Below are 110,747 nucleotides of genomic sequence, written 5' to 3' on the forward strand. Positions count from 1 at the left end.
CTCCCCACGAGGGGCTTTCCCGTTTATGGAGAAACGAAAAATGGCAACCCGCCAAACCTACACCGTGCTCGTTCCATTCCCCACCGGCGGTGGGCACTGGTCGAGCGTCGGTCAAGACCTGGATCTGCTCGACGTCGAGGCCAGTGCCCTGCACAGCGCCGGTCGACTGGAACTGAAAACACCCTCCACCCAGGCCAAAAAGGCCGCTGCCAAGAAGGCTGACTAACCATGGCTGAGGTTTTGAACTTCGAGCACAACGGCATTACCGTCAATGCCACCGAATCCCCCGAGGCCATGGGTGGCCTGGGTGACAACGTCATCGGTCTGGTCGGCACCGCGCCGAAAGCCGATCCGCTGATTCCGCGCAACGCACCGTTCCGCATCAACAGCTTCACCACCCACGCGCTGCTCGATCCGACCGGCGCTGAAGAAGGCACGCTGTATCACGCGGTTTACCAGATCCTCAAAGTGGTCAAGGTGCCAGTGTACGTGGTGATCGTCGAAGCGGGCGCGACCCCGGCCGACACCGTCAACGCAGTGATCGGCGGTGTCGATCCAACCACCGGCCGCAAGCTCGGTCTGGCGGCACTGGGCAGTGTCCCAGAAGACCTGACCATCATCGGCGCGCCAGGCTTCACCGGCACCAAAGCGGTGGCCAGCGAGTTCGCCTCGTTCGGCAAGCGCATCAAGGCCCGTGTGGTGCTGGACGGCAAGGATGCCTCGGTCGCAGATCAAGTGACTTACAGCCAGGAACTGGGCGGCGCCGATCTAGGCTTTGACCGTTGCCTGGTGGTGCACAACATGCCCGCCGTGTACTCGAAAGCCGCGAAGAAAAACGTGTTCCTCGCGCCGTCCAGCCTGGCGATTGCCGCGCTGGCCAAGGTCAAGCAGTGGGAGAGCCCGGGCAACCAGGTGACCTACGCCGAAGACGTGTCCCGGGTCGTTGAATACAACATCCTCGACACCTCCACAGAAGGCGATCTGCTCAACCGTTACGGCGTGAGCTACTACGCCCGCACTGTGCTCGGCGGCTTCTCGCTGCTGGGTAACCGCTCGATCACCGGCAAGTTCATCAGCTACGTCGGCCTCGAAGATGCGATCAGCCGCAAGCTGGTCAAGGCCGGTCAGAAAGCCATGGCCAAGAACCTGACCAAGTCGTTCATGGATCAGGAGGTCAAGCGCATCAACGACTGGCTGCAGACCTTGGTCGCCGACGAAACCATTCCTGGCGGCAGCGTGTACCTGCACCCGGAACTCAACAGCGTCGAGAAGTACAAGAACGGCACCTGGTACGTGGTCATCGACTACGGCCGCTACGCGCCGAACGAACACATGGTTTATCAACTCAACGCCCGCGATGAAATCATCGAGCAGTTCCTGGAGGACGTTCTCTAATGTTTACCAACCGCGTAAGACAGGCCATCGCGGCCACCCTGCAGGGCCTGCCGTTGTCGGCGACTGTTGAGGAATTCACGCCACCGAAGATCGAATTCGACGTGGAAGAAATGCGTGGCGGCCGCTTCATCGTCGAAGAAATGGCCAAGGGCGGCAAAGCGCTCAACGCCAAGCTGACCCTGCAGGGCCTTGGTGCCGAAGTCATGCTCGCACTGGGCGTGAAGCTCGGTGATGACATCCTGCTGAACGTGCGTGAAGCCGGTCAGGATCAGGATGGCAACACCTGGTTCACTTATCACACGGTCGGCGGCAAGCTGAAATCCCTTGAAGAAACCGCAGTGAAAATGGGCGAGAAACCCAAGACCAACCTGGAGCTGTCCTGCCGCACTTACAACCGCCTGGAAAACGGCGTACCGGTGATCGACATCGATGTACGCACCCAGAAGTTCGTGCTCAACGGCGTCGACATCCTCGGTGATGCGCGTCGTGCGGTGCTGATGCCGTAACCCCGTAAGCAAGCCCTTCACCAAAACTTGTGGGAAGGAGCTTTTGTGGTGAGGGGATTCATCCCCGATGGGGCGCGAAGCGGCCCCAACATTGAGTTGGCGATTTAGCGGATACGCACCCATCCAATGCCCGGGCTGCTACGCAGCCCATCGGGGATGAATCCCCTCGCCACAAAGGCTCCGTCTCCCAAGTGCTGCAACACCCCCTCAAGAATCACCAAGGAATTCATACATGTCGTGGATGCCACCCCAGCATGACCTGCTGTCGCCGATCACCGGCGACGACGGCGCGCAGATCGAACAGATTCAGCTCAAGCCGCTGTTCTACGCCGCGCAGAAAGAAGCGCTGGAACGCGCTGGCGATGATGAAGACGATCAGTTCTTCGAACTGGCGCTGCTCGCCACCGGCCTGTCGGTCAAGGAACTCGACCAGCTGAAACGCCCGGACTACGTGAGCATCGCCCAGTACGTGCACGAGATGTCGACCCGTCCGGCGTCGTACTTTCTGGAGCAGGTCGAAGACGCGGAAAAGTCCGACGATCCTGACGAAGTGCAACTGCTGCAACCGCTCGCCGTGACCGGCCGCACCGTGACCTCGCTGTCGCTGGAAATGCCGGCACTGCGCGCCACCAAAGTGATGAAGAAACTGAAAACGGCCAAGGAACGCGCCGAGTTCATCACCGCGCATTGCACCGGCCTGATGATCCCCGATCTGGCCCAGCTGAGCGTCCCTGACTGGACCCAATTGCAGGTGCGCATCGACGATTTTTTAAACCAGCCGGCGGCCTACTTTCGGAACGCGACATCGAAGTAATCCTCGATATCGTCCCGCTCATTTACCCGGTAAGTGAAGCGGAGATTCTGGAATGGGACGCCGAAAAGGCGTTGCGCCGCTACGACATAGCGATCACTCGCCTTGGCGTGAAACAGGAGTAGAGCGGCATGGCAGAGAGTAAATATGCGCTCGCATACGCCGGTGAGAGCAGCGACACAACGGGCGCAATCTTGCCCGACAACATCGGCAAATCGCTGCAGGATCTGAACCTGACACTGTCCCTGGCAAGCGTGGATATTCGCTTGCTGACTCAGGAGCAGATCAAGCTGCGCGAGCTGCTGGTCAGCCAGCAATCGTTGTTCAAGGTCGTCGCGGCGGCGCCAGCCGCCAACAGTGAGCCGAAGTCAAAACTCAAGGCGGAAATCGAGCAGCGTCCGCCACCGAAAAAGCTGCAATCGGCGATGGCTAACGAGACCGCGCTGGTTGAGCTCAATCAGTTGATTGGGCTCAACAAAGACCAGCTTCAAGCGCATTCAGAGCAAACCCTCGAACTCGCGACTCAGCGATCAGTTGCAGCCAGTGGCGCGACGGGGGCGGATCTGTTGCAAGTCCAGCAGATCGGGGCGCGATCTGGTATTGCCGATGGCGCCAAGGGTGATCAGCGAGCGACAGAGCTAAGAGCGTATTCCGGCGATGCGGCGATCAATGCCACAGCCTTCCGGATTGACGTCAAGGCTGCGGGGGAAATGCTCGCGGTCTGGCGTTCCTCCTTGAAGCTGGATCGATACCAGGGACAGGATCTGGCCGATGCGGTCAGTTACCTGGGCAGCAGCGGTCTGGATGCCAAGCCTGCCGATATCGGCGCGGTCGTTCAACGCTCTGGCGAGAGTGCTGTGGCATCGGGAATGACACCGGAACAGGTGGCAGCGTTCGCCACTGCGCTGTTGAACAGCGGGGCCGACAAGGACGGTGCCAGTGCGGCATTGAAGAGCTTCACGTCGGTTTTCGGCAAAGGAAACGCGGCGTCAACTGAACAGCGTTCGGCGATGACCCGGTTGCACCTGGACCCCGACTCGTTACCTGAGAAGATGCGCACGGATGCGCCAGGTGCCATTGATTCGGTGCTCGCGGCGCTCAGTAAACAATCCGTACCCGAACGTGCAGCCACGGCGAAGACGCTGTTTGGCGAGAGCAGTACCAGCATTCTTGAGTTGTTGAAGAAGCCCGACGACGTCAAGACAGCCTTCACGCGAGTGTCCGACAAGCACCAATATGCAACCTCGGAGCTGGGTTCCGGCGGCGGTGCTGCGACGAAAACGGCCGAAGCCTTTGGCGATACGTCACAAGGGCGCTGGAATGCGCTGGATGCGAGTCTTAATCGCTTGTCGACTGCGGTGGGAAATGCACTCGCGCCCGTGACTGACGCGCTGGCAGTGTCGCTAACGGCTGTGGTTAATGGCTTGAGTTCAGCTGCTGAAGCACTGCCGTTTCTGGCGGCTGGCCTCACACTTGCCGGTGTGGCCGCCATGCCGTTCGTCGGCGGTGTACTGAAGACCGGGGTCGCCTCGGTGCTGGATGCGGTCAACTCGAAACTGTTGCGTCTGGCGACGGCGCGATTGCCCGCCGATATTGCCGATGTGATCAATGGCGGTGACGACGGCGGCGAGGGGCCTAAAAGAAAGCGCTCCGGTCGACGCGCACCTTCCCGCGCGCGGTCTCGTGCTCCTTCCTCTGGCGCTGGTCGAGGCGGACGTTTGAGCACGATGACGGCCAAAATCGCCCCGATGTTTGACGATGCGATAACCCGCGTGAAAATGGTCGGCGAGATGGCCAAAAGCATGCGCCCGAGTTGGCTCAGCGGCGCGACTGCCAAGCTCATGCCGCTGGTCGAGGGCGCCAAATCCAAGCTTCTACCGCCGCTGGTCAAATCATTGCCCGCCTTCAAGATGGGCGCGCCGCTGGCGATCGGCCATGCCGCTTACGCAGGTTTGAAGGGCTGGCGTGACGGCGATGATCAAGCTGTCAAAGGTGCTGCCGGCGAGTTGGCTGGAACTGCGATTGGCGCCACGATCGGCACGTTCATTGCGCCCGGTATCGGCACATTCATCGGCGGCACTCTGGGCGGAATGCTCGGCTCCTATGTGGGGGAACAATGGGGTAAACCTGCCGAGGACAAACTCGCCCCCCCCGCGCAAGTGGCTAAGGATCTGTCCAGCGCTCAGACGCCACTCCCCAATTACACTTACTCGCCGTTAGTGCAGATCAGCGGCAGTGATGCGCTCAACGCCGAAAAAATCGGCGATGTGGTTTCGCAGGTCATGCGTAACCATTTCGATACCGCATTCACACCCGCCTTAGGCGCCAGCGCACTCGCCACCCGCCGTGACGCAGCCCTCACAGATGGAGTCGCCTGATGAAACAACAAATGGCTTTAGGCAGTTTCATCTTCGGCCTTTCGCGTGACTTCGCCTACAGCACGCTGGGGCGAAAGTCCGACGGTGGCTGGAGCGACATCCAAATCCTGACCAGCAAACCCAAGTCCAGTCAGACCGGGCAAAAACCGGAAACCCTGACTATCACCGGCAAGTCGATGTACGCCGTTGCCATGAATCGGCTCGACGAATTGCGCGCCTTGCAGGCCCAGCGTATCCCGCTGCCGTTGATCGACGGCATCGGTCGCAACTGGGGCCTGTGGCGAATCAACAATATTCAGGAAAACCAGAGCCAGGTCATCGATGACGGCACGGCAATGGTTGTCGACTGGGTCATCGAACTAGCGGAGTTCAACAATGCGTAAGGTCCGAAGCGTGGCCGGTGATTCGGTGAATCTGCTGCTCTACCGCGAAACCGGGCGCAGTGATGACGCCGCCGAAGAAGCTCTGTGGACACTCAACCCGACCCTGGCCGAACACGGCCCGATCCTGCCTGCGGGCGTCTGGGTCACGTTGCCGGAACTCGACTCGAAACCGGCCACGATCAAACCGCTCACGGCCTGGGATTAAGGAGGTTGCATGACACTGGGTTTCACCCCGGCGGTAAGACTCTACGGGGCCCATTCGGCCCTGCTCAATCAACGCCTGATCAGTTGGGAACACATCGACGCTGCCGGTTTCGAGTCCGATCAACTGACGTTGACGATTGATCTTGAAGGCCTCGAAGGGCTGCCGGATCTGGGCGGGAAAATCGGCCTTGAGGTCGGTTATCTGGAGTCGGGAATGGTCGACAAGGGCCAGTTCAAAGTGACGCGCCTGACGCCGACGCTGTTCCCGTTCCGCCTGACGCTGGTGGCCACGGCGGCGCCGTTCAGCAAGGATGATGAGACGGGCTTCAAGCAACGTCGCACGGCCAGTCATGGCCCGACCACCTTGGGTGCGCTGTTTCGCAAACTGGTGTCGAGCCATGGCTTTTCACCGCGCGTCGCGCCCGAGGTGGCGATGATCAGAATCGAGCACGTCGACCAGTCCAACGAAACCGATATGAGCTTTCTGACGCGCCTGGCGAAAAAGTACAACGCGGTGACCAAACCCTACAACGACGTGTACGTGCTGGCCCGTCCCGGCCAGACCAAATCGTTGTCGGGCCAGGTGCTGGCGGACGTGACCTTGTCGGTGACCAGCAACAACCGTCCCGGCGATCACGCGTTCGTCAGCGCCACGCTGGAGGAGTCTGCCCGCGAGCAGACCAAGGGTTGCAAGACCTGTTTTTGGGATGGCGCTGCAGGTGTGTTGCGCTGGGTTGAAACGGGGCTTGCGCCGTTCAAGACCCTGCGCCAGAAACAACCCAGCGAAGCCGATGCGATCGCCGTCGGCGAAGGCGAAGTGCGCAAGATGCTCCGGCAAAAATACAAGGTGAAAATCACCTGCCCCGGCAATCCACTGCTGGCCGCCGAAGGCCTTGTGCTGCTCGATGAGACCTGGCCGGACTTCATGCGTGGGCGCTGGTCGATCGAAAAAGTCACCGCCAGCGGCAATCGCGAGAACAGCTATCGCTGTGTGATCGATGCCGCGTGCCTCGACCCGAAAGCCGAAGCCAAGGACTGATCTCACACCCACGAGTCCCCTGTAGGAGTGAGCCTGCTCGCGATAGCGGTGTGTCAGGCACATTGATTGTGAATGTGGCACCGCCATCGCGAGCAGGCTCACTCCTACAGGGGATTCGCGGTGTTTTCTGCAACTCATTTCAACTCTGGAACACCACCATGAAGATCACCCCGATCCTCACGCAGCTGCGTGCGCAATGCCCAAACCTTGCCAACCGCATTGCGGTGGGTGTCGACCTGGCGTTGCTGCAAGGCAATGCCGATCTGCCGACACCCTCGGCCCATGTTCTGCCCCTGGCGGATCTCGCCAGCACCAGCACCGCACAAAACCTCACCGCGCAACCGATCCGCGACCGCTTCGAAATCGTCCTGGCGCTCGACGCCAGCGACAGCACAAAAGCGCTGGATCTGTTGCACGACCTGCGCGCCGAACTGTGGCGCGCGCTGGTGGGATTCAAACCGGGCACCGACTACAGCGCCATCGTCTACGACGGCGGCGAGATGGTCTCGATCAACAGCAGCCGGGCCTTCTATCGGCTGCGCTTTTTTACCGAGTTCCAGCTCGGCCGCAATCTGCCGAGTCAGCCTGCGGAGAGTTGGCACGAACGTGAACTGGACGGTTTGTCGTCCTTTACCGGGGTCACCGTGCGGGTCGATGCGATCGACCCGGCCGACCCCAATCTGAAACACCCGGGCCCTGACGGGCGCGTGGAACTGACTTTCTCTGGAGACGTAACCCCATGAGCAATCGCATCACCGTACTGCCGGCCGCTGGCCGTGCCGTGCCTGACCCGGAAGCGGGCGATCTGCTGCCCAAAGAAGGCCGTGAAGTGCTGGACAGCGCCTGGTGGCGCCGACGTCTGGCCGACGGCGATATCACTCTAAAAACCGTAAAAGTCAAAGCACAGGGAGCCAAATAATGGCGATCGGATTCAGCAACATCCCCGCGGACATTCGTGTACCGCTGTTCTATGCCGAAATGGACAACTCGGCCGCCAATAGCGCGACTTCGGCCATGCGCCGTTTGATCGTCGCTCAGGTCAACGACAACATCGCCCCGACCGAAGTCGGCAAACTGGTGCTGGTCTCCAGCGTCGCGCTGGCAAAAAGCATCGGCGGTCAGGGCTCGATGCTCGCCTCGATGTACGAGACCTTCCGCAAGGCCGACCCGATCGGCGAGATCTGGTGCCTGCCGCTGCACAACACTGAAGGCGCCATCGCCAAAGGCGTGCTGACCCTGACTGGCACTGCGACTCAGGCTGGCGTGCTCAACCTGTACGTCGCTGGTGTGCGTGTGCAGGCCACCGTGGTCAACGGTGCCACCGCTGCTCAAGCGGCTACCGCACTGGCACAGAAAATCAACGCCACCGCCGATCTGCCGGTGAGCGCTGCGGCTGCCGAAGGCGTGGTCACTCTGACCGCCAAATGGACCGGCGACAGTGGTAACGACATCAGCCTGCAGTTCAATCGCCTGGGCAAGAGCAACGGCGAAGAAACCCCGGCCGGCCTGACCACTGCGATCACCGCCATGACCGGCGGCGCCGGTGTACCGGACCAGGTCGCAGCCGTGGCTGCACTGGGCGACGAGCCGTTCGAGTTCATCGCTCTGCCGTGGTCGGATCTGTCGACCCTCAATACCTGGCAAGCAGTGATGGATGACAGCACCGGTCGCTGGTCCTGGGCCAAGCAACTGTTCGGTCACGTCTACAGCGCCAAGCGCGGCACCGTCGGCACCCTGGTTGCTGCTGGCCAGGCACGTAACGATCAGCACATGACCATCCAGGCGCTGGAGCCGGGCGTACCGCAACCGTTCTGGGTACAAGCTGCCGCACTGGCTGCGCGCACCGCGGTGTTCATCTCCGCCGATGCCAGCCGTCCGACCCAAAGCGGCAGCCTGCCGGGTGTTGATCCGGCGCCGGCCAGCGAGCGATTCACCCTGACCGAGCGTCAATCGCTGCTCAACTACGGCATTGCCACCGCGTACTACGAAGGCGGTTACGTGCGCATTCAGCGTTCGATCACCACCTACCAGAAGAACGCTTACGGTCAGGCTGACAACTCCTACCTGGACAGCGAAACCATGCACCAGTCGGCGTTCATCGTGCGTCGTCTGCAAAGCGTGATCACCAGCAAGTACGGCCGGCACAAACTGGCTTCCGACGGCACCCGTTTCGGCGCCGGCCAGCCGATCGTCACTCCGGCGACCATTCGCGGCGAGCTGATCGCGCAGTACGCCAAGCTGGAACTGGAAGGCCACGTGGAGAACGCCGAGCTGTTCGCCGAGCACCTGATCGTCGAGCGCGACGTGCAGGACCCGAGCCGCGTGAACGTGCTGTTCCCGCCGGATTACATCAACGGTCTGCGCGTGTTCGCACTGCTCAACCAATTCCGTCTGCAATACGACGACGCGGCCTGATCGCCGCGTTTGGCCGTAAGCATTCAGCCCACTCCGGTGGGCTTTTTTATTTGAAGGGAGTAACACCATGGGTCAAGTGATTGCAGGCACCTGCTACGTCAAAGTCGACGGTGCACAACTGACTATCAACGGCGGCTGCGAAGCCCCGCTGATGGCCGTCAAACGCGAAACCGTCGTACCGGGTTTCTACAAGGAAACCGACGTCGCGCCGTCGTTCAAAGTGACCGCGCTGCACACCGCCGACTTCCCGCTGAAGAAGCTGATCGAAGGCACCGACATCACCGTTACCTGCGAATTCAGCAACGGCAAAGTCTACGTGCTGGCCGGTGCCTATCTGGTCGAAGAGCCGGTTTCCAAGGGCGACGACGCCACCATCGAACTGAAATTCGAAGGCATCAAGGGGACCTGGCAATGAGCGGCGCCGTGAAGCTTCAGGTTGCGATCGAAGCTCACGGCGAGCCCCTGACCGAACTCGTCCTGCGCCGTCCGACGGTGCAGGAAGTGCGAGCGATCAAGGCGCTGCCGTACAAGATCGACAAAAGCGAAGAAGTCAGCCTCGACATGGACGTGGCGGCCAAATACATCGCCGTGTGCGCCGGCATCCCGCCGTCGTCGGTCAACCAGCTCGATCTGGCTGACCTCAACGCGCTGAGCTGGGCCGTTGCGAGTTTTTTCATGAGTGCGGCGTCGGAGCCATCACCGACCTGATCGCAGTCGCCTATGACCTGGCCTGGTTCTGGAAGGTTGACCCCGAACAGATGATGGCCAGGCCACTGGATGTGCTCCGCGAATCGCTGGAGCACGCGCAACGGATCAATGCGATGCAGCAGGTGCAGTGATGGCAGACGAAGAAAAGAAAGTGCAAACACCGGTGCTGATCACGGGCATCGATGAACTGTCGCCCAAACTCGGCGCCCTGCGAGTAAAGGTCGAGAGCTTCAAGAAAAATCTCGAACAGACCGGCCTCGGCAAACTGGATATCAGCGGTCTGTTCAAGGGCGGCAGCGTGATCACGCCGTTCGTGGACGGGATCAAATCGGCGGCAGCGTTTCAGGGCAAATTGACTGAAGTCAGCGAGACGGCGAAAACCGTCGACCTGCCTGCGGCGCCGAAAGTCGCTGCACAAAACATGAACGTGTTCAGTGCGTCGATGGAAAAGGTTTCCGCTGCTGTTGACGCGGCGCTGGTGCCGGCAGTCGGTGCGTTGGTCGTCGGGCTTGAGCCAATGCTGACTCAGGTCGCCAGCCTGCTTGCCGAGAACCCGCAACTGGTGGAAGGCCTGGCTGCGGGGGCTATCGCCTTCTCGGCGATGCAGACCGCGGTCACCGGCGCCACGCAAGTGTTCGATGTCATGAGCATGGTGCTCAAGACCAATCCGATCATGCTCATCGCCATGGGCATCGCGGTGGCGGCCGGTTTGATCTATGCCAACTGGACGCCGATCAGTGCGTTCTTCAAAGGCATGTGGGAAGGCGTGAAAAACATCGGTGCGAGTGCGATGGCGACGTTGCGCTCGATTCTTGACTGGCGACCACTGGATGCACTGGCGGCGCTGTGGTCACCGGTCGTGGGATTCTTCTCGGGCATGTGGGACGAGGTCAAAGCCGTCACTGCGCCGGTCATCGACTTCTTCAAATCGGTGTTCTCGTGGACGCCCGCCGGCATGATCCTGGAAAACTGGGCGCCGCTGACGGGGCTGTTTTCGGCGATCTGGGAACTGCTCAAGGCCTTGAGTGTGCCGGTGATGGCGTTCCTCAGAAACCTGTTCGACTTCTCGCCGATGCAAATGATCAACAGTGCGTGGGGTGGCGTTGTCAGGTTCTTCGAGCCGATGTTCGATGGCCTGCGAAAAGTCGCGCAACCGGCTAAAGAGTTTCTGGTGTCGTTGTTCGATTTCTCGCCCATGCAGATGATCACCAGCGCCTGGGGCGGAGTTGTTGCGTACTTCCAGCCGCTGTGGACGACTCTGCAATCGGCGGTGCAAAGCACCCGGGATACATTGCGGGCACTGTTCGATTATTTCCCGATGGAAATGATCACCAGCGCCTGGGGTGGTGTCGTCGGGTACTTCGAACCGATCTGGACGGCACTGCAAACCTCAGTGCAGCGGGTCAAAGGCTTTTTCAGCAGCCTGTTCGAGTGGTCGCCGCTGGAGCAGATTGCGCAGTACTGGCAGCCGGTCGGCGAAGTCTTTTCGGCGCTGTGGGATGTTGTGCTGGCGGCGTCTGCACCGGTCGTGGACTTTCTGCACACCCTGTTCGAATGGAAACCTCTGGATCAGATCATCGAGAGCTGGGGGCCGATTGTCGGGTGGTTCGGCGAGTTGTGGCAAAAGCTGCAAACCGTCATCGCGCCGATCAAGGAGCTGTTCGACGGAGGTTTCGCCGGGTTGATCGCCAAGGTCACCGGCAAGGTCGAAACTCTGACCCAGGCGCAGCGCCAGACCAATGCCGAAGGCAAGGGTGAGCTGGCGCCGGCATTCTTTGGCGCGAGTAGCGCCCCTGCTGGAAACGGAACGCTGCAAGGCGGATCGCTGCCACAAACCTCCAGCGCCCTGATCCAGCAAAGCGCGGCCAACAACCGTACGCAACTCGAAGGCGGCCTGACCGTGCGCTTCGAAAATGCACCGGCGGGGCTGCGCACCGATCAACCGCAAAGCAATCAACCGGGCCTGGCGCTGTCTTCGCGCATCGGCTATCGCTCGCTGTCGGCAGGAGGTTCCAATGAACTGGCGTGACCGCTTGTTGCCGGCATCGTTTCGCGGTGTCGGATTCTGGATCGATCAGGCGAAAACTCCGGTCGGTCGCAAAGGTCAGTTGCACGAATACCCGCAACGCGACCTGCCGTATTTCGAGGATCTCGGCCAGCAGGCCAAAACCCACGATCTGACGGCGTTCATCATCGGCGCCGATTGCCTGGAGCAGCGCGACAAGCTGCTCAAGGCCTTGGAGGCGGGCAGTGGTGAATTGGTGCATCCGTGGCTCGGACGCCTGCAAGTCAAGGTCGGCGAATGCGACATGACCCACACCCGCCAGGACGGCGGGCTGGTGACGTTCAGTCTGAAGTTTTACCCGGACCGGCCGTTGCCGTTTCCGACCGCCACGGTCAGTACGCAAAAAGTTCTGTTGGCCAAGGCTGACACTTTGTTGGGGTCGGCGGTGGCGCGCTTCGAGCAGGCGATGACGTTGATCAAGGCTGCGCGGATCGGCATCGCCAATCTGCGCAACAGCCTGACCGGCGTGTATGAGGTGATCAAAGAGCAGCTCAAACCGCTGATCGAGCAGTATCGGCAGATCACCGAACTGGTCAAAGCGGTCAAGGAGTTGCCCAAGGAAGTGGCGGCGGAGTTCAAAGGCTTGCTCGGCGATATCAAGGAACTCAAGGCATTCGCGAAGGAGGGCTACCGTGGCGTGATTGCCGACGTGTCCCAACAACTCGAAGCCATCCGCAAGGCTGATGCGCCGAAGATCACCACCGGCAAGGACACCAACGCGGCGGCACAAGCCATGGCCGATCTGGTGCAGGACACGGTGCTGGTCAAAGTCGCGCAATGGGTGGCGTCGATGCCGGTGGCGACAAGCCCGGTGAAACTGTCATCGACACCTACGGTAGGGCAGCAGGCGACGAGCCCGGTGACCCGCCAGGAAGTCCCGGTCAGTGACGACATGCAGGCATTGCGTGACGCCGTGGCGGTGGCGATCAACCCGATGCTGGACAAGGCCGACCCGGCGCACTACCAAGCCATCACCGATGTGAAAGAGGCGCTGCTTGCGCACCTCAAGGCCGTCGCGTCGTCGGGTGTGCGGCAAGTCAGCAAGTCGTTCCAGGAAAGCTTTCCGGCACTGGTGGTGGCCTACAAGTACCTTGGCGATGCGACGCGGGTCACGGAAATCACTCAACGCAACGGGATCACCCATCCCGGTTTCTCACCCAACGAAGTGAAAGTCTCCGGGGAGTAAACCATGAGCGAGATAGACAACCGTGTCACGCTGACCGTCAACAACATGGAATACGGCGGCTGGAAAAGCGTGGAAATCACCGCCGATCTTGAGCGCCAGTTCCGCACCTTCAAACTCGACATCACCTGGCAGTGGCCGGGGCAGACGGTGGATCAACGGATCAAACCGGGTGACCCGTGCGAAGTGAAAATCGGCCAGGACCTGGTGCTCACCGGCTACGTGTTCAAGGCCCCGATCAGTTACGACGGACGCCAGATCAGCCTGAGCATCGAGGGCAGTTCCAAGACTCAGGATCTGGTCGATTGCGCAGCCACCAACCGCCCGAATCAATGGCAGGAGCAACCGCTGCTGAGCATCGTCCAGGCTCTGGCGGCGGAATACTCGCTGTACGTGGTCAACGAAATTCCCGAGACCGCGCGGCTCGCCAAACACACCATCGTGCCGGGCGAAACGGTGTTCCAGTCGATCGATCGTCTGCTCTCGCTGTTCCGGGTGTTTTCCACTGATGACGAGCAAGGCCGGCTGGTGCTGGCCAAGCCCGGTAGTGGTGGTCGGGCCAGTGACGCGCTGGAGTTGGGCAAGAACATTCTGTCGGCGAACGCGCCGATGGATCAGAGCCAGGTGTTTTCTGAATACCGAGTGATCGGTCAGCAGAAAGGCTCGGACAAGAAGAGCGGGGCGGCCGTCAGCGAGGTTCAATCCAGCGCGGCTGATCTGAGCTTCAAGCGCCGCCGCACCACGATCATCAACGAGGGCACCGCGCTGACGTTCGAGTTGGCCCAGCAACGCGCCCAATGGGAAAGCGCCACCCGCATGGGCCGGGCGCAGACCACCACCTATCAGGTGCAGGGCTGGCGTCAGTCCAATGGCGATCTGTGGCGCCACAACACGCTGGTGAAGGTCACGGATCCGGTGCTCGGTTTCGACGGCGACATGCTGATCTCCAAAGTCACCTATTCGCTCTCGGCGCAAGGCTCGGTGACCACGCTGCAAGTGGCGCCACCGCATACCTTCGATCCTGATCCCACGCCTCCGAAAAAAACCTGAGCCTGACACCGAACCCCTGTGGGAGCGGGCTTGCTCGCGAAAGCGTCAGCAGCTCCAACATCCCATTGACTGACCCACCGCTTTCGCGAGCAAGCCCGCTCCCACATGTTGTCCGTGTCGGGTCTGCTCCCTGAGGACAATTCATGAGCCTACTGACACGCCTGCTGGCGCGCGGCACTGTCGTGCTCGCCCATTCGGCATCCAAGCTGCAATCGCTGCAAATGCGCCTCACCGCCGGCGAGGTGAACGACGACATGGAGCATTTCGAACCCTACGGTTTCACCAGCAACCCGCTGGCCGGCGCCGAAGGCATCGTCACGTTTCTCGGCGGTGACCGGTCTCACGCCATCGCCCTGGTGGTCGCCGACCGCCGCTATCGCTTGCAGTCGCTGGCCTCTGGCGAAGTGGCGATCTACACCGACGAGGGCGACAAAATTCACTTCAAGCGCGGGCGGATCATCGACATCGAAACCGCCACCCTGAACATCCGCGCCAGCAGCGCGGTGAACTTCGACACGCCGGTGATCAACCAGACCGGCAAGATCGTTTCCACCGGCGACCAACTCGCCGGCGGCATCAGCCAGATCAAACACCTGCACGTTGGCGTGCAGGCCGGTAGCGGCCAGACCGGTGCGCCGGCAGGAGGCAAATAATGCTTGTCAGCCAGAACCTCCACGCCGCACTGACCCGCGCCGTGCTCATCAGCCTGTTCACCTGGCGCCGCGCCGCCGATGACGACGCCCTCGACGACGAGGAGCGCTTCGGCTGGTGGGGCGACAGCTTTCCCACCGTCGCCGACGATCGCATCGGTTCGCGGCTGTGGCTTTTGCGTCGGGTCAAGCTGACTCGACAGACCCAGATGGACGCCGAGTTCTATGCCCGCGAAGCCTTGCAATGGCTGATCGACGACGGCCACTGCAGCGCCATCGACATCATCAGCGAACGCCTCGACGCCCAGCGCCTGAACCTGCGCACGGTCCTGACCCTGGCCGACGGCGAACGTCTGGACATCAACCCCGATAACAGTTGGCAGGTGATCTATGCCGTTTGAAACCCCTTCGCTGCCGGTGCTGATCAAGCGCACCCAAAGCGACCTGGCCGGCGATTCGCTGCGCCAGTCCGATGCGCAAGTGTTGGCCCGCACCCTCGGTGGCGCCGCGTATGGCCTGTACGGTTATCTCGACTGGATTGCCGAGCAGATTTTGCCGGACAAAGCCGACGAATCGACCCTGGAACGCATCGCCGCGCTGCGCCTTAATCAGCCACGCAAACCGGCGCAATTCGCCACCGGCAGCGTCAGTTTTACCGCGACCGCCGGTGCGGTGCTGGATGTCGACACGCTGCTGCAAGCGAGCGATGGCCGTACCTACAAAGTCACCACCGCGCGCACCACCGTCAATGGCAGCAACACCACCACCATCGCGGCGCTGGATGCTGGCAGCCTGGGCAATGCCGACGCCGGTCTGGCGCTGAACCCGGTGCAGCCGATCGCCGGCGTGGTCGGCAACAGTTTTGTGGTGCTCGCGCCCGGCCTCAGTGGTGGCGTGGCGCGAGAAAGCCTGGAGTCGTTGCGCTCGCGGGTGATCCGTTCTTATCGCGTGATCCCCCACGGCGGTTCGGCAAGCGACTACGAGACCTGGGCGTTGGAAGTGCCAGGTGTGACGCGCGCCTGGTGTCGTGGCGGCCTGCTCGGGCCAGGCACAGTGACGGTGTTCATCATGCGTGACGAAGACCCGCAACCGGTGCCCAACGATGAGCAATTGGCGGAGGTTCAGGAGTACATCGAACCGCTGCGTCCGGTGACGGCGGAAGTACACGTGCAGCGGCCGATTCAGGTGCCGGTGGTGTATCGCTTCAAGAGCGTCAACCCGGACACCACTGCTGTGCGCGCCGCCGTTGAAGCGCAACTGCGCGACCTGCACAACCGCGAGGCCGATCTGGGTGTGCCGCTGCTGATCAGCCATATCCGCGAAGCCATCAGCAGCGCCGGCGGTGAGTACGATCACACGCTGACCGCGCCGGCCGCTGACGTGCCTGCCGGGCAAAGCGAACTGCTGACCTTCGGAGGTTGCGTATGGGGGGCATAAGAACCGCCGCGCAATATCAGGCGCAGCTGCGCGCCTTGCTGCCGAGCGGCCCGGCGTGGGACCCGGAACGCGTCCCGGAACTTGAGGAAGTGCTGCAAGGCGTCGCCGTCGAACTGGCGCGCCTCGACGCCCGCGCTGCCGACCTGCTCAACGAGATGGACCCGGCGGGCGTCAGCGAACTGGTGCCGGACTGGGAGCGGGTGATGGAGCTGCCCGACCCGTGCCTGGGCGCCACACCGCTGTTCGACGACCGCCGCCTCGCCGTGCGCCGGCGCTTGCTCGCGGTCGGCAGCCAGGCCGTCGGTTACTACCTCGACATCGCCAAAAGCCAGGGCTACCCCAACGCCAGCATCACCGAGCACGAAGCCCCGCGCATGGGCCGCTCGCGTTTTGGCGCAGCGCACTGGGGCACCTGGGAAGCGCAATTCATGTGGACCCTCAACACCGGCGGCCGCCTGCTGCTCGGCCGGCGCTATGGTGCGAGCTACTGGGGCGAGCGCTTCGGCGTCAACCCGGGCTCGGCGCTGGAGTGCCTGATCCACCGCAGTGCGCCGGCGCATACCAAAGTGCACATCAATTATGACTAGGGAGGAATGACGGGATGGATTATCCGAAGAGTGTGCCCAGTGCCGGTCTGGTGAATGGGAAATTTGTCGATGAAAACCCGCTGACCGGGACGCCGGGGTCGCTGATTCCGGCGCGATGGGGCAACAGCGTTACCGATGAAATCATCAACGCGATCACTGCCGCCGGACTTGTGCCTGACGAGGGTAACAGCACGCAACTGAGATTGGCGATTTCGACGATTGTCGAGAAGAACAAAAATGATTCTTTGGCGAGCAAGGATGAGGCCGAAGCAGGTACCAGCAGCAGCCGTCTGATGACGCCGCAGCGCGTTTTCCAAGCGATCGAAAAGAAAGTGGTTCAAGCCACTGAAACGGTTTTAGGCTGGGCGCGGATCGCGACCCAAAGCCAAGTCAATGCGGGGACTGACGACACCGCCATCGTCACACCGAAAAAGCTCCGGTTTGGTGTTTCCTACAGCATTGGCGCGAACGGCTATATCGCCTTTCCGAGTTGGTTGGGGGGCTTCATGATCCAGTGGGTCCTGATCACCATTGCTGCAGATAAAACCTATGCTGCCCAACCTTGGCCGGTGGCTTTCAAGACCCAGTGTGCCGCTACTTGGGCGAGTTATTCGCACGGCGGAAACGCACCCTATTTCGATATCACCACTCCACCCTTGGTGACCTATTTTGATTCTAGCCAGGTGCAGGTTTTGAGTAATTCCGGTGGCACCGGTTTTGTCACTGTGCTGGGAGTGGGGAACTGAAATGAAACGTTTCTATAGCCGCACCACTGGCAACACTTATTTGTCGGGCTATCACACGAGCCTCCCGGGCGATGCCGTTGAAATTGACGACGAGCGTTACGAGTCGGTTATTGCTAACCCTGCAGCCGGAACCGAGCGGTCCCATGACGAGCAAGGTCTGCCGATACTGATCGAGTCGACGCCCCTTTCAGGCGAGGAAGCGCTGATCGAAGCAAAGGCATGGCGCGACAAGGAATTTGATCGCGTGGTCTGGTTGCGTGATCGCCATCGGGACGAAGTGGAATTGATGAAAGCCACCACGCTATCCGACTCTGAATATCTGACCCTGCTGAATTACCTGCAGGCGCTACGCAAGTGGCCCCAGGCGAAGAAATTCCCCTCCAAACGCTCTCGACCGAAAAAGCCTGCCTGGATGACTGCCGAGTGAATGGATGCTGCATTGTCGGCATCGCCCATCAATGTTCCAGGTAAAGGAAAGTTAACTATGGATTATCCAAAAAGCGTCCCCAGCGTCGGCCTGGTCGATGGCCGCTTTGTCGATGAAAACCCTGTGGCAGGCACGCCGGGTTCGTTGATTCCGGCGGTGTGGGGCAACAGCGTGACTCAGGAGATCCTGAGTGTGATTAACGGCAGCGGGTTGGTGGCTGCTGAAGCCGATACCGGGCAGTTGTACAAGGCGATTCAGTCGATCATCGGCAGAGCGAGCCCGATGCGTTCGGTCATCACCCGACTGGCCGCGTCGAAAACCCTGACCGAGGCCGAGCTTGGCCTGGTGCTGATAGACGGCAGCCCGGGACCTGTGACTTTGCTGCTGCCACCGGCCAACGCCGCACTCGGTGTGCGCGACGTGATTGTTCGGCGGGTGGACAACAGCGGTAATCGCATGGTCATCCAGGCCTCAGGTACCGACGGGATTCGTTTTCACACCCATCTGTCGGCCAGCGGTTATCCGTTCTTCGTATTGATGGGCGGCGGTGACTGGTGGCATTTGCGCAGTGATGGGGCGGGGAGTTGGTGGCCGGTCGGTCGTTTCGACAATACGCCATTGGGGCGGCCGTTTTTCGAGACGACCCTGATGCTCAGTCCCGGTGGATACGGTGCATTGAATGGCACCGTGATGAAGCGTGCGGAATGGCCGTGGCTGTGGGATCACGCCCAGCAATCGGGAATGCTGGGGACTGAAGCCTTACGCGTGGGCTCCGAGGGGAAATGGACCACGGGTGACGGTGCGACGACCTTTCGTGGTCCCGAAGGGCGAGGGGAATTTCTGCGGGTTCTGGATGAAGGTCGTGGTGTGGATGCCGGGCGGGCGATGGGTACTTTTCAGACTGGATCGACGCATTCCTATGCGCAAGGTGCCAATGGCGCAGGCGCTGTGGGCGCGTACTGGTCAGATAGCCTGACCAGTTTTGGCGCGGATACCCGGGAAGAACCGCAATACGTTACAGGGCTGGTCAATGGCGGCCCGATCTTTCCGGTGAATACCACTTACCAGAGGGATACCGCAGGAGTTTTGCTCTACGCCTTCAAATCCCGCCCGCGCAACATCGCCTATCCCGGCCGCATCAAACTCATCTGAGGCACTTCATGTTCAATTATCTATTTGATGGCTCGGGCGCTCTGTCCGGGCCTGTCGAGTTCATTGTCACGCCGGGCATTGGCATCCAGTTACCCGGTAATGCTGTTGAGCTGGCGTACGAGTTGCCTGAGCCGGAAACCGGTCGTAGCTGGGCACTGATCAACGGCGTACCGCGTGAGGTGATCGACCGCCGTGGCATGGTTTATCGCAAGGACGGCGGCGCGCAACAGATCTGGACCGAGCTGGGTGAGTTGCCTGACACCCTGACCGCGCAACCATGGCCAGGCGAGTTCCACATCTGGCGCGACAACGCCTGGGTGCTGGATGAGCAGGCTCGTTTAGCGAGCGTCAGACAGCAATCTCTCGGCCAGCGCGACGCACTGCTGCGCGACGCCGTCCTGCGCATCGCCCCGCTGCAATACGCCGAGGATATTGGCGATGCCAGCCACGACGAACAACTGCTGCTGATCGAATGGAAGCTCTACAGCGTCGAGCTGAACCGGATCGAAAAACAGGCTGGTTTTCCTGACGAAATTACCTGGCCGGTTGCGCCCGAATCAGCAGTAAACACCTGACTCACACACAAGGAGAAGTACCGTGGACTACCCAAACAGTGTCCCGAGTGCCGGTCTGGTCAACGGCCGGTTTGTCGATGAAGACCCGCTGACCGGCAAGCCGGGGTCGTTGATTCCGGCGAAATGGGGCAACAGCGTTACCCAAGAGTTGTTGAATATCATCAATGCTGGCGGCACCGCTCCGACGGAAGCGAAAGATGATCAGGTGTTAACCGCATTACGCAGCAACAAGTTGTTTTTGACTTCACCGCAGTTCTCCAATGATCAGTCGATGGCCACCACTGAGTTTGTTACGCGGGCGGGATTACAGTTCTCCGGTTTTGCTTCTTACGCCGCCAGCACGGTATTGAACGCTGCGAATATTGGCGGTGTCGCGAGTTTCTCCAGTGCCAGCGCGCTGACTGCGACGCTGCCGTCTACCAATGGTGTGGCCCATGCGAGCACCATTCACGTAATCAACGCAGGTACCGGCGTGTTGACCGTCAATCCTTCCGGTAACGATGGGCTTCTCACCTGTAATGGCACATCCGGCCCGCTCAAGTTGGGTATTGGTGACACTGCCTACCTGATCAAACTCACGGGACAGTGGCGCCTCTATGGCGGCTCGGTGAGTGATCGATATGCGTCGGCGCACTCCGGTGTGTACGGCAACATTGGCTACCAGCGTTATGCCAGCGGCAATATCGATCAATGGGGTGTTGGCACGACGGATGCCAATGGCGATGTCAACGTCGTCTTTCCGATCTCTTTCCCTACCGCGTTTTCTTCGATCATCGCCATGCACGTAGGAGGCGATGGAGCGATGGTCGTCATGTACGCGAACTCTGCGTCGAAGCAGGGGTGCCGTCTGAAAGTTCGAAGCTACAGCGGCGAAGTGTCTGCAGGTTGGGGTATCAACTTCTTTGCAAAGGGTTATTAAATGAATCCGTTCAATGTCTTGTTCAGCGCCAGCACCCGTGGGGTTTATGTTCCCGCTATCAACTCATCGGATATTCCGGATGACGTCATTGAAATTCCCCAGGCCTATTGGATCTCACTGCTGCAGCAACTGGCTGTGAGTGCAAAAGTGGTCGGCGTGCACGCGGATAGCGGTTATCCGACTCTGGTTGATCCACCACCTTATTCGGCAGAAGAAGCGGCCGATGCTGAACGTCGCTGGCGTACAGCACAACTGGCTGCCACCGATGGTCTGGTTGCACGTGATCGTGATGAGCTTGAAGACGGCGGTGGCACGACGCTGACCAGCGAGCAATATGCCGAGCTGCAAACCTATCGCCGCGAATTGCGCGACTGGCCGCAGGGTTCTTTTTTTCCTTTCAGCGAGCATCGGCCTGTAGCGCCGCGTTGGTTGGCAAATGCGGTTTGAGCCGTAGAGGAAACATACATGGATTATCCAAAAAGCGTTCCCAGCGTCGGGCTGGTGAACGGCAAGTTCGTCAATGAAGACGCCATCGCCGGCCTGCCCGGATCGCTGATCCCGGCGAGCTGGGGCAACAGTGTTACTCAGGAAATACTCAACGCCATCACCGCAGCCGGTTTGAAACCTGATGAAGCACAAACCGATCAGTTGGCGCAGGCGATCCGCCAATTATCGAAGCCTGATCCACTGCAGCAATTTCCGGCGCAGGTGTATCGCCGGAATGTGCTGATCAATGGCGGCTTCGATATCTGGCAGCGCGGAACGACCAACCAAGGCCCCAATATTGGTGGGTATGTAGCCGATCGTTTTCGTTGCGACTGGAATGGCAATGCTGCCGTGGCCATCTCTCGCCAGGATTTTGCCCCTGGCCAGACAGACGTGGCGGGTGAGCCGAGCTATTTCTTGCGCTGGCAGCAAACCACGGCGGGCGTTGGCGCTACCGAGCACAAGATTTCCCAAAGCGTTGAATCCGTCAGGACTCTGGCTGGAAAAACCGCCACCGTAACATTTTGGGCGCGCTCCGACGCCGCGCGCCCGTTGAAGGTAACCATCGGTCAGTACTTCGGCAACGGTGGTTCGGAAGCCGTCGTCAAAGTGGTCGATGTCTTTGCATTGAGCACTGCATGGACCAAATTCAGCGCAACATTTCAGGTGCCAGTGATCGCTGGGAAAATGCTCGGTGCCAATGATTACTTGAGGTTGGCTTTTGATCTGCCACTTAACGTTTTGCAAACTGTGGATCTTGCGCGGGTTCAACTCGAGGAAGGACCGGTTTCCACGCCATTCGAATACCGCCCGGTTGGTGAAGAGCTGATGTTGTGTCAGCGCTACTTCGAGAAGTCCTTTGCCAGTCGTTTACAGATTCGTGCAAACAATGGTGTCGGAACCTGCATCGTTACGTTCACTCAGGCTGCGGCCGGGAATACCGGTCAATACGGCATGGTCATAGACATGCAGGCTCAGAAGAGAGTGCAACCCACCGTTGTTCTGTATTGCCCTGGAAATGAAAGCAGTCAGGTCTGGAACTATTCGCAGGGAGTGGCTTGCACGGGGACCACTGTGCAAAGTGTGACACAGCGAAGTTTCGCTATCGGTACCGTGACGCCTGTGAGCAGTCAGCCCGGTAACGGGCTGCAGATTGAATGGACAGCGGACGCAGAAATCTAGGGGTAGCTCATGACATATCAACTGACCGCCTGTGGTGTATTGCGCGTTGAAGATGCCGCGTTTATTCCGCAGGACACGACCAATCGCGACTGGCTTGAGTATCAGCAATGGCTGTTAACCGGCGGGCAAGTACTGCCATTGAATGACGCACTCGAAGAATCTGTACCCAACAACACCCTGACAACTCTGGCAAAAAAATGGCTGGGGGCCGTTGTCCGTCAACCATGATTCAATCGGAGCATCCAGGGAGGATTACGCATCATGCAAATAACAGAAGACAACCTTAAAACCATCATGCCCAACGCCCGCTCCCAAGCGGGCGTTTTTGTTTCTGCACTGAATAACGCAATGAATCGCCGCCATATCGACTCGCCAAAACGCATCGCCGCGTTTCTTGCGCAGATCGGTCACGAGTCGGGCCAGTTGCAATACGTGCGCGAGCTGGGCAACAACCAGTACCTGAGCAAATACGACACTGGCACGCTGGCGTTACGTCTGGGCAACACGCCCGAGGCCGACGGCGATGGGCAGAAATACCGCGGTCGCGGGCTGATCCAGATCACCGGGCGCAGCAACTATCGGCAGTGCAGCCTCGGCCTATTCGGCGATGAGCGCTTGCTGTCCTTGCCGGAATTGCTTGAGCAACCGCAATGGGCAGCGGAATCGGCGGCATGGTTCTGGGAACAGAACGGCCTGAACGATCTGGCCGACCGCGACCAGTTCAACAGCATCACCCGCCGAATCAACGGCGGGTTGAATGGCCTGCAGGATCGGCTCGACATCTGGGCGCGGGCGAGGGCGGTGCTATGTCCGTCTCCTGGCGTTTAACCGGCTTTTTGTTGCTGACCTTGGGGGGCGCTGCGTTGGCCTGGCAGTTTCAGGACTGGCGTTACGAGCGACAACTCGCGGAGCAGGCGCGGTTAAACGCCGACACTCTCAATCAGCTGAATGTGGCCGCAGCCAGCGCGCAGCAGGTCGAGCAGGATAAACGTCTGGCCCTTGAGCAACGCCTCGCGGCCAGTGAACAAACCCACTATCGAGCACTCAGTGATGCCCAACGTGATCAGGATCGCCTGCGCGATCGTCTTGCCACTGCTGATCTGCGCCTGTCAGTCCTCATCGACGCCGGCGACGCTGCCCAAGGCTGCGGGGTGCCAGCCGCCACCGGCCCCGGCGGCGTGGATCATGCAGCCGTACGCGCCCGACTTGACCCGGCGCATGCTCAACGAATTATCGCCATCACCGACACCGGTGACCGCGGACTGATTGCCTTGCAGGCCTGTCAGGCCTATGTCAGAGCGCTGGCGCCCGAACATTTTGAATGAGTCTGTGTATTGAAAGCGCAACCGGGTCGTGTACGGTGGTAGTCATTCCATCCGATCCGGAGCGCACCGTGAAAGAGATCACTCAACTGGCTGCCGAGCTCGGCCGACGTTTGCAGTTGCTCAACGCCCACGTCACCACGGCCGAGTCGTGTACCGGTGGCGGGATTGCTGAAGCGATCACGCGGATTCCGGGGAGCTCGGCGTGGTTCGAGGCCGGTTACGTGACCTACTCCAACCGGCAGAAGACCCGGCAACTGAATGTCCCCACCGAATTGTTCGGCACGGTGGGTGCGGTCAGTCGCGAAGTCGTCGAGGCGATGGTGCGTGGTGCGCAGAAGCACAGTCTGGCGCGGTTTGCCGTGGCGGTCAGCGGCGTGGCGGGGCCCGATGGCGGTACACCGAACAAACCGGTGGGCACGGTGTGGCTGGCCTGGGGCGTGGGCGATGCGGTTTCCAGTGAGGTTCAGCACTTCCCCGGCAACCGCGATGAAGTCCGCCGACAAACGGTGAAGGCCGCGCTAGAGGGGCTGTTGCGACTAGCGGCACGAGAAATCGAAAATCAGGGGTAGGCGATCCGCGAACGCTGTGGAATAATACTGGCTACTTATACAGGTGTTGGCCGTCAGGCCTTATTGATTACGTGAGGACTTTAATGGACGACAACAAGAAGAAAGCCTTGGCTGCGGCCCTGGGTCAGATCGAACGTCAATTCGGCAAGGGTGCCGTGATGCGTATGGGCGATCAGGACCGTCAGGCGATCCCGGCTATCTCCACCGGCTCTCTGGGTCTGGACATCGCACTCGGCATCGGCGGTCTGCCAAAAGGCCGTATTGTTGAAATCTACGGTCCTGAATCTTCCGGTAAAACCACACTGACGCTGTCCGTGATCGCCCAGGCTCAAAAAGCCGGCGCGACCTGCGCCTTCGTCGACGCCGAACACGCCCTCGACCCTGAGTACGCCGGCAAGCTGGGCGTCAACGTCGACGACCTGCTGGTTTCCCAGCCGGACACCGGTGAACAGGCGCTGGAAATCACTGACATGCTGGTGCGCTCCAACGCAGTAGACGTGATCATCGTCGACTCCGTGGCTGCACTGGTACCGAAGGCTGAAATCGAAGGCGAAATGGGTGACATGCACGTGGGCCTGCAAGCCCGTCTGATGTCCCAGGCGCTGCGTAAAATCACCGGTAACATCAAGAACGCCAACTGCCTGGTGATCTTCATCAACCAGATCCGCATGAAGATCGGCGTGATGTTCGGCAGCCCGGAAACCACCACCGGTGGTAACGCGCTGAAGTTCTACGCTTCGGTCCGTCTCGACATCCGCCGTACCGGCGCGGTGAAGGAAGGCGACGAAGTGGTCGGCAGCGAAACCCGCGTCAAGGTTGTGAAGAACAAGGTGGCGTCGCCGTTCCGTCAGGCCGAGTTCCAGATCCTTTACGGCAAAGGCATCTACCTCAATGGCGAGATGATCGACCTGGGCGTGCTGCATGGTTTCGTCGAGAAATCCGGCGCCTGGTATGCCTATGAAGGCACCAAGATCGGTCAGGGCAAGGCCAACTCGGCCAAGTTCCTGGCAGACAACCCGGAAGTCGCTGCCAAGCTCGAGAAGCAGCTGCGTGACAAACTGCTGTCCCCAGCGGTGATCGCCGACTCCAAGGCTTCTGCGGTCAAAGAGACCGAAGACGACCTGGCTGACGCTGATATCTGATCGCAGCGATGACCACCGCTGTACTCGATACCCTCGTCGCGGTGCGGCGAACCGCCATGGACCTGCTCGCTCGACGCGAGCACGGTCGAGTCGAACTGACGCGTAAACTGCGTCAGCGCGGCGCTGAGGCGGAAATGATCGAAACAGCCCTCGACCGATTGACGGAAGAGGGGCTGCTTTCCGAAGCCCGTTACCTTGAAAGCTTTGTTTCCTACCGTGCCCGCTCCGGCTATGGCCCCTTGCGCATTCGCGAAGAGCTGGGTCAGCGTGGTTTGCAACGCGCCGATATCGAACTTGCCCTGCGTGAAAGCGGTATCGACTGGCAGGAGCAGCTTCGCGAGACGTGGCAACGCAAGTTCTCGGGACACTTGCCGATTGACGCCAAGGAGCGGGCCAAACAAGGCCGCTTCCTCGCCTATCGGGGTTTTTCGATGGAGATGATCAACCGCTTGTTCAGCGGCAGAAGCATGGACGATTAAGTCGGTTTAATAGAAACGGCCCGCTATGAAAATAGCGGGCCGTTTTTTTTTGCCTTCAAATTACCTTTGATGGCTCACGTGCACGTTGGGCGGTCTGCGGTTGGGTGTGAGCCCAGTTTTCGGGGAGGTTGATGTAATCCACCAGTTCCCTGAGACGGCCATGATTTCGGGCATTGAACGCGAAAGCCAACCGCACCAGGTGGCTGTACTGCGCTTCGTCATGTTCCTCGCCGCTGTAAGCGTGTTGATGGAACTGGTCACTCAGGCACAGATCGGCGAAAGCCTCCTGCATATGCGCCATCGCCACGTCACTGAGCTTGTGATGCATACGAATCACGAACTGACGCTTGAGCCAGCGACTGGAGTGGAAGTTGCTGTAGAACTGGTTGATCTGCTCCACCGCCTCATCGACGTTATAGACCAGACGCATCAGTTTCAGGTCGGTGGGCAGGATGTAGTGGTTTTCTTCGAGTTGCTGGCGAATGAAGTCCAGGGCGCCTTGCCAGAATGTTCCGCCCGGCGCATCCAGCAACACCACCGGCACCAACGGGCTTTTGCCGGTCTGGATCAGTGTCAGTACTTCCAGTGCCTCGTCCAGGGTGCCGAACCCGCCAGGGCACAGCACCAGCGCATCGGCTTCCTTGACGAAGAACAGTTTGCGGGTGAAGAAAAAATGGAACGGCAGCAGATTGCCGGTGCCGTCCACAGTCGGGTTGGCATGCTGCTCGAAGGGCAGGGTGATGTTGAACCCGAGGCTGTGGTCACGCCCGGCGCCTTCGTGCGCGGCGGCCATGATCCCGCCACCCGCACCGGTGATGACCATCATGTCTGATCGCGTCAGGGCCGCGCCGAGTTCACGCGCCATTGCATACAGGGGGTGCTCGACCGGCGTGCGCGCCGAGCCGAATACCGTGACTTTGCGTCGTCCCTTGAATTGTTCCAGCACCCGGAACGCCTGCTCCAGTTCACGCAGGGCCTGCAGGGTGATCTTGGCGTTCCAGCGGTTGTGATCCTCTTGGGCCATGCGCAGCACGGTCAGGATCATGTCGCGATAAATCGGCAGGTTCGGGCTGTCGGGGGAAATCTGCTTGAGCTGTTCTTCGACCTTGCTGATGAGGTCGGGGCCGCTTTCCTGAAAATGTCGGCTGAGCAGGTCATTCGGTTGGTAAGGCATTCAACGTCTCCTTCTGCACAGAGCGGGTGGCCCTGACGTGCGGCGTCAGTGCCGCGCTGCAAAAAACACACACTCGGCAGCTCCTTTTTCTGCCGTGAACAGGTGATCGGGAATACTTTGAATCTAGACCCTTGCGAGCCATTGCGCTGAGTTGATCTTTACGCCGCGCAGGCTTTCCTGGCAACCGTTGCGGGCTGGCTGGCAATGAATATTCACCACTCGTCCGAACGTACGCCGTAGAGCAATCACTCTGATTTACTAACCTACAGGCACTGTACGACAGCTTTGAGTCGGCAACCGTACGCAGGGTGCGCGCTTTTCAAGGATTCGCGGGTAGCAGGCATGGAGGCGGGAGAGATGGCCAGAGTGGTTCTGGAAATCGATACGCAGTTGTATCGGATGCTGAAAGCATCAGCCGAGACCAATCAAGTGAGTCTCGAAGAGGAGTGCTGCCGTCGGTTGGCAGGTGGAGAACGACGTTCTCGCTACTTGCAGGCCCTGGTGGCCGAATTGCGCGCCGAAGATGAACAACGGCGCGCCAATACCCGATGATTACTTCTTCTTCGCCGGGGCAGCTTTCGGGCAATCGGAATCCTGGTAGCTGGCCGAGCCGATGGCCTTGTTGGTTTTATATTCACTGAAGTCGTAACGCATGATCGCACCCTTGGCCATCAGCTTGCGGTACGACGGGTTATTGCACACCGAAGCACCCAGCTGGAAATACACGGCTTTTGGGTCAGCGCGCATCTTTTCGGCGTGGCTGGCCTGGACGCTCAGGTGGTTGATCAGGGTAACGCCCTCAACGGTGTAGCCCTGATCGAGAATGTCTTCATTGATCGCCCGTGGCGTGCCGACGCTGCTTTGTTCGGCGATGTTGCGCAGTTCTTTGTTCAGATTCTGCTCTTTCAAGGACGCCGCTTGTGCGCTGAAGGACAACGCCAGTGCGATGGCCGCGGTAGGAACGATAAGGCGCAGCATGAAACTCTCCTGATTCAGTGACTGGTGGTTCGACCAGCCCCGTGGCTGTGCGTTCAGTGGCGCCGGATTATAGGGGAGCCGGTCGGGACGGTACAGGTTTGCGCTCGTCGCTCTGGTAAACTGCCGCCCTTTATTGCCTTGCCGAGTGCTGTGTGTGTCGAGTTTTCCTGCCATAAGGCGTTGCCCGTGATCCATCATGCCCCCAACGCCGTAGCCCGCTTGCGTGACCAGCGCGAGGACGAAGGTATCAAGCCGATTCAGGCCCGTGGTTTTCGCTCCGAGCGTTGCCGCGACTGCCGGGTGATCATCAGCCACTGCCTGTGCGCCTGGCGGCCGACCGTCGAAACCCGTTCCGGTGTGTGTCTGATCATGACCGGCAAGGAAGTGTTCAAGCCGAGCAACACCGGTTGGTTGATCGCCGATGTGGTGCGCGACAACCACGCGTTCATCTGGTCGCGCACCGAACCCGACCCGCGGATGCTGGCGCTGCTCAACGACCCGCAATGGCAGCCGTACCTTGTATTTCCCGGCGAATATGTAGAACCGTCGCGGGTGACCAACACCGTCGTGCCCGATAGCAGCAAGCGTCCGTTGTTCATCCTGCTGGATGCGACCTGGACCGAGGCGCGCAAGATTTTCCGCAAGAGTCCGTACTTCGACCGTTTGCCGATTCTCAGCCTGCTGCCCGACAGACTCTCGCGTTATCGCCTGCGCCGCTCGACCCGCAGCGAGCACCTGTGCACCGCCGAAGTCGCGGCTTTGTGCCTGGAACTGGCCGGGGACAGCGATGCAGCGTCGGCGCTGGACGCATACTTCGATGTGTTCAGCCAGCACTATCTGGGCGCCAAACAACAGTTGCCGCTCAACGAGTCGACTCCGGCCCACGCCGAGCTCTTGCCTTATATACGAAAGCCGCAAGCGGTGTTGGCCCCATAGTGGCCCATACTTCACCCAGCGGCGGCCGTGCTGCTTGACCACCCCGGCTACGCTGGGCATGCTTGGCGCCGATTGGGGTGCGGCCAAGGTTTGAAACGCCGTGTTTGCTCGTGATTGGCGTTGAACGTGCCCCTGTGGATAGCGCTGTGCGGCGGTATCTCGAGTTGCTTTGGCGAGGCCCGAATGCGTCGGGTCTGCCATCAAAAAACAGGATCATTTGAAAAATGGCCACATACGACATCCTGATTGCCGATGATCACCCTCTGTTTCGTAGCGCGCTGCATCAAGCGGTGACACTGGGCCTTGGCCCGGATGTGCGACTGGTGGAGGTGGCGAGCATCGCCGAGCTGGAAGCGCGCCTGACCGAAAAATCCGACTGGGATCTGGTCCTGCTGGACTTGAACATGCCCGGCGCGTTCGGGTTTTCCGGTCTGGTCATGCTGCGCGGGCAGTACCCGCAGATTCCGGTGGTGATGGTCTCGGCCCAGGAAGAAGCTTTGGTCATGGTCAAGTCCCGGGAATTCGGCGCCAGTGGCTTCATTCCCAAGTCCAGCGACCTGAATGTGATTCAGCAAGCCGTGCGCAAGGTCCTCGATGGCGATGTGTTCTGGCCCCCGCAGGCGTTCGAAGCCGTCAGTGTCTCCGATGAAGCCAAAGCCGCCAGCGACGGCCTGGCCAGTCTCACCCCGCAGCAGTTCCGCGTACTGACCATGGTCTGTGAAGGCCTGCTGAACAAGCAGATTGCCTACGAGTTGAACGTGTCCGAGGCAACCATCAAGGCCCACGTCACGGCGATCTTTCGCAAGTTGAATGTGCGCACCCGGACTCAGGCGGCATTACTTCTGCAACAACTTGAGTCAATTCCGAGCCAATAAAGGCTGGCGTCTTCACGCTTTTTTGACTTTTGTTGCTCTAGCTTTCCCACTCCTTTCTGGTTGGTTTTTACGTTATGTCACCTTTCAAGGGCCAGACCGGCCTGAAACGCATCCTCAACGCTTCCGGTTACTCGCTGGACGGCCTGCGCGCAGCCTTCACCGGCGAAGCCGCATTCCGCCAACTGGTGCTGCTCAATGTGGTGCTGATTCCGCTGACGTTCTTCCTGAATGTCAGTCGCGTCGAACAGGCACTGCTGATCGCTGTGTGCCTGCTGGCGCTGATCGTCGAGTTGCTGAATTCGGCGGTGGAAGCGGCGATTGACCGCATTTCCCTGGAACTGCACCCGCTGTCGAAGAACGCCAAGGACATGGGCAGCGCCGCGCAATTCGTGGCCCTGAGCATGATTGCCCTGGTGTGGGCGGTGATTCTGCTTTAAGCGATACTCGGCAAGACGATCTCGTCGCTGCGCTGCACCCCGGCGGTGAAGGCGCGGCACAGATCGAGAAACTCGCGCATGGCCGACGTCTGGTATTTCTGCTTGTGCCAGATGAAGTAGAACTGCCGGGCCAGATCCAGATCCGGGGTTTCCACCGCCACCAGGCTGCCGCGTCGAAACGCATCACGCAGCGCCAGCCGTGAAATACAGCCAATCCCCAACCCTGATTCCACCGCGCGCTTGATCGCTTCGGTGTGCTCCAGCTCCAGACGGATATTCAGCGCACTGCGATGGTGCCGCATGGCCTGATCAAAGGTCAGGCGCGTGCCGGAACCCTGTTCACGCAGAATCCACGCCTCGTGCGTCAACTCTTCCATGGTCGCGCTGCCACGTTTGGCCAGTGGGTGCTGCGGCGCGCAAAACACCACCAGTTCATCTTCCACCCAGCTCTGCACTTCGATATCCGGATGGCTGCAGTCGCCTTCGATTAGACCCAGATCAATTTCGTAATGAGCGACTTGATGCACGATATTGGCAGTGTTCTGTACGTGCAGTTTTACCTGGCTTTCCGGGTGGCGCTGCATGAAGCCGCCGATCAACAGGGTCGCCAGATAATTGCCGATGGTCAGGGTGGCGCCCACCGAGAGGGAGCCGAAACCGGATTTGCCGTTGAGCAGGTCTTCGATTTCCTTGGATTGGTCGAGCAGTGCCACCGCTTGCGGCAACAGCTGTTTGCCGAGGGCGTTGAGGCTCAGCCGTTTGCCGGCGCGATCGAACAGCTGGCAGCTGGACTGGCGCTCCAGTTCGGTGATCGAGGTGCTCGCCGCCGATTGCGAGAGGTTGAGCAGACCCGCAGCACGGGATACGCTCTCCTGCTGGGCGACGGCGACGAAGACTTGCAGTTGACGAAGAGTAAATCGCATATCGATATAACCGATAACCCTTATCTTAATAATCCAGTTAACAGATATTGTCGTCGCTATTAGAATGCGATGCAATTGCGCACTGTTGGCCGCAAAGGCGAGCGCAGACCCAATATCCAGGAGTCCCACGTACATGAGCAACATGAACCACGAGCGTGTCCTCAGTGTTCATCACTGGAACGACACTCTGTTCAGCTTCAAGTGCACCCGTGATCCGGGCCTGCGCTTCGAGAACGGTCAGTTCGTGATGATCGGCCTGCAACAGCCCAACGGCCGCCCGCTTATGCGCGCTTACTCGATCGCCAGCCCGAACTGGGAAGAGCATCTCGAGTTCTTCAGCATCAAGGTGCAGGATGGTCCGCTGACCTCGCAGCTGCAGCACCTGAAGGAAGGCGACGAGATCATCATCTCGAAGAAGCCTACCGGCACCCTGGTGCTGGACGACCTGAACCCGGGCAAGCATCTGTATCTGCTGAGCACCGGCACCGGTCTGGCGCCGTTCATGAGCGTGATCCAGGACCCGGAAACCTACGAGCGCTTTGAAAAAGTGATCCTGGTGCACGGCGTACGCTACGTCAACGAAGTCGCCTACCGCGAATTCATCACCGAGCACCTGCCGCAGAACGAGTTCTTCGGTGAAGCGCTGCGTGACAAGCTGATCTACTACCCGACCGTGACCCGCGAGCCGTTCGAGAACCAGGGCCGTCTGACCGACCTGATGCGCAGCGGCAAGCTGTTCAGCGACATCGGTCTGCCACCGATCAACCCGCAGGACGACCGCGCAATGATCTGCGGCAGCCCGAGCATGCTCGACGAGACCAGCGAAGTGCTCGACAGCTTCGGCCTGAAGATCTCGGCGCGTATGCGGGAGCCGGGTGACTACCTGATCGAGCGTGCGTTCGTCGAGAAGTAACCCGCAATACCTGTGGGAGCGGGCTTGCTCGCGAAGGGGGGCTGTCAGTCGACGTCAATGTTGAATGGCGCACCGCTTTCGCGAGCAAGCCCGCTCCCACAATGGTTTCGTGCTACACAGAAAAGCCCGCGTTGCCTGAGAAGGCAGCGCGGGCTTTTGCGTTTCCGGGGTTCAGGTGTTGGCGGGGATGACTTCCAGTACCCGGATCTGCTCCGGCGTCGGATAATGCCAGCGCACGTCCAGATCCCAGAACTGCGCACCGTACTCGCGCTCCGGCGCCGGCGTCTGATACGCCGGACGCGGATTCTGGGCCAGACACTGCTCGATCAGCTCGACCAAAGGCTCGCCAAGGCGCTGAGCATGGCCATGCGCCTGTTGCAGCGCGGCGTCCGTCCACTGCACATCAATCAGCTGTGGCGCGGCGCTGGCGATGCTGTTGGCGGCGTCAGGGATGATGTCGGCGTAAGGCACATACGGTTTGATGTCGAGAACCGGTGTGCCATCGAGCAAATCGATCCCCGAAATGAACAGCCGATTGGCCTCGACCTTGTCCAGCTTCACCACAGACTGCCCGATGCCATTGGGCCGGTGCGTCGCACGGGTGGCGAACACGCCCATGGACTTGTTACCGCCCAGACGCGGTGGCCGCACCTTCAGGCGCGGCTTTTCTTCCAGCGCCTGATGAAACAGGAACAACAGCCAGACATGGCTGACCTGCTCCAGCCCTTGCACGGCGTCTCCCTGATCGAACGGCGCCACCAGCTCCAGCACGCCACGGGCGGCGGGGGCCAGTTGCGGCTGGCGCGGGATGGCGAACTTCTCCTTGAAACAGGAACGCACGAAGCCGATGGGGGAGACGTTGTAAGTCATGGTCTGGAGTCGAGGTGGGAGCGGGGTGGGGATGATAACCCGAGGTGGCCGGGCCGACGCCTTCGCGAGCAAGCCCGCTCCCACAGGGATCTCGAGTGGAGTCCGGTTTTGTGTCAGCCACAAAACCTGTGGGAGCGGGCTTGCTCGCGAAGGCCGCGCCGCCGATTCAGAGCTTGTGGCGCAGATCAGCCGCGAACGCGCAGGGTCAAGCCCTTGAGGAAGTTGCGCAGCAACTGGTCGCCGCACGCGCGGTAATTGGTGTGGCCGACCTTGCGGAACAGTGCGCTCAGCTCAGGCTTGGACACCGGGAACTCGGCTGCCTTGAGGATCGCGTGCATGTCGTCTTCCTTGAGTTCGAAGGCCACGCGCAGCTTCTTCAGGATGATGTTGTTGGTCACTGGCACTTCGATCGGCTGCGGCGGACGGCTTTCGTCCTTGCCGCGCTTGAACACCACCAGACCGTCGAGGAAGTGCGCCATGACTTCGTCCGGGCAGCGCACGAAGCCTTCTTCGTCTTCTTCTTTCTTGTCGAGGTACGCGACGACGTCTTTCAGCTCCACGTCCAGGCCGCCGAGCTTGATGATCTCGATGACTTTCTTGTCGCTGATGTCGAGCATGTAGCGCACGCTACGCAATACGTCGTTATGAATCATGTGGGTAATCCTGATAATCGTTGTGGGCAGCACGCAGGCGCGCTGCCGGAATGTGTGGCGGCAGTGGAAGCCTTAGAACTTCTCTTTGCCGGACAGGTAGCGCCATTGGCCCACCGGAACCTTGCCAATCGACACGCCGCCGATGCGGATGCGGCGGATGCCGACGACCTTCAGGCCAACCGCTTCGCAGAACTGCGCGATGATCCCCGGCTGCGGGTTCTTCATGGCGAAGCGCAGGCGGTTTTCGTTCTGCCAGCTGGCCTTGACCGGCGGCAGCTCCTTGCCCTTGTGGGTGAGGCCGTGCTGCAGGCGATTGAGGCCGTGGGCAACCATGTCGCCTTCGACCTCGACCACGTATTCCTGCTCGATCTTGGCCGCGTCGGCAGTCAGTTTGCGCAGCACTTTCCAGTCCTGAGTGAACACCAGCAGGCCGCTGGCCTTGGGCTGCAAATCGGCGCTGGCCGTCAGGCGCAGGAAGTGCCCGCGCAGCGGGCGTTTGCCGTAGCGATGCTCGTCGCTGAGGGTATCGGCGCTGAGCGACTGCATGGCGGTGTCGACATCCATGCCGGCCGGCACGTTGAGCAGAATCGTAACCGGCTCCGGCGCGGTGGCCTGAGCGTCCTTGTCGAGCTCGACCTTCTGGTCGCCGACCTTGAATTGCGGTTCGTCGATCACTTCGCCGTCCACGGTGACCCAGCCGCCCTCAATGAACAGTTCGGCCTCCCGGCGGGAGCAACTGACCAGTTCGATGAGGCGTTTGGAGAGGCGAATCGGGTCAGTCATGACAGGGCCGTAACAAAAAAGGGGTGGGCATTGTACCTGCCTGGCGCCGGTTAAGCCCGGTTCCATTTCGGTAGGTGGTTTTTTGTAGGAGTGAGCCTGCTCGCGATTGCCGTCTGACATTCAGCATTGATGTCGGCTGGTCCGGCGCTATCGCGAGCAGGCTCACTCCTACAAGGGTACTTTGGTGTGTCAGCCGTTACTTGAGCGCTGCTGGGTCTGCCGCAGGCGCATATGCAGCAACGGGTGCGGCTGGCCCATGCCATCCACCTCCGAGCGGCCGATCACTTCAAAACCCTGCTTGAAATAAAACCCCAGTGCCTGCGGGTTCTGTTCGTTGACGTCGAGTTCATCGGCATTCAGATGTTGCATGGCGTAGTTGAGCAGTTTCTTGCCCAAGCCTTGGCCACGATACTCGGGATCGATGAACAGCATTTCGATCTTGCCCGCCGCCACCCCGGCGAATCCGGTGATGCGCTGGTTGGCGTCCTTGGTACAGATCAGCATCACTGCATCCAGGTAACGCGTGAGCACCAGATTACGCAGCAACTCGATGTAGCTGTCCGGCAGGAAATCATGGGTCGCGCGAACCGAGGCCTCCCAGACCCGGGTCAGTTCCTGATAATCGCTGAGTTTCGGCGTGTGAATGACCGAATGCTGACGCATGCCCGATGGCCTCTTGTTCGTTTCAAGGGAGTCCTTCCCCCGGTAAACCATAGCCGTAAAAAAGCCCCGCATCTCGTAAAAAAGAGCGGGGCTTTTGATGACACGACTATCCCCTGTGGGAGCGGGCTTGCTCGCGAAAGCAGTGTATCCGTCGACATACCAGTGTCTGATACACCGCCTTCGCGAGCAAGCCCGCTCCCACAGGTACTTCGTGGTGTTTAGATCTGCTCAGCCCACAGGTCGTATTCGTCAGCGTCAGTCACCTTGCACCAGACCTTGTCGCCCGGCTTGAGGTTGCTGCCGTTGTCGATGAATACGTTACCGTCGATTTCCGGGGCATCGAAGAAGCAGCGGCCGACGGCGCCTTGCTCGTCGACTTCGTCCACCAGCACTTCGATCTCGCGGCCGATGCGCATTTGCAGGCGTGCCGAGCTGATCGCCTGCTGGTGCGCCATGAAGCGCTCCCAACGGTCCTGCTTGACGTCGTCCGGTACCACTTCCAGGTCCAGATCATTGGCAGGGGCGCCGTCTACCGGCGAGTACTGGAAGCAGCCGACGCGGTCGAGCTGGGCTTCGGTCAGCCAGTTCAGCAGGTACTGGAAATCTTCTTCGGTTTCGCCCGGGAAGCCGACGATGAAGGTCGAACGGATGATCAGGTCCGGGCAGATCTCGCGCCAGTTCTTGATCCGCGCCAGAGTCTTGTCTTCGAACGCCGGGCGTTTCATCGCCTTCAGGACTTTCGGGCTGGCGTGCTGGAACGGGATGTCCAGGTACGGCAGGATCTTGCCGGCGGCCATCAGCGGGATCAACTCGTCGACGTGCGGGTACGGGTAAACGTAGTGCAGACGGACCCACACGCCCAAGGTGCTCAGCGCTTCGCAGAGTTCGGTCATGCGGGTTTTCACCGGCGCGCCGTTCCAGAAACCGGTGCGGTATTTCACGTCGACACCGTAGGCGCTGGTGTCTTGCGAGATCACCAGCAGCTCTTTGACGCCGGATTTGACCAGACGCTGGGCTTCGTCGAGTACATCACCCACCGGACGGCTGACCAGTTTGCCGCGCATCGACGGAATGATGCAGAAGCTGCAGCTGTGGTTGCAGCCTTCGGAAATCTTCAGGTACGCGTAGTGACGCGGGGTCAGCTTGATGCCTTGCGGCGGTACCAGGTCGATCAGCGGGTTGTGATCCTGACGCGGCGGCACCACTTCGTGCACCGCGTTGACCACTTGCTCGTACTGCTGCGGACCGGTCACGGCCAGCACGCTCGGGTGTACGTCGCGGATGTTGCCTTCTTCCACGCCCATGCAACCGGTGACGATCACCTTGCCGTTTTCCTTGATCGCTTCACCGATCACTTCCAGCGACTCAGCCTTGGCCGAGTCGATGAAGCCGCAGGTGTTGACCACCACCACGTCGGCGTCCTGATAGGTGGACACCACGTCATAGCCTTCCATACGCAGCTGGGTCAGGATGCGCTCGGAGTCGACCAGTGCTTTCGGGCAACCCAGAGATACGAAGCCAACCTTTGGATTGGCCGGCGCAGGAGTGGTGGACATGTCTAACCTCGGTGTTTTGTGACGTCGCTTGCCGTGTGGGAAAGCCGACGGATGGGCGCTTAGGGTGCGCCTCTGATCAAAAAGTGCGCAATTCTAGCGATGAGCAACGCACTTGACCAGCTTTATGCAGGGAAATACGACGAGTGCTGCGCTATGCTTCGCGCCGTTGAGCTTTACCAATTTTTTACAGTCAACAAAACGTCTGTAACAACAGGTAAAACAGCGCATGCTGCACCACAAAGCATAGTGCTTCATTCAAAGAAGCCGGTTCGAGAATCAGGAGTGTTGGATGGGTCAGGCAAGTAGTCAGGCGGCGGGCGCCGAGCATTCGGCTGCAAAACCGCTGAGCATGCTGGTCGCGGCAGTCGGGGTAGTTTACGGCGACATCGGCACGAGCCCGTTGTACACCCTCAAAGAGGTATTCGCCGGTCATTATGGGGTGCCGGTCAATCACGACGGCGTCTTCGGGATTCTGGCATTGATATTCTGGTCGCTGATCTGGGTCGTCACGATCAAGTACGTGTTGTTCGTCTTGCGGGCCGACAACCAGGGCGAAGGGGGGATCATGGCGCTGACCGCCCTGGCGCGACGCGCATCCAGCCGCTATCCCAAATTGCAGGCGGTGCTGGTGATCCTGGGATTGATCGGTGCCGCACTGTTTTACGGCGACAGCATGATCACCCCGGCGATTTCCGTATTGTCGGCGGTGGAAGGTCTGGAGCTGGCATTCGATGGCCTGGAGCGCTGGGTGGTGCCGATGGCGCTGGTGGTGCTGGTGGCACTGTTCCTGATCCAGAAGCATGGCACCGATCGCATTGGCAAGCTGTTTGGTCCGGTGATGGTGGCGTGGTTCCTGGTGCTGGGCGGTCTGGGTGTCAGCGGGATCGTCAGACACCCTGAAGTATTGAGCGCGCTGAACCCGATCTGGGGCGTGCGTTTCTTCATGGTTCACCCGGGCATGGGGGTGGCGATTCTCGGTGCGGTGGTGCTGGCGCTGACCGGCGCTGAGGCCCTGTATGCCGACATGGGCCACTTCGGTCGCAAGCCGATTGCCCGCGCCTGGTTGGCGCTGGTACTGCCGGCACTGGTGCTGAATTACTTCGGTCAGGGCGCATTGCTGCTGGAAAACCCGGAAGCGGCACGTAACCCGTTTTACCTGCTGGCGCCGAACTGGGCACTGGTGCCTTTGGTGGTGCTGGCAACCCTGGCCACGGTGATCGCTTCGCAAGCGGTGATTTCCGGTGCGTTTTCGCTGACCCGTCAAGCAATTCAGCTTGGCTACATTCCGCGCATGCACATTCAGCACACATCCAGTGCCGAACAGGGGCAGATCTATATTGGTGCGGTGAACTGGGCGCTGATGGTCGGCGTAATTCTGCTGGTGATCGGTTTCGAGTCCTCCGGCGCATTGGCGTCTGCCTACGGCGTGGCAGTGACGGGCACCATGCTGATCACCAGTATTCTGGTGGCAGCGGTGATCCTGCTGCTATGGAAATGGCCACCGCTGCTGGCGGTGCCGATTCTGCTTGGTTTCCTGCTGGTCGATGGCATGTTCTTCGCGGCCAACGTGCCGAAGATCATTCAGGGCGGTGCCTTCCCGGTGCTGGCGGGGATCGTGCTGTTCATCCTGATGACCACCTGGAAACGCGGCAAGGAGCTGCTGGTCGATCGCCTCGACGAAGGCGCGCTGCCGCTGCCGATCTTCATCAGCAGCATCCGCGTGCAACCGCCGCACCGTGTGCAGGGTACTGCGGTGTTCCTCACCGCACGCTCCGACGCGGTGCCGCATGCGCTGTTGCACAACCTGCTGCACAACCAGGTACTGCATGAGCAAGTGGTGCTCCTGACCGTGGTCTACGAAGATATCCCGCGCGTGCCGCCATCGCGCCGCTTTGAGGTCGAGGCCCACGGCGAAGGCTTCTTCCGGGTGATCCTGCACTTCGGCTTCACCGACGAGCCGGACGTGCCGCAGGCGTTGAAGCTGTGCCATCTGGATGATCTGGACTTCAGCCCGATGCGCACCACCTACTTCCTCAGCCGCGAAACGGTGATCGCCTCGAAACTCGAAGGCATGGCCCGCTGGCGCGAGGCGCTGTTTGCGTTCATGTTGAAGAATGCCAACGGCAACCTGCGTTTCTTCAATCTGCCGCTGAACCGGGTGATTGAGTTGGGGACGCAGGTCGAGATGTAACCCCGCCTCAACTGAAAAGCCCCCGTCAGCTTCAAGGCTGGCGGGGGCTTTTTTGTGCCCGCACATAAACCTCTAACCCACTGCAAATCCCCTGTGGGAGCGAGCTTGCTCGCGAAGGCCGAGTGTCAGTCGAGACATGTGGTGGCTGATTCACCGCATTCGCGAGCAAGCTCGCTCCCACAAGGATTCTGTGGTGTCAGTGGCTTTCAGGCAATTCTTCTTCAGATTCGGTCTTCGTCCGCGCAGGTCGCGGCATCAGCGCTTGGATCACGTCATCAATCAAGGCTTTGCCCATCACCGTCAGGTAATGCGCAGCCCAGGCATGGCGGTCGGTGTCTTTGATGAAGGCAGCGTCCTCGGCGAAGGATTTGGCGAGGGACAGCAGGTCGGAGGATTGGGACAGGGCATCGATGATCGGGATGCCGGCGCGGACGTTGAAGAACGCTTGATCCGAGTTGTAGAGGAAAGGGGTGAAGCCGATGGTTTTAATGTTTGCGGGTCCGTGCAGATCAGTTTCGGTCATCGTGTTACTCCTTGGTTCGAAGTGCCGCGACTTTCGTTACCACACGAAAGGGAGGCAACTGTACGCAGGGTGGTAAACCGGGAACCAAGGAAACCGGCACGCTCGAAAGCGTCCCACGCACAGCCGCCATTACTCGATGAGCGGGCTCTTGCGCTGGGTTCTCCGGGTTACCACACCCGATCGCTGAATGGGTCAGCGACGTCCGGAGAGTATCTCGTCAAAAAACAGCGCAATAGAGCCGCAAAGCGCCCGAACACGAGTTTCGGAGTTTGCCTACAAGGTCTGTGGGCGTCATCTGATATTGAGAAACTGGAAGTAAACGATACTAAACGTCTGACACGAACTGGCGTGTGCAAATGAGCGAGACGCGTATGACTGCATCATCGAAACAAGAAAAGCAGGATGATCTCGAGAACCTTCGGATTGAAGCGCAAGCTATGGAGCGATTGATCAACTTCGATCCGGCACAAGCGATCAGCCATGACTATATGCGGGCAAGATACGCTTGCAAGGATTGATGATTATTTGAATTCAGCGCAATTCCCTTGTAGGAGTGAGCCTGCTCGCGATAGCGGTGTGTCAGTTGGCAACTAGGTGGCTGACACTCCGCTATCGCGAGCAGGCTCACTCCTACAGGGGAATGGGTTAGTCGTCCGAGATGTAAAAAGCCCCCGCAACTGCGAAGTTGCGGGGGCTTTTTGTTCTGCCGGCGCAGATCACTCTGTCGGCTGATCCTTGCTCTGACGCTTCTCGATCAGGTCCACCAGACGCTTGGCCAGCGCCGGGTAGTTCTCGTCGAAGTGGTGGCCGCCAGGCAGTTTCACCGCTTCGCCGACTGCCGTCTTGTCGGTGCAGCCGCTTTCGTCGGTTTCTTCGGCGCCGTAGATGCACACTACTTTGGCCGCTGGCAACTTGGCCATTTCCGGGCCGGTGGCGGCTTCTTTGCCGGCGTTGCCGAGCCAGCCTTCGACTTCGATTTCGAAGCTGCCGGTGCGGGCGAAAGCCAGCAGGATGATGGCGTCGACGCGTTGCTGTTCGGTGTCCGGCAGGCGGTTGTAGATCGCTGGCAGGACGTCGGCACCGAACGAGTAACCGGTCAGGATGAAGCGTTTAGTGCCCCATTTCTGCCGGTAGTGCTGCATCAGTTCGGTCAGGTCCAGGGCGCTTTGCTCCGGGCTCTTGTGTTGCCAGTAGTAGCGCAGGGTGTCGATGCCGACTACCGGGTAGCCAATCTTGGCCATCTCGCCCGCTACGTCGCGGTCGAGGTCGCGCCAGCCGCCGTCACCGGAGAGGAACAGCGTGACGGTGTCTTTGGCCTGACCGGCCGGCACTTCCACCACCGGGATCGCCAGACCGCCGTTGGCCTTGTCGCCGCCGACGAGGATCTTGCGCAGCTCGTTGTTCAGCACTTGCGGCAGGTTGATGTCGTAGTCGCTGATGCTGGTTTCGGCGTTCGGTTGATCGCGCACGAAACCGGCGCTGGTGTCGTCCGGGTTGTCGTTCCACGCCACCAGCCAGTGGCCATGCGCCGCGGATTTCGGCAGCAGGTGAGTGCAACCGGGTTTTTCCAGCGCCAGGTCAACCGAGATCGCCTGGGCCTTGTCGTCCTTCTGCTCGGACAACCAGCGCCAGGCCAGTACCGCGCCAGGGCCGATACCGCTGACCAGCTTGGCCGGGCCATTCAGTTCGCGCAGGCCGGTTTGCAGGGCGCGGCTCTGTTGCAGGCAGTCCTTGGGCAGAATCACCTGAACGATCTGCGCCGAGGCGCTGCGGCTCAGGGTGCTCAGTTGGTTGTCGGTCAGCTTCTGGTCGTCATTGACCGCGACCAGCACCTGCGCTTTGGGCTGAGTGCCGGGTATGACGCGGGTCATGACCGTGCCGTCGGCGGCCGTCAGTGGTTGCAGAGTCGGTTGCGGTGCCGGGCGTTTGAGGTACCAGTAACCGCCGCCGGCAATCACGGCCAGCACGATCAGTGCGGCCAGGATGTACTTCAGGGAGCGTTGAATCATCAGCGTTTCACCAATCCAGTCAAGCCGCCCGCGATCAGGGCAGCAGTATCGGCCAGCGCCACCAGCGGATCGAGTCCGGCGGGCACTGCCATATAACGGGGTTCCCAGTCAGGCTGGAACTTGTCTTTGAAGCGGCGCAAGCCTTGGAAGTTGTACAGCTGCTCACCACGGCGGAAGACCATCGAACCCAGACGCTGGGTCAGCGGTGCACCACGCCGGGGTTGCAACCCCGACAACGGCACCATGCCCAGGCTGAAGCGCGCGTATCCGTGACTCTTATAGTGTTGAATCAGGCCGACCATCAGGAATTCCATGGTCAGCTTGGGGGCGTCCGGGTGCGAGCGCATCAGGTCGAGACTGGCCAGGTCATGGCTGAAAGTCTCGAGCAGGTTGGCGAACGCCACCGGGCGACCTTCGAAGCGAATCACCGCAATGCGGAAATGCTTCAGGTAATCGTCGCTGAACCGACCGAGGGAGAAACCTTTCTCGCGCACGTTCTTGCCGGTCAGCCACGCATCGGAAATCACTTTCAACTCGTCCATCGGCGCCTGGCCCGGCTCATGGATTTCCAGCGACAGGCCGTCGCGGGTACCACGGTTCCAGGTGTAGCGCAGGTCCTTCATCTCTTTGCCCTTGGCTTCCAGGTCAAAGCGCTGCAGATCGACCCGGGCTTCTTCGCCGAGCTTGATCGCGGTCAGGCCGATGTCCATGTAGTACGGCAGGTTTTCCGCACGTACCTGATAGAACACCGGACGCGCGTGATGGATGTCGCACAGGTCGCGGAACTGCCAGATCATCTCGGCGCGTTGCTGGCCGGGGCCGATCGGGTCGTACAGCGCCACCAGGCTGCGGCCACGGCGGGCGTACATCAGGAAGGCTTCGTCGTTCTGGTGAAACAGCAACGCCTTGTCACCGGTCAGCGCGAGGCCGCCATCGGGTTGCGACGAAGCCATCAGGATTTTCGCGGCGCGATCCAGTTCGTCCGGGGTCGGCAGGTGGATCACCGGGCGCGCGGTGCGCAGCAGCCAGGTCAGCGCGATCACCAGTAACAGCACGGCGGCGCCGAGCAACGAACGCAAGCCGCGCGGGGCGTCTGCGTCGAGGGTGAACTGCCACCACAGTTGATGGCTGTACGGCACGTCCTGATAGGCGAACAGCAGCAACCAGGTCGAAGCGCCGAGGACGCAGAGGCTGGCCACCAGATACAGCGGCGAGAACGGCAGTTCGGTCAGGCGGCTCGGGCGATAGAACGAACGGCGGAACACCCCCAGCAACGCTGCGGTGAGTGTCATCAGCGTGGCTTCTTCCCAGTCGAAGCCTTTGAGCAGCGAGAGTAGGGCGCCGACCAGCAACAGAATGGTGGTCAGCATCCACGCCGCCGACAGGCGCCGGCGCAGGCCCTGCGCCAGCATCAGACACAACACACCAATCAGACTGGCGCCGAAGTGCGAGGCGTCGACCAGACGATGCGGAATCAGAAAACCGATGTGTTCGAGACGGGTGTCGATCTCCGGGGTCGCGCCGGAAAACAGCAGTACCACGCCGGACAGAAACACCAGCACCGCCAGAATCGGCGCGGCCAGACCGGATGCGGCGCGCATGGTCTGGGTCTGGAACAGGCGCTGGCCTTCGTTGATCAGCAAGAACAGGCAGGCCACCAGCAGCGGCAGCACGACGTAGATCAGACGGTAGAGCAGCAGGGCGGCGGCGAGTGGCGCGGCCCCGAGGGTGTCGGCAAACGCGGCAAGCAGGATCGCTTCAAAAACCCCGACACCGCCAGGCACATGGCTGAGGACGCCGGCGGCCAGGGCCAGCAGGTACACCAGCAAGAACGCGCCGAACGGCGGGGCTTCCGGCAGCAGCAGATAAAGCACGGTGGCTGCTGCGGCGACGTCGAGGGCGGTGATGATCAGTTGCAGGAAGGTCAGGCGTCGGCCCGGCAGGCGCAGCGTCCGGCGACCGGCCCTGACCAGCAGGTTGTCGCGGTACGGCTGCTCCGGCAGGCGGCGGCGATAGATGCCGATCGCCAGAATAGCGCCGAGACCCAGCACCACCATGGCAATCGTGCCGAGCAGGCCTTCCGACAGGCCCAGTGCGGCGGAGGCGGCGGGCAGGTCACTCAGGGTCGCGAGAGCCGCCAGCGGTGGCAGGGCGCAACCCAGCGACAGGCTGGCGAACAGCGTCATGTGCGCGACTTCGGAGGCGCCCAGCCCATGGCGTGCATATAAACGGTAGCGCACCGAGCCGCCGGACAGCAGCGACAGGCCGATGGCGTTGCCAATCGCAAATGCGGTAAAGCCGCCCAGCGCCAGAGTGCGCGGCGGCAGTGTCACGCCGGCATAGCGGCTGGCCGACCATTCATAGCCCAGCAATATGATGAAGCCGACCACCGTAGCAGCCACTGCGCCGAGCAGGGCCGGTTTCGGCACCGCCAGGATCGAGTCATGCAGGGCATACAGATCGAGTTCGCTCAGCAGATGGCGGCAGGCAATCAGCGCAATGGCAAACAGCAGCAACGTGACCGCCAGACCGATCGGCTGGCGATATTTGCTCAACCGATCCAGCAAGCGCAGGCGCTCGGGTTTGATCGGATGTTCTGCTGTGACGGTGTCTTGTGAATCAGACGAGTTGGCGCGCATCAATCACCTCTTGGATTGTGCGCGACAGGATGGAGGTATCCAGCCAAGTTACCAATCCCTGTAGAAAAAAATAATCACAAAATACTACGCCTCTCATCCGGGATCGGCGAGGGCGGGTCATGGATTGCAGACGTCTTGCCTGCGACTCAAGCATAGTCGCAACTCGGCGGGTCTGATGATCCTAAGCGTTTCACTGCAGCGTGACAGATCATTGTTGCGAAAGGACTTTTTCCACAGATACAAAAAAGGCCACTCTTTCGAGCAGCCTTTTTTGATGTTTGGTTGCGGGAGCCGGATTTGAACCGACGACCTTCGGGTTATGAGCCCGACGAGCTACCAGACTGCTCCATCCCGCGTCTGTGTGGCGGCATTCTACAGGCGAACGGCGAGGTGTCAACCGCTAATCCCGTAAAGGGTCAAATAAGTGTGAATTTGCGTCAAACGGTCGCAGCGGCGCGGTAAGTTTCGGAAATGCAACGAATTCCTGTTCGCCCGGATGTGCGTGATGCAGAGGCTGGTCTGAAAAACAGACAGACACAAAAAAGGCCACTCTTTCGAGTAGCCTTTTTTGATGTTTGGTTGCGGGAGCCGGATTTGAACCGACGACCTTCGGGTTATGAGCCCGACGAGCTACCAGACTGCTCCATCCCGCGTCTGTGTGTCGGCATTCTACAGAGGATCGCCGGGGTGTCAACCTTGAATCTGGATAAATCTGTTCCTGTTCAATCGGTTAGCGCTTTTTCCAGTGCAGGAGACGGGCGCGCAGGGCAGGTGGGGCAAGGCTTTCAGCTCTATCGTTCGATGATTCTCGATTGAGAAAATAAATTCATGGTTGTTTTCCTACAACCTGAAAAGAACCTTCAGACCACTGGTGCTATATACAGGTGCGAGTGAGATACTGCGTTTCCGGCTCGCCATGTTTCCTTTTCTGTCATGACCCAGCGAAAAATCATCCACGTCGACTGTGACTGTTTCTACGCCGCCATCGAGATGCGCGACGACCCGAACCTGGCCGGCAAACCGCTGGCGGTGGGCGGGTCGGCGGATCGGCGTGGGGTCATTGCCACCTGCAACTATGAAGCGCGGGCGTATGGCGTACGTTCGGCAATGTCGTCCGGGCATGCCTTGAAGCTGTGTCCCGACCTGACCATCGTCAAGCCGCGCATGGAGGCCTATCGCGAAGCCTCGAAGGAAATCCACACGATCTTTCGCGATTACACCGACCTGATCGAGCCACTGTCGCTGGATGAGGCCTACCTCGACGTCTCCGACAGCGCGCATTTTGGCGGCAGTGCCACGCGCATCGCTCAGGATATCCGCCGCCGGGTCTCCAATCAGTTGCACATCACCGTGTCTGCGGGCGTGGCCCCGAACAAGTTTCTGGCCAAGATCGCCAGTGACTGGAAGAAGCCCAACGGGTTGTTCGTGATTACCCCGGATCAGGTCGAGGATTTCGTCAGTGGCTTGCCGGTGAGCAAGTTGCACGGCGTCGGCAAAGTCACTGCCGACAAACTGGGCAAGCTCGGCATCGTCGATTGCCTGCAACTGCGCGAGTGGGACAAGTTGGCGCTGGTGCGCGAATTCGGCAGTTTCGGTGAGCGACTCTGGAGTCTGGCCCGTGGGATCGATGACCGGTTGGTGCATAACGACAGCCGCCGACAGTCAATCAGCGTGGAAAACACCTACGACGTCGATCTGCCGGATCTGCGCAGTTGCCTCGACAAGCTGCCGGAGCTGCTGGAAACCCTGAAAACCCGCATGGAGCGGATCGACAGCAGTTATCGACCGGGCAAGCCGTTCGTCAAAGTGAAGTTCCATGACTTTACCCAGACCACACTGGAACAGGCCGGGGCAGGGCGCGATCTGGGCAGTTATCAGTTGATGTTGACCCAGGCGTTCAACCGGGGCGGGAAACCGGTGCGGTTGTTGGGTGTGGGGGTCAGGCTGGAGGATTTGCGCGGTGGGTTTGAGCAGATGGAGTTGTTTGAGCGCTAATTGCTGCGGTGTTGCTGATGCCGCTTTCGCGAGCAAGCCCGCTCCCACATTTGATCGAGTTCCTTCAGTGGAATGCAATCAACTGTGGGAGCGGGCTTGCTCGCGAAGCTTTTCAGGCTTAATTCGGTCCTGGATCGGCGACCAGACGCCCCGCATCCTTGGTCAGCGACTTGAGAAACTCGGCCTGCAACTCAGGATCGTTGCGCGTCAGTTCAATGAGGCTTTGTTCCAGCTCGCTGGCCTCTTCCTCCAGACCCAGTTCCGACAGACGCTTGACCCGGTGGACCCACTGGCTCACTTCGTCGTCTTCCAGATCGTCATAAATCAACCCGTGCGCTTCGAGCAACTTGCTGCGCAAATGGCTGCTGATCGCCAGGGATGAGTCGCTGTGCACGTCATCCTTGCCGTCTTCGACGCTGATCTGCAGCTTGCCGATATGATTCAGGTCATTTTCGGCGAACGGACTGTCCAGCAGGTTCAGGCGCAGCACGCCGTTGCGGTCGGTGGTCATGTCGAAGGTCTGCTTGCCGGCCTTGACCTGCACCGGACGCTCGCTCCACGGCAGGCTCGAATACTCCGTGCGCTTGTCGCGCTGGACTTCATCGATACCGGCCAGGTTCTGTTGCGCACGACCGTGGGACTGCACGTTCATGAACGGGTTGACCCCGGCAATGCCGTAGTTCAACCAGTCCTTGGTCACGCTGTCCGGCAGGTTGCCCAGAGCGAATACGTTGACCACATTGGCGCCAATACCGGCGACCACGGCCACTGCACCCAGCGGAATCTCGTAGATTTCGCGCCAGGGCTGATAAGGCGTGTAGCGATCGTAACGACGGGTGACCTCAAACTCGGTGACTTCGAAGGTCTTCTGTTCGTTGATTTTCACGCGACGCTGCGGCAGTTCGAGCACCTTAGGCTCACCGACATCGATCTGCAGGCTGTGATCGAGCAGTTTGCGCTCGACCCGCTCTTCGTGCTCGCTGCGCTGTGACATCTGATTGGCACAGCCGCTGACCAACAGGGCGCCGCACAAGGCGGCACCACCGAGGCCCAAGGTGTTTCGCTTGAACATGAGGTCTCTATCTGGATTCAGCGGCGGATACGGGCCTGAAGGAAGGACACCACGTCGGCGACCGGCAGCGCTTGCGCTTCGGCTTCGGTGCGGCTCTTGTATTCCAGGTTGCCTTCGGCGAGGCCGCGGTCGCTGACCACGATCCGGTGAGGAATGCCGATCAGCTCCATGTCCGCGAACTTGATGCCCGGGCTGGTTTTCTTGTCGCGATCGTCCAGCAGCACTTCGAAACCGGCCGCCGTCAGTTCTGCGTACAGCTTGTCAGTGGCTTCGCGCACCTGCTCGGTTTCATAACGCAGCGGTACCAGAGCGATCTGGAACGGCGCCAGGGTGTCGCTCCAGATGATGCCTTTGTCGTCGTTGTTCTGCTCGATGGCGGCAGCGACCACGCGGGATACGCCGATACCGTAGCAACCCATTTCCAGGGTAACCGGTTTGCCGTTCTCGCCCAGCACTTCGCACTTCATCGCCTTGCTGTACTTGTTGCCCAGCTGGAAGATGTGCCCGACTTCGATGCCGCGCTTGATTTCCAGGGTGCCTTTGCCGTCCGGGCTTGGGTCACCGGCCACGACGTTACGCAGGTCGGCAACGGTTGGAACCGGCAGATCGCGTTCCCAGTTCACGCCGAAGTAGTGCTTGTCGTCGATGTTCGCGCCGATACCGAAGTCGCTCATCAGTTCGACCGAGCGGTCGATGATGATCGGCAGCGGCAGGTTCACCGGGCCGAGCGAACCGGCACCGGCGCCAATGGCGTCACGCAGCTCGGCATCGGAAGCCATGACCAGCGGGCTGGCCACGCCTGGCTGGTTGGCAGCCTTGATTTCGTTGAGTTCGTGGTCGCCACGGATGATCAGGGCAATCAGCTTGCCTGGCTCTTCGGCATGGACGATCAGGGTCTTGATGGTCTTTTCAATCGGCAGATTGAATTTTTCCACCAGCGCGGCAATGGTCTTGGTGTCTGGAGTGTCGACCAGGCGCAGCTCTTCGGCCGGCGCTGGACGCGAGGTTTCCCGTGGCACGGCTTCGGCTTTCTCGATGTTCGCCGCGTAGTCGGAGCCGTTGCTGAAGACGATGTCGTCTTCGCCGGACTCGGCCAGTACGTGGAATTCGTGGGAGCCGGCGCCACCGATCGAGCCGTTGTCGGCTTCAACCGGGCGGAATTTCAGGCCCAGACGGGTGAATACGTTGCAGTACGCCTGATGCATGCGGTCGTAGGTGATCTGCAGCGAAGCCTGATCGGCGTGAAACGAGTAGGCGTCCTTCATGATGAATTCGCGGCCGCGCATCAAACCGAAGCGTGGGCGGATTTCGTCACGGAATTTGGTCTGGATCTGGTACAGGTTGATCGGCAGCTGTTTGTAGCTGCTCAACTCGTTGCGCATCAGATCGGTGATCACTTCTTCGTGGGTCGGGCCCGCGCAGAAGTCGCGACCGTGGCGGTCTTTGATGCGCAGCAGCTCAGGGCCGTATTCTTCCCAGCGCCCCGATTCCTGCCACAGCTCGGCCGGTTGGGTGCTCGGCATCAACACTTCAAGAGAACCGGCAGCGTTCATTTCTTCGCGAACGATGGCTTCAACCTTGCGCATTACCCGCAAGCCCATCGGCAGCCAGGTGTACAGGCCCGAAGCGAGTTTGCGGATCATGCCGGCGCGCAGCATCAGCTGATGGCTGACGACGACCGCATCGGAAGGCGTTTCTTTCTGTGTGGCGAGCAAAAATTGACTGGTGCGCATGGTTGGCCGTTGTCGGTTGCTATGACTGGAAATGACGGAGCAGTGTACCGGCGAGATTTGCCGACGTACAGGATTGCGCTCGGCGGTGAGGCTCAACGGCGGGAATCCTCCCGCCGTATCTGAATTGTCCTACGACTCTTCGACCACGCTGGTCGGCACAGGCTCGGGCGTTGGTGTCGGGCCTTCGCGGCGGTTTTCCTGAAACCAGTGCAGGGCGATCAGCACCAGGGTCGGCACGCCGAGCAGCGCCGTGATCATGAAGAAGTTGTGGTAGCCGAACTTCTCGACCATTACCCCGGAATAACCGCCGATCAGGCGCGGCAGCAACAGCATGATCGAGCTGAGCAGGGCGTACTGGGTGGCCGAGAACTTGAGGTTGGTCAGGCTCGACAGGTAGGCGACGAAGGCTGAGGTCGCCATGCCCGAACTGAAGTTGTCGAGGGAGATGGTCACCACCAGCATCTGCAGGTTCGGGCCCATGTCAGCCAGCATCACGAACAGCAGGTTGGTTGCCGCCGAAGCTGCGCCGCCAATGAACAGGATCGGCAGGATGCCGAAGCGCACGATCAGCAGGCCGCCCATCCCGGCGCCGAGGAGGGTCATGATCAGGCCGAAGATCTTGCTGACGCTGGCGATCTGATCCTTGGTGAAGCCCTGATCGATATAGAACACGTTGGCCATCACGCCCATCACCGTGTCGGACATCCGGTAAGTGGCGATCAGCCCGAGCAACAGCAACGCCTGCCAGCGGTAGCGCAGGATGAAGTCGTTGACCGGGGTCAGTACCGGCGCCAGGCCGCGACGGCCCATGGTCGACAGGCACAGGCCGGTGAGCAGGGTGTAGAGGATGGCGCGCAGGAAGGCGCGGTCTTCGAGCAACAGGTCGAGCGGGCTCATATTGCCGAACAGCACGCCGGCGAAATCGGTGTTGTAGAGCTGGGTGAACATCGCCGGAACCGACACCAGCAACACGATCAGCACGAATACCGAGGCCAGTTGATGCCCGAAACTGTAGCGGCCGGCCTGCAACTGCGTGCGCAGTGGCACTGGCGGTTCGCGCATCAGCAGCGAGGTCAGCAGGGCAGGGATCATCAATACCCCGAACAGGGCGTAGGTGCCGGTCCAGGCCGAGTGTTGATAGTTGAAACCGGTGGAGCCGAAGCCTTCGGCAAAGAACAGCGCGCCCGCCGTGGCGAGCAGGGCGGCGACGCGGTAGCCGGACATGTAACTGGCAGCCAGCGCGGCCTGGCGGCTGTCGTCAGCGATTTCCAGGCGATAGGCGTCGACAGCGATGTCTTGGGTGGCGGAGGCGAAGGCGACGATGACGGCAATGGCGATCAGCCAGGACAGGTGTTTCTGCGGATCACAGAAGCCCATGCCGATCAGCCCCAGAATCACCAGGGTCTGCGAGAGCACCAGCCACGAACGGCGGCGGCCAAGCTTGCCCAATAAAGGCAGGCGCCATTGGTCGAGCAGCGGTGACCACACCCATTTGAAGGCGTAGGCCAGGCCGATCAGGCTGGCGTAGCCGATGGTTTCACGGGCAACACCGGCTTCACGCAGCCAGACGGAAAGCGTCGAAAATACCAGCATGTACGGCAGGCCGGCAGCAAAACCGAGCAACAACAGCACGAGCGTCGAAGGACTGGCATAGGCGGCGAGCGCGGCGCGCCAGGTTTTACGGGGCATGGGCTGAAGTCTGCCTCAAGATTGCGAAAACAAAGCGCGCACTCTAACCGCTGTGCTCTATCGGACGCCAGCCATGGCGCTGAATATCCACACGATTGTTCAGGACGGTGACGCCTTCAGAACGCAATCGTGCCCGTTGTTCGTCCCCCGAGGGGCTGCCCAGTGGCAGACTGATCCGACCGCCGGCACCCAGTACCCGGTGCCACGGCAGTTTGGTATCGCCGGGTAATTGGCTCAGGGTCCGGCCGACCCAGCGGGCGGCGCGCCCCAACCCTGCGAGTTCAGCTAACTGACCATAGCTGACCACCTTGCCCTCAGGCACTTGGGCAAGGGTGGAATAAAGCGCCGTGCGTCGGATTTGCGCTTCGCTTTCCTCGGGATGATTCGGCTCTTTCACCAGCGCGGTTCCTGAACAATAGTCGTATCGATGGGCTCAAGCGTAATCGCTCGTTGGCCAGATGAGAAATGAACTCAATGGAAATCGCTCGGTCAGTCCTTGTCAGGGTCTTATTCCTACGGATAATGCCGACCTTTTTTCGCAAACTTGAGCCCTCGATCCGCTTATGTTGTCCAGAACCCTGCTGTGCCTTGCTGTCTTCAGTGCCTCCACGCCGCTGCTTGCCGATACCGTCTGGTTAAAGAACGGTGACAAGCTGAGCGGTAAGATCTCCGTTTTCGATGGCGGCAAATTGCTGATCCAGACCCAATATGCGGGTGCGGTCAGCATCGACTGGAAAGAGGTCAAGACCCTGCAGAGCGATCAGGAGCTGCTGGTCAAACAGGACGCCTACAACGGTGAAAAAGCCAAGTCGCTGACCGCCGCCGATGACGGCAAGGTCACCCTGGCCAACGGCGAGGCGCCGAAGACCGTCGAGCTGGCGAGCATTCAGCAGATTCTCAAACCGAAACCGGTGGTCGAGGATCTGGTGTGGAAAGGTAATGTAGGCCTGGCGATGGATTATCAACGGGCGGAAAAGGACACCGACGACTACGACATCGACTTCAAGACCACCGCGCGTCATGGCCGCTGGCGGCACACCGCCGAGGGCGAATACAACCGCGAAGTGCAGGACGAGCAGGTCACCACCAATAACTGGCGCGCCGAATACGCACTCGACCGCTTCCTGACTGACAAATGGTTCTGGCAGGGCCGCCTGAACTACAAGCGTGACTACGTTGAAGAGCTGTCGCGTCAGCGTGTGGTCGGTACCGGTCCGGGTTACCAGTTCTGGGACGACGAGCTGGGCGCGTTCTCGCTCGGTTCGCTGCTCAACCGCACCGATTACGAGTACAGCGATGGCGGCAAGGACAACTTCTATTCGGTCGCCATGAAGTGGGATTACAACCGCTACCTGATCGGCAAGAAAGTCGAGTTCTTCACCAACGGCGAGCTGGGCAAGCCGCTGTCTGACGTAGCCAATTACGCGCTGGATGCCGAGATGGGCCTGCGCTACAAGGTCACCGACTGGGCGTCGCTCAACCTCAAGGCCGAACGCGACATCATCAGCGGTACCAAGGATGCAGATTTGAACAAGACCCGCTACACCGCAGGGTTTGGCGTGGCCTGGTAAGGCAAGTCGAAAAAAAAGCAGCCGTGAGGGCTGCTTTTTTTGTGGCCGTTAAAAAACACACGCCCACAAAAAAGCCCCGCTTTGAGGGCGGGGCTCTTTTCTAAAGAAGCTACAAGTTAGATAACTTGTACTTCTTCAGCTTGCATGCCTTTCTGACCGCGGGTAGCGATGAAAGAAACCTGTTGGCCTTCTTTCAGGCTTTTGAAGCCGTCGGATTGGATAGCTTTGAAGTGAACGAACAGGTCGTCACCGGATTGTGGAGTGATGAAGCCGAAGCCTTTTTCATCGTTGAACCACTTAACGGTACCGGTTTGGCGATTAGACATGGTGTAACTCCTTGAACAAAGATAACTGCGACTCAGGAAGAACCCTGGCCGAGACTGAGTGCAAAGAGCAGGAAAAATTCTTGTAGATGGTTGGATCGAAATTCAACATATCGTGTAGAGATTCTCAGTGACACAAGCAACACAGTGGCGCCACCTTAACCCTTTTTCCGGAACGTGCCAATGTTTCTTGCGAAGGTTTCTCTGTTTTAGGGATCGACGGTGTGACGGTTCGTCGCCAGAGCCTGTATTTCCAGGGTGTTCGGCGAGAATTTCAGCGCGGACTTTGAACCCGGCGGCGCGCCCGGTAAGATGCCGGACAGATTTTTTCCACCTCGCTATTCAGGACACCCGCCATGAGCATCAAATCGGACAAGTGGATTCGCCGCATGGCGCAGGAACACGGCATGATCGAGCCTTTCGTCGAGCGCCAGGTGCGCGGCAGCGACGACAGCCGTGTGATTTCCTACGGTGTGTCGAGCTACGGCTACGATGTGCGCTGCACCAACCATTTCAAGGTGTTCACCAACATCAATTCGGCGATCGTCGATCCGAAGAACTTCGATGCCGGCAGCTTTGTCGACATCCACAGCGACGTCTGCATCATCCCGCCGAACTCCTTCGCCCTGGCCAGCACCGTCGAATACTTCCGCATTCCGCGTAATGTATTGACCATCTGCCTGGGTAAAAGCACCTACGCGCGCTGCGGCATCATCGTTAACGTCACCCCGCTCGAGCCTGAGTGGGAAGGCCACGTGACCCTGGAGTTCTCCAACACCACCAACCTGCCGGCGAAAATCTACGCCAACGAGGGCGTGGCGCAGATGCTGTTCCTCGAATCCGACGAGCAATGCGAAGTTTCGTACAAGGATCGCGGCGGCAAATATCAGGGCCAGCGTGGCGTGACCCTGCCGCGTACCTGATCCATCCGGCAGTTCGCGGGAATTCTTTGGCGGGCAGACACTCTATGGGGTGTACTGCCCGTTTTTGCTTCTGGCAAAGCGGGCCTTCGCCGAGGAGGTTGCATGAAGATCGATCCGCATATCACCGCCCAACTGGCAAGGCTTGAGCCCAATCAGGTTGGCGTTTTGGCCTGGTCATTGTTGGCACACCCGGCTTTCCATATGGCAGGCGGCATTCCCGGTCAGCCTGATCCCGACACCCCTAACGAACAACCGACCGAACCCGGCGAGCCGACGCTGCCGGACGAGCCGCCACCCGCGCCAGTGGCCTGAGTCGCTACTCCATGAATGGCCAGTCGGCTGAGGTTTGCCCAAGACCTCAACTGACGGGCCATATTTCGTTGTCGCCGATGACGAAAATCCTGCACTGAGCGTCATTCTCGACCTGATAACCACCGGTAAAGGCACCAAAGGCCGGCAGCAGGCTCAATCGCTCACCCAGTCGAAAACATGCCAGCCGCAAACGCTGCCGCCCCTTGCCGTTGAGCCGATAGACCGGATGCACATGCCCGGCCAGCACATGCCGCTCGGGATGTGGATCCGGTTCGTGTTGCAGGGCAAACGGCCCGAGCAGCAGGGGCTCCGGAACCACGCGGATATTCAGCGCCGCCGGGGGATCCCCGGCACGTTTGTCGTGGTTGCCGCGAATCAGCGTCATCGGCAGATCCGCGTGCCGTGCACGCCACTCGGCCAGGGCATTCAGCGTACCCGTCGCATGCGAACCGGGGCCGTGCAGAAAGTCACCGAGGAAAATCAGCTGCCGACAGGGCAGTCTGGCCAGCAAGCGGTCGAGCACTTCGATATTCGCCGTCGTGGTGCCCTGGGGTACCGGCTGGCCGAGGCTGCGATAGGCCGCGGCTTTGCCGAAATGCACATCGGCGATCAGCAGTGCTTGCTGCGCCGGCCAGTACAGGGCCTTTTCCGGCAGCAGCCAGAGTTCTTCACCGGCCAGGCGCACTGGATACGCTGCACTCATGAGGCTTGACCCTTGTCGGCGGACTTCTCCAGATCGCCGACCATGCGCCGGATGCGGTCAGCGAGTTTTTCCGAACTCATGCTTTCGCGCATGCGCTCCACCAGCAACGGAAAGCCTAGCGGTGTAGGACGTTTGATCAGGTGCATGTCCAGTTTCATCCGGTTGATCCGCTCCAATGTCTGTTCCAGACGACGAATATCCAGTTCTTCCCGTAAGACTTCTTCCCCGGCTTGAGCCAGCAGCAGGTTGTCAGCGTCGTATTGTTTGAACACTTCGAAGAACAATCCGCTGGAAGCCTGTACCTGGCGGGTACTTTTCGGCGCGCCGGGATAGCCGGCGAACACCAGCCCGGCGATCCGCGCGATCTCGCGAAAGCGCCGCAACGCCAGCTCCCCGGCATTGAGGCTGGCCAGCACGTCGCGCAGCAGATGCTCGGGGCTGAGCAGCGCCGCATCGAGTTGCTCGAACCAATCGACCGGCGTGGCGCTGAGCAACTCCAGCCCGTAATCATTCACCGCAATCGAGAACGTCAGTGGCTGGCGCTGACTCACGCGCCAAGCCAACAGGCTGGCGAGCCCCAGATGCACCTGGCGCCCGGCAAACGGATAAAGGAAAAGGTGCCAGCCTTCACGGGATTTCAGCGCTTCGGCCAACAGACTGTCGGAGGTGGGCAGACCCGACCAGTGCGCCTGGGTTTGCAGCAACGGTTGTAGCGCCTGCATTTCCGGGCCGACGAACTCACCCCGCGCTGCTGCAGTAAAGCGGCTGACCACCGCGGCGGCCAGTTCGTTGGAAAGCGGCATCCGCCCGCCATTCCAGCGCGGCACGGCGGCTTTTTTCGCGGTGCTGCGTTTGACGTACGCGGTCATGTTCTCCACCCGCACCAACTCCAGCAGGCGCCCGGCAAACAGAAAGCCATCGCCCGGTTTCAGCCGCGCGATAAAGCCTTCCTCGACACTGCCCAACTGCTTGCCGCCGCCACCCTTGCTCCAGAATTTCAGGTTGATGCTGGCGTCGCTGACGATGGTGCCGATGCTCATGCGATGACGGCGCGCCAATCGCGCATCGGGCACGCGCCAGACGCCGTGTTCATCCGGTTCGACCCGACGGTAATCCGGATAGGCCGTCAGAGAAAGCCCGCCGTGACGTACGAAAGCCAGCGCCCAGGCCCAATCTGCCCGTGTCAGATCACGATAAGCCCAGGCACCACGCACTTCTTCGTACAGCTCTTCGGGAATAAAGCCACCGCCCAGCGCCATGCTGACCAGATGCTGCACCAGCACATCCAGCGGTTTGTGCGGCGACAGACGCGGTTCGATGAGTCGTTGCGCCACGGCGTCGCCTGCGGCAGCGGCTTCGATCAGTTCCAGGCTGTGGGTCGGCACCAGCGTCACTCGCGAGGTGCGCCCCGGCGCGTGACCAGAGCGCCCGGCGCGTTGCATCAGTCGCGCTACGCCTTTGGCCGAGCCGATCTGCAGGACCCGTTCCACCGGTAAAAAGTCCACGCCCAGATCCAGGCTCGAGGTACAGACCACGGCTTTCAGCTTGCCGTCCTTCAACGCTTGCTCAACCCAGTCGCGGGTCTCGCGGGACAGCGAGCTGTGGTGCAACGCGATCAGCCCGGCCCAGTCCGGCCGCGCTTCGAGCAATGCCTGATACCAGATTTCCGACTGTGCCCGGGTGTTGGTGAAGACCAGGCTGCTGGCGCAGGCATCCAGTTCGGCGACCACCTGCGGGAGCATCTTCAGACCGATGTGCCCGGCCCAGGGAAAACGCTCGATGGCCGGTGGGATCAAGGTGTCGACATTGAGTGATTTTTCGCTCTGGCCCTGCACGCTGATCCCGCCGCCCTGTGGGATCAGCACCTGTTCGGCGTGGGCTTGATTACCGAGGGTGGCGGACACGCCCCAGACGATCAGTTCGGATTGCCAATGGCGCAGGCGGGCGAGGGCCAGTTGCAGTTGTACGCCGCGTTTGTTGCCGAGCAGTTCGTGCCATTCATCGACAACGATCATCCGCAGGCTCGACAACGCAGTCCTGGCGTCGGCTCGGGCAAGCAGCAGGGTCAGGCTTTCCGGGGTGGTGATCAGCGTGGTTGGCAGGCGCCGGCCCTGACGCGCACGTTCGGCGCTGCTGGTGTCGCCGGTGCGCAGACCGATGCTCCACGGAATCTGCAAATCGCTGACTGGCGCTTGCAGGGCGCGTGCGGTGTCGGCGGCGAGGGCACGCATCGGCGTGATCCACAGCACGGTCAGTGGTTCGCTCTGGGGTTTGCGTTTGCTGGTTGTGGCTGCGGGGCCGGCTAAACGGGCGAAGCGGTTGAGCGCAGCGAACCACACCGCATAGGTTTTACCGGCGCCGGTACTGGCGTGGAGCAGGCCAGACTGACCTTTTTTAACGGCGGCCCAGACGTTTTTCTGAAAGGCGAACGGCTTCCAGCCGCGTGCGCTGAACCAGAGTTTTGCGAAGTCGGTGGAGGTCGGCATACCGGCGGCGTGCGCTCTGAAGGTGTTCCTTCAGTGACCGCGCCGTTGCGGGACAAGTTTAATTTTGTGCGAGTACATACACCCTTGTGGGAGCGGGCTTGCTCGCGAAAGCGGTGTGCCAGTTAGAACAGTTTTGACTGACACACCGCTTTCGCGAGCAAGCCCGCTCCCACAGGGGAACTGTGGATGAGGTTACTTGAGGTTACCGCTGAGGAACTGCTTCAGCCGTTCGCTGCGCGGATTGCCCAGCACATCTTCCGGCGCGCCTTCTTCTTCCACCAGCCCTTGATGCAGAAACAACACCTGGCTGGAGACCTTGCGGGCGAAGCTCATTTCATGGGTCACCATGATCATCGTCCGACCTTCTTCAGCCAGACCCTGAATCACCCGCAACACCTCACCCACCAGCTCCGGGTCGAGCGCCGAGGTCGGTTCGTCGAACAGCATCACTTCCGGCTCCATCGCCAGCGCCCGGGCAATCGCCACCCGCTGTTGCTGGCCGCCAGAGAGAAACGCCGGGTACTGATCGGCAACCCGCGCCGGCAGGCCCACTTTATCCAGATAACGGCGGGCGCGGTCTTCGGCTTCCTGCTTGCTGCAACCCAGCACCCGGCGCGGGGCCATGGTGATGTTTTCCAGCACGGTCATGTGGCTCCACAGGTTGAAATGCTGGAACACCATGGCCAGTCGCGTGCGCAGGCGTTGCAGTTCATTCGGGTCGGCGACGTGCATGCCGTGGCGGTCGGTGACCATGCGGATCGCCTGGCCATCGAGGCTCATGGCGCCGTCGTTGGGTTGTTCGAGGAAGTTGATGCAGCGCAAAAAGGTGCTTTTACCCGAGCCGCTGGCGCCGATCAGGCTGATCACGTCGCCGGTTTTGGCCTTGAGCGAAACGCCTTTGAGTACCTGATGGTCGCCATAGCTTTTGTGCAGACCTTCAACAGTCAATTTGTACATGGGACAGACATCCTCAAGGCGAAAGTAGGTAGCCGCTGCGATAGGCTTCGGCGCCCGCCACGTGGGCGATCACCATGCCGGCAGTAGCCATGCGCCGCAGCGAGCGGGCGTACAGCAGGCCGGCGGCAGTGCAATGAATGGGGGTGACCCGGTCGTGGATCGGGTCGATGATTTCGGCAATCTGTTGCCCGGCTTGCAGGTATTGTCCGGCCGTAGCGGTGTACACCAGCAAGCCGCCCACCGGCGTGGTCACCGGTTCGACGCCGGCCAACGGCGTGGCGGGGAACGGCAAGGGCGGCTGCGGTTTGGTCTCGCCGACGATCGCATCGAACTGGATCAGGTAATCGATCAAGGCCTGGCAGTCACGACTGGCCATTGGGTGATTGACGTCACCCTGGCCGCGCAATTCCACGGTCACCGAAAAGCTGCCCAGCGGAATCTCGAAGTGTTCGCCAAAGCGCTCCTGCAGTTGCCACCACAACAGGGTGAAGCATTCGTCGAATGACTGGCCGCCGGAATCGGTGGCCAGCAGACTGGCCTGGGCTTCGATGTAACGCGCCAGCGGCTCGACCTGCGGCCACGCTTCGGGCGTGGTGTAGAGATGAACCACGGATTCGAAATCGCAGTGCAGATCCAGCACCATGTCGGCATCGCACGCTAGCCGTTGCAAGGTCAGGCGCTGGGATTGCAGTTGTGTGCCGGGCGTTTGACGGGCGAGGGCGTTGCGCAGGCTGGCGCGGATCAGCTCAAGGTTGCGCTGCGGGTCGTCGCCCAGTTTGCCCTCGATGTCGTTGCCGATTTCTTCGCTGAGGTCGACGAACCAGCGATTGAAATTCTGCCCGCTCTCCATCTCGTACCGGCCCAGCGGCACGTCCATCAGCACTTGTTCGAGGCCGACCGGGTTGGCCACCGGCACCAGCACAATCTGGCTGCGCAGGCGCCCGGCGGCTTCCAGCTCCGCCAGTCGCTGCTTGAGGTGCCAGGCCACGAGCATGCCGGGCATTTCGTCGGCATGCAGCGAGGACTGGATGTAGATCTTGCCTTGGGCCTGCTCCGGGCCGAAGTGGAAGCTGTGGATCTGTCGTGCGGTCCCCGGCACCGGGGCCAACAGGTCATGGATCTGGTGTCGCATTACAGGTTTTCCTAGTGGGTCGGCCCGAGGAATGCCAGCCATCGGCGTTCGGCGAGGCGGAACAGGCCGACCAGCGCGAAGGTGATGGTCAGGTAGATCAGCGCGGCGATGCCGAACGACTGGAAGGTCAGGTAGGTCGCCGAGTTGGCGTCCCGCGCAACTTTCAGGATGTCGGGGATGGTCGCGGTGAAGGCCACGGTGGTCGAGTGCAGCATCAGGATCACTTCGTTGCTGTAATACGGCAACGACCGGCGCAGCGCCGAGGGCATGATCACGTAGGCGTACAGCTTCCAGCCGGTCAGGCCGTAGGCCTTGGCCGCTTCGACTTCGCCATGGTTCATGCTGCGGATCGCCCCGGCGAAAATCTCCGTGGTGTAGGCGCAGGTGTTGAGGGCGAACGCGAGGATCGTGCAATTCATCGCATCGCGAAAGAAACTGTCGAGCAACGGCTGCGCGCGCACGGCGGCCAGGCTGTAGATCCCGGTGTAGCAGATCAGCAACTGGATGTAGAGCGGCGTGCCACGGAACAGGTAGGTGTAGAACTGCACCGGCCAGCGCACATAGAAATGCGAAGACACACGGGCGATCGACAACGGGATCGATACCAGAAAACCGATGAAAATCGAGGCGCTGAGCAGCCACAGGGTCATCGCCAGACCGGTGATGTTGGTGCCGTCGGTATAAAGGAAGGGTTTCCAGTATTCCTGCAGGAGTTCGATCATCGTACGGCCTCCCGGGCACCGGCGGCGTAACGGCGCTCGAGCCAGCGCAGGATGACGTTGGATGCACTGGTGATCAGCAGATAGATCAAGGCGGCGAGTACCAGGAAGTAGAACAGTTGATAGGTGCTTTTACCTGCGTCCTGCGCGGCTTTGACCAGATCGGCCAGGCCGATGATCGACACCAGCGCGGTGGCCTTGAGCATCACCATCCAGTTGTTGCCGATGCCCGGCAGGGCGAAGCGCATCATTTGCGGGAACACCACGAAGCGAAAACGCTGGCCGCGCTTGAGGCCATAAGCGGTGGCCGCTTCGACCTGACCGCGTGGTACGGCGAGGATCGCCCCACGGAAGGTTTCGGTGAAATACGCGCCATAGATGAAGCCCAGGGTGATCACCCCGGCGGTAAAGGAGTCGATTTCGATGTAGTCCCACTCCATGACGTCGGTCAGGGCTGTCAGCCAGGTTTGCAGGCTGTAGAAAATCAACAGCATCAGCACCAGATCCGGCACCCCGCGAATCAGCGTGGTGTAGAGCTGGGCAGGCAGGCGCAACAGTTTGGATTTCGACAGTTTGGCACTGGCGCCCAAGAGACCGAGCAACACGGCCACCAGCAGCGACAACGCCGACAATTTGATGGTCATCCAGGTGCCTTCCAACAGCAACGGACCAAAGCCCTTGAGGCTGAAGGCGGAGAGCCCCAGATTTTGTAGGAGGTTTTCGAACATAAATCAGCAACCTGAGCGGATGGAAAAGGCGCCCATCGAGTGATGGGCGCCAGGGCATTATTTACCGCTGTACAGATTCAGATCGCCAAAGTGTTTCTTTTGAATCTCGGCGTATTTGCCGTCATCGTGTAACGCTTTGATACCTTTATCTAAAAGCGCCTTCAGCTCTTTGTTACCTTTCTTAATACCGACAGCGGTTTTGGCTGGCAGTAATTCGCTATCGACCGGCTTGCTGACTTCGTAGTTGGCGCCATCCGGCGACTTCAAAAAGCCCAGTTCGGCTTGCAGCATGTCCTGGATCGAGGCGTCGAGACGGCCGTTTTTCAGGTCGGCGTAGACCTGATCCTGGTTGGCGTACGCCTGGATTTTCACCCCGGCCTTCTCCAATACGGCCTTGGCGTAGGCTTCCTGGATGGTGCCTTGCTCGTAACCGACGGACTTGCCCTTGAGGGAAGCGACGTCATCGCTCAGGCCGGAACCCTTCTTGAACACGTAGGAAGTCGGGCCGGAGAACAGCTCGCTGGAGAAGTCGATCGCCTTTTCACGGGCCGGGGTCACAGTCATCGACGAGATCACACCGTCGAATTTGTTGGCGTTGAGGCCCGGAATCATGCCGTCGAAGTCACTTTCAACCCATTTGCACTTGACCTTCAGCTCGGCGCAGATCGCGTTGCCCAGGTCGATGTCGAAGCCCACCAGGCTGCCGTCGGCCGCTTTCGACTCGAACGGTGCGTAGGAAGGATCAACGCCAAAACGCAGCTCTTTGTATTCCTTGGCCAGCGCGGAGCCGGCAGCCATGCACAACGCCAGTGCAGAAAGGGTCAGCAATGCTTTTTTCATTATTCAATCCCTAAGAACCAATATGAGCGCTTGTGGCGCAGAATTATTGTTACTGGAACGCGTACGACCTATAGAAAGTAGCAATTTCCGAACCAGAGTCCCGAACAAGTGTTTTAAAAGGTTGGGGGAGGGAGGAGGGAGAGGGATTGGTGCACGGGAATGGGCGGCTGTTGAAGGCTGCACCAACTTGGGTCGATGCAGGTATTTTTTAAGTGATTCAGAATACTTGTAGCGAGGGGATTTATCCCCGATCGGCTGCGCAGCAGTCGCAAATCCGATACACGCGGTCTACTGAAGGAAGCTGAGGGGCCGCTTCGCAGCCCATCGGGGATAAATCCCCTCACCACAAGATCTCCTCACCAGAAAATCCACTCACTACAGGATGTTCATTCAGGATGATTGGAGGTTTGTCCCCGGAAACCGGGTCAGGCCAGCAAATCCTGCAACGTTGCCAGGCTATCGGCCTCATCCACCGTCTTGTCCTGCCGCCAGCGCAGCATCCTTGGAAAACGCACGGCGATCCCGCTCTTGTGCCGCCGCGATAGGGCGATGCCTTCGAAACCCAGTTCGAACACCAGACTCGGCTTGACGCTGCTGACCGGGCCGAACTTTTCCACGGTGGTCTTGCGCACGATGCTGTCGACCTGGCGCATCTCCTCGTCGGTCAGCCCCGAATAGGCCTTGGCAAACGGCACCAGCGCTCGCTGACTGGACTCGGGCGGGCCGTCCCACACGGCGAAGGTGTAATCGCTGTACAGACTGGCGCGCCGGCCATGTCCGCGCTGGGCATAGATCAACACCGCATCGACGCTGAACGGATCGACCTTCCACTTCCACCACACGCCCATGTCCTTGGTCCGGCCTACGCCATACAGGGCGTCGCGGGCCTTGAGCATCATGCCCTCGACACCGAGGCGCCGTGAGGCTTCGCGCTGCTGGGCGAGGTCGAACCAGTCACTGCCAGTGAGAATCGGCGAGGCCAGTAACACCGGGTTGTTACCGTGAGCGATGACCTGCTCCAGTTGCGCGCGTCGTTCGGCCTGCGGACGATTGCGCCAGTCTTCGCCTTGCCACTCCAGCAAATCGTAGGCAAGCACCACCACCGGCACTTCTTCGAGGATTTTCTTGTCGAGGGTTTTGCGCCCGATGCGCTGCTGCAGCAGCGCGAACGGTTGCACCGCCGGCGGTGCGCTCGATTGCGGATCGAAGGCGTCTGCGGTGCTCGGATGGGTGCTTTTCCAGACCACGATTTCGCCGTCGATTACCGTGCCGTCGGGTAACGCGTGGACCAGTGTGTCGAATTCGGGGAAACGCTCGGTCACCAGTTCCTCACCCCGCGACCAGACCCACAACCGACCCTCGCGCTTGACCACCTGCGCGCGGATGCCATCCCACTTCCATTCCACTTGCCAGTTGCTCGCCGGCCCCAGCAGCGCTTCAAATTCCTCGACCGGTTGCGACAAGGCATGCGCGAGGAAAAACGGGTAGGGCTGGCCGCCACGTTGCGCATGTTCGTCGGCGGATTCCGGCGCGATCAGTTTCAGGTAGCTGGTCGCGTTCGGCCGGTTCGACAGGTCGGTGTACCCCACCAGGCGCTGCGCCACGCGTTTGCTGTCGAGGCCGGCCATCGACGCCAGAGCGCGGGTGACCAGCAGTTTCGACACGCCGACGCGGAAACTGCCGGTGATCAGCTTGATGCACAGCATCAGGCTCGGCCGATCCAGTTGCGCCCACAGCGCGGGCAGGTGACGGGCGAGGTACTCCGGGGTTTCACCGCGCAGCGGCAGCAGCTTGTCTTCAATCCATTCGGCAAGGCCGGTCTCGGAGCTGTGCGAATTTTCCGGGAGCACCAGGGAAATGGTTTCCGCCAGATCGCCAACGGATTGATAGCTTTCCTCGAACAGCCACGGTTGCAATCCCGAGACTTCCACTGCCAGTTCGCGCAGGATGCGCACCGGCACCAGTTGCCGCGGGCGTCCACCAGACAGAAAGTACACCGCCCACGCCGCGTCCTGCGGTGCTGCTTGAGCGAAGTAGGTTTGCATCGCCGCCAGTTTGGCATTGCTTGACGTGGTGGCGTCGAGTTCGGCGTACAACTCGGCGAACGCTTTCATGCTTGCACCTCGGCGATGGCAGGTTCGGTGTCGATGTTTTCTTCCTCATCGTCGCCGTATTCGGTGTTGAAACCCTGCGCGTCCAGGCCTTGTTCGCGCAGATGCCGGACCAGCACGCCGATCGAACCGTGGGTCACCATCACGCGCTCGGCGCCGGTCTGTTCGATGGCCCAGAGCAGGCCGGGCCAGTCGGCGTGATCCGAGAGCACGAAACCGCGATCCACACCGCGCCGCCGGCGGGTGCCACGCAGGCGCATCCAGCCGCTGGCGAAGGCGTCGCTGTAGTCACCGAACCGGCGCATCCAGGTGCTGCCGCCCGCCGAGGGCGGGGCGATCACCAGCGCCTGACGCATGATCGGGTCGGATTTTTTGATGTCGCCGGCGTAGATCGTCGGCGGCAGGTACACGCCGGCCTCGCGGTAGACCCGGTTCAGTGGCTCGACCGCACCGTGACTGAGGATCGGGCCGAGGCTGGCGTCGATGCCGTGCAGGATCCGCTGAGCCTTGCCGAACGAATAACAGAACAGCACGCTGGCCTTGCCGGCGGCGATGTTCGCCTGCCACCACTGGTTGATCTCGTTGAATACCTGCGCCTGTGGTTGCCAGCGGTAGATCGGCAGGCCGAAAGTCGATTCGGTGATGAAGGTGTGGCAGCGCACCGGTTCGAACGGCGCACAGGTGCCGTCGGGTTCGATCTTGTAATCGCCGGACGCGACCCAGACTTCGCCGCCGTATTCCAGACGCACCTGGGCCGAACCGAGCACATGCCCGGCGGGATGGAAACTCAAGGTCACGCCGTGATGGGTCAGCCGCTGGCCGTAGGCGAGGGTTTGCAGGTTGATGTCCTGACCCAGACGCGCACGCAAAATCCCTTCGCTGGCGCTGCTGGCAAGGTAGTGCTGATTGCCGTTACGGGCGTGATCGCCGTGGGCATGGGTGATCACCGAGCGCTCGACCGGGCGCCACGGATCAATGTAGAAATCCCCGGCAGGGCAATACAAACCTTCGGGGCGGGCGATAACAAGGTCCATGTCGTTACCAGAATGGGGGGCTTGTTAGCTATGAGGTTGGCGCGAGTCCGGAAGTTCTATCGATTTTCAAAGCTCCCTCACCCCAGCCCTCTCCCGGAGGGAGAGGGAGCCGACCGAGGTGTGTGGCGAGCTACATCGACCTGAAAGTCCGCGTCGATTATGGATTCGGCGCGACGGTTCAGGTCGGTGTATTGCGAAAGAACAACTCCGTCGGTCCCCTCTCCCTTGGGAGAGGGTTAGGGTGAGGGGCTTTTGATCTGTGCCTTACTTGCCCGGTGTGAGGGTCAAACGCGTCTTGCCATACACCCGGTCAAAGTTCTGCGGCTGCATCGGCAAGCCGATGTACTGACCCTTGAGCCACGCATCGATGCCGTTGAGGTAGTTCGGGCTGGCCGGGTTACCGGACTGGCCGGTGCCGTTCTGCCCCATCAGCGGCTCAGCCTGGCTGAAGTCGACGATGAAACGCATCGACGGCGCACGCGTGGTGTTGAAGTCCTGACCCCAGGCAAACGCCGCGGTATTGAGCGTGGTGTGATCGCCGCCGGCTGCCAGCGGGCCGCGAACGGTCTGGCCGTTGGCGTTTTTCCACGTGTAGCTGTGCAGTTTGCCCCACTGCCAGGCCTTGTGATCGCCACCCAACTGACTGTCGCCAGCGTTGATCGCGGCGGCCAGACTGCGCGCCAGAATCACGGCTTTGTCTTCTTTCTGCGGGGTACGCAAGTCATCCCAGAACGGGCTGTCTTCGCGCCCGAGCAGGTGATCGGCCTGCGCCGCGTAGGACAAGTCGCCATTGGCAACAAAGGCTTTCCACGCCGGACTCGACTCGGGGCCGAGCTCATCGAGGAAGATCTGCTTCATGCTTTCTTGCAGGAACAGTTCATAGATCGCCGCATCCGCCGAGGTCGGGCTGAGCTTGCCGTCAAACGCCATCAATCGGGTGAACGCCTCGCGCGCCTTGTTGCGATCGGCTTCCGGCAGGGCGTCGATCGCCTGTTTCAGCGGCTGCTTCATGCCCGGCGCTTCAAACATTTTCTTCAGCTTGGCAGCGAAGGTGGTGGTCTGGTCGTACTGCATGGCGATCACGCTGCGACCGTCCTGTTTGCCGCTGTTGGCCAGTTCCGCCAAGCGCTCACCGCGCTCCGGCGCCGCCCACGAGTTGGACAACTGCATGCCGTAGCCGTGAGGAATGACCCGCTGGTTGGCGGTGCCGAGCCAGCCCTGGGTCGGATCCTGATCGTACGGGTGCAACATCGGGTCGGCGTAACCGTCCCAGTCATAACGACCTTCCCAGCCCGGCGATGGCAGCAGGCCTTCGCCTTCGCGCCGGTTGGGGAAACGCCCGGTGACCTGCCAGCCGATGTTGCTGGCGTCGGCGAATACCATGTTCAGGGCGATGGCGCGGATCTCGCGGCTGGCGTCTGACGCGCGTTCAACGTTCTGCGCACGGGTCAGGTCAAAAAATGCGTCCAGCGATTTGTCGTCGGTGAAGCTCGGGGTTTGCAGGGCCAGACCAAAACCGTTGCCCTGTACGGCCTGAGCACTGTTGAGCAGCGCGCCGTGGCGGGTTTCGTACACCGCTTCGCGAATCGGCCGCTGGCCTTTGACGAAATAGGTTTCGTTGCGCACGCCCAGCGGTAGCCACTTGCCGTTGACCTCATAGGTCAGGCTGTTGCCCTGACGGCGGATTTTTTCCAGGAACAGGTCCTGATTGTCGCCGAGCACGCTGGTGGCGCTCCACGCGACTTTGCCGTTGAAACCGCCGAGGATCATCGGCAGACCGGCAACGGTGACACCGGCAGCCTGATATTTCGGCGCGCGGATCTGCACGAAGGTCCACAGCGACGGTGCCGCCAGTGGGCCATGACTGTCGCTGGCGAGAATGCTCTTGCCGCTGCGGCTGCGTTGCGGGGCAATGGCCCAGTTGTTCGAGGTGCTGGCGCCCAGCAGATTCATCGCTGCCAACTGCTGGCTGGCGTTGCTCAGCTCGGTGAGACCGGGGATCTGCCCGTTGAGCTTGAGGCCTTGCAGCTTGTCGGCCTCGGCCAGTGGCAGATTTTCATCGGGTGCGGACGGGGTCAGCCAGGCGAGTTTGTCGCTGGTCACGGTTTGCGCCAGCACCAGGGATGAGATCTCTTCCGGCAGGTTGGCCGACTGGCTGAAGTTCAGCAACGCGAACATCAGCGCCGAATCTTCCGGTTTCCAGTATTCCGGCTTGTAGCCGCTGGCGGCGAGATCGCCCGGCAGTTTGTCGGCGTAGCGGAACAGGTAGGCGTTGACGCCCCGCGCATAGACTTCGAAGAAACGCTTGAGGCGTGGCGACGAGGCCTTGTACAGCTCGTCGGCGCTTTTCTTCAGGTTGACCGCGCGCATGTAGCGGTCGGCGTCGAGCATCGAGGCGCCGGACATTTCCGCCAGACGCCCCTGGGCCAACAGGCGCAGGGTGACCATCTGGTTGATGCGGTCGCTGGCATGCACGTAACCGAGGGTGAACAGTGCGTCGTGGAAGCTGTTGCTTTCGATCAACGGCATGCCCATGGCATTGCGTCGCACCGAAACGTTCTGCGCCAGACCCTTGAGCGGTTGCACGCCGGAGGTGGGCGGGAGGGTGTCCTGCGCGTTCCAGGTCTGGCAACCGGACAGGCTCAAGACACCGGTCACTGCTGCGGCAACGCCGAACCGGGGAAGAAAATGTGTAAGGGCTGGCGAGGCCATGGCAAAGCTCCTGCGGGGGTGTAGAGGCTGGGGGCGCAATAAAGCCGCTACGTTAGTGAGCAGGAGATGGCCGCGCAAGCGGGGGACAAACTTATTTGTGAGGTGTGACAGAACCTGTGGTGAGGGGATTTATCCCCGATGGGCAGCGCAGCAGCCCCAAACCTGCCATCTCGGTGGGTCAGCTCTGTCTCGGTTGCAGGAATTAGGGCCGCTTTGCTGCCCATCGGGGATAAATCCCCTCACCACAAAGCGCTTCAATCTGCCGTGTTCGATAGCTTGCTTAATAAGTGGCGGTGATGCTGAACTGCGGAGCTCACTGACCCCGCATGAGAAAAAAACGCCATGGAGCTCAAGGCCAACGCTGCACTGATCATCATCGACCAGCAACAAGGCATTCTGCAGCCGCGACTGGGTAGGCGGAATAATCCACAGGCCGAAGAACGCATGCTCGATTTACTGAGGGCGTGGCGCAGTAGCGGGCGGCCGGTGATTCATGTGCAGCATCTGTCGCGTGAACCGGATTCGGTGTTCTGGCCCGGGCAGTCAGGGGTGGAATTTCAGCAGCGATTCATGCCGCAGGACGGTGAATGGCTGATCCGGAAACAGGTACCGGATGCGTTTTGTGCCACGGGGCTGGAAGCGCAGCTGCATGAGGCGGGGATCGGGCAATTGATCATTGTTGGTGTAGCGACCAACAACTCGGTGGAATCCACAGCGCGCACGGCGGGCAATCTGGGGTTTGAGGCGTGGGTGGCGGAGGATGCGTGTTTCACCTTCGACAAGGCCGATTATTTCGGCACACCGCGTTCAGCCGAAGAAGTGCACGGGATGTCGCTGGGGAATGTGCACGGGGAGTATGCGACGGTGGTCAGCGCTGCGCAGATTCTGGCGGCTGTCTGAACATTTTGGGGTGAATGTACCGGCACATTCGCGAGCAAGCCCGCTCCCACAGTCGACTGCGTTCAGTCAGCGGGAACGCGGTCAACTGTGGGAGCGGGCTTGCTCGCGAAGGCGGCTTGTCAGGCGAAGAAAGACTTCACCTGAAGCATCAAGCGCCGTGGCACTTCTTGAATTTCTTGCCGTTGCCGCATGGGCAAGGGTCGTTGCGGCCGACGTCTTTCAGGGCGTTGCGCACCGGTTCCTGGTGGGCGTGGCCGCAGTTCGGGCCGTGGACATGGCCATGATCGTGATCGTGATGATGGTCATGATCGTGGTTGCAGTCAGGGCCATGGACATGAGGTTGCTGAGTCATCGGTTGTGCTCCGGAATTAAATCGGCGGGGATTATCACGCCATTGCGCTCCAGGTGCACGTAGTGGGCGATGAATAAACCGGTTTCCATCTCACCCTGCAATCGATAGGGCACCTGCTGGTGCTGACTTTTCAGCATTTTCACCACGTCCTTGACCCGCGGCCACAAGTTGGTGCGGATCGGTATCCGATAGAACGCGCTGCTTTTCGGCCCTACCGTGATCCAGTGTTCATGCTCCCCTTCGGCCAGCAACAGGTCTGCCAGATGAATGCGATATTCCATGCCGCGCACCGTCAGGTCGCTGTCGTTGGGGTTGTCGATGCGAAAGTGCAGGATGAATTTCTGTTCGAGCAGCTTGGCCCGCACCACCTCGACTTTTACCAGATGCACGGCGGGGTCGACGCTGTCGTCGCTGAACCATGAGGCGCAACCGCCGAGGTTCAGGATCAGCATCAATAACAAGCCATGCAGTGTGCGACAGTGACCGAGCATCGAAAAAACTCCCTTTGTGCCCCAGTCTAGTCGGCACTTCCCTTTATGCGCCGAAATACCCCGCACAGCACTTCTTGAACTTCTGCCCGCTGGCACACGGGCACGCGTCATTGCGCCCCAGCTTCAACTGCACGGTCGGGTCGATGAAGTACCAGCGCCCGGCGTTTTGCACGAACGAGGAGCGCTCGCGGTGGCTGTGTTCGCCCTGGCTGTCGTGCCAGCGCGCGGTAAAGGTGACGAAGGCATGCTCGGGTTGGCCGCCGAACACTTCCGAGCTTTCGACCTCAAGGCCGAGCCAGGTGCTCTGCGCGCTCCAGGCGCTGATCGACTGGCGATCCAGACCGGCCTGCTGGGCGGGCAGGGTGGTGGCCACCAGATAATCGATCAGCCCCAGCACGTAGGCGCTGTAGCGCGAACGCATCAGCGCTTCGGCGCAAGGCGCCGGGTGGCCTTCGTGATAGTGGCCGCAGCAGGCCTCCAGCAGGTTGCCGCTGCCGCACGGGCAAATGGCTGTACTCATTGCATTACCACCAGTATTTGCCGAAGTTTTCCGGATTGGCCCAGAATCGCGAGTTGAGCCAGTCGGGGACTTGTTTGTAGTCAAGCAGATCATAGGTGAACAGGGTCAGTACCTGATCGTCACGCTGGAAGCGTTCACTGGCCTGCAGCGCCAGCGAGTAGAAATCGGTTTCCTGCCAGCCGCTGGCCGGCAGATCCGCCAGCACTGCAATGCGGCTGGCGTTGAGGTTGCGAATCCCGCCCAGCAGATTCAAGCCGTCACGCTTGGGCAGGTGCTCAAGGCAATCGACCACCAGCGCCAGGTCGAAGCGCCGCGCCGCGAGTTCGGCGGGCAATGCACCGGGTGCGGCGTGGGCCACGCAGGTGTCTGGATGTGCCTGCTTGAAAGCGGCGAGCGCCGGAAATTCGCTGGCGCCGATCAGCAGCAGACGCGCCGGGGCATAGCGATCCAGTAAAGCGGCCAGCGCCTGTTGCGGCGTGCGCGAAGAAATGGCGACGTTCATCGAAGCTCCTCAATCAGATCGCCAAGACTAGCGCGCCAGACGGATCCGGCCTAGACCCCGAATTGCCGCGCCTGGCAAAAGTGCCGAATCCCTGTGAACACGGTCCCAAATGCCAGTGGCCTATTGCTGGCGGAGATTAAAACTCCGGTCTTTACTCCGTGAATCGGTTCTAAGCCGATCCCTCAGGAGAAAACCAGATGAGCATAGTTCGGACAGCATTACCTTTGATTCTGCTAACCAGTGTGTTGACTGGTTGCGCAGGTTTGCAGAAAACCGACTGGCCGACCTGTGCGGCGGTCGGTGGTGTAGTCGGTGCCGGTCTCGGCGCGACGGAAAGTTCGGCGTGGGCCGGTTATGGCGCGCTGGTGGTCGGTGGTACGGCAGCCGCCTATTGCTGGGTGCACGGTGATGGCGACGAAGACGGCGATGGTGTGCCGGACAGTCGCGACAAGTGCCCGCACACGCCTAAAGGCGTGCAGGTCGATGCTGACGGCTGCCCACCACCTGCCCCTGCGCCAGTGGTAGAAGAGGCGGTTGTGGTCAAGGAAGAAACTATCGTCATTCGCGATGTGCACTTCCAGTTCGACAAAGCCACCCTGACCGGCTCCGACAAACAGGTGCTGGATAAAGTCGCCACGCGCCTGAAACAAGAGTCGTCCACGGCGCAACTGACCGTGACCGGCCACACCGACAGCGTCGGCAGCGATGCCTACAACAAAAAACTGTCGGATCGCCGTGCGCACTCGGTGGTGGAATACCTGATCCAGCAGGGTGTGCCGCGTGCCAGCTTCGTTTCGGTCTCGGGCATGGGTGAAAGCCAGCCAGTGGCGGATAACAAAACTGCAGACGGTCGCGCACAGAACCGTCGTACCGAAATCAAAATCGTCCGCTAGCCCCTCTCGCATCCGCGGCTTGTGCAGTCGCGGATGCGGGTCTTTACTCCTGTGTAACCGGTATGGGCCGGTGACACAGGAGCTTTCACAATGACTGTTTTCTCAAGGTCCGTCTTGCCGGTGCTGCTGCTGGGCAGCCTGCTCACCGGTTGCGCCACTCATAGCGATGGCGATGCCCCCCTCAATCAACGTACGTGGCCGATCTGCAGCCTGATCGGCGGGCTGGTCGGTGGCGGTCTTGGCGCCATTGAAAGTGGCGGCTGGGCCGGTGGCGGTGCGGCGTTGGGGATTCTGACTGGCGGGCTGATCTGTTATGCCCAGGATGGCGATGAAGACGGCGATGGCGTGTTCGACCGCCGCGACCGTTGCCCTGACACCCCGGCCAATACCCCGGTCGATCATCGCGGCTGTCCGCTGCCGCAATATCCGGTCACTGCAAAAGCTCCCGAACCTGCGCCGCAATCGGAAGTCATCACCCTCAGCGATGCCGGTAATGTGTTGTTCGATTTCGACAAGTCGGATCTGACCCCGGCCGCCAAGGCCCAGCTCGATACGCTGATGGACAAATTGCGCAACGCCGACGTGGTCAGCATCAAGGTCATCGGTCATACCGACAGTAAAGGTTCGGACGCCTATAACCAGGCACTGTCGGAACGACGCGCCAGCAGCGTGGCGGCGTACCTGCTGAGTCAGGGCCTGGCGCCGGAAAAACTGACCAGTGAAGGACGCGGCGAGAGCGAGCCGGTGGCTGACAACGCAACGGACGAGGGACGGGCAAAAAACCGTCGGGTGGAGTTGCATATCAATCGCTAGGACTTGTCTGTAGTCCGCAGGCTAGAGCTGCCGGTCGACGATCGTCGTCGAACCGGCAGCGATCCGACGACTGACAAATGTTTTTTCTTTTACCCCTCTGGCTTATCCCCCGCGTAAGCCGTTACTGTGCGCCCAAAGAATAATTCCGACACGGGGGAGCGTATGAAGGTTTTCTGGGGGCTGGGGCGTTTGCTGACCCTGCTGTTCTGGTGCGTGGTGGTGGTCAATCTGCTGCTGCCGTTTGTGCATCCGCTGCATGCGCTGGTCAATCTGGCCGGTGCCTCGCTGCTGGCGCTGCATGTGTTGGAGTTGCTTTTCTCGCGCCTCAAAGGGCGTCCCAACCCGTGGCGCGACCGTCTGCGCATCCTGCTGTTCGGCGTTTTTCACCTGCAAACCATCCCGGCCCCGGCCGCTCCGGAGGCTTCTTCCCATGCGTAAACTTTGCCTGCTCGCTGCACTCATCAGTCCTCTGGCCTGCGCCCAGGTGGTCAGCGTCGAAACCAACTCCCTGATGCGTTTGCCCAACACCGCCAGCACCTTGCAGCTGGAACGGCTGGACGTGGCGGACTATGGCACCTTGCTGATTCCTGCCAATGTGACCGAGCTGACCGTCGGCGAATTGCGCCTGGGCCATGAAGCGCGCATCGCGATCGTCCCGAGTGAACAGGCGCTGGACATGAAAGTCATTCGTGCCGAACTGTCCGAAGGCAGCCTGATCACCGCACGCGGTGCGCCGGGTACCTATGAAAAAGCCGCCCGTGCCGGGCGTAATCTGAATTTGCAGTTCAAGGCACTGAACGCGCCAAAACTGTTTGTCGATGCCCGTGGCGGCACCGGTGCACCGGGTTTCGTCGGCCTGGATGGCGGCAACGGCGAAGATCCGGGCTGCACCTGGGGCGCGGCCGGTCATGGTTTTGACGGCAGCAATGGTAGTGACGGCCAGCCGGGCGCACCGGGTGCGTTGGTGCGTCTTGAAGTGCCGCGCGAGTTTCCGGCCGAGCTGATCAAGGTCAACGTTGCGGGCGGCGCGGGTGGTCCAGCGGGTGTTGGCGGTAAGGCGGGCAAGGGCGGCCAGTCCAAGGGCTGCCTGGTGTATCGCGCCGATGGCGGCAAGAACGGCAAGGCCGGTGCGGATGGTCAGCCTGGGCCGGTGGGTGCGGCGGGGGCGGTGACTGTGCAGCGCCTCTGAATAACAGCACTGTTCACAATTGAGGTGAGGGGATTTATCCCCGATGGGCTGCGAAGCAGCCCACTCCAGATACCGCGTTTCTTCAGATTGAACGCGTCAGCTGATTTGGGGCCGCTTCGCGCGCCATCGGGGATAAATCCCCTCACCACAAAAGTGTTCACAGCGCAAAAAATGGGGTGGGTCAGAACATCGGCCGCGCCGCGGCAATCGCCACCAGCACCAACCCGACGATCAAGTTGATCCCCACCACCCGGCGAATCCGACCCAGCACCGCCGCACCCGCCGACCAGTCCTTCGCCTCAACGGCCTTGCGCAACTCCGGCAGCATCAAACCCTGAATCCGGATGAACAGTGCGGTCATCACTACATACAGCCCGATCATCACCTGCACGTATTTCGGTGCGGTCTCAAAGCCCACTTGCTGCAAATGCAGCATGCCCACGCCGCTGATCGGCAACAGGATCACCGCGACCCAGACCCAACGAAAAAAACCTTGAAACACTTCCACCCACAAGGTCAGGCGGCCAGGGCCGTCGAGAGCCTTTACAGCCGCCGGGCGCAGGACCATCCAGGCGAAAAACATGCCGCCGACCCAGACCAGGGCGGACAGGACATGCAACGGATAAACGAGGCTAAAAGGTGTCATTGGGGCACTCCGTTCTGCGCGGGATTAATTAGCGGGGTATGATAGCCGCCATCCGAAACCACTGAAAATTTATCCAGCGTTTTTTGCGCCCGACAATCAATGATCAGCACTGAACTCAAAACCACGATCCAGGGCGCCTATTCGCGTTTTCTTGAAGCCAAGAGCCTCAAACCGCGTTACGGCCAGCGCCTGATGATCGCTGAAATCGCCAAAGTCCTCGGGGATATCGACACCGACGACGAAGGCCGGCGCAGTGGCGACCCCGCGATTGTCGCGGTGGAAGCCGGCACCGGTACCGGCAAGACCGTGGCCTACAGCCTCGCGGCAATCCCCACGGCGAAACTGGCCGGCAAGCGCCTGGTGATCGCTACTGCGACCGTGGCTCTGCAAGAGCAGATCGTCTACAAGGACTTGCCCGACCTGATGCGCAACAGCGGGCTGAACTTCAGCTTCGCGCTGGCCAAGGGCCGTGGCCGCTACATGTGCCTGTCCAAGCTCGACATGCTGCTGCAGGAAGGCCACGCGCAAACCGCCACCGCCCAGCTGTTCGAAGAGGAAGGTTTCAAGATCGAGGTCGACGAGGCGAGTCAGAAGCTGTTCACCAGCATGATCGAGAAGCTCGCCGGCAATAAATGGGACGGCGACCGCGACAGTTGGCCCAACGCGCTGGAAGACGCCGACTGGGCGCGCCTGACCACCGATCACAGCCAGTGCACCAATCGCCACTGCCCGAACTTCGGCCAATGCGCCTTCTACAAGGCGCGCGAAGGCATGGGCAAGGTCGACGTGATCGTCACCAACCACGACATGGTGCTGGCTGATCTCGCCCTCGGCGGCGGTGCGGTACTGCCGGATCCGCGCGACACCATTTACGTGTTCGACGAAGGTCACCATTTGCCGGACAAGGCCATCGGCCACTTCGCCCACTACACGCGCCTGCGTTCCACCGCCGACTGGCTGGAAACCACCGCGAAGAACCTCACCAAATTGTTGGCCCAGCATCCGTTGCCGGGCGATCTCGGCAAGCTGATCGAGCAAGTGCCCGAGCTGGCGCGCGAGATCAAGACCCAGCAGCAGTTCATGTTCACCGCGTGCGAGCAGATTGCCGATTTCAAACCCGGCGAAGACGTCGAAGGTCGCGAGCGGCCACGCCATCGTTTCGTCGGCGGGGTGATTCCCGAGCACATGCGCGAAATGGGCATCGAGTTGAAAAAGGGCTATTCGCGGCTCAACGATCTGTTCACCCGCCTGACCGACCTGCTCAAGGAAGGCATGGACGGCGAGGTCAACATCGGCATCGCCAGCAATCAGGCCGAGGAGTGGTATCCGCTGTTCGGCAGCCTATTGTCGCGGGCGTCGGGCAACTGGGAATTGTGGACTGCATTTACCGCCGAAGACCCGGAAGACAGCCCGCCGATGGCGCGCTGGCTGACACTGGCCGAGAGCGGTTCGCTGTTCGACATCGAGGTCAACGCCAGCCCGATTCTCGCCGCAGAAACCTTGCGCCGCAGCCTGTGGAACGTGGCCTACGGCTGCCTGGTGACCTCGGCAACCTTGACGGCACTGGGCACTTTCGACCGGTTCCGCATGCGTGCCGGTCTGCCGAAAAAAGCGGTCACTGCCGTGGTGCCGAGCCCGTTCCATCATGCCGACGCCGGCGTGCTGCGGGTGCCGGATCTGAAGGCCGACCCACGCGACGCCGCTGCTCACACCGCGGCGATCATCCGCGAGTTGCCGGATCTGGTCGAAGGCTCGCGCGGCACGCTGGTGCTGTTCTCCTCGCGCAAACAGATGCAGGACGTGTTCGATGGCCTCGACCGCGACTGGCGCAAGCAAGTGTTCATTCAAGGCAACCTGTCGAAACAGGAAACCCTGAACAAGCACAAGGCGCGGGTCGATGGCGGCGATTCCAGCGTGCTGTTCGGTCTTGCCAGTTTCGCCGAAGGGGTGGACTTGCCGGGGGCGTACTGCGAGCACGTGGTGATCGCCAAGATCCCGTTCTCGGTGCCGGACGACCCGGTCGAGGCGGCGCTGTCGGAGTGGATCGAGGCCCGGGGCGGCAATCCGTTCATGGAAATCTCGGTGCCCGATGCCTCGCTGAAACTGGTTCAGGCCTGCGGGCGTCTGCTGCGTACCGAAGAGGACCGCGGCACCATCACCTTGCTCGATCGGCGCCTGGTCACCCAGCGCTACGGCAAGGCGATCCTCAATGCGTTGCCGCCATTCCGTCGTGAAATATCTTGAGACAACGGTGGGCAGTTTTGCCCGCCGCGCTGTCTATCTCTCTGCCATGCTTTTCCATTGGCCTTAGTTGGTCGTTAGGGAGAACTCCGTTCTTATGATTCGCCGTTCGTTGCCTGCCGTATTCGCCTTGATTTTCGCTGCCCCGTTACTGGCGGCGCCTGCGGGTCAGCAGACCCTGTTCAACTTCGTCCGTCCTGCCGACGTGGTGAAAGTCGTCACCGAAAACACTGACCTGCCACAAGCCAACGCCGAGCAAACCCCTGAAGGTGAAGTGTTGCGCCGGGTGACCTTCAACTCGGTAGCCCGTCCGACCCTGCGCCTGACCCCGCAGACCGGCGCCTGGGACTGGTCGCAGTCGGGCATGATGAGCCTGCGCCTGCAAAGCGCGATGAGCTGGGCCGTGACGGTCTATGTGCAAATCCAGAGCAACAACGGCCAGACCCTGACCAGCCGCGTCGACCTGCAGGCCGGTCCCGCGCAAACCCTTTTGGTGCCGCTGGTGGCGACTTCGCCACTGAGCCAGGGCATGAAGGCCGGGCCGCCGATGCCGATGAATGTTGATGGCCAGCGAATTCTGCTGGCCAGCAGCAGCGGTGAACTGGATCGCAGCCAGGTGGTGTCGGTGAGTCTGTGGATGGATCAGCCGAAAGCCGCGCAGAGCCTGCTGCTCGAACGTTTCGGCGTGCAGGATGGCGATGCCGTGACCCAGGCTGTCTACGGCAATCTGGTGGACGCTTACGGTCAATCGACCCGCAGCAAATGGCCGGAAAAAGTCAGCAACGACGAACAACTGAAATCCGCCGCCGCCAAGGAACAGCAACAGCTGAAAACCTGGCTGGCCGAGCGCGAAAAGTCCTCGCTGGACAAGTTCGGTGGCTGGAACAAAGGCCCGGCGTTCAAGGCCAGCGGGTTTTTCCGCACTGAAAAACGTGACGGTCGCTGGTATCTGGTGACCCCTGAAGGACATCCGTTCTATTCACTCGGGGTCAACACCGTCAGTCCGCAGGTCAGCCAGACCTACGTGGCCGGGCGTGAGTGGATGTTCGAATCCCTGCCCAAGGCCGACGAGCCGCTCGCCAGCCATTTCGGCGAAGGCGATAACCGTGGCGGCAACGGCGCCGATCAGGGCCGCGGCTATGGCAACGGGCGCTGGTACGACTTCTATGGCGCCAACCTGCAGCGGGTTTACGGCGAGCCCTGCAAACCGGACAGCGATACCAAGGCCGGAATTGCTGAAGCGGCCAAGGCTGGTGCGGTTGAAGAAACCGCAGTAAAAGCTGCCGAGCCTGTGCCAAAGTCAAACGAGGCGAAGGCCGGTGTCGCCGCAGCGGCGAAAACAGACGCCGTAGCGACGACTGCTGAAAAGGCTGCCGATCAACCCGTCGCTGCGCCGTGCAAGGCCACGGTCGATCAGCAGAAGTGGGCCACGCACACCCTCGATCGCCTGCAGGCCTGGGGTTTCAACACCGTCGGCAACTGGAGTGCCGACTCGCTTGCCGACGCCGAACGGGTGCCGTACACCTTGCCGCTGTCGATCGTCGGCGACTACACCAGCATCAGCACCGGCAGCGATTGGTGGGGCGGCATGCCTGACCCGTTCGACCCGCGTTTCGCCATGGCCACCGAGCGTGCTGTGGCCATTGCTGCCCGCGATCATCGTGATGATCCGTGGCTGATCGGCTACTACGCCGACAACGAACTGGCCTGGGCCGGCCCCGGCGACGACCCGCAGTCGCGCTACGCCCTGGCCTACGGCACATTGAAAATGACCACCGACGTGCCGGCCAAGCGCGCATTCCTCAAGCAACTGCGCGACAAGTACCGCAACCAGGCGGGCCTGTCGAAAGCGTGGGGCATTGATCTGCCGGCGTGGGAATTGATGGAAGACCCGGGTTTCGTGCCACCAATGCCGAATCCGGAGCACCCGGAAATCGAAAACGACTTCAAATACTTCCAGAAAGTGTTCGCCGACACCTACTTCAAAACCATCTCCGATTCGCTGAAATGGCACGCGCCGAATCAGCTGCTGCTCGGCGGCCGTTTCGCCACCAGCACTCCGGAAGCGGTGGCGTCCTGCGCGCAGTATTGCGACGTGTTGAGTTTCAACATGTACACGCTGAAACCACAGGACGGCTATGACTTCGCCGCTCTGCGTGCCCTCGACAAACCGGTACTGATCACCGAATTCAACTTCGGCTCCAGTGATCGTGGCCCGTTCTGGGGTGGCGTGACGCAACTGGCGCGGGAAGAAGATCGCGGCCCGGCGTATGCCAACTTCCTCAAACAGGCGTTGAGTGAGCCGTCGATTGTCGGCGTGCACTGGTTTCAGTACCTGGATCAACCGGTGACCGGGCGTCTGCTCGATGGCGAGAACGGGCACTTCGGCCTGGTGGGGATTACCGATCTGCCGTATCAGGGCTTTGTCGAGGCGGTACGCAAGAGCAACCTGCAGGCAGTTGATCAGTTGGGCAAAGAGGCTGAGAAGGCCGCCGCTGCCGGTCATGAAGCGGAGGGCGGGCGCAAGGGTGAAGCTGGCAAAGGCCCGGGGGGCGGGCATGCCGGTGGGCATTCGGGCAATGGTCATTAAGGTTTAGACCGCGTCATCGTTCTTCGCGAGCAAGCCCGCTCCCACACTGATCTCCAGTGCCGCAGAGATCAAATGTGGGAGCGGGCTTGCTCGCGAAGGCGGCAGCCGTCTCAGCAAACATCTGGAAGTAACCGTCCGGCCCGCAGCTGTTCCCAAATCCCTCAAGGGCTGGAACAATGCGGGCCACTTTGTAGAGCGTTTTCGCGGGGGAGTTGCGGGTGCAGATTCAGGGACATTACGAGCTTCAATTCGAAGCGGTGCGCGAGGCTTTCGCGGCACTGTTCGACGATCCCCAGGAACGCGGCGCAGCCCTGTGCATCAAGGTCGGCGGAGAAACCGTCCTCGACCTCTGGTCCGGTACGGCCGACAAGGATGGTACCGAAGCCTGGCACAGCGACACCATCGCCAACCTGTTTTCCTGCACCAAGACCTTTACCGCGGTCACCGCATTGCAACTGGTGGCCGAAGGCAAACTGCAACTGGATGCACCGGTTGCCCGCTACTGGCCGGAATTCGCTGCCGCCGGTAAAGAATCCGTCACCCTGCGCCAACTGCTCTGCCATCAGGCCGGTCTGCCGGCCCTGCGCGAGTTGCTGGCGCCCGCCGCCCTCTACGAATGGCAGACCATGGTCGACGCCCTTGCGGCCGAAGCGCCGTGGTGGACGCCGGGCACCGGCCACGGCTATGCCGCCATCACCTATGGCTGGCTGGTCGGGGAGTTGCTGCGTCGCGCTGACGGTCGTGGGCCGGGCGAGTCGATCGTCGCCCGCGTCGCCAAGCCGCTGGGGCTGGATTTCCACGTCGGCCTGGCTGACGAAGAGTTCCACCGCGTGGCGCATATTGCACGGGGCAAGGGCAACGTCGGCGATGCCGCGGCCCAGCGCCTGTTGCAAGTGACCATGCGCGAACCGACCGCCATGACCACTCGCGCCTTCACCAATCCGCCGTCGGTGCTCACCAGCACCAACAAACCGGAATGGCGCCGCATGCAGCAGCCGGCCGCCAACGGTCACGGCAACGCGCGCAGCCTGGCCGGTTTCTACGCCGGTTTGCTCGACGGCAGCCTGCTTGAAAGCGAAATGCTCGAAGAGCTGACCCGCGAACACAGCTACGGCGAGGACAAGACCCTGCTGACCCGCACCCGCTTCGGTCTGGGCTGCATGCTCGATCAACCGGACATGGCGAACGCCACCTACGGCCTCGGCCCGCGGGCGTTTGGTCATCCGGGGGCGGGCGGTTCAGTGGGTTTTGCTGATCCCGAGCACGATGTCGCGTTCGGTTTTGTGACAAATACCCTTGGGCCGTACGTCTTGATGGATCCGCGCGCGCAGCAACTGGCGCGGGTACTTGCCACTTGTCTGTAAAGCTTTACATGAGGTTCCAGGGTTGGAACCAGATCCGGTTTTTCGATTCAAAGCGTCAGTTTATCCGGGCAAAAGAGCTCTGATTTTTCATTACTTCACTTTGTGGATTTTCAATGTCATCCAAAAAAACTCTCGCCCTGGCCCTGTGTGTTGCGATCACCGGTTGTGCACAGACTCCTAAAAACGATGCGGACGGCGGTAGCTGGTGGCCGTTCGGTTCCTCCGACAAAGTGGCGGCCAAAGAGCCGGCCCCAGCCCCGGCTCCTGCCGCAGCCCCGGCGCCGCTCAAACCTGCCGCGACCGCACCTGTGGCCAAGACTGAAAGCAGCAGCCACTGGTACTGGCCGTTCGGCGGTTCCGATGATGCGGCGGCCAAAGCCGAGGTGAAAGCCGAAGTAAAACCCGAAGCCAAACCGGCGGTAGTGGCCAAGGCCGATGCCGACACCGGCACGAAGTGGTGGTGGCCGTTCGGCGGCAAGGATCAATCCACTGCCAAAGTGGTGCCGATGCCTGACCCGAAAGTCACCCAAGCCTGGCTGGATGACTACGAGCCACGTCTGCGTGCAGCGATCAAGGACAGCAATCTGCAACTTGAGCGCCGTGACAACGTGCTGGTGGTGATCGCGCCGGTTGAAGGCTCGTTCAACCCGAAGCGTCCAGCGATGCTGCTGCCGGTGACCCTCAGCCCGTTCACCAATGTCGCGAAAATCCTCGAAGCTGACCCGAAAACCGCAGTCCTGGTGCTTGGTCACAGCGACAACACCGGTGCCGCGCCGGCCAACGTCAAACTCAGCCAGGAGCGCGCCCAGTCCGTAGCGGCGATCTTCCGCTTGAGCGGCTTGCAGCGCGATCGCCTGATGCTGCGTGGCATGGGTGGCGATGCCCCGCGTGCGGCCAACGACAGCGCCGAAGGCCGTGCCCTGAACCGTCGCGTCGAACTGCTGGTGACCCCGCAAAACACCATGGTTGCGCTGCTGAGCAAGTACAACATGCCGGCGCCGGCACCGACCACGATGCTTGCCGCACAGGACGTCAAGCCTGCAGCCAAACCGGTAACTCCGGCGCCGGCTGCTTCGAAGGCCGCCGTACCTGCAACCAAAAAGGCACCAGCGAAGAAAGCGGCGGCCAAGGCACCTGCGAAGAAGGCGGCAACCAAGGCTCCGGCGAAAGCTCCTGCCAAGAAAACCGCTCCAGCCAAAGCAGCAACGGCTGACAAGAAAGTCGCCGCCACCGATACTGCCAAGCAGTGATCCGCTAACGAAAAGGAATGCGCCATGACCCAGGCTCTGGCAGATATGCGCCGTGATTACACCCGGGACGGACTGACCGAGGCGCAAGCCCCGGGCGAGCCGTTTGCGCTGTTCCACCAATGGTTTGCCGACGCGGTAAAAACCGAACAGGCACCGGTGGAGGCCAACGCCATGACCCTGGCCACGGTCGATGCGGACGGTCGACCGCATTGCCGCATTCTGCTGCTCAAGGGCCTGGACGCGCAGGGCTTCACCTTTTTCACCAACTACGACAGCGCCAAGGGCCAGCATCTGGCGGCGAATCCTTTCGCGGCCATGACATTTTTCTGGCCAACCCTGGAGCGCCAGGTGCGCATCGAAGGGCGGGTGGTCAAGGTCACGCCGCAAGAGTCCGACGCGTATTATCAGGTGCGACCGCTGGGCAGCCGGCTCGGCGCCTGGGCCTCACCGCAGAGTCGGGTGATCAACGGGCGCGGCGAGCTGGAGGATCTGCTCAAGGCCACCGAACAGCGCTTCAGCGATACTCAGCCCGACTGCCCGGAACATTGGGGCGGTTACCGCCTGCTGCCTGAGCGCATCGAGTTCTGGCAGGGCCGTCCAAGTCGTCTGCACGATCGCCTGAACTACCGTCAGCAGGGCGCCAACTGGATTCTTGAACGTCTGGCGCCCTGAGCAGTCTACCGAGCGGGATAGCCTGCCGCAGCGGCCTCAAGCCACTTCGGCAGGTCCCGACGCTTGATCTTCTGCACGCGGGCATCGGCCAGTCGTTCCAGCATGAAGGCGCGTTTGTCTTCATCCTTGCCCGCCAGCGACAGGGCCAGATCACGATCCATCCAGCGTTTGATCCGCACGTACAGCCACCAATGGAAGTACAGACCGGCGACGGTGGTGACGAAAATGATCAGGTAATCCATGAAAATCCTTGGGTCGGCAGGGCGGATTGAGCGATTTGGCGCTACTGTTGGGTGAGTTTGCAGGTGCCTGTACCGGGCCTGAATAAAATCAAGTTTATCCGGGCTGCGTCGTGACAGGCGTCAAGCAGCGGGGTTTAATGAACACATGTTCTTTTGGAGTTGATGCTATGCGTAAGTCTGTTCTGCTGGTTGCTTCCTTTTCCACGATGGCGATGTTGCTGACCGGCTGCCAGTCGAGCCTGACCGGTGACTCCTACTCCCGTGACGAAGCGCGTCGTGTGCAGACGATTCGCATGGGCACCATCGAATCCCTGCGTCCGGTGAAAATCGAAGGCACCAAGACCCCGATCGGCGGCGCTGCAGGCGCAGTGGTCGGCGGTGTCGGCGGCAGCGCCATCGGTGGCGGCAAAGGCAGCATCGTCGCGGCGGTCATCGGTGCTGTGGCCGGTGGTCTGATCGGTTCCGCGACTGAAGAAGGCCTGACCCGCACCCAGGGCGTGGAAATCACCGTGCGCGAAGACGACGGCAGCATGCGCGCCTACGTGCAACAGGTTCAGGAAAACGAAGTGTTCCGTGTTGGTGAGCGCGTACGCATCTCCACCGTCGGTGGCACCAGCCGCGTTTCGCACTAAGCGACAACGAGCGGTAAAGAAAAACCCCGATCAGGTGACTGGTCGGGGTTTTTTATGATCTGAGGTGCCGCTTACCAGACGTCGCTGTAGTCGAACGAAATTTGATAGTCGTAAGTCGTTAGGGAAATATTATTTTGAAAGTAAGGTTGAAGGACAGGTTTCCAACTTTCGAGTACGTTGAAGCCGCCATTATTAATGTTGTTTTCCACCGGTATACCCAAGGCATTCAAAACGGTTTCATCGTCGCCTAAATCCTCGGAATATTCTTCGCCCTCGCATAGATGGGTTTGCTTGTCGTACCACTCCAGCCTTAGTTTTAATCCCATCATCACCCTCACAAGTATTTTTTTCTGATGCTTCTTTCATCTTTCGGGTCTTCTCGTCGCTCTCCTGTAAAAGGGTCAAAAGCGCCTAGGTGAGTTCCGTCACTTGCACGGTAAACTTCCAACTCGCCGTGCATCGAGTCCCACTCATAAATTCTCCTGCCTTTTGCATCCTTCCATCGCTCCCGAAGTCCGCCACCTCCTTGTACGGGATTCATTTTCTGTGCCTTTTTCAGGCCGGGAAACGCGGTAATTTCCTCTGCTTTCGGAGGTTTATGATAGCTGTGTCCTGCTGGTGGTAAGCCTTTGCGCGAGGTGTTGACCACGATGTATAGAGGCCGAACCCCCGAATCCGCCGGAAACACCAGAATGAAATCCCGATACTCCGGCGGATAAACCGGATTCACCAGAATCCCGTCCGCCGCTTTCGTTGGTGGGTACACCCAGATATGCGGTGCCTGCGGAGCGGCCTCCAGCGCGGGGATGCCGAGGATGTCGGAGCCGTCCACGGCGGGCGTCCAGATCAGTTCGATGCCTTCGCCGAGGTCTGCGACAAAGCGGTTATCACGTGCGGTGAACTGCGCGACATCGACCATTTCCCAGTCGCGATTCTTGCCGGTGTAGAAACCATAACCCTTGAGGCTGCCGTCGGCCTGTTGTTCGACATGTAGGCGCACGCGGGTTCGAGCCTGTCTGAGGGCGAGCAACTGGTCTTCGGTGTAGAGGGCGCTGTCGCCCAGGTTCGATGGCATGAGCAACGCCACCAGCCCGACCAAAGGGGTCACAACGGCGGCGGAAGCGATGGCGGGCAATGCCTTGAACGCCTCACCCGCAAGGGCGAAGGTGCCCAGGCCTGCCGGGATGGCAGTGCCGCTGATTTTCTTGAGTGGAACGCCGCCGCTGTCATCGGCTTCACGGCCGCCGAGCAGGACCAGATCTCCGTAATCTTTCAGGCTGTCGGTGGGTACCATCCCCGAAGGATTCGAGTAATCGATGATCGCGTCCGGCAACTTGCAGGACTTGGCGAACACGCACCCGGCGCGTACGGGATCAGGCTTTTTCGCCGCAACCTCTCGACTGCGCTCGAAAGCCTCCTGCCGCGCCAGCATGGCGTCGTAAGCGTTTTGTCGGGCTTCGCGCTCGGCCAGTTCAGTGGCCGTCATGTAGCGCCAGGTGACGTGATGCCCGTCGCCCGCCGGCGGGTTGGGGACCCGGGGAATGTCCTTGTTGCGAGCCACTGAGCGTCCTTTCGTTCATCCATCGACAACCCTTCTAAAGGGCTGTGCGACGTTAACGAAGCGGACAAATGCTGGCTGTAGGACGGATCTTTGATTAAGTGCGGATTGTTCGCTATTTGTCAGGCAGGGGGGCGAACAGGCCGCTTCAGTTCAAAGAACGGGGGGATAGGTTCTGCGCAATTACAGCAAAAGCCTGATACCCATTTGCCCAGAACCTGGCAGTTGGTGGATGAATTGAGCCTCAGCTGTATCTGTGAGCCTTGCCGGTTTTTTCCTATGCTGGGGGACTGAGCCTGTGACAAGGCTACTCCTGCCCGACTCAACGAGAGCATGACCATGAGTGACAACCGCCAGTGGGCCCGCGAAGCCATCCGCATCATCGAAGCGGACTTCCAGCGCAGCGCCGACACCCATCTGATCCCCTTGCCGCTGCCAGGTTTTGCGGGAATTGAGCTGTACTTCAAGGACGAATCCAGCCATCCCACCGGCAGCCTCAAACATCGTCTGGCGCGGTCGTTGTTCCTGTATGCGTTGTGTAACGGGTGGCTCAAACCCGGCGCGCCGGTGATCGAGGCGTCCAGCGGTTCGACGGCGATTTCCGAGGCGTATTTCGCGCGTATGCTCGGTTTGCCGTTCATTGCGGTGATGCCGGCGACCACCTCGAAAGAGAAGATCGCGCAGATCGCCTTCTACGGTGGTCAGAGCCATCTGGTGAAAGATCCGACGCAGATTTACGCCGAATCCGAACGTCTGGCCCGCGAGCATGGCGGCCACTTCATCGACCAGTTCACCTACGCCGAGCGGGCCACCGACTGGCGGGCGAACAACAACATCGCCGAGTCGATCTTCCAGCAGATGCGTTTCGAGAAACACCCGGAACCGAGCTGGCTGATTTCCAGCCCCGGCACCGGCGGCACCACCGCGACCCTCGGTCGTTACGTGCGTTACCGCCAGCATTGCACCCGGGTGCTGTGCGCCGACGCCGAGCGCTCGGTGTTCTTCGATTATTACCAGACCGGAGACGCAAGCCTGCGTCTGGACTGCGGTTCGCGGATCGAAGGCATTGGCCGGCCTCGGGTGGAAGCGTCGTTCCTGCCCAAGGTTATCGATGCGATGGTCAAGGTGCCGGACGCCTTGTCGCTGGCGGCCATGCATTATCTGGCGCAGCGTCTGGGACGGCATGTCGGCGGGTCGAGCGGCACCAACCTGATCGGCGCGCTGATGGCGGCGCAGCAGATGAAAGCGGCGGGGGAGTCGGGGTCGATCGTGGCGATTCTGTGCGATGGCGGCGAGCGCTATGCCGACACCTATTACGATCAGGGCTGGCTGAAGGCGCAGGGCTATGAGCTGGAGGGATTGATTGCGGCGGTGGCGGCGAGTGCCGAACGGGGTGAGGCGCTGCCAACCACAGTGCTGCGCGCAAATATCTAAAGCCAGACTCGGAAACCAATGTGGGAGCGGGCTTGCTCGCGAAGGCGCTGTGTCAGTCAACATTGTCGTCGACTGACACAGCGCCTTCGCGAGCAAGCCCGCTCCCACAGGAGGTTGGTGTTACTTCAAGACAGATGTATCAGGCTTCCAGACCGAGAATGTCGCGCGCCACGGCCTCGGCAATCCGAATCCCGTCCACACCCGCCGACAGAATCCCACCGGCATAACCCGCACCTTCACCCGCCGGGAACAGACCTTTGACGTTCATGCTCTGCAGCGACTCGTTACGCGTGATGCGCAGCGGCGACGAGGTGCGGGTTTCGATCCCGGTCAACACCGCATCGTGCAGCGAGTAGCCGCGAATCTGTTTCTCGAACGCCGGCAACGCTTCACGAATCGCTTCGATGGCAAAGTCCGGCAGCGCCAGGGCCAGGTCGCCCAGGGCCACGCCCGGTTTGTACGACGGCTCGACTTCGCCCAGTTCGGTGGACGGGGTGCCGTTGATGAAGTCGCCGACCAGTTGCGCCGGGGCCTTGTAGTCGCTGCCGCCGAGGATGAACGCGTGGGATTCCAGACGCTCCTGCAACTCGATCCCGGCCAGCGGGCCGCCCGGGTAATCGACTTCCGGGGTGATGCCGACGACGATCCCGGAGTTGGCGTTACGCTCGTTACGCGAGTACTGGCTCATGCCGTTGGTGACCACGCGGTTCGGCTCGGACGTCGCTGCAACCACGGTGCCGCCCGGGCACATGCAGAAGCTGTAGACCGAACGGCCGTTCTTGGCGTGGTGCACCAGTTTGTAGTCGGCAGCGCCCAGCTTCGGGTGGCCGGCGTACTTGCCCAGCCGCGCACGGTCGATCAGCGATTGCGGGTGCTCGATGCGGAAACCCACCGAGAACGGCTTGGCTTCCATGAACACGCCACGGCTGTGGAGCATGCGGAAGGTGTCGCGGGCACTGTGGCCGAGGGCCAGAACCACGTGTTTCGAATGCAGGGTTTCGCCGCTCGCCAGTTCGACGCCGACCAGTTGGCCTTCTTCGATCAGCACGTCGGTGACGCGCTCCTGGAAGCGTACTTCGCCGCCCAGGGCGCGGATCTCTTCACGCATGGTCTCGACCATGCCGGTCAGCCGGAACGTACCGATGTGCGGTTTGCTAACGTAGAGGATTTCTTCCGGCGCACCGGCCTTGACGAATTCGTGCAGGACTTTGCGACCGAGGAACTTCGGATCCTTGATCTGGCTGTACAGCTTGCCGTCGGAGAACGTGCCCGCGCCGCCTTCGCCGAACTGCACGTTGGACTCGGGGTTGAGCACGCTTTTACGCCACAGGCCCCAGGTGTCCTTGGTGCGCTGACGAACTTCGGTGCCGCGCTCGAGGATGATCGGCTTGAAGCCCATCTGCGCCAGCAGCAGGCCGGCGAAAATCCCGCACGGGCCGAAACCGACCACGATCGGGCGCTGGCTCAGGTCGCTCGGCGCCTGACCGACGAATTTGTAGCTGACATCCGGCGCCACGTTGACGTTACGGTCGTCGGCGAACTTGCCCAGCACCTTGGCCTCGTCGCGCACGTTGAGGTCGATGGTGTAGATGAAGCACAGTTCGGAGGACTTTTTTCGCGCGTCGTAGCTGCGCTTGAACAAGGTGAAATCGAGCAAGTCATCGCTGGCGATGCCCAGGCGCTGCACGATGGCAGCACGCAGGTCTTCTTCGGGATGGTCGATTGGCAGCTTGAGTTCGGTGATTCGTAACATGGCGAGGATCCGGATTCGCGGGGCGCACAACTGCGCCAGGGCGTTTGAAGGCCGCGATTATAAGCCGCAAAGGCCGGATCCGGTGAGGCTAAAACGCTCAGTCGTTGCGCGATCCGCCGAAATACCCGCAACCACGTTCGACCTTGCCGTCGATGCGCAGCTCGGCGCTCATGTGCTGCACGCTGCCGGTGCTGCTGTCGACGCAGCGCTGCGGCGCGACCCACAACTCGATGCGCTGGTTGTTGGCTTCGCTGCTGAGGTTGAAGCGGCCGTCGCCCAGTTGCTCCTCGACATACGGCACCGCCAGCGCCGGCTGGCCTTCGCGGTCGATGACCATGCCCTTGCCGCTGACTTTGACGTTCCACTCGGGACCGTGGCCGGCGGCACGCAGGATCAACAGTTTGAAGTTCGGGTCATCGCACGCAGTGCCAGAGCGCTCGACGCGGTACAACTGGCCGAGGTCGAGGCGGTCGCCGGCGATCCTCCCGCGCACATCGGCAAACAGCTTGCCCTGCTGATCGGCGAGGGTCGCAGCCTCTTGCAGCACGCTGGTGCCGCCGATGTCGTTGACCACGTACTGACGCTGTTCGCCACACGGCTGGAACACCAGTTTGCCCTCGGCTGCGGTCAACTGCCCCTGCATCCGGGTCTGCCCGACGTGGGACGCGCTTTCACGAGAGCCGTCGAGCAATTGGCAGGCGGCGAATAACGGCAGCAGGGCGACAACGATCAACGAACGGGCAACACGCATCTTCGGCTCTCCAGACAAGTGCCGCCACGTTACGCAGGCTGACCGTTGATCACAAGGGTTTAGCCCACGTGAAAGGTCTGACCGGTTTGCAGGCCTTCGACACTTTTCGCGTAGGCCAATGCCACATCGGCTGCTGGAACCGGCTTGTAGCCACGGAAGTACGGGGCGTAGCTGCCCATCGCTTCCAGCAGCACGGTCGGGCTGATCGAGTTGACGCGCAGGCCTCGCGGCAACTCGATGGCGGCGGCTTTGACGAAGCTGTCCAGAGCGCCGTTGACCAGTGCCGCCGAGGCGCCGGTGCGGATCGGGTCGTGGCTGAGCACGCCGGTGGTGAAGGTGAACGAGGCGCCGTCGTTGGCGTATTCGCGACCGATCAGCAGCAGGTTGACCTGGCCCATCAGTTTGTCTTTCAGGCCCAGGGCGAAGCTGTCAGCGTTCATCTCGCCGAGCGGAGCAAAGGTCACGTTGCCGGCGGCGCAGATCAGCGCGTCGAACTTGCCGGTCTGCTCGAACAGCTTGCGAATCGATGCGCTGTCGCTGATGTCCACCTGGAAATCGCCGCTGTTGCGACCGATACGGATGACTTCGTGACGCTGGCTCAGCTCTTTGTCCACGGCCGAACCGATGGTGCCGGCGGCACCGATCAACAGAATCTTCATGGGCTGTTCCTCAATGGGTTGAACGAGGTTTCAGTCTAGAGTGGTTTTTTCTGCGGATAAGCGCACTAATAGGCAACCTTTGGTTTTCAAATGGAAACAATCCATGAGCGAAATGGATGATCTGGCGGCGTTTGCGGTATTGATCGAGGCCGGCAGTTTTACCCTGGCGGCGCAGCAACTGGGTTGCAGCAAGGGCCAGTTGTCCAAACGCATCAGTCAGCTGGAAGCACAGTTTTCCGTGGTGTTGCTGCAACGCACGACGCGCCGTCTGAGCCTGACTGCCGCCGGCGCCGCTTTGCTGCCACAGGCGCAGGCGCTGGTCGTTCAGGTGGAGCGGGCACGTCAGGCGCTGGCGCGTTTGAAGGACGACATGGCCGGCCCGGTGCGGATGACGGTGCCGGTGTCGCTGGGGGAAACGTTTTTCGATGGCCTGCTGCTGGAGTTCTCGCAGAAATACCCCGAGGTGCTGATCGAGCTGGAGCTGAACAACCACTATCGCGACCTGTCCCGGGATGGCTTCGATCTGGCGATTCGCTCCGAGGTGGCCAATGACGAGCGGCTGGTGGCCAAGCCGCTGCTGGCTTGGCAGGAAATGACCTGCGCCAGCCCGGCGTATCTAGCGCAGTTCGGCGAACCGCTGACCCCGCAGGAGCTGGCCGAACACCGTTGCCTGCTCAACAGCCACTACAGTGGTCGCGAGGAATGGCTGTATCACCAACAGCACGAATTGCTGCGGGTGCGGGTGTCGGGGCCGTTCGCCAGCAACCATTACAACCTGCTGAAGAAAGCCGCACTGGCCGGCGCCGGTATCGCTCGGTTGCCGTCGTACCTGCTGCAAACGGAGTTGGCTGATGGCCGGTTGCGCTGGCTGCTGCGCGATTTTCAGACGCGGCGGATGCCGATGTATCTGGTGCACCCCTACCAGGGCGGTTTGCCCAAGCGCACGCAGGTGCTGGCGGATTATCTGATTGGCTGGTTCAAACGCAGCGGCGAGGCGCTGGATCGCCTTCAGCGCTAACTCATTTCCTGTAGGAGTGAGCCTGCTCGCGATTGCGTAAGCAAATTCAACAGAAATGTTGGCTGGATTACCGCTATCGCGAGCAGGCTCACTCCTACAGTTTGTGGTCAACTGACAAAACGTCGTGCGATCAGATGATCAATCGACAATTTCCCCGGCCCGGTCGCCATCAGGTACAGCAGCACCGCCGCCCAGGTGCCATGGGTCGGGTAGGCATCGGGATAGACGAACACCTCGATGACCAGCGTCATGCCCAGTAGCGCCAGCGCCGAAAACCTCGTGGCGAAGCCGATCAATATCAGCACCGGAAAGAAGTGTTCGGCAAACGCCGCCATGTGTGCAGCGACTTCCGGTGCCAGCAGCGGCACGTGGTATTCGCTCTGGAACAACGGAATCGTCGAGTCCGCCAAGCGTGGCCAGCCGAGTTGAACGGTGCCGTCGATCAAGTCGATGGCCAGCCCCTCGACCTTGGTCTGCCCGGACTTCCAGAACACCGCGGCAATCGAGAATCGCGCGATGAAGGCGATCAGGTTGTGGGGGATTTTTTCCATTAATCCGATGGCGCGAATGATGAGGTTGTTCATGGCGATACCTTGGTGTTCAGGTCGGTGATGGCGTTGTGGCCGATCAGCAGGGCGAGCGTCTGCGGCAGATCGAAAGGTGGACTGTCTTGCGCGGCTTGCAGCAGCGGTCGGTGATGGAGCAGATGGCGGATGAATACGCTGGCGCCGTGATCGAGGGCAAACACCTCGACCTCCAGAGCGTTGCGCAGCACCAGTGCGTGTTGCCCTTGATGGATGTCGATGCCTGCCAGCGTCGCTTCTCCTTGATGCGCCGCCCAGATCGAAACCACCGCGTAAGCCGAATCGAGCAGGTGCAGCGAGGGATGCAGGGTGATGTCCAGTTCGGCGAGTGTTTGCGGATCGGCCAGTGCAGCGCTGATCTGTTGCGCACTGACCGTCGCGGCATCGGCGGCGTGATAAGCGCGGGTGCGCAAGCGTTCGAGCCGTGCGACATCGGCCAGATACGGCACCTCGGCCGCCGCTTCGAATGCGTCAATGAAGTCCGCCAGACCGTCGCCGTAACGGCTCATCAACGGACTGTGCGGCGGCTGCTGCTGGATGAATATGCCGGCCATGCCACGGAAGAATTCCTCGCCGACCAATTGCTGCACCACCGGATAACTGTCGGCCAGCGCGTTGATCAACGAACCTTGCACGTTATTGCGATACACCAGGAATCGGCTGGCAGGATCAGCACCGTTGGCGCTGCACAGGCCAGCGGGGCAGGGCAGGCGAGTGTCGAGCAGGGCGGCGCTGAAGTCGGCTTGCGTGCTCATGGCCGACTCCCAGCGTGCAGCAACAACGCTTCGGCCTGCTGCGCCTCGGCCAGCAGCACATTGAACGCCGGAACCTGGTTGTCCCGTTCGATCAAGGTTGCCACCGGGCCGACTCGTTCGAGCGCCTGTCGGTACAACGCCCAGACCGCGTCATCAATCGGCGCGCCGTGATCGTCGATCAGCAAACGGTCGCCGAGGCTGTCGGCATCTTCGGCGAACCCGGCCAGATGAATCTCGCCGACCGCGTGCAAAGGCAGCGCGTCGAGGTAGGTCAGTGGATCGCGTTGATGATTGACGCACGAGACGTAGACGTTGTTGACGTCGAGCAGCAGACCACAGCCGCTGCGGCGGATCACCTCGGTGATGAACGCCGGCTCGTCGATGGTCGAGCGCTCGAAGCCGAGATAGGTCGCTGGATTCTCCAGCAGCATCGGCCGCTTGAGGCTGTTCTGCACTTGATCGATGTGTTCGCAGACGCGGTTCAGCGTCGGCGTGTCATACGCCAGCGGCAGCAGGTCATTGAGGAACACCGGGCCGTGGCTCGACCAGGCCAGGTGTTCGGAAAAGGATTGCGGTTGATAGCGCTCGATCAGCGTTTTCAGGCGTTGCAGGTGTTGAGCATCCAGCGACCCTTCGGCCCCGATGGACAGCCCGACACCGTGCAGCGACAGCGGATACTGCTCGCGGATCAACCCGAGAAAATGATGAAACGGACCGCCGTCGACCATGTAGTTTTCGGCGTGGACTTCAAAGAAACCGATGTCCGGTTGGGTGCCGAGCACTTCAACAAAGTGCCCGGTCTTGAGCCCCAGCCCCGCGCGGGGCGGGAGCCCGCAGAGGGCTGCCCGAGTGCGCGGTGGGACAGGTTCGTTGGTGGTGAACATGGGCGTCACTCGGGCAGGCAATGGATCAGGACTTGGCTTTGAAGGCTTCCATCTGACCGAAACCGGTCGGCGAGGTCTTGCTCTCGGTGGTGGTGCAGGTGCCTTTCGGCACGAACTTCCACGAATTGGCCTGGTAGTCCATCTTCGCTGTGCCGGCACAGGTAGTGCCCGCGCCCGCGGCGCAATCGTTGTGACCCTTCATGGCCACACCGAAGCATTTTTCCATGTTGCTGTTGTCGGCGGCATTGGCGCTGGAAACGGCAGTCATGCTCAGGGCGGAACCAAGAGCCAGAACCAGTGCAGCGGCGGACAGGGTGCGAGTGGTAGCAGTCATGATGTTTCTCCAGATTTGAGCTTGGGTTTTACAAGCGAAGTGCGCTTGCTTACCCCACTAGAGAACGCTCATGGCGATGCGTTACAGCGCAGTGCAAAGTTTTTTCGAAAAGATTTTCGAACACTGCAATCCACTGTGGGAGCGGGCTTGCTCGCGAAGGCGTAGTGTCAGACACCATTGATGTCGGATGACACAGCGCTTTCGCGAGCAAGCCCGCTCCCACAGGGGATCTGTGTTGGATTCAATCTATCTGCCAGGCACAAAAAAAACGGCCCGAAGGCCGTTTTTCTGTTCAGCGAAAAGGATCAACCGCCGAGGTACGCCTCGCGCACTTTCGGGTCGGTCAGCAGCGCTTCACCGGTGCCTTGCATGACCACGCGGCCGTTCTCCAGAACGTACGCACGGTCAGCGATTTTCAGCGCCTGGTTGGCATTCTGCTCGACCAGGAACACCGTTACACCGTCCTTGCGCAGCTGTTCGATGATGTCGAAGATCTGCTGGATGATGATCGGTGCCAGGCCCAGCGACGGCTCGTCGAGCAGCAGCAGTTTCGGCTTGCTCATCAGCGCCCGGCCGATGGCGAGCATCTGCTGTTCGCCGCCGGACATGGTGCCGCCGCGCTGGTTGAAGCGTTCTTTCAGGCGCGGGAACAGGCCGAGGACCTTGTCCATCTGCTCCTGATAGTCGCCCTTGTCGGTGAAGAAGCCGCCCATGGACAGGTTCTCTTCGACGGTCAGCCGGGCGAACACCCGACGACCTTCCGGCACTACGGCGATGCTCTTGCGCATGATCTGCGACGAGTCCTGGCCGACCAGTTCCTCACCCATGTAGCGGATGCTGCCGCTGTGCGCCTGCGGCGAACCGCAAAGCGTCATCAGCAGCGTGGACTTGCCGGCACCGTTGGCACCGATCAGGGTCACGATCTCGCCCTGGCGGACTTCGACGTTGACGCTGTGCAGGGCCTGGATCTTGCCGTAGAAGGTGGAAACGTTTTCGAACTGCAGCATTTACGCTTCCCCCAGGTAGGCTTTGATCACTTCAGGATTGTCGCGGATCTGATCCGGCGTGCCGTCGGCCAGAGGTGTGCCCTGGTTGATCACGACGATGTGGTCGGAAATGCTCATGACCAGTTTCATGTCGTGTTCGATCAGCAGCACGGTGACGTTGTGCTCTTCACGCAGCACGCTGATCAGCGCCTTGAGGTCTTCGGTTTCCTTCGGGTTCAGACCGGCGGCCGGTTCGTCGAGCATGAGGATCCGCGGACGGGTCATCATGCAGCGGGCGATTTCCAGACGGCGTTGCTGACCGTAGGCCAGGGTCCCGGCGGTACGGTTGGCGAACTCTTTCAGATTGACCTTTTCCAGCCAGTATTCGGCATATTCCATGGCCTCGCGTTCGCTCTTGCGGAACGCCGGGGTCTTGAACAGGCCGGACAGGAAGTTGGTGTTCAGGTGACGGTGCTGGGCGATCAACAGGTTCTCGACCGCCGTCATGTCCTTGAACAACCGCACGTTCTGGAAGGTGCGCACCACGCCCTTGAGGGCAATCTTGTGCCCCGGCAGGCCCTGGATCGGCTCGCCGTCCAGCAGGATGCTGCCGCCCGAGGGCTGGTAGAAACCGGTCAGGCAGTTGAACACGGTGGTCTTGCCCGCGCCGTTCGGCCCGATCAGCGCCACCACTTGTTTTTCCTTGACGGTCAGGGCCACGCCATTGACCGCCAGCAAGCCGCCGAAGCGCATGCTCAGATTTTCAACCTTAAGGATCGGGCGGCTCATTTTCGCATCTCCGCTCTTAGTTTAAGTTCTGGGCGTTGCATCGGCAGCAGACCTTGTGGACGCCAGATCATCATCAACACCATCAGCGCACCGAACATCAACATCCGGTATTCGCTGAATTCACGCATCATTTCCGGCAACAGGATCATCACTACGGCCGCGAGAATCACGCCCAGTTGCGAGCCCATGCCACCCAGCACGACGATGGCGAGGATGATCGCCGACTCGATGAAGGTGAACGATTCCGGCGTCACCAGACCCTGACGGGCAGCGAAGAAGCTACCGGCGAAACCGGCGAAGCTCGCACCCAGGGTGAACGCCGACAGCTTGATGATCGTCGGATTCAGACCCAGTGCACGGCAGGCGATTTCATCTTCACGCAGCGCTTCCCACGCACGGCCGATCGGCATGCGCAGCAGGCGGTTGATGATGAACAGCGCTGCCAGCGCCAGCAACAGGGCAACCAGGTAGAGGAAGATCACCTTGTTGATCGAGTTGTATTCGAGGCCGAAATATTCGTGGAAGGTTTGCATGCCTTCCGCCGCTTTACGTTCGAAGGTCAGGCCGAAGAACGTCGGTTTCTCGATGTTGCTGATGCCGTTCGGGCCACCAGTGATGTCGGTCAGGTTACGCAGGAACAGACGAATGATTTCGCCGAAACCGAGGGTCACGATCGCCAGATAGTCACCGCGCAGACGCAACACCGGGAAGCCCAGCAGGAAGCCGAACGTCGCCGCCATCAGGCCGGCAATCGGCAGGCAGATCCAGAAGCTCAGGCCGTAGTAGTGCGACAGCAGCGCGTAGCTGTAGGCGCCGACGGCGTAGAAGCCGACGTAACCCAGGTCAAGCAGACCGGCCAGACCGACGACGATGTTCAGACCGAGGCCGAGCATCACGTAGATCAGGATCAGCGTGGCGATGTCCACCGCTCCACGGGAGCCGAAGAACGGCCACACCAGTGCACCGAGGATCAGCGCAATGATGATGTAGCGTTGCGTGGTCGGCAGGGTCAGGAAGTTGCTGGCCTTGGCTGGGATCAACGGCAGGCCCGGCGAGGATTTCCACGCCTTGCTGATCTGCTGGTTGAACAGCACGCGCAGGAACATCAGCACCGAGCACACGGCGATGGTCGCCAGAATGGCCGGGCTGGTGCCGTGCACTTCGAGGTTGATGCCGACGATGGTCAGTTTCAGACCGAGTACCGGGTAGGCCACGGCCCACACCAGCAAGGCACTGAACAGTGCCTGTTTAAGATTCCTAGTCATACTTTCTCAACCTCCGGACGGCCCAGAATGCCGGTCGGACGGAACAACAGCACCAGAACCAACAAGCCGAAAGCCACGACGTCTTTGTACTGGTCGCCGAAGATATCGGCGCCAAAGGCTTCCGCCACCCCAAGCACCAGCCCGCCGAGCATGGCGCCGGGGATGCTGCCGATCCCGCCGAGTACCGCAGCGGTGAAGGCCTTGAGGCCGACGAGGAAACCGGCGTTCGGGTTGATCACGCCGTACTGCATGCTCAGCAGCACAGCGGCGACGGCCGCCAGCGCAGCACCGATGACGAAGGTCAGGGCGATGATGTTGTTGGTGTTGATGCCCAGCAGGTTGGCCATCTTGATGTCTTCGGCGCAGGCACGGCAGGCGCGACCCAGGCGAGAGCGGGAGATGAACAGCGTGAGGCCGAGCATGGCGACCAGGGTCACCACGAACACCACGATTTGCATGTAGGAAATCAGCACTTCATGTGCACCACCTGGCCCGATGGAGAAGTTGCCGGGGATCAGGTTGGGGATGGATTTGTCCTTGGAGTCTTGCGCGAGCAGAACCGTGTTCTGCAGGAAGATCGACATACCGATTGCGGAAATCAGCGGGATCAGACGGTTGCTGCCGCGCAGGGGGCGGTAGGCGATCCGTTCGATGCTGTAACCGTAGGAACTGGTGACGACGATGCTCGCGATGAACGCGGCGGTCATCAACAGCGGGACGTTGTCGATTCCCATCATGGCCAGCCCGGCGATGGCGATGAACGCCACGTAGGAACCGATCATGTACACCTCGCCGTGGGCGAAGTTGATCATTCCAATGATGCCGTAAACCATCGTATAGCCGATGGCGATCAGGGCATACGTGCTGCCAATGGTCAGGCCATTAACCAGCTGTTGGAAGAAGTGATAGATGTCAGGCATTACAACGCTCCTAAAAACCTGATACGCATTTCACTGGTGGAGTCATTTTCCCGCCCGGCCCCGTGGATCTTTATCCACTTCGAATCCGGGTTTTGCCAGCGAACCGCTGATGACGGTTTTGAGATTTTCAGGTGGGGAGACTGGCGGATCACGCCAGCGCGGCCCATACATTCGTAAAACAAAGCCCACGGCACGCCGTGGGCTTTATTGGCAGTCAGTCAGGGCGCGCCTTACTGAGGCGAAACTTCAGTTTTCGGTTTGCCGAAGTGCCACTCGTAAACCACGAATTTGAAGTCCTTCAGGTCGCCCTTGGCGTCGAAGCTCAGGTCGCCGGTAGGGGTTTTGAAGGTGCCGGCGTGGATGGCTTCGGCCACTTTGGCAGGGTCTTCGGACTTGGCTGCCTTGATGCCTTCGGCAATCACTTCAACCGCCGAGTAGGAAGGGAACACGAACGGGCCGCTCGGATCTTCTTTCTTCGCCTTGAAGGCATCAGCCAGGGCAACGTTGGCCGGATCCTGGTCGAAGGATTTCGGCAGGGTCACCAGCAGGCCTTCGGAGGACTCTTTGGCGATCTGCGAAATGGAGTCGTTACCCACGCCTTCCGGACCCATGAACTTGGCTTTCAGGCCTTTTTCCTGGGATTGACGCAGGATCAGACCCAGCTCCGGGTGGTAGCCGCCGTAGTAGACGAAGTCGACGTTAGCTTGCTTGAGCTTGGCGATCATCGAAGAGAAGTCCTTGTCGCCGGCGTTGACGCCTTCGAACACGGCGACTTTCACGCCTTTCTTCTCCAGAGTCGCCTTGACTGCGGTAGCGATGCCTTCACCGTATTGCTGCTTGTCGTGCAGGACGGCAACGATTTTCGGCTTCACGTGGTCGGCGATGTAGTTACCGGCGGCAGGGCCCTGGGCGCTGTCCAGACCGATGGTGCGGAAGACCATTTTGTAACCACGGGCGGTGATGTCCGGGCTGGTGGCAGCCGGGGTGATCATCACGACGCCTTCGTCTTCGTAGATGTCCGAAGCAGGCTGAGTGGAGCTGGAGCACAGGTGACCGACCACGAACTTGACGCCGTCGTTGACGACCTTGTTCGCCACCGCTACCGCTTGTTTCGGATCGCACGCGTCATCGTATTCAACGGCTTCGAGTTTCTTGCCGTCGACGCCGCCCTTGGCGTTGATCTGCTCGATGGCCATTTTCGCGCCACTGAACTGCATGTCGCCGTATTGGGCTACAGGACCGGTTTTAGGGCCGGCGATACCGATCTTGATGGTGTCAGCGGCGAACGAATGGCTGGCAACCCCGGCCAGAACCATAGCGGCAAACAGTTTGGAAATCTGCTTAGTAGCCTTAGTCATAGTGCTCCACTCTTACTGTTGTAATTTTTTTGAGTTCTGGCGCCGCAGCAGCAGAACCGGGTCAGATATCTTTGCGATACCCTCCGGAAATGCCCCCGGCAACTGTACCGGTACAGTGTAGAGCGCCGGTTGTTGGCCTGGGAAGCAGGCGCCGAGGGGCAAAACTTGGGGGTGTCGCATTTTTGAATGAAAAAGACAGAATTGCGGCGGGGCTTTCGTGGGCATATATCCCAAACACCAGCATTCCTTGGCGTTCCTGCTCTTTTCGTTCGGTGAAGCCATTTGCAACCGGGTTTTTCTGCCGGACCACCGACGTTATCATTCGCGTCGATTTCTTTTCCGGACAGTCCCATGAATCAAGAACCTAGCACCCTCTATGCCAAGCTGCTTGGTGAAACCGCATCTATTACCTGGAAAGAGCTGGAGCCGTTCTTCGCCAAGGGTGCCCTATTGTGGGTCGACCCGGCTCTGGATTTGATCGCCGCCGCCGAGGCCGTGGCCTCGGATGATGGCGAGAAAGTCGCCGCCTGGCTGGCCGAGGACAAGGTCGCCAAGCTGTCTGAAACGCGGGCGCTGGATATTTTCGAGCGTGATCCAGCGCTGTGGGCGGTGGTGGTGAGTCCGTGGATTCTGATCCAGGAAAGGGCGGCCATCTGAGACTGAGCACCTTTATGGTGCGTCTGGCCAGCAGCGAAAAGTGTGTAGCCGAGTAGCGTGATGGCACGTTGCCGTAGAGAAAGGCCACAAGCGTGGGTGGCCTCACGGTGACGTAAACGTAACGGGAACAGTTTATTGAGCAGCCGGAGGGCTGCTTAATTGTTTCTGGATATTGGAAGGGCTGAGATTTTCAGGGAATTTGAGGGCCCCATCGCGAGCAGGCTCACTCCTACAGGGGAACGCATTTCAACTGTAGGAGTGAGCCTGCTCGCGATAGGGGCAACTCGGATCTGGATCAGACCGAGTAAGTCTTCCCGGTATGGTTATTCAAGGAAATAACCTTGGTCTTGCCGATCCGGTGACGGTAGATCTCGCGCAGGTACTTGATCGACTTCTTCACGCAATCGCGCGACAGGCGAATGTCGTTGATCGAGACGAACTTGTCCTTGTCGTTGATCAGCTCGCGGTACTTCTTCTCGTACATCGGCTTGATCGCGTACCAGTTGGTGTCGAGGATCTTCGCCGGGTTCTCGAACTCGTTGAGCAGATCGTCGATGCGGTCTTCGTCGAACTCTTCATTAATGATGAAGTCGAGGATCGAGTTGTCCAAAGTCTCGTCAAAACGGTACGGGGTCTTGGCGAAGCAGCGCTTGATGAACGCCACGATCAACGTCAGGAAGTCGTCCGACAGGCACGGGCTCTTGGCGATCAGGGTGGTCAGCGACAGGTTGGCCGAAGCGCCGATCACCAGCGCATAACGCTTGAGCGTGGTGTTGGGGAACAGGCTGTTGAGGTGGGTCTTCAACCGGTTCAGGTCCATGTACGACAGTTTGTAGTCCTTCGGCAACGAGACGATCGACACCACCGACGAGCAGTTCTTGAAGAAGTGCAGGTCGTGCAGCGCCGCGGCGTCGTAGCCGGAATTCTTGTACTGCTCGAGCGAGGCGCGATAGCGCTTGGATTCGATCGGCAGCAGGCTGATGCCTTCGATGGCCTGGGTGACCTTGTTGAAGTGCGGCAGGTCGATCGAGCGGAAGAACAGGTCGTCGATGTTCAGACGCTGTGGCTCTTTGTCGAAGACCTTGAACTTGTCGCTGCTCGGCGGCGGGGTTTCCGGCACCACCGATTCGGCGTAGGCAATCGCCACCGGGCCGGCCAGACTCATGAACAGGTCATTGGCATCCAGGCGAATGGTTTCGCCGATGTCGATGCCGGCGCGGCGGAAGTAGTTCTGGTCGTAGTCGGTGGTCACCGCCTGCGCCGTCAGTATGTTGAAGATCTGCTGCGAGATGTACTGGTTGGCGTGCTTTTCCATCGCATTGACATCAATGTTCTGGATGTTGCCGTCATCGCTCTCTTCGGCGTAACGCATGATGTCGTTGGAGATCAGCATCATCGCGTTCCATGGGCGGATACGGCCCATGACGCTGGCTTCGCTGCTGTCTTCATTGGCGAAGTTGTAGGAGAAATCCCATTCCTCCGACAGGTATTTGCACAGCAGGCGGCCGGCGTTGATGTGCAGCGCCTCGGACATTTCACTGCGGTGGTCGGAAATGTTCGGCAGCACGCAGATGCCGCTGGTGAAGATCGGCTCGAACACGAACGAATGCCCGCTCTTGCCGTCGTGCTCGTCCATCGGCTTGGTGTCGAACGTCTTGTTCATGTACGAGTGCTGCTGGGCCAGGCCGAATTCCGAGGCCATGCCCGAACCGGTACCGCCGCCGGCACTGAAGATCGAGAAGTACAGGCGCGACTGGTTGGCCTTGATGCCGCAGCTGTCGATCAGGTACGAGTGGATCATTTTCCAGTCAGGGCTGGAGAAGCGCTGGGTGTCCTTGTTGAGGATGATTTTCGCCAGATACTGGCCGAGGATCGGCGCGTTACCGGCGCCACCGGCGTGGACTTCGGACAAGTCCATGATCTTCATTTTGCTGTAATCGCGCAGGAAGCCGCTTTTCTCGCCCTTGCGCGAGAAGCGGATGCGCCCGGCGATGTCCTTGTCGAGGTCGCCGAGCATCACCAGCGGTTCGACGAGGAACACCGGTTTGCTCGACTTGTTGGTGCCGATCCGCAGGTTGTTTTTGATCCACTGCGCCGGGCTGTAGCCCTTGTCGGCCAGACGGCGGTCAGCAGCGCGGTCTTCGTTGTTGAATTCGTTGAGGTAGAACTTGCGCGCGTTGTACACCAGCTCCGCGACGTCGAGTGCGATGTTCGAGCCGCAGCGACCGAGGCCGATCAGGCACACCGACGGAAACTCCTGATCGTTGTGCTGTTCGTTGTCGCCTTCCAGGTGCGGTGGACGCGGGAACACCAGATCACGCAGGCCATCGAGGTTGTCGAGGATGCGGTCGGTGTTGGTTTCGGTGTAGTACAGATATTGCTGAGTGCCCAGCGGGCGCGAGGGAGGCAATGGCTTCGATGATGACGGGCTGTTTGCGGCAGGGCTCAGGGTCAGATCGGATACCGCAGTGGCGGGATTGTTTTTAGAAGTCATTGTGCGCCATATACCTGGACTGGTTGGTCCGCTGACCAGTGTCAGCGAGCCTCACGGAATAAGATCTCGCGTCTTTTATTGCGCGAATTTGGCCCGGGCGTCAGGGGCTTGGCCTGATCGTCGCACGGGGGAATCCTTTCCTGATCGCTCATGAATCGGCCATTATTCAGTGATCTTTAATCAAAAAGAGGCGAAATGATGTCAACGCTCCCTTCGTTGGGTTTTGCCGGAATCGGCCTGATGGGCCTGCCGATGTGCCGCCGTTTGCTGGCTGCCGGCTACCCGTTGACCGTGTGGAATCGCAACCCGGCCAAGTGCGCGCCACTGGTCGAAGCTGGCGCCCGGCAGGTGGCAAGCCCCGCTGAACTGTGCGAACACGCGGACGTGGTGATGCTCTGTCTGGCCGACACGGCGGTGGTGCGCGAGGTGGTGTTTGGCGCCGGGGGTGTCGCTGAAGGTGCGAAAAGCGGCCAGTTGCTGGTGGACTTTTCCAGCCTCGAACCGACCGCTACCCGCGAATTGGCCACCGAGTTGGCCGACAAGACCGGGATGAGCTGGCTCGACTCACCGGTGTCCGGCGGCGTGGTGGGTGCCGAGGCCGGCAGTCTGGCGATCATGGTCGGCGGCGCGTTGGCGGATCTGGAGCGGGTGCGCCCGGTGCTGCTCAACCTTGGTCAGCGCGTCACGCACATGGGTGGCATCGGCGCCGGGCAGGTCACCAAGGCTTGCAACCAGATGATCGTCGCCTGCAATGCGCTGGTGATTGCTGAAGTGGTGGCGCTGGCCGAACAGGCCGGGGTCGATGCGAGCCTGATTGCCGAAGCGCTGGCCGGTGGTTTTGCCGATTCGAAACCGTTGCAGATCCTCGCCCCGCAAATGGCCGAGAGCCGTTTTGAACCGGTGAAATGGCACGTGCGCACGCTGCTCAAGGACCTCGATACCGCAGTGAAATTCTCCCGCGAACAAGGCTCGGCCACACCGATCAGCGGATTGGCCGCACAATTGATGCGCCTGCATGGGGCGCAGGGATTTTTGCAGAAGGATCCAGCGACACTGGTACAAATGTACCGCGCGCCAGACTCAACGGATTGACCGCGTGCGAGTGTTTGCGCTGATTGATTTCTTCCAGCACCGGGCGTAACTCGTCCAGCGGCACCGGGCGGCTGAGCAGGTAGCCCTGAATGAAATCGCAGCCTGAGCGCTCGAGGAATTCGTACTGTTCCAGACTTTCCACGCCCTCGGTCACCACCTGCAGATGCAGGGTGTGGGCCATGACGATGATCGCCTGGACGATCTCCATGTCGGCGGTCGCCGTGGGAATGTCGAGGATGAACGAGCGGTCGATTTTCAGCGTATTGAGCGGCAGGCGCTTGAGGTAGGCCAGCGATGAATAGCCGGTGCCGAAGTCGTCGATCGACAGCGACACCCCGAGGGCGCGGATCTGCCGCAGCAGCACCAGGGTGTTGGCGATGTTGCCCATCAGCGCGTTTTCGGTGACTTCCAGTTCCAGCCGTTCCGGCGCAACGCCAGCGCTGCGCAGTGCGCTTTCGATCTCATCGGCCAGCTCTTCCCGGGCAAGGTTGAGCGGCGAGCAGTTCCAGGCGATTTTCAGGTCGTTGCAGCCATGCCGCGTCAGTTCGCCGAGGTCAGTGCAGGCCCGGCGCAACACCCAGTTATCCAGTTCGGCGATCAGGCCATTGGTTTCGGCAATCGCGATGAAGCGATCCGGGGCCAGCAAGCCATGCACCGGATGCTGCCAGCGGATCAGCGCTTCGAGTTTGGTCACTCGACCGGTTTTCAGTTCGAAGATCGGTTGGTAATACAGCGTCAGCCCGTTTTCTTCGCGCAGGGCCTGGCGCAGTTCTTCTTCCAATTGCAGTTCGAGGCTGGCGCGGGTCTTCATGTTGGCACTGAAAAAATGCAGGCCGTTACGCCCGGCGCCCTTGGATTGATACAGCGCCAGATCCGCGTGCTTGAGCAGTTCTTCGCAGGTGGTGCCGTCGTCCGGGAACAGGCTGATGCCGATGCTGGTGGTCATCACCATACGGCGGCCGGCCAGTTCGATCGGCTCCTTCATTTTCAGCATGATCCGTTGCGCCATGTTGCGCGCTTCCTCACGTTCACGCAGGCTGATCAGGATGCAGAACTCGTCACCGCCGAAGCGGGCGACCACGTCTTCATGGCTGCGCACCGAGCCTTTGATGTGATTGGCGATGACTTTGAGCAGGGCGTCGCCGGCGTCATGGCCGAGGCTGTCGTTGATTCGCTTGAAGTGGTCGATGTCGAGAAACATCACCGCGAGCATGCCGCCTTCGTTGGTTTTCTGGCTGAGTTTCTCGGCAAAAAGCTGGTTGAAACCGCGGCGGTTGATCAGGTTGGTCAGCGCGTCGTAATTGGCCACTTGTTGCAATGACATCCGCGCCTGATCGAGCTGGCCGAGCAGGGCGTTGACCCGGCGCAGATCCTGCTCCTTGTTCTGCAGTTTCTTGTCGGCGAGTGCCGCGCTGATCGCGCTGCCGAGAATCAGCAGGATGATCAATGCGACGGTCAGGCCCAGTTGCAGGTAATTGGTTTCGCCACTCAGGGGCGGCACTGCGCCCTCGGGCACCACCAGATGCAACGCGGCCATGCCGGTGAAGTGCATGCTGATGATGCCGGCGCCGAGGATCACTGCGGCGGTGTATTTGAGCAACTGATGAAAACGGCCGCTGCCTTCACGCAGATAACCGGCGACCCACAGCGCGGCGAAGCTGGCGCCGATGGCAATCACGATCGACAGGCAGAACAGCAGCGGCTGGTAATACGCAGTGGCCACCGAGTGCATCGCCGCCATGCCGACGTAATGCATGCCGGCGATGCCCAGGCCAATAACGATCGCGGTTTTCAGGTACTGCATCAGCGAGGGATGAGGCACGCTCAGGGTGTGCATCGCCAGCCATGAGGCGAGCAGGGCGATCACCAGGGAAAACAGAGTGGTGGCCAGTTCGTAATGGATTTCCAGCGGCGCCTGGAATGCCAGCATGGCGATGAAGTGCATGGCCCAAATGCCGCCAGCCAGGCAGGTGGCGCCGATCCAGCGCCAGACCCGTTGCGAACCCGGATCTTCGGCGTGGCCAACCCGCTCGGCCATGTCGAGGGTGGCAAAACTCGCGGCGCAGGCGACCAGATAGGCCACCAGCACCAGCAAGGGATTGTGTGTGCAATCGAGAATGACCTGCCCGCTCTGCGGCAGCTCGGTAACAAACTGCAAACCAAGCCACTCCATAGCATCCCCGTCTGTGAAGTCGTCCCTGCTGCGTCAGCAACGCAGGCGAATGAGAGGAGTATAGAGGCGGTTTTTGCCATGCAAGCGGTAGTGGCACATTGGCGCCAACCATTTCGGCATGAGCCTTATAGCGATTGGCGCTAAACCATTAGGCGCTTTGGTCGTAAGGGATCTGATTCCATTCCGGTTCGAGCGGCGGCAAGCCGAAGCGGGCGCGCGCCTTGTCGCAATCGACATTCTGTTCGCCGTATTCCCAGGAAGCATCGAATTCGCGGCAGGGACTGGAGCGTTGCTCGTAAATCGAGCACTGCACGTTACTGCCCACTTCACCGATCAACGCCGTACACCGCGGCGATTTGCAGTCGGTGCCGTTCATCGCTACCCGACTGGGACTGATCTGCGTCACCAGTTCATCGGGCACTGTACCGCCGGAGGAGGCGCATTCACCCCAGAAAAAAGACACGCGAAAATGGGAACAGCAGGCACCGCAATTCAGACACGGACTGACTTCGGACATGGGGAGGGTATCAAAGGGGTTGATCGGCGAATCCGGACGGATCCGGCGGCTATTCTAGGCTTCGCCATGAACTTGGGAAGGGGGGCGCGAAAGTATTTTTTTGTAGCCGGGTTTTGCCGCGAAACCCCCGGTTTATGGGGGATTGCAGTGTTATCAAGGGCTTACGTTTCGTTACAGTGCCATGGCCCGTTATCAGGCTGACGAATGATCACAGACAGCCCCGGCAGGCCTGTCTAGATTGCAGGTTCCGGGCTCGGATGCGTCGGCAGTGAAGCCCACATAACAATAAAGAGACGGACCCATGCAGAACTCGACCCAAGCGGCGAATGCCTGGCGCATTCTGTTCCTGTTATTCCTTGCCAACCTGTTCAATTTCTTCGACCGCACCATTCCGGCGATCATCATCGAGCCGATCCGCATGGAATGGCACCTCAGCGATTTTCAACTGGGAATCGTCGGCACCGCGTTCACCCTGGTTTATGCGATCGCCGGCCTGCCGCTGGGGCGCATGGCCGATACCGGTTCGCGCAGCAAACTGATGGGCTGGGGCCTGGCGACCTGGAGCGCGCTGACGGCGGTCAACGGGCTGGTCGGCAGTTTCTGGAGTTTTCTGCTGGTGCGCATGGGCATCGGCATTGGCGAGGCCAGTTACGCGCCGGCCGCCAACTCGTTGATCGGTGACCTGTTCCCGGCGCACCGTCGGGCGCGGGCCATGGGTATTTTCATGCTCGGCCTGCCGTTGGGCCTGTTGCTGGCATTCTTCACCATCGGCGCGATGGTCAAGGCCTTCGACAGCTGGCGCGCGCCGTTCTTTATCGCGGCGGTGCCGGGGCTGATCCTCGCGGTGTTCATGTTCTTCATCAAGGAACCCAAACGCGGCGCGGCGGAAACCGTGCAGGTGTCCCAAGAGAGAGTCGACAAGCCTATCCGCCGGGTGCTGGCGGTGCCGACATTCCTGTGGCTGGTGATGGCCGGTTTGTGCTTCAACTTCGCCACCTATGCCTGCAACTCGTTTCTGGTGCCGATGCTGCAGCGCTACTTCCTGATGCCGTTGCAGGAGGCGGCGGTGGCGACCGGCGTGATCGTCGGCGTCACCGGGTTGATCGGTCTGACCCTCGGCGGCTGGATCGCTGACAAGATTCATCAACGAGTCGCCAACGGCCGGCTGCTGTTTGCCGGCTTCAGCCTGATCATCTCGACCCTGTGCACCGCGTGGGCGCTGCACGCCGGACGGGTCGAGATCGGCGTGTTCGTCGCGGTGTTCAGCGTCGGCTGGCTGTTTGCCTATAACTTCTACACCTGCGTGTACACGGCGATTCAGGACGTGGTCGAACCACGCCTGCGGGCCACGGCGATGGCGCTGTTCTTTGCCGGGCTGTACCTGCTCGGCGGCGGTTTGGGGCCAGTGGTGGTGGGGGCCTTGTCCGATCATTTCGCCAAATCGGCGATGCTCTCGGCGGGGGCCGAGCAGATGACTGAGGCGTTCAAGGCTGTGGGGCTGCATGACGCGATGTACCTGATTCCGGTGGCGCTGTTCTTCACCATGGTGTTTCTGTTTCTGGCGGCGCGGTGTTTTGTGCGGGATGCGCAGCGGATGAAGGAGGGGTTGGTGGCAGTGGTTGAGCCTGATGTTTCTGTGGCGACTGCATAACCGCCTTCGCGAGCAAGCCCGCTCCCACATGGGAACGCATTCCAAACTGTGGGAGCGGGCTTGCTCGCGAAGGGGCCATCAGCATCAGCCGATAAATACCAGACAAACAAAAAGGCCCGCATCACTGCGGGCCTCTTCATTTATAGCGGTAGAGCAGGGGACTTAACCCGCCACCAACACCCGTATCGCTTCCAGACGCAATGCCGCTTTATCCAGCATCGCCAGACCCAGTTCACGCTGCTTGCGCAACGCATCCAGTTCGCTGTCGCGTACAGTCGGGTTGACCGCTTGCAACGCGGTCAGGCGCGCCAGTTCTTCCTCGGTGTCCGCCGCTAGACGACGACGGGCCTCGGCCACGCGCTCGGCGTGACGCGGGGTGATCTTGTCTTCACCGGCGTTGATCCGTGGCGTCAGCTGATCGCGCTGGGCCTGGATGAACTTGTTGGCGCTGGCGCGTGGCACGCTTTCCAGTTGATCGTTCAAGGTTTCGAACGAGACGCGGGCCGACAGATCGTTGCCGTTGGCGTCGAGCAGGCAGCGCAGGGCGGCCGGCGGCAGGTAGCGGCCCAGTTGCAGCGAGCGCGGTGCAACCACTTCGCTGACGTAGAGCAGTTCCAGCAACACCGTGCCCGGTTTCAGCGCCTTGTTCTTGATCAGCGCGACGGCGGTGTTGCCCATCGAGCCGGACAGCACCAGGTCCATGCCGCCCTGCACCATCGGGTGTTCCCAGGTGATGAACTGCATGTCTTCGCGCGACAGCGCCTGGTTGCGGTCGTAGGTGATGGTCACGCCTTCGTCATCGCCCAGCGGGAAGCTGGCGTCGAGCATCTTCTCGCTCGGCTTGAGGATCAGGGCGTTTTCCGAATGGTCTTCGCTGTCGATGCCGAACGCGTCGAACAGGGTTTCCATATAGATCGGCAGGGCGAACTGATCGTCTTGCTCAAGGATGTCCTCGACCAACTGATCGCCTTCGCCCGAACCGCCGGAGTTCAGCTCCAGCAGACGGTCGCGGCCGGTGTGCAGCTCGGCTTCCAGACGCTCACGCTCTGTGCGCGCTTCGTCGATCAGCGCTTGCCACTCACCGTCGTCGGCTTCTTCAAGCAGCGGCAGCAGGCGCGGGCCGAACTGATGCTGCAAGGCGTTGCCGGTCGGGCAGGTGTTGAGGAACGCGTTCAGCGCTTCGTGGTACCACTGGAACAGGCGCTCTTGCGGGCTGGTTTCCAGGTACGGCACGTGCAGTTCGATGATGTGCTTCTGGCCGATCCGGTCGAGACGACCGATACGCTGTTCAAGCAGATCCGGGTGCGACGGCAGATCGAACAGCACCAGGTGGTGAGCGAACTGGAAGTTGCGACCTTCACTGCCGATTTCCGAGCAGATCAGCACTTGCGCGCCGAACTCTTCGTCGGCGAAGTAGGCGGCTGCGCGGTCACGCTCAAGGATGTTCATGCCTTCGTGGAACACCGTGGCCGGGATGCCGGAGCGCACGCGCAGCGCGTCTTCCAGGTCCATCGCGGTTTCGGCGTGGGCGCAGATCACCAGCACTTTGGTGCGCTTGAGCATTTTCAGCTGATCGATCAGCCACTCGACGCGCGGGTCGAATTTCCACCAGCGCTCTTCTTCGCTGGCGTCCGGCTGGGCCTGGAAGCTGACTTCCGGGTACAGCTCGGCGTGATCACCCAGCGGCAGTTCGAGGTATTCGTCCGGGCATGGCAGCGGGTACGGGTGCAGTTTGCGCTCCGGGAAACCCTGCACGGCGGCGCGGGTGTTACGGAACAGCACGCGGCCGGTGCCGTGGCGGTCGAGCAGTTCACGCACCAGACGCGCGCTGGCTTCGCTGTCGCCATCGTTGACCGCAGTCAGCAGGGCTTCGCCTTCGTTGCCGAGGAAACCGTGGATGGTCTTGTGTGCTGCAGGCGACAGGCGCCCTTTGTCGAGCAGTTCCTGAACGGCTTCGGCCACCGGGCGATAGTTCTCGCTCTCGGCGCGGAACGCGGCCAGGTCATGGAAACGGTTCGGGTCGAGCAAGCGCAGGCGGGCGAAGTGGCTGTCCTGACCGAGCTGTTCCGGGGTCGCGGTGAGCAGCAGCACGCCGGGAATCACTTCAGCCAATTGTTCGACCAGCGAATACTCGGGGCTGGCCTTGTCTTCGTGCCACACCAGGTGGTGGGCTTCGTCGACCACCATCAGATCCCAGCCGGCGGCGAACAAGGCGTCCTGCGCCTTCTCGTCTTCGACCAGCCACTCCAGGGCAACCAATGCCAGCTGGGTGTCTTCGAACGGGTTGGTGGCATCGCTTTCGATGAAGCGTTCTTCGTCGAACAGCGCGACCTGCAGGTTGAAGCGGCGGCGCATTTCCACCAGCCACTGGTGCTGCAGGTTTTCCGGCACCAGGATCAGCACACGGTTAGCGCGGCCCGAGAGCAGTTGGCGATGGATCACCAGACCGGCTTCGATGGTTTTCCCCAGACCCACTTCGTCCGCCAGCAGAACCCGTGGCGCAATGCGGTCGGCGACTTCACGGGCGATGTGCAGCTGGTGCGCGATCGGTTGCGCACGCACGCCGCCCAGGCCCCAGAGCGAAGACTGCAACTGGCGGCTGGTGTGTTCCAGGGTGTTGTAGCGCAGGGAGAACCACGACAGCGGGTCGATCTGCCCGGCGAACAGACGGTCGCTGGCCAGACGGAACTGAATGAAGTTCGACAGCTGGGTTTCCGGCAGGGTGACGGCTTCGTTCTGCCCGTTGAGGCCGTGATAGACCATCAGCCCGTCGACGTCGTCGACTTCGCGCACGGTCATCTTCCAGCCTTCGAAGTGGGTAATGGTGTCACCCGGCGAGAACCGCACGCGGGTGAGGGGCGCATTCCGTAGCGCGTACTGGCGGGTTTCGCCAGTGGCCGGGTAAAGCACGGTCAACAAGCGGCCGTCCTGTGCCAGAACGGTGCCTAAACCAAGCTCTGCTTCGCTGTCACTGATCCAGCGTTGCCCCGGTTGATACTGCTGCGCCATGCTGCCTGACTCCCACCTTGAAAAAGCGGGCTATCTTAACGGAATGCAGGCTCCAGGGCCAAAGATTACTGGGCAGAAGCTGCCGCAGACAGCGATCTTCTGATCTTTGGAAACACTTGAGTTTTGTGATGTCCGATTAAAAGATCGCAGCCTGCGGCAGTTCCTGCAGTGCCAACCCGATCACAGATTTGCGACGGATGGCTCAAGGCGCCTTTGCCGCAGCCGATAGCCTGCTGACAGGAGACCCTTTATATGCTGCCACCGATGCTCCCTCTGAGCGCTGTGCCGATCACTTCCCAGCAGGATCCGATTCGCCAGCGGCCGGACATTCCTCCGGTGGTGCCGGTGCAGGAAAGCTCCAACGAAAGCACGATCGACCTGCAAAAACGCGACCCGGAAGAGGATCGACTGCTGGCGCGCGAAGAACAGCGTCGCCAACAGGAGCGTGATCGTCGCCGTCGCGAAGCCGACGAAGACCCGGAAGAACATCTGGCCGTGCCGGGTACCGAACTGAATGCCGACAACACGGTGCCGGTGGTGCCGCTGATGGAAGATCAGCCGCGTCAGGGCTTATGGGTCGATATCGAGATCTGAGTCTGCTTATTTACATCAATTGTTGTCGAGCGCTGGCGTCAGGCTGCATGATTGGCGCAGTCCTGCCTCTGATGCGGCAGTTGTGTTTTCTTCAAGTGATGCGCTGAACGTCATGAGCCAAGATGAAAAACTGATCGACCTCGGCACCGAGCGCGCCAAGCGTGTGCATGATCTCAACGAAAAGCGGCTGAACGAAGTGCGCAAGGCCTTCGAGCAAGCCATGCCGTTGGGAAAAGCTCAGAAAAAGCCGAAAAAGAAACCGAAAAAGCGTTGATCTTCCCCTGCATCCTTTGATGCAGGTCAGTTATTTTCCCGCCTTTGCCTTCTGTGTTGACCGGACTTGATCCTGGTCAATTTCTGCGCCTGCGCGATTGGTTAACTTAGCTCCATCGCAGCAAAGCAGGGGCCAGGAGGCCACAGTCATGTTTTTCGATAACGTGGTGTTTGCCGGGGTTCTGACCGTGGGGCTCATGGTTCTGTTTTTTGCAGGGTTTGGATTTTTTATCTGGAAGGATGCGAATAAGCGCAAGAAGTAGGTCTTTCCGGGTTTGATGAGCACGCAAGGCATTTTGGGCAACTTCGGTTGCCCTTTTTTTTTGTGTTTTTGGCGGCCGCTGGGCCGACCATGTTCTTGGGGTTTTGGGTGTATATCCGTTGCTGCGGGTGTTGCTTATTACGGTTCCGCCCTTACGGCGGGTCACCTTTTCCAAACGCCGAAAAGGTAACCCAAAAGGCTTTACCCTGACGTTCGGCCCTCGCTTAGGCTCGGGTTCCTTCGCTGCGGGATTCATCCGGGGGGCAGCGCCTACGGTTTGCTTCGCTGCACCTCCTCTCGCTGTGTTTGGCTGCGCCAAACGGTCGCTGCGCTCCCACCCCCGGACAAATCCCTCCACTCAGCCTGCCGACGGGCCCTCAGATCAAAAGCTTTACTCGAGCTAACGCTCATCGTGTTGAGTGGTGGAAAAGCGTGCGCTCGGCTTTTGCTTTTTTGTAGGAGCCAGCCTGCTGGCGATGGCGGCCTACGAGCCGACCGATCTCTGACTGAATGCACTCATCCAACTGTGGGAGCGAGCTTGCTCGCGAAGGCGGCCTGACAGCCAACCAATCTCCAACTGAAAATACCCAATCTCAAGTAGGAACTGCCGAAGGCTGTGATCTTTTGATCTGCTTTGGCTTTGGCTTTGGCTTTGGCTCTTGCTCTTGATGTGGCTTTTGATCTTCAGCCCCTTCGGCAGGCCG

Annotated in this window: 113 protein-coding genes and 2 tRNA genes; 63 read left to right on the forward strand and 52 right to left on the reverse strand. The window is 60.6% G+C overall.

What is annotated here, in order from left to right:
* The first annotated feature begins 40 nt into the window (after positions 1–40).
* The 33 genes from ACOYXI_RS25230 to recX all read left to right on the forward strand — a co-directional run bounded on the left by ACOYXI_RS25230 (position 41) and on the right by recX (position 25,813).
* Complete coding sequence (locus ACOYXI_RS25230; RefSeq protein WP_007964321.1) at positions 41–226, forward strand: hypothetical protein; 186 nt, start codon at positions 41–43, stop codon at positions 224–226.
* Between the two features lie 2 nt (positions 227–228).
* Complete coding sequence (locus ACOYXI_RS25235; protein ID WP_047291938.1) at positions 229–1,395, forward strand: phage tail sheath protein; 1,167 nt, start codon at positions 229–231, stop codon at positions 1,393–1,395.
* The gene (locus tag ACOYXI_RS25240) at positions 1,395–1,901 is read left to right on the forward strand and encodes a phage major tail tube protein (RefSeq protein ID WP_016985055.1); all 507 of its coding nucleotides are present in this window, start codon (positions 1,395–1,397) and stop codon (positions 1,899–1,901) included. Before ACOYXI_RS25235 ends, ACOYXI_RS25240 begins: the two co-directional genes overlap by 1 nt.
* A 232-nt stretch (positions 1,902–2,133) precedes the next feature.
* On the forward strand, positions 2,134–2,715 hold the full coding sequence (locus tag ACOYXI_RS25245) for a phage tail assembly protein (protein WP_145597702.1): 582 nt from the start codon (positions 2,134–2,136) through the stop codon (positions 2,713–2,715).
* Positions 2,716–2,843: 128 nt separating this feature from the next.
* Positions 2,844–5,090: a phage tail tape measure protein gene (locus ACOYXI_RS25250; RefSeq protein WP_461675433.1), complete on the forward strand. Its 2,247-nt coding sequence runs from the start codon at positions 2,844–2,846 to the stop codon at positions 5,088–5,090.
* The gene (locus tag ACOYXI_RS25255; protein ID WP_461675434.1) at positions 5,090–5,473 is read left to right on the forward strand and encodes a phage tail protein; all 384 of its coding nucleotides are present in this window, start codon (positions 5,090–5,092) and stop codon (positions 5,471–5,473) included. The genes ACOYXI_RS25250 and ACOYXI_RS25255 overlap by 1 nt, the downstream gene beginning before the upstream one ends.
* Positions 5,466–5,678 carry a tail protein X gene (locus ACOYXI_RS25260; RefSeq protein WP_096795852.1) on the forward strand — a complete coding sequence of 71 codons (213 nt, stop codon included), beginning with the start codon at positions 5,466–5,468 and terminating at the stop codon, positions 5,676–5,678. The genes ACOYXI_RS25255 and ACOYXI_RS25260 overlap by 8 nt, the downstream gene beginning before the upstream one ends.
* Positions 5,679–5,687: 9 nt before the next feature.
* Positions 5,688–6,716, forward strand: coding sequence for a phage late control D family protein (locus ACOYXI_RS25265; RefSeq protein ID WP_210558064.1), 1,029 nt, complete (start codon positions 5,688–5,690; stop codon positions 6,714–6,716).
* 158 nt (positions 6,717–6,874) lie between these two features.
* Complete coding sequence (locus tag ACOYXI_RS25270) at positions 6,875–7,459, forward strand: phage tail terminator protein (RefSeq protein WP_134785557.1); 585 nt, start codon at positions 6,875–6,877, stop codon at positions 7,457–7,459.
* On the forward strand, positions 7,456–7,635 hold the full coding sequence (locus tag ACOYXI_RS25275) for a DUF2635 domain-containing protein (RefSeq protein WP_027611066.1): 180 nt from the start codon (positions 7,456–7,458) through the stop codon (positions 7,633–7,635). The genes ACOYXI_RS25270 and ACOYXI_RS25275 overlap by 4 nt, the downstream gene beginning before the upstream one ends.
* Entirely contained in the window at positions 7,635–9,131 is a 1,497-nt protein-coding gene (locus tag ACOYXI_RS25280) for a phage tail sheath subtilisin-like domain-containing protein (protein ID WP_041072261.1), read from the forward strand. The genes ACOYXI_RS25275 and ACOYXI_RS25280 overlap by 1 nt, the downstream gene beginning before the upstream one ends.
* A gap of 67 nt (positions 9,132–9,198) precedes the next feature.
* Positions 9,199–9,546, forward strand: coding sequence for a phage tail tube protein (locus tag ACOYXI_RS25285; protein WP_007964335.1), 348 nt, complete (start codon positions 9,199–9,201; stop codon positions 9,544–9,546).
* Positions 9,543–9,839: a phage tail assembly protein gene (locus tag ACOYXI_RS25290; RefSeq protein ID WP_003222226.1), complete on the forward strand. Its 297-nt coding sequence runs from the start codon at positions 9,543–9,545 to the stop codon at positions 9,837–9,839. The genes ACOYXI_RS25285 and ACOYXI_RS25290 overlap by 4 nt, the downstream gene beginning before the upstream one ends.
* A 130-nt stretch (positions 9,840–9,969) precedes the next feature.
* Positions 9,970–11,868, forward strand: coding sequence for a phage tail protein (locus ACOYXI_RS25295; protein ID WP_461675435.1), 1,899 nt, complete (start codon positions 9,970–9,972; stop codon positions 11,866–11,868).
* Positions 11,855–13,090, forward strand: coding sequence for a DNA circularization protein (locus ACOYXI_RS25300; protein ID WP_210558057.1), 1,236 nt, complete (start codon positions 11,855–11,857; stop codon positions 13,088–13,090). Before ACOYXI_RS25295 ends, ACOYXI_RS25300 begins: the two co-directional genes overlap by 14 nt.
* Positions 13,091–13,093: 3 nt before the next feature.
* Positions 13,094–14,137, forward strand: coding sequence for a phage baseplate assembly protein (locus ACOYXI_RS25305; protein WP_027611070.1), 1,044 nt, complete (start codon positions 13,094–13,096; stop codon positions 14,135–14,137).
* A gap of 143 nt (positions 14,138–14,280) precedes the next feature.
* Positions 14,281–14,790: a phage baseplate assembly protein V gene (locus ACOYXI_RS25310; RefSeq protein ID WP_461675436.1), complete on the forward strand. Its 510-nt coding sequence runs from the start codon at positions 14,281–14,283 to the stop codon at positions 14,788–14,790.
* Positions 14,790–15,188, forward strand: coding sequence for a phage GP46 family protein (locus tag ACOYXI_RS25315; RefSeq protein ID WP_007964342.1), 399 nt, complete (start codon positions 14,790–14,792; stop codon positions 15,186–15,188). Before ACOYXI_RS25310 ends, ACOYXI_RS25315 begins: the two co-directional genes overlap by 1 nt.
* Complete coding sequence (locus ACOYXI_RS25320; protein WP_134785561.1) at positions 15,178–16,224, forward strand: baseplate J/gp47 family protein; 1,047 nt, start codon at positions 15,178–15,180, stop codon at positions 16,222–16,224. Before ACOYXI_RS25315 ends, ACOYXI_RS25320 begins: the two co-directional genes overlap by 11 nt.
* Positions 16,212–16,811: a YmfQ family protein gene (locus tag ACOYXI_RS25325; protein ID WP_007964344.1), complete on the forward strand. Its 600-nt coding sequence runs from the start codon at positions 16,212–16,214 to the stop codon at positions 16,809–16,811. Before ACOYXI_RS25320 ends, ACOYXI_RS25325 begins: the two co-directional genes overlap by 13 nt.
* A gap of 14 nt (positions 16,812–16,825) precedes the next feature.
* Entirely contained in the window at positions 16,826–17,557 is a 732-nt protein-coding gene (locus ACOYXI_RS25330) for a hypothetical protein (RefSeq protein WP_041072249.1), read from the forward strand.
* Position 17,558: 1 nt separating this feature from the next.
* The gene (locus ACOYXI_RS25335) at positions 17,559–17,984 is read left to right on the forward strand and encodes a phage tail assembly chaperone (RefSeq protein WP_134785562.1); all 426 of its coding nucleotides are present in this window, start codon (positions 17,559–17,561) and stop codon (positions 17,982–17,984) included.
* A gap of 57 nt (positions 17,985–18,041) precedes the next feature.
* Positions 18,042–19,136, forward strand: a complete 1,095-nt coding sequence (locus ACOYXI_RS25340; RefSeq protein ID WP_266275767.1) for a phage tail protein — start codon at positions 18,042–18,044, stop codon at positions 19,134–19,136.
* Between the two features lie 8 nt (positions 19,137–19,144).
* Entirely contained in the window at positions 19,145–19,711 is a 567-nt protein-coding gene (locus ACOYXI_RS25345; protein ID WP_134785563.1) for a tail fiber assembly protein, read from the forward strand.
* Positions 19,712–19,733: 22 nt separating this feature from the next.
* Positions 19,734–20,630 carry a gp53-like domain-containing protein gene (locus ACOYXI_RS25350; protein ID WP_097086502.1) on the forward strand — a complete coding sequence of 299 codons (897 nt, stop codon included), beginning with the start codon at positions 19,734–19,736 and terminating at the stop codon, positions 20,628–20,630.
* Entirely contained in the window at positions 20,631–21,077 is a 447-nt protein-coding gene (locus ACOYXI_RS25355; RefSeq protein WP_134785564.1) for a tail fiber assembly protein, read from the forward strand.
* 18 nt (positions 21,078–21,095) lie between these two features.
* Positions 21,096–22,298 carry a carbohydrate binding domain-containing protein gene (locus ACOYXI_RS25360; RefSeq protein WP_134785565.1) on the forward strand — a complete coding sequence of 401 codons (1,203 nt, stop codon included), beginning with the start codon at positions 21,096–21,098 and terminating at the stop codon, positions 22,296–22,298.
* Between the two features lie 9 nt (positions 22,299–22,307).
* Positions 22,308–22,526, forward strand: a complete 219-nt coding sequence (locus ACOYXI_RS25365; RefSeq protein ID WP_098967518.1) for a hypothetical protein — start codon at positions 22,308–22,310, stop codon at positions 22,524–22,526.
* A 33-nt stretch (positions 22,527–22,559) separates the two neighbouring features.
* Entirely contained in the window at positions 22,560–23,126 is a 567-nt protein-coding gene (locus ACOYXI_RS25370; RefSeq protein ID WP_134785566.1) for a glycoside hydrolase family 19 protein, read from the forward strand.
* Positions 23,105–23,623, forward strand: a complete 519-nt coding sequence (locus ACOYXI_RS25375) for a lysis system i-spanin subunit Rz (protein ID WP_098967519.1) — start codon at positions 23,105–23,107, stop codon at positions 23,621–23,623. The genes ACOYXI_RS25370 and ACOYXI_RS25375 overlap by 22 nt, the downstream gene beginning before the upstream one ends.
* 68 nt (positions 23,624–23,691) lie before the next feature.
* Complete coding sequence (locus ACOYXI_RS25380) at positions 23,692–24,192, forward strand: CinA family protein (RefSeq protein WP_096795871.1); 501 nt, start codon at positions 23,692–23,694, stop codon at positions 24,190–24,192.
* An 83-nt stretch (positions 24,193–24,275) separates the two neighbouring features.
* Positions 24,276–25,334 carry a recombinase RecA gene (gene recA, locus ACOYXI_RS25385; RefSeq protein WP_003222269.1) on the forward strand — a complete coding sequence of 353 codons (1,059 nt, stop codon included), beginning with the start codon at positions 24,276–24,278 and terminating at the stop codon, positions 25,332–25,334.
* Positions 25,335–25,342: 8 nt separating this feature from the next.
* On the forward strand, positions 25,343–25,813 hold the full coding sequence (gene recX / locus ACOYXI_RS25390) for a recombination regulator RecX (RefSeq protein WP_027611085.1): 471 nt from the start codon (positions 25,343–25,345) through the stop codon (positions 25,811–25,813).
* 55 nt (positions 25,814–25,868) lie between these two features.
* Here the strand turns inward: recX and ACOYXI_RS25395 are convergent, their stop codons facing one another.
* A complete protein-coding gene (locus ACOYXI_RS25395) occupies positions 25,869–26,987 on the reverse strand; it encodes an LOG family protein (protein ID WP_098967521.1) in 1,119 nt (372 codons plus the stop codon).
* A 357-nt stretch (positions 26,988–27,344) separates the two neighbouring features.
* Between ACOYXI_RS25395 and ACOYXI_RS25400 the strand changes: the two genes are divergently transcribed.
* On the forward strand, positions 27,345–27,539 hold the full coding sequence (locus ACOYXI_RS25400) for a hypothetical protein (RefSeq protein WP_027611087.1): 195 nt from the start codon (positions 27,345–27,347) through the stop codon (positions 27,537–27,539).
* Here the strand turns inward: ACOYXI_RS25400 and ACOYXI_RS25405 are convergent, their stop codons facing one another.
* Positions 27,540–27,965, reverse strand: coding sequence for a PA3611 family quorum-sensing-regulated virulence factor (locus ACOYXI_RS25405; protein WP_027611088.1), 426 nt, complete (start codon positions 27,963–27,965; stop codon positions 27,540–27,542).
* A gap of 189 nt (positions 27,966–28,154) precedes the next feature.
* On the opposite strand from ACOYXI_RS25405, the gene ACOYXI_RS25410 reads away from it, so the two are divergent.
* From ACOYXI_RS25410 to ACOYXI_RS25420, 3 genes are all read left to right on the forward strand, one after another.
* On the forward strand, positions 28,155–28,901 hold the full coding sequence (locus ACOYXI_RS25410) for a tRNA-uridine aminocarboxypropyltransferase (protein ID WP_177408950.1): 747 nt from the start codon (positions 28,155–28,157) through the stop codon (positions 28,899–28,901).
* Between the two features lie 224 nt (positions 28,902–29,125).
* Entirely contained in the window at positions 29,126–29,776 is a 651-nt protein-coding gene (gene erdR, locus ACOYXI_RS25415; protein ID WP_225137741.1) for a response regulator transcription factor ErdR, read from the forward strand.
* Positions 29,777–29,850: 74 nt separating this feature from the next.
* Positions 29,851–30,213 (forward strand): diacylglycerol kinase, encoded by a 363-nt coding sequence (locus tag ACOYXI_RS25420; RefSeq protein ID WP_003222276.1) that lies wholly within the window; start codon positions 29,851–29,853, stop codon positions 30,211–30,213.
* On the opposite strand, the gene ACOYXI_RS25425 is transcribed toward ACOYXI_RS25420, so the two are convergent.
* The gene (locus ACOYXI_RS25425; protein WP_007964377.1) at positions 30,210–31,136 is read right to left on the reverse strand and encodes a LysR family transcriptional regulator; all 927 of its coding nucleotides are present in this window, start codon (positions 31,134–31,136) and stop codon (positions 30,210–30,212) included. The genes ACOYXI_RS25420 and ACOYXI_RS25425 overlap by 4 nt on opposite strands.
* Before the next feature lie 133 nt (positions 31,137–31,269).
* On the opposite strand from ACOYXI_RS25425, the gene fpr reads away from it, so the two are divergent.
* On the forward strand, positions 31,270–32,049 hold the full coding sequence (gene fpr / locus ACOYXI_RS25430) for a ferredoxin-NADP reductase (protein WP_007908723.1): 780 nt from the start codon (positions 31,270–31,272) through the stop codon (positions 32,047–32,049).
* Positions 32,050–32,220: 171 nt separating this feature from the next.
* On the opposite strand, the gene tsaA is transcribed toward fpr, so the two are convergent.
* From tsaA to rimO, 5 genes are all read right to left on the reverse strand, one after another.
* A complete protein-coding gene (gene tsaA, locus ACOYXI_RS25435; RefSeq protein WP_282413913.1) occupies positions 32,221–32,919 on the reverse strand; it encodes a tRNA (N6-threonylcarbamoyladenosine(37)-N6)-methyltransferase TrmO in 699 nt (232 codons plus the stop codon).
* Positions 32,920–33,104: 185 nt separating this feature from the next.
* Positions 33,105–33,572, reverse strand: a complete 468-nt coding sequence (locus ACOYXI_RS25440) for a YehS family protein (RefSeq protein WP_027611093.1) — start codon at positions 33,570–33,572, stop codon at positions 33,105–33,107.
* A gap of 72 nt (positions 33,573–33,644) precedes the next feature.
* Positions 33,645–34,355 carry an rRNA pseudouridine synthase gene (locus ACOYXI_RS25445; RefSeq protein WP_134785568.1) on the reverse strand — a complete coding sequence of 237 codons (711 nt, stop codon included), beginning with the start codon at positions 34,353–34,355 and terminating at the stop codon, positions 33,645–33,647.
* Positions 34,356–34,544: 189 nt separating this feature from the next.
* Entirely contained in the window at positions 34,545–35,018 is a 474-nt protein-coding gene (locus tag ACOYXI_RS25450; RefSeq protein WP_098967526.1) for a GNAT family N-acetyltransferase, read from the reverse strand.
* 218 nt (positions 35,019–35,236) lie between these two features.
* Positions 35,237–36,574 carry a 30S ribosomal protein S12 methylthiotransferase RimO gene (gene rimO / locus ACOYXI_RS25455; RefSeq protein ID WP_003222282.1) on the reverse strand — a complete coding sequence of 446 codons (1,338 nt, stop codon included), beginning with the start codon at positions 36,572–36,574 and terminating at the stop codon, positions 35,237–35,239.
* Positions 36,575–36,923: 349 nt separating this feature from the next.
* On the opposite strand from rimO, the gene ACOYXI_RS25460 reads away from it, so the two are divergent.
* On the forward strand, positions 36,924–38,765 hold the full coding sequence (locus ACOYXI_RS25460) for a potassium transporter Kup (RefSeq protein ID WP_461675582.1): 1,842 nt from the start codon (positions 36,924–36,926) through the stop codon (positions 38,763–38,765).
* 196 nt (positions 38,766–38,961) lie between these two features.
* On the opposite strand, the gene ACOYXI_RS25465 is transcribed toward ACOYXI_RS25460, so the two are convergent.
* A complete protein-coding gene (locus tag ACOYXI_RS25465; RefSeq protein WP_223008256.1) occupies positions 38,962–39,288 on the reverse strand; it encodes a DUF3077 domain-containing protein in 327 nt (108 codons plus the stop codon).
* 371 nt (positions 39,289–39,659) lie between these two features.
* Between ACOYXI_RS25465 and ACOYXI_RS25470 the strand changes: the two genes are divergently transcribed.
* The gene (locus ACOYXI_RS25470) at positions 39,660–39,806 is read left to right on the forward strand and encodes a hypothetical protein (RefSeq protein ID WP_167734055.1); all 147 of its coding nucleotides are present in this window, start codon (positions 39,660–39,662) and stop codon (positions 39,804–39,806) included.
* Between the two features lie 198 nt (positions 39,807–40,004).
* Here the strand turns inward: ACOYXI_RS25470 and ACOYXI_RS25475 are convergent, their stop codons facing one another.
* The 4 genes from ACOYXI_RS25475 to ACOYXI_RS25490 all read right to left on the reverse strand — a co-directional run bounded on the left by ACOYXI_RS25475 (position 40,005) and on the right by ACOYXI_RS25490 (position 44,589).
* Positions 40,005–41,297, reverse strand: coding sequence for a virulence factor family protein (locus tag ACOYXI_RS25475; protein ID WP_461675437.1), 1,293 nt, complete (start codon positions 41,295–41,297; stop codon positions 40,005–40,007).
* Complete coding sequence (mprF, locus tag ACOYXI_RS25480) at positions 41,297–43,936, reverse strand: bifunctional lysylphosphatidylglycerol flippase/synthetase MprF (RefSeq protein ID WP_007964392.1); 2,640 nt, start codon at positions 43,934–43,936, stop codon at positions 41,297–41,299. The genes ACOYXI_RS25475 and mprF overlap by 1 nt, the downstream gene beginning before the upstream one ends.
* Before the next feature lie 279 nt (positions 43,937–44,215).
* Positions 44,216–44,292 (reverse strand) — tRNA-Met (locus ACOYXI_RS25485).
* A gap of 220 nt (positions 44,293–44,512) precedes the next feature.
* Positions 44,513–44,589, reverse strand: a tRNA-Met gene (locus ACOYXI_RS25490).
* A 280-nt stretch (positions 44,590–44,869) separates the two neighbouring features.
* Between ACOYXI_RS25490 and dinB the strand changes: the two genes are divergently transcribed.
* The gene (gene dinB / locus ACOYXI_RS25495) at positions 44,870–45,931 is read left to right on the forward strand and encodes a DNA polymerase IV (protein WP_098967529.1); all 1,062 of its coding nucleotides are present in this window, start codon (positions 44,870–44,872) and stop codon (positions 45,929–45,931) included.
* Positions 45,932–46,049: 118 nt separating this feature from the next.
* On the opposite strand, the gene ACOYXI_RS25500 is transcribed toward dinB, so the two are convergent.
* The 4 genes from ACOYXI_RS25500 to ACOYXI_RS25515 all read right to left on the reverse strand — a co-directional run bounded on the left by ACOYXI_RS25500 (position 46,050) and on the right by ACOYXI_RS25515 (position 50,822).
* Positions 46,050–47,003, reverse strand: coding sequence for a hypothetical protein (locus tag ACOYXI_RS25500; RefSeq protein ID WP_027614341.1), 954 nt, complete (start codon positions 47,001–47,003; stop codon positions 46,050–46,052).
* Positions 47,004–47,020: 17 nt separating this feature from the next.
* A complete protein-coding gene (locus ACOYXI_RS25505) occupies positions 47,021–48,736 on the reverse strand; it encodes a proline--tRNA ligase (RefSeq protein WP_461675438.1) in 1,716 nt (571 codons plus the stop codon).
* Between the two features lie 129 nt (positions 48,737–48,865).
* Entirely contained in the window at positions 48,866–50,425 is a 1,560-nt protein-coding gene (locus ACOYXI_RS25510) for an AmpG family muropeptide MFS transporter (RefSeq protein WP_003222302.1), read from the reverse strand.
* Between the two features lie 43 nt (positions 50,426–50,468).
* The gene (locus ACOYXI_RS25515) at positions 50,469–50,822 is read right to left on the reverse strand and encodes an MGMT family protein (RefSeq protein ID WP_098967536.1); all 354 of its coding nucleotides are present in this window, start codon (positions 50,820–50,822) and stop codon (positions 50,469–50,471) included.
* A gap of 166 nt (positions 50,823–50,988) precedes the next feature.
* Here ACOYXI_RS25515 and ACOYXI_RS25520 point away from each other — a divergent pair, with 166 nt between their 5' ends.
* On the forward strand, positions 50,989–51,996 hold the full coding sequence (locus ACOYXI_RS25520) for a DUF481 domain-containing protein (protein WP_134785576.1): 1,008 nt from the start codon (positions 50,989–50,991) through the stop codon (positions 51,994–51,996).
* A 116-nt stretch (positions 51,997–52,112) separates the two neighbouring features.
* On the opposite strand, the gene ACOYXI_RS25525 is transcribed toward ACOYXI_RS25520, so the two are convergent.
* On the reverse strand, positions 52,113–52,322 hold the full coding sequence (locus ACOYXI_RS25525; RefSeq protein ID WP_002554837.1) for a cold-shock protein: 210 nt from the start codon (positions 52,320–52,322) through the stop codon (positions 52,113–52,115).
* Between the two features lie 353 nt (positions 52,323–52,675).
* Between ACOYXI_RS25525 and dcd the strand changes: the two genes are divergently transcribed.
* Entirely contained in the window at positions 52,676–53,242 is a 567-nt protein-coding gene (gene dcd / locus ACOYXI_RS25530) for a dCTP deaminase (RefSeq protein WP_003222308.1), read from the forward strand.
* Between the two features lie 102 nt (positions 53,243–53,344).
* Positions 53,345–53,554, forward strand: coding sequence for a hypothetical protein (locus tag ACOYXI_RS25535; RefSeq protein ID WP_027614346.1), 210 nt, complete (start codon positions 53,345–53,347; stop codon positions 53,552–53,554).
* Positions 53,555–53,600: 46 nt separating this feature from the next.
* Here the strand turns inward: ACOYXI_RS25535 and pdeM are convergent, their stop codons facing one another.
* From pdeM to ACOYXI_RS25585, 10 genes are all read right to left on the reverse strand, one after another.
* Entirely contained in the window at positions 53,601–54,257 is a 657-nt protein-coding gene (pdeM, locus tag ACOYXI_RS25540) for a ligase-associated DNA damage response endonuclease PdeM (protein ID WP_461675439.1), read from the reverse strand.
* On the reverse strand, positions 54,254–56,743 hold the full coding sequence (locus ACOYXI_RS25545; RefSeq protein WP_461675440.1) for a ligase-associated DNA damage response DEXH box helicase: 2,490 nt from the start codon (positions 56,741–56,743) through the stop codon (positions 54,254–54,256). Before ACOYXI_RS25545 ends, pdeM begins: the two co-directional genes overlap by 4 nt.
* Before the next feature lie 192 nt (positions 56,744–56,935).
* Positions 56,936–57,700 (reverse strand): ABC transporter ATP-binding protein, encoded by a 765-nt coding sequence (locus ACOYXI_RS25550; RefSeq protein WP_123586990.1) that lies wholly within the window; start codon positions 57,698–57,700, stop codon positions 56,936–56,938.
* 13 nt (positions 57,701–57,713) lie between these two features.
* Positions 57,714–58,832 carry a succinylglutamate desuccinylase/aspartoacylase family protein gene (locus tag ACOYXI_RS25555; protein ID WP_097086538.1) on the reverse strand — a complete coding sequence of 373 codons (1,119 nt, stop codon included), beginning with the start codon at positions 58,830–58,832 and terminating at the stop codon, positions 57,714–57,716.
* A gap of 11 nt (positions 58,833–58,843) precedes the next feature.
* Positions 58,844–59,554, reverse strand: a complete 711-nt coding sequence (locus tag ACOYXI_RS25560) for an ABC transporter permease (RefSeq protein ID WP_097086541.1) — start codon at positions 59,552–59,554, stop codon at positions 58,844–58,846.
* Positions 59,551–60,279, reverse strand: coding sequence for an ABC transporter permease (locus tag ACOYXI_RS25565; protein ID WP_003222319.1), 729 nt, complete (start codon positions 60,277–60,279; stop codon positions 59,551–59,553). Before ACOYXI_RS25565 ends, ACOYXI_RS25560 begins: the two co-directional genes overlap by 4 nt.
* Positions 60,280–60,336: 57 nt before the next feature.
* On the reverse strand, positions 60,337–61,119 hold the full coding sequence (locus tag ACOYXI_RS25570) for a transporter substrate-binding domain-containing protein (RefSeq protein WP_003222321.1): 783 nt from the start codon (positions 61,117–61,119) through the stop codon (positions 60,337–60,339).
* Between the two features lie 425 nt (positions 61,120–61,544).
* Positions 61,545–63,233 (reverse strand): ATP-dependent DNA ligase, encoded by a 1,689-nt coding sequence (locus ACOYXI_RS25575; RefSeq protein WP_461675441.1) that lies wholly within the window; start codon positions 63,231–63,233, stop codon positions 61,545–61,547.
* The gene (locus ACOYXI_RS25580) at positions 63,230–64,264 is read right to left on the reverse strand and encodes a ligase-associated DNA damage response exonuclease (protein ID WP_461675442.1); all 1,035 of its coding nucleotides are present in this window, start codon (positions 64,262–64,264) and stop codon (positions 63,230–63,232) included. Before ACOYXI_RS25580 ends, ACOYXI_RS25575 begins: the two co-directional genes overlap by 4 nt.
* 264 nt (positions 64,265–64,528) lie before the next feature.
* A complete protein-coding gene (locus ACOYXI_RS25585) occupies positions 64,529–66,976 on the reverse strand; it encodes a penicillin acylase family protein (protein ID WP_461675443.1) in 2,448 nt (815 codons plus the stop codon).
* 342 nt (positions 66,977–67,318) lie between these two features.
* On the opposite strand from ACOYXI_RS25585, the gene ACOYXI_RS25590 reads away from it, so the two are divergent.
* Positions 67,319–67,876 carry a cysteine hydrolase family protein gene (locus tag ACOYXI_RS25590; protein ID WP_098967545.1) on the forward strand — a complete coding sequence of 186 codons (558 nt, stop codon included), beginning with the start codon at positions 67,319–67,321 and terminating at the stop codon, positions 67,874–67,876.
* Between the two features lie 148 nt (positions 67,877–68,024).
* Here the strand turns inward: ACOYXI_RS25590 and ACOYXI_RS25595 are convergent, their stop codons facing one another.
* From ACOYXI_RS25595 to ACOYXI_RS25610, 4 genes are read right to left on the reverse strand one after another with little or no spacing between them, the layout of a single operon-like run.
* The gene (locus ACOYXI_RS25595; RefSeq protein ID WP_003198420.1) at positions 68,025–68,228 is read right to left on the reverse strand and encodes an SEC-C metal-binding domain-containing protein; all 204 of its coding nucleotides are present in this window, start codon (positions 68,226–68,228) and stop codon (positions 68,025–68,027) included.
* Positions 68,225–68,719: an LEA/WHy family protein gene (locus ACOYXI_RS25600; RefSeq protein WP_027614355.1), complete on the reverse strand. Its 495-nt coding sequence runs from the start codon at positions 68,717–68,719 to the stop codon at positions 68,225–68,227. The genes ACOYXI_RS25595 and ACOYXI_RS25600 overlap by 4 nt, the downstream gene beginning before the upstream one ends.
* 43 nt (positions 68,720–68,762) lie before the next feature.
* Positions 68,763–69,239 carry a YchJ family protein gene (locus ACOYXI_RS25605; protein ID WP_027614356.1) on the reverse strand — a complete coding sequence of 159 codons (477 nt, stop codon included), beginning with the start codon at positions 69,237–69,239 and terminating at the stop codon, positions 68,763–68,765.
* Positions 69,240–69,243: 4 nt separating this feature from the next.
* Positions 69,244–69,741 carry a DUF6231 family protein gene (locus ACOYXI_RS25610; protein ID WP_027614357.1) on the reverse strand — a complete coding sequence of 166 codons (498 nt, stop codon included), beginning with the start codon at positions 69,739–69,741 and terminating at the stop codon, positions 69,244–69,246.
* Positions 69,742–69,938: 197 nt separating this feature from the next.
* On the opposite strand from ACOYXI_RS25610, the gene ACOYXI_RS25615 reads away from it, so the two are divergent.
* The 4 genes from ACOYXI_RS25615 to ACOYXI_RS25630 all read left to right on the forward strand — a co-directional run bounded on the left by ACOYXI_RS25615 (position 69,939) and on the right by ACOYXI_RS25630 (position 72,636).
* Entirely contained in the window at positions 69,939–70,634 is a 696-nt protein-coding gene (locus ACOYXI_RS25615; RefSeq protein WP_098967546.1) for an OmpA family protein, read from the forward strand.
* 90 nt (positions 70,635–70,724) lie between these two features.
* Positions 70,725–71,447, forward strand: coding sequence for an OmpA family protein (locus ACOYXI_RS25620; RefSeq protein WP_098967548.1), 723 nt, complete (start codon positions 70,725–70,727; stop codon positions 71,445–71,447).
* Positions 71,448–71,609: 162 nt separating this feature from the next.
* Positions 71,610–71,885, forward strand: coding sequence for a DUF1145 domain-containing protein (locus tag ACOYXI_RS25625; protein ID WP_027614360.1), 276 nt, complete (start codon positions 71,610–71,612; stop codon positions 71,883–71,885).
* Positions 71,878–72,636 (forward strand): hypothetical protein, encoded by a 759-nt coding sequence (locus ACOYXI_RS25630; RefSeq protein WP_098967549.1) that lies wholly within the window; start codon positions 71,878–71,880, stop codon positions 72,634–72,636. Before ACOYXI_RS25625 ends, ACOYXI_RS25630 begins: the two co-directional genes overlap by 8 nt.
* A gap of 181 nt (positions 72,637–72,817) precedes the next feature.
* Here ACOYXI_RS25630 and ACOYXI_RS25635 read toward each other — a convergent pair whose 3' ends face one another.
* A complete protein-coding gene (locus ACOYXI_RS25635) occupies positions 72,818–73,282 on the reverse strand; it encodes a CopD family protein (RefSeq protein WP_098967551.1) in 465 nt (154 codons plus the stop codon).
* Between the two features lie 99 nt (positions 73,283–73,381).
* On the opposite strand from ACOYXI_RS25635, the gene dinG reads away from it, so the two are divergent.
* From dinG to pdxH, 5 genes are all read left to right on the forward strand, one after another.
* Complete coding sequence (gene dinG / locus ACOYXI_RS25640) at positions 73,382–75,526, forward strand: ATP-dependent DNA helicase DinG (protein WP_003222341.1); 2,145 nt, start codon at positions 73,382–73,384, stop codon at positions 75,524–75,526.
* Positions 75,527–75,620: 94 nt separating this feature from the next.
* Complete coding sequence (locus tag ACOYXI_RS25645; RefSeq protein ID WP_461675444.1) at positions 75,621–78,113, forward strand: beta-galactosidase; 2,493 nt, start codon at positions 75,621–75,623, stop codon at positions 78,111–78,113.
* 218 nt (positions 78,114–78,331) lie between these two features.
* The gene (locus tag ACOYXI_RS25650) at positions 78,332–79,477 is read left to right on the forward strand and encodes a serine hydrolase domain-containing protein (protein WP_098967554.1); all 1,146 of its coding nucleotides are present in this window, start codon (positions 78,332–78,334) and stop codon (positions 79,475–79,477) included.
* Positions 79,478–79,590: 113 nt separating this feature from the next.
* Entirely contained in the window at positions 79,591–80,727 is a 1,137-nt protein-coding gene (locus ACOYXI_RS25655) for an OmpA family protein (RefSeq protein WP_461675445.1), read from the forward strand.
* A 24-nt stretch (positions 80,728–80,751) separates the two neighbouring features.
* Entirely contained in the window at positions 80,752–81,399 is a 648-nt protein-coding gene (gene pdxH / locus ACOYXI_RS25660; protein WP_098967557.1) for a pyridoxamine 5'-phosphate oxidase, read from the forward strand.
* 5 nt (positions 81,400–81,404) lie between these two features.
* On the opposite strand, the gene ACOYXI_RS25665 is transcribed toward pdxH, so the two are convergent.
* Entirely contained in the window at positions 81,405–81,641 is a 237-nt protein-coding gene (locus ACOYXI_RS25665; RefSeq protein ID WP_096797521.1) for a hypothetical protein, read from the reverse strand.
* 167 nt (positions 81,642–81,808) lie between these two features.
* On the opposite strand from ACOYXI_RS25665, the gene ACOYXI_RS25670 reads away from it, so the two are divergent.
* On the forward strand, positions 81,809–82,273 hold the full coding sequence (locus ACOYXI_RS25670) for an outer membrane lipoprotein (protein WP_007969461.1): 465 nt from the start codon (positions 81,809–81,811) through the stop codon (positions 82,271–82,273).
* Positions 82,274–82,344: 71 nt separating this feature from the next.
* On the opposite strand, the gene ACOYXI_RS25675 is transcribed toward ACOYXI_RS25670, so the two are convergent.
* Together ACOYXI_RS25675 and ACOYXI_RS25680 are read right to left on the reverse strand one after the other, a co-directional pair.
* A complete protein-coding gene (locus ACOYXI_RS25675; protein WP_371917799.1) occupies positions 82,345–82,602 on the reverse strand; it encodes a colicin E3-like toxin immunity protein in 258 nt (85 codons plus the stop codon).
* A 5-nt stretch (positions 82,603–82,607) separates the two neighbouring features.
* Positions 82,608–83,834, reverse strand: coding sequence for an S-type pyocin domain-containing protein (locus ACOYXI_RS25680; RefSeq protein ID WP_134785590.1), 1,227 nt, complete (start codon positions 83,832–83,834; stop codon positions 82,608–82,610).
* Between the two features lie 336 nt (positions 83,835–84,170).
* On the opposite strand from ACOYXI_RS25680, the gene ACOYXI_RS25685 reads away from it, so the two are divergent.
* Positions 84,171–85,265, forward strand: coding sequence for a PLP-dependent cysteine synthase family protein (locus ACOYXI_RS25685; RefSeq protein WP_098967560.1), 1,095 nt, complete (start codon positions 84,171–84,173; stop codon positions 85,263–85,265).
* Between the two features lie 139 nt (positions 85,266–85,404).
* Here the strand turns inward: ACOYXI_RS25685 and ACOYXI_RS25690 are convergent, their stop codons facing one another.
* The 3 genes from ACOYXI_RS25690 to ACOYXI_RS25700 all read right to left on the reverse strand — a co-directional run bounded on the left by ACOYXI_RS25690 (position 85,405) and on the right by ACOYXI_RS25700 (position 88,428).
* Positions 85,405–87,018 (reverse strand): NAD(P)/FAD-dependent oxidoreductase, encoded by a 1,614-nt coding sequence (locus ACOYXI_RS25690; protein ID WP_461675446.1) that lies wholly within the window; start codon positions 87,016–87,018, stop codon positions 85,405–85,407.
* A 97-nt stretch (positions 87,019–87,115) separates the two neighbouring features.
* Positions 87,116–87,769 (reverse strand): COG3650 family protein, encoded by a 654-nt coding sequence (locus ACOYXI_RS25695; protein ID WP_098967563.1) that lies wholly within the window; start codon positions 87,767–87,769, stop codon positions 87,116–87,118.
* 59 nt (positions 87,770–87,828) lie between these two features.
* A complete protein-coding gene (locus ACOYXI_RS25700) occupies positions 87,829–88,428 on the reverse strand; it encodes a short chain dehydrogenase (protein ID WP_135295100.1) in 600 nt (199 codons plus the stop codon).
* Positions 88,429–88,531: 103 nt separating this feature from the next.
* Between ACOYXI_RS25700 and ACOYXI_RS25705 the strand changes: the two genes are divergently transcribed.
* Positions 88,532–89,446 (forward strand): LysR family transcriptional regulator, encoded by a 915-nt coding sequence (locus ACOYXI_RS25705; protein WP_183781515.1) that lies wholly within the window; start codon positions 88,532–88,534, stop codon positions 89,444–89,446.
* Positions 89,447–89,553: 107 nt separating this feature from the next.
* Here the strand turns inward: ACOYXI_RS25705 and ACOYXI_RS25710 are convergent, their stop codons facing one another.
* From ACOYXI_RS25710 to ACOYXI_RS25750, 9 genes are all read right to left on the reverse strand, one after another.
* Positions 89,554–90,030, reverse strand: coding sequence for a DoxX family protein (locus ACOYXI_RS25710; RefSeq protein WP_098967568.1), 477 nt, complete (start codon positions 90,028–90,030; stop codon positions 89,554–89,556).
* Positions 90,027–90,785 carry an HvfC/BufC N-terminal domain-containing protein gene (locus tag ACOYXI_RS25715; RefSeq protein WP_134785593.1) on the reverse strand — a complete coding sequence of 253 codons (759 nt, stop codon included), beginning with the start codon at positions 90,783–90,785 and terminating at the stop codon, positions 90,027–90,029. Before ACOYXI_RS25715 ends, ACOYXI_RS25710 begins: the two co-directional genes overlap by 4 nt.
* Entirely contained in the window at positions 90,782–91,669 is an 888-nt protein-coding gene (gene bufB / locus ACOYXI_RS25720) for an MNIO family bufferin maturase (RefSeq protein ID WP_461675447.1), read from the reverse strand. The genes ACOYXI_RS25715 and bufB overlap by 4 nt, the downstream gene beginning before the upstream one ends.
* A 25-nt stretch (positions 91,670–91,694) precedes the next feature.
* Positions 91,695–92,003 (reverse strand): BufA1 family periplasmic bufferin-type metallophore, encoded by a 309-nt coding sequence (locus tag ACOYXI_RS25725; protein WP_007969475.1) that lies wholly within the window; start codon positions 92,001–92,003, stop codon positions 91,695–91,697.
* A gap of 305 nt (positions 92,004–92,308) precedes the next feature.
* Positions 92,309–93,010, reverse strand: a complete 702-nt coding sequence (locus tag ACOYXI_RS25730) for an ABC transporter ATP-binding protein (protein ID WP_003222380.1) — start codon at positions 93,008–93,010, stop codon at positions 92,309–92,311.
* A complete protein-coding gene (gene livG, locus ACOYXI_RS25735) occupies positions 93,011–93,778 on the reverse strand; it encodes a high-affinity branched-chain amino acid ABC transporter ATP-binding protein LivG (protein WP_135295105.1) in 768 nt (255 codons plus the stop codon).
* Positions 93,775–95,043, reverse strand: a complete 1,269-nt coding sequence (locus ACOYXI_RS25740; RefSeq protein ID WP_135295106.1) for a high-affinity branched-chain amino acid ABC transporter permease LivM — start codon at positions 95,041–95,043, stop codon at positions 93,775–93,777. Before ACOYXI_RS25740 ends, livG begins: the two co-directional genes overlap by 4 nt.
* Positions 95,040–95,963, reverse strand: a complete 924-nt coding sequence (gene livH / locus ACOYXI_RS25745; RefSeq protein WP_027614381.1) for a high-affinity branched-chain amino acid ABC transporter permease LivH — start codon at positions 95,961–95,963, stop codon at positions 95,040–95,042. The genes ACOYXI_RS25740 and livH overlap by 4 nt, the downstream gene beginning before the upstream one ends.
* A gap of 230 nt (positions 95,964–96,193) precedes the next feature.
* Positions 96,194–97,321, reverse strand: coding sequence for a branched-chain amino acid ABC transporter substrate-binding protein (locus ACOYXI_RS25750; RefSeq protein WP_461675448.1), 1,128 nt, complete (start codon positions 97,319–97,321; stop codon positions 96,194–96,196).
* A 351-nt stretch (positions 97,322–97,672) separates the two neighbouring features.
* Here ACOYXI_RS25750 and ACOYXI_RS25755 point away from each other — a divergent pair, with 351 nt between their 5' ends.
* A complete protein-coding gene (locus ACOYXI_RS25755; protein WP_461675449.1) occupies positions 97,673–97,978 on the forward strand; it encodes a DUF2288 domain-containing protein in 306 nt (101 codons plus the stop codon).
* A 295-nt stretch (positions 97,979–98,273) separates the two neighbouring features.
* Here the strand turns inward: ACOYXI_RS25755 and ACOYXI_RS25760 are convergent, their stop codons facing one another.
* Positions 98,274–100,472, reverse strand: coding sequence for a hypothetical protein (locus ACOYXI_RS25760; RefSeq protein WP_027614384.1), 2,199 nt, complete (start codon positions 100,470–100,472; stop codon positions 98,274–98,276).
* 195 nt (positions 100,473–100,667) lie between these two features.
* Here ACOYXI_RS25760 and ACOYXI_RS25765 point away from each other — a divergent pair, with 195 nt between their 5' ends.
* Entirely contained in the window at positions 100,668–101,564 is an 897-nt protein-coding gene (locus tag ACOYXI_RS25765; protein ID WP_461675450.1) for an NAD(P)-dependent oxidoreductase, read from the forward strand.
* Here ACOYXI_RS25765 and ACOYXI_RS25770 read toward each other — a convergent pair.
* A complete protein-coding gene (locus ACOYXI_RS25770; protein WP_461675451.1) occupies positions 101,455–103,737 on the reverse strand; it encodes a putative bifunctional diguanylate cyclase/phosphodiesterase in 2,283 nt (760 codons plus the stop codon). The two genes, ACOYXI_RS25765 and ACOYXI_RS25770, sit on opposite strands and share 110 nt — an antisense overlap.
* Before the next feature lie 148 nt (positions 103,738–103,885).
* Positions 103,886–104,254: a YkgJ family cysteine cluster protein gene (locus ACOYXI_RS25775; RefSeq protein ID WP_098967577.1), complete on the reverse strand. Its 369-nt coding sequence runs from the start codon at positions 104,252–104,254 to the stop codon at positions 103,886–103,888.
* 301 nt (positions 104,255–104,555) lie between these two features.
* Here ACOYXI_RS25775 and ACOYXI_RS25780 point away from each other — a divergent pair, with 301 nt between their 5' ends.
* Entirely contained in the window at positions 104,556–105,905 is a 1,350-nt protein-coding gene (locus ACOYXI_RS25780; protein ID WP_027614388.1) for a spinster family MFS transporter, read from the forward strand.
* A gap of 162 nt (positions 105,906–106,067) precedes the next feature.
* On the opposite strand, the gene rapA is transcribed toward ACOYXI_RS25780, so the two are convergent.
* Complete coding sequence (rapA, locus tag ACOYXI_RS25785) at positions 106,068–108,914, reverse strand: RNA polymerase-associated protein RapA (protein WP_461675452.1); 2,847 nt, start codon at positions 108,912–108,914, stop codon at positions 106,068–106,070.
* A gap of 252 nt (positions 108,915–109,166) precedes the next feature.
* On the opposite strand from rapA, the gene ACOYXI_RS25790 reads away from it, so the two are divergent.
* The 3 genes from ACOYXI_RS25790 (at position 109,167) to ccoM (ending at position 110,044) form a co-directional block, all read left to right on the forward strand.
* Positions 109,167–109,508 (forward strand): hypothetical protein, encoded by a 342-nt coding sequence (locus ACOYXI_RS25790; protein ID WP_003222394.1) that lies wholly within the window; start codon positions 109,167–109,169, stop codon positions 109,506–109,508.
* A gap of 112 nt (positions 109,509–109,620) precedes the next feature.
* On the forward strand, positions 109,621–109,782 hold the full coding sequence (locus ACOYXI_RS25795; protein WP_096797040.1) for a hypothetical protein: 162 nt from the start codon (positions 109,621–109,623) through the stop codon (positions 109,780–109,782).
* 148 nt (positions 109,783–109,930) lie between these two features.
* Complete coding sequence (ccoM, locus tag ACOYXI_RS25800; protein ID WP_003222396.1) at positions 109,931–110,044, forward strand: cytochrome c oxidase subunit CcoM; 114 nt, start codon at positions 109,931–109,933, stop codon at positions 110,042–110,044.
* Positions 110,045–110,747 lie beyond the last annotated feature (703 nt).

Source organism: Pseudomonas sp. G3-19, from assembly GCF_054855875.1.

Coding starts and splice junctions, on each gene's coding strand:
- ACOYXI_RS25445 (WP_134785568.1), bottom strand. CDS start 34,355: ATGACTGACCCGATTCGCCTCTCCAAACGCCTCATCGAACTGGTCAGT.
- ACOYXI_RS25760 (WP_027614384.1), bottom strand. CDS start 100,472: ATGACTTCTAAAAACAATCCCGCCACTGCGGTATCCGATCTGACCCTG.
- ACOYXI_RS25370 (WP_134785566.1), top strand. CDS start 22,560: ATGCAAATAACAGAAGACAACCTTAAAACCATCATGCCCAACGCCCGC.
- ACOYXI_RS25780 (WP_027614388.1), top strand. CDS start 104,556: ATGCAGAACTCGACCCAAGCGGCGAATGCCTGGCGCATTCTGTTCCTG.
- dinG (WP_003222341.1), top strand. CDS start 73,382: ATGATCAGCACTGAACTCAAAACCACGATCCAGGGCGCCTATTCGCGT.
- ACOYXI_RS25345 (WP_134785563.1), top strand. CDS start 19,145: ATGTTCAATTATCTATTTGATGGCTCGGGCGCTCTGTCCGGGCCTGTC.
- ACOYXI_RS25365 (WP_098967518.1), top strand. CDS start 22,308: ATGACATATCAACTGACCGCCTGTGGTGTATTGCGCGTTGAAGATGCC.
- dinB (WP_098967529.1), top strand. CDS start 44,870: ATGACCCAGCGAAAAATCATCCACGTCGACTGTGACTGTTTCTACGCC.
- ACOYXI_RS25405 (WP_027611088.1), bottom strand. CDS start 27,965: ATGCTGCGCCTTATCGTTCCTACCGCGGCCATCGCACTGGCGTTGTCC.
- ACOYXI_RS25575 (WP_461675441.1), bottom strand. CDS start 63,233: ATGAAAGCGTTCGCCGAGTTGTACGCCGAACTCGACGCCACCACGTCA.
- ACOYXI_RS25645 (WP_461675444.1), top strand. CDS start 75,621: ATGATTCGCCGTTCGTTGCCTGCCGTATTCGCCTTGATTTTCGCTGCC.
- ACOYXI_RS25470 (WP_167734055.1), top strand. CDS start 39,660: ATGACTGCATCATCGAAACAAGAAAAGCAGGATGATCTCGAGAACCTT.
- ACOYXI_RS25280 (WP_041072261.1), top strand. CDS start 7,635: ATGGCGATCGGATTCAGCAACATCCCCGCGGACATTCGTGTACCGCTG.
- ACOYXI_RS25635 (WP_098967551.1), bottom strand. CDS start 73,282: ATGACACCTTTTAGCCTCGTTTATCCGTTGCATGTCCTGTCCGCCCTG.
- ACOYXI_RS25725 (WP_007969475.1), bottom strand. CDS start 92,003: ATGACTGCTACCACTCGCACCCTGTCCGCCGCTGCACTGGTTCTGGCT.
- ACOYXI_RS25555 (WP_097086538.1), bottom strand. CDS start 58,832: ATGCGACACCAGATCCATGACCTGTTGGCCCCGGTGCCGGGGACCGCA.
- ACOYXI_RS25775 (WP_098967577.1), bottom strand. CDS start 104,254: ATGTCCGAAGTCAGTCCGTGTCTGAATTGCGGTGCCTGCTGTTCCCAT.
- ACOYXI_RS25465 (WP_223008256.1), bottom strand. CDS start 39,288: ATGACCGAAACTGATCTGCACGGACCCGCAAACATTAAAACCATCGGC.
- ACOYXI_RS25440 (WP_027611093.1), bottom strand. CDS start 33,572: ATGATTCATAACGACGTATTGCGTAGCGTGCGCTACATGCTCGACATC.
- ACOYXI_RS25460 (WP_461675582.1), top strand. CDS start 36,924: ATGCTGGTCGCGGCAGTCGGGGTAGTTTACGGCGACATCGGCACGAGC.
- rapA (WP_461675452.1), bottom strand. CDS start 108,914: ATGGCGCAGCAGTATCAACCGGGGCAACGCTGGATCAGTGACAGCGAA.
- ACOYXI_RS25690 (WP_461675446.1), bottom strand. CDS start 87,018: ATGTTACGAATCACCGAACTCAAGCTGCCAATCGACCATCCCGAAGAA.
- ACOYXI_RS25315 (WP_007964342.1), top strand. CDS start 14,790: ATGCTTGTCAGCCAGAACCTCCACGCCGCACTGACCCGCGCCGTGCTC.
- ACOYXI_RS25590 (WP_098967545.1), top strand. CDS start 67,319: ATGGAGCTCAAGGCCAACGCTGCACTGATCATCATCGACCAGCAACAA.
- ACOYXI_RS25260 (WP_096795852.1), top strand. CDS start 5,466: ATGCGTAAGGTCCGAAGCGTGGCCGGTGATTCGGTGAATCTGCTGCTC.
- ACOYXI_RS25265 (WP_210558064.1), top strand. CDS start 5,688: ATGACACTGGGTTTCACCCCGGCGGTAAGACTCTACGGGGCCCATTCG.
- ACOYXI_RS25560 (WP_097086541.1), bottom strand. CDS start 59,554: ATGATCGAACTCCTGCAGGAATACTGGAAACCCTTCCTTTATACCGAC.
- ACOYXI_RS25230 (WP_007964321.1), top strand. CDS start 41: ATGGCAACCCGCCAAACCTACACCGTGCTCGTTCCATTCCCCACCGGC.
- ACOYXI_RS25730 (WP_003222380.1), bottom strand. CDS start 93,010: ATGCTGCAGTTCGAAAACGTTTCCACCTTCTACGGCAAGATCCAGGCC.
- ACOYXI_RS25335 (WP_134785562.1), top strand. CDS start 17,559: ATGAAACGTTTCTATAGCCGCACCACTGGCAACACTTATTTGTCGGGC.
- ACOYXI_RS25325 (WP_007964344.1), top strand. CDS start 16,212: ATGGGGGGCATAAGAACCGCCGCGCAATATCAGGCGCAGCTGCGCGCC.
- ACOYXI_RS25585 (WP_461675443.1), bottom strand. CDS start 66,976: ATGGCCTCGCCAGCCCTTACACATTTTCTTCCCCGGTTCGGCGTTGCC.
- ACOYXI_RS25705 (WP_183781515.1), top strand. CDS start 88,532: ATGAGCGAAATGGATGATCTGGCGGCGTTTGCGGTATTGATCGAGGCC.
- ACOYXI_RS25755 (WP_461675449.1), top strand. CDS start 97,673: ATGAATCAAGAACCTAGCACCCTCTATGCCAAGCTGCTTGGTGAAACC.
- pdeM (WP_461675439.1), bottom strand. CDS start 54,257: ATGAGTGCAGCGTATCCAGTGCGCCTGGCCGGTGAAGAACTCTGGCTG.
- recX (WP_027611085.1), top strand. CDS start 25,343: ATGACCACCGCTGTACTCGATACCCTCGTCGCGGTGCGGCGAACCGCC.
- ACOYXI_RS25715 (WP_134785593.1), bottom strand. CDS start 90,785: ATGAGCACGCAAGCCGACTTCAGCGCCGCCCTGCTCGACACTCGCCTG.
- ACOYXI_RS25425 (WP_007964377.1), bottom strand. CDS start 31,136: ATGCGATTTACTCTTCGTCAACTGCAAGTCTTCGTCGCCGTCGCCCAG.
- ACOYXI_RS25535 (WP_027614346.1), top strand. CDS start 53,345: ATGAAGATCGATCCGCATATCACCGCCCAACTGGCAAGGCTTGAGCCC.
- ACOYXI_RS25300 (WP_210558057.1), top strand. CDS start 11,855: ATGAACTGGCGTGACCGCTTGTTGCCGGCATCGTTTCGCGGTGTCGGA.
- ACOYXI_RS25545 (WP_461675440.1), bottom strand. CDS start 56,743: ATGCCGACCTCCACCGACTTCGCAAAACTCTGGTTCAGCGCACGCGGC.
- ACOYXI_RS25245 (WP_145597702.1), top strand. CDS start 2,134: ATGTCGTGGATGCCACCCCAGCATGACCTGCTGTCGCCGATCACCGGC.
- ACOYXI_RS25520 (WP_134785576.1), top strand. CDS start 50,989: ATGTTGTCCAGAACCCTGCTGTGCCTTGCTGTCTTCAGTGCCTCCACG.
- ACOYXI_RS25375 (WP_098967519.1), top strand. CDS start 23,105: ATGTCCGTCTCCTGGCGTTTAACCGGCTTTTTGTTGCTGACCTTGGGG.
- ACOYXI_RS25250 (WP_461675433.1), top strand. CDS start 2,844: ATGGCAGAGAGTAAATATGCGCTCGCATACGCCGGTGAGAGCAGCGAC.
- ACOYXI_RS25765 (WP_461675450.1), top strand. CDS start 100,668: ATGATGTCAACGCTCCCTTCGTTGGGTTTTGCCGGAATCGGCCTGATG.
- ACOYXI_RS25475 (WP_461675437.1), bottom strand. CDS start 41,297: ATGATTCAACGCTCCCTGAAGTACATCCTGGCCGCACTGATCGTGCTG.
- ACOYXI_RS25550 (WP_123586990.1), bottom strand. CDS start 57,700: ATGTACAAATTGACTGTTGAAGGTCTGCACAAAAGCTATGGCGACCAT.
- erdR (WP_225137741.1), top strand. CDS start 29,126: ATGGCCACATACGACATCCTGATTGCCGATGATCACCCTCTGTTTCGT.
- ACOYXI_RS25340 (WP_266275767.1), top strand. CDS start 18,042: ATGGATTATCCAAAAAGCGTCCCCAGCGTCGGCCTGGTCGATGGCCGC.
- ACOYXI_RS25295 (WP_461675435.1), top strand. CDS start 9,970: ATGGCAGACGAAGAAAAGAAAGTGCAAACACCGGTGCTGATCACGGGC.
- mprF (WP_007964392.1), bottom strand. CDS start 43,936: ATGCGCGCCAACTCGTCTGATTCACAAGACACCGTCACAGCAGAACAT.
- ACOYXI_RS25305 (WP_027611070.1), top strand. CDS start 13,094: ATGAGCGAGATAGACAACCGTGTCACGCTGACCGTCAACAACATGGAA.
- ACOYXI_RS25710 (WP_098967568.1), bottom strand. CDS start 90,030: ATGAACAACCTCATCATTCGCGCCATCGGATTAATGGAAAAAATCCCC.
- ACOYXI_RS25270 (WP_134785557.1), top strand. CDS start 6,875: ATGAAGATCACCCCGATCCTCACGCAGCTGCGTGCGCAATGCCCAAAC.
- pdxH (WP_098967557.1), top strand. CDS start 80,752: ATGACCCAGGCTCTGGCAGATATGCGCCGTGATTACACCCGGGACGGA.
- ACOYXI_RS25570 (WP_003222321.1), bottom strand. CDS start 61,119: ATGAAAAAAGCATTGCTGACCCTTTCTGCACTGGCGTTGTGCATGGCT.
- ACOYXI_RS25505 (WP_461675438.1), bottom strand. CDS start 48,736: ATGCGCACCAGTCAATTTTTGCTCGCCACACAGAAAGAAACGCCTTCC.
- ACOYXI_RS25420 (WP_003222276.1), top strand. CDS start 29,851: ATGTCACCTTTCAAGGGCCAGACCGGCCTGAAACGCATCCTCAACGCT.
- ACOYXI_RS25740 (WP_135295106.1), bottom strand. CDS start 95,043: ATGACTAGGAATCTTAAACAGGCACTGTTCAGTGCCTTGCTGGTGTGG.
- ACOYXI_RS25600 (WP_027614355.1), bottom strand. CDS start 68,719: ATGCTCGGTCACTGTCGCACACTGCATGGCTTGTTATTGATGCTGATC.
- ACOYXI_RS25795 (WP_096797040.1), top strand. CDS start 109,621: ATGAGCCAAGATGAAAAACTGATCGACCTCGGCACCGAGCGCGCCAAG.
- ACOYXI_RS25670 (WP_007969461.1), top strand. CDS start 81,809: ATGCGTAAGTCTGTTCTGCTGGTTGCTTCCTTTTCCACGATGGCGATG.
- ACOYXI_RS25655 (WP_461675445.1), top strand. CDS start 79,591: ATGTCATCCAAAAAAACTCTCGCCCTGGCCCTGTGTGTTGCGATCACC.
- ACOYXI_RS25695 (WP_098967563.1), bottom strand. CDS start 87,769: ATGCGTGTTGCCCGTTCGTTGATCGTTGTCGCCCTGCTGCCGTTATTC.
- ACOYXI_RS25320 (WP_134785561.1), top strand. CDS start 15,178: ATGCCGTTTGAAACCCCTTCGCTGCCGGTGCTGATCAAGCGCACCCAA.
- dcd (WP_003222308.1), top strand. CDS start 52,676: ATGAGCATCAAATCGGACAAGTGGATTCGCCGCATGGCGCAGGAACAC.
- ACOYXI_RS25500 (WP_027614341.1), bottom strand. CDS start 47,003: ATGTTCAAGCGAAACACCTTGGGCCTCGGTGGTGCCGCCTTGTGCGGC.
- ACOYXI_RS25395 (WP_098967521.1), bottom strand. CDS start 26,987: ATGCCTTACCAACCGAATGACCTGCTCAGCCGACATTTTCAGGAAAGC.
- ACOYXI_RS25685 (WP_098967560.1), top strand. CDS start 84,171: ATGAGTGACAACCGCCAGTGGGCCCGCGAAGCCATCCGCATCATCGAA.
- ACOYXI_RS25450 (WP_098967526.1), bottom strand. CDS start 35,018: ATGCGTCAGCATTCGGTCATTCACACGCCGAAACTCAGCGATTATCAG.
- ACOYXI_RS25770 (WP_461675451.1), bottom strand. CDS start 103,737: ATGGAGTGGCTTGGTTTGCAGTTTGTTACCGAGCTGCCGCAGAGCGGG.
- fpr (WP_007908723.1), top strand. CDS start 31,270: ATGAGCAACATGAACCACGAGCGTGTCCTCAGTGTTCATCACTGGAAC.
- ACOYXI_RS25625 (WP_027614360.1), top strand. CDS start 71,610: ATGAAGGTTTTCTGGGGGCTGGGGCGTTTGCTGACCCTGCTGTTCTGG.
- ccoM (WP_003222396.1), top strand. CDS start 109,931: ATGTTTTTCGATAACGTGGTGTTTGCCGGGGTTCTGACCGTGGGGCTC.
- ACOYXI_RS25255 (WP_461675434.1), top strand. CDS start 5,090: ATGAAACAACAAATGGCTTTAGGCAGTTTCATCTTCGGCCTTTCGCGT.
- ACOYXI_RS25290 (WP_003222226.1), top strand. CDS start 9,543: ATGAGCGGCGCCGTGAAGCTTCAGGTTGCGATCGAAGCTCACGGCGAG.
- ACOYXI_RS25330 (WP_041072249.1), top strand. CDS start 16,826: ATGGATTATCCGAAGAGTGTGCCCAGTGCCGGTCTGGTGAATGGGAAA.
- ACOYXI_RS25750 (WP_461675448.1), bottom strand. CDS start 97,321: ATGACTAAGGCTACTAAGCAGATTTCCAAACTGTTTGCCGCTATGGTT.
- tsaA (WP_282413913.1), bottom strand. CDS start 32,919: ATGACTTACAACGTCTCCCCCATCGGCTTCGTGCGTTCCTGTTTCAAG.
- ACOYXI_RS25630 (WP_098967549.1), top strand. CDS start 71,878: ATGCGTAAACTTTGCCTGCTCGCTGCACTCATCAGTCCTCTGGCCTGC.
- livH (WP_027614381.1), bottom strand. CDS start 95,963: ATGCCTGACATCTATCACTTCTTCCAACAGCTGGTTAATGGCCTGACC.
- livG (WP_135295105.1), bottom strand. CDS start 93,778: ATGAGCCGCCCGATCCTTAAGGTTGAAAATCTGAGCATGCGCTTCGGC.
- ACOYXI_RS25675 (WP_371917799.1), bottom strand. CDS start 82,602: ATGATGGGATTAAAACTAAGGCTGGAGTGGTACGACAAGCAAACCCAT.
- ACOYXI_RS25525 (WP_002554837.1), bottom strand. CDS start 52,322: ATGTCTAATCGCCAAACCGGTACCGTTAAGTGGTTCAACGATGAAAAA.
- ACOYXI_RS25275 (WP_027611066.1), top strand. CDS start 7,456: ATGAGCAATCGCATCACCGTACTGCCGGCCGCTGGCCGTGCCGTGCCT.
- ACOYXI_RS25580 (WP_461675442.1), bottom strand. CDS start 64,264: ATGGACCTTGTTATCGCCCGCCCCGAAGGTTTGTATTGCCCTGCCGGG.
- ACOYXI_RS25615 (WP_098967546.1), top strand. CDS start 69,939: ATGAGCATAGTTCGGACAGCATTACCTTTGATTCTGCTAACCAGTGTG.
- ACOYXI_RS25605 (WP_027614356.1), bottom strand. CDS start 69,239: ATGAGTACAGCCATTTGCCCGTGCGGCAGCGGCAACCTGCTGGAGGCC.
- recA (WP_003222269.1), top strand. CDS start 24,276: ATGGACGACAACAAGAAGAAAGCCTTGGCTGCGGCCCTGGGTCAGATC.
- ACOYXI_RS25240 (WP_016985055.1), top strand. CDS start 1,395: ATGTTTACCAACCGCGTAAGACAGGCCATCGCGGCCACCCTGCAGGGC.
- ACOYXI_RS25310 (WP_461675436.1), top strand. CDS start 14,281: ATGAGCCTACTGACACGCCTGCTGGCGCGCGGCACTGTCGTGCTCGCC.
- ACOYXI_RS25665 (WP_096797521.1), bottom strand. CDS start 81,641: ATGGATTACCTGATCATTTTCGTCACCACCGTCGCCGGTCTGTACTTC.
- ACOYXI_RS25700 (WP_135295100.1), bottom strand. CDS start 88,428: ATGAAGATTCTGTTGATCGGTGCCGCCGGCACCATCGGTTCGGCCGTG.
- ACOYXI_RS25595 (WP_003198420.1), bottom strand. CDS start 68,228: ATGACTCAGCAACCTCATGTCCATGGCCCTGACTGCAACCACGATCAT.
- ACOYXI_RS25360 (WP_134785565.1), top strand. CDS start 21,096: ATGGATTATCCAAAAAGCGTTCCCAGCGTCGGGCTGGTGAACGGCAAG.
- ACOYXI_RS25400 (WP_027611087.1), top strand. CDS start 27,345: ATGGCCAGAGTGGTTCTGGAAATCGATACGCAGTTGTATCGGATGCTG.
- ACOYXI_RS25510 (WP_003222302.1), bottom strand. CDS start 50,425: ATGCCCCGTAAAACCTGGCGCGCCGCGCTCGCCGCCTATGCCAGTCCT.
- bufB (WP_461675447.1), bottom strand. CDS start 91,669: ATGTTCACCACCAACGAACCTGTCCCACCGCGCACTCGGGCAGCCCTC.
- ACOYXI_RS25355 (WP_134785564.1), top strand. CDS start 20,631: ATGAATCCGTTCAATGTCTTGTTCAGCGCCAGCACCCGTGGGGTTTAT.
- ACOYXI_RS25565 (WP_003222319.1), bottom strand. CDS start 60,279: ATGTTCGAAAACCTCCTACAAAATCTGGGGCTCTCCGCCTTCAGCCTC.
- ACOYXI_RS25235 (WP_047291938.1), top strand. CDS start 229: ATGGCTGAGGTTTTGAACTTCGAGCACAACGGCATTACCGTCAATGCC.
- rimO (WP_003222282.1), bottom strand. CDS start 36,574: ATGTCCACCACTCCTGCGCCGGCCAATCCAAAGGTTGGCTTCGTATCT.
- ACOYXI_RS25620 (WP_098967548.1), top strand. CDS start 70,725: ATGACTGTTTTCTCAAGGTCCGTCTTGCCGGTGCTGCTGCTGGGCAGC.
- ACOYXI_RS25790 (WP_003222394.1), top strand. CDS start 109,167: ATGCTGCCACCGATGCTCCCTCTGAGCGCTGTGCCGATCACTTCCCAG.
- ACOYXI_RS25610 (WP_027614357.1), bottom strand. CDS start 69,741: ATGAACGTCGCCATTTCTTCGCGCACGCCGCAACAGGCGCTGGCCGCT.
- ACOYXI_RS25285 (WP_007964335.1), top strand. CDS start 9,199: ATGGGTCAAGTGATTGCAGGCACCTGCTACGTCAAAGTCGACGGTGCA.